The 113,300-nt window shown below is 72.9% G+C and carries 105 protein-coding genes (2 of these 105 only partly in view); 60 read left to right on the top strand and 45 right to left on the bottom strand.

Annotated features, from left to right (window positions below; all coding sequences use genetic code 11):
- Together AB0I15_RS14405 and AB0I15_RS14400 are read right to left on the bottom strand one after the other, a co-directional pair.
- A protein-coding gene (locus AB0I15_RS14405) for a hypothetical protein (RefSeq protein WP_358094700.1) crosses the window boundary here: on the bottom strand, window positions 1-2,715 show its 5' portion. 330 nt of this gene lie to the left of the window's left edge; only the first 2,715 of its 3,045 coding nucleotides appear in the window; its start codon is at window positions 2,713-2,715; its stop codon lies beyond the left edge, outside the window.
- Window positions 2,716-2,761: 46 nt separating this feature from the next.
- Entirely contained in the window at window positions 2,762-3,988 is a 1,227-nt protein-coding gene (locus AB0I15_RS14400; RefSeq protein WP_358094698.1) for an MFS transporter, read from the bottom strand.
- Window positions 3,989-4,055: 67 nt separating this feature from the next.
- Between AB0I15_RS14400 and AB0I15_RS14395 the strand changes: the two genes are divergently transcribed.
- Window positions 4,056-4,541, top strand: a complete 486-nt coding sequence (locus tag AB0I15_RS14395) for a MarR family transcriptional regulator (protein WP_358094696.1) — start codon at window positions 4,056-4,058, stop codon at window positions 4,539-4,541.
- Between the two features lie 196 nt (window positions 4,542-4,737).
- A complete protein-coding gene (locus AB0I15_RS14390; protein WP_358094694.1) occupies window positions 4,738-5,841 on the top strand; it encodes a hypothetical protein in 1,104 nt (367 codons plus the stop codon).
- On the opposite strand, the gene AB0I15_RS14385 is transcribed toward AB0I15_RS14390, so the two are convergent.
- Complete coding sequence (locus AB0I15_RS14385) at window positions 5,838-6,452, bottom strand: helix-turn-helix domain-containing protein (protein ID WP_358094692.1); 615 nt, start codon at window positions 6,450-6,452, stop codon at window positions 5,838-5,840. The genes AB0I15_RS14390 and AB0I15_RS14385 overlap by 4 nt on opposite strands.
- A 92-nt stretch (window positions 6,453-6,544) precedes the next feature.
- On the opposite strand from AB0I15_RS14385, the gene AB0I15_RS14380 reads away from it, so the two are divergent.
- Complete coding sequence (locus tag AB0I15_RS14380; RefSeq protein WP_358094690.1) at window positions 6,545-7,450, top strand: retropepsin-like aspartic protease; 906 nt, start codon at window positions 6,545-6,547, stop codon at window positions 7,448-7,450.
- An 11-nt stretch (window positions 7,451-7,461) separates the two neighbouring features.
- Window positions 7,462-7,641: a hypothetical protein gene (locus tag AB0I15_RS14375; RefSeq protein WP_358094688.1), complete on the top strand. Its 180-nt coding sequence runs from the start codon at window positions 7,462-7,464 to the stop codon at window positions 7,639-7,641.
- Between the two features lie 6 nt (window positions 7,642-7,647).
- Here the strand turns inward: AB0I15_RS14375 and AB0I15_RS14370 are convergent, their stop codons facing one another.
- From AB0I15_RS14370 to AB0I15_RS14360, 3 genes are all read right to left on the bottom strand, one after another.
- A complete protein-coding gene (locus tag AB0I15_RS14370) occupies window positions 7,648-8,265 on the bottom strand; it encodes a hypothetical protein (RefSeq protein ID WP_358094686.1) in 618 nt (205 codons plus the stop codon).
- 142 nt (window positions 8,266-8,407) lie between these two features.
- Window positions 8,408-9,133 (bottom strand): methyltransferase domain-containing protein, encoded by a 726-nt coding sequence (locus AB0I15_RS14365; protein ID WP_358094684.1) that lies wholly within the window; start codon window positions 9,131-9,133, stop codon window positions 8,408-8,410.
- 12 nt (window positions 9,134-9,145) lie between these two features.
- Complete coding sequence (locus AB0I15_RS14360) at window positions 9,146-9,703, bottom strand: EF-hand domain-containing protein (RefSeq protein WP_358094682.1); 558 nt, start codon at window positions 9,701-9,703, stop codon at window positions 9,146-9,148.
- Between the two features lie 85 nt (window positions 9,704-9,788).
- Between AB0I15_RS14360 and AB0I15_RS14355 the strand changes: the two genes are divergently transcribed.
- Window positions 9,789-10,160 carry a hypothetical protein gene (locus tag AB0I15_RS14355; RefSeq protein WP_358094680.1) on the top strand — a complete coding sequence of 124 codons (372 nt, stop codon included), beginning with the start codon at window positions 9,789-9,791 and terminating at the stop codon, window positions 10,158-10,160.
- Window positions 10,161-10,330: 170 nt separating this feature from the next.
- On the opposite strand, the gene AB0I15_RS14350 is transcribed toward AB0I15_RS14355, so the two are convergent.
- Window positions 10,331-10,969, bottom strand: a complete 639-nt coding sequence (locus tag AB0I15_RS14350) for a TetR/AcrR family transcriptional regulator (protein ID WP_358094678.1) — start codon at window positions 10,967-10,969, stop codon at window positions 10,331-10,333.
- Between the two features lie 104 nt (window positions 10,970-11,073).
- Between AB0I15_RS14350 and AB0I15_RS14345 the strand changes: the two genes are divergently transcribed.
- The 6 genes from AB0I15_RS14345 to AB0I15_RS14320 all read left to right on the top strand — a co-directional run bounded on the left by AB0I15_RS14345 (window position 11,074) and on the right by AB0I15_RS14320 (window position 16,973).
- Entirely contained in the window at window positions 11,074-11,679 is a 606-nt protein-coding gene (locus AB0I15_RS14345; RefSeq protein WP_358094676.1) for an NAD(P)H-dependent oxidoreductase, read from the top strand.
- Between the two features lie 15 nt (window positions 11,680-11,694).
- Complete coding sequence (locus AB0I15_RS14340; RefSeq protein ID WP_358094675.1) at window positions 11,695-13,266, top strand: MFS transporter; 1,572 nt, start codon at window positions 11,695-11,697, stop codon at window positions 13,264-13,266.
- A gap of 67 nt (window positions 13,267-13,333) precedes the next feature.
- Complete coding sequence (locus AB0I15_RS14335; RefSeq protein WP_358094673.1) at window positions 13,334-14,206, top strand: alpha/beta hydrolase; 873 nt, start codon at window positions 13,334-13,336, stop codon at window positions 14,204-14,206.
- Between the two features lie 77 nt (window positions 14,207-14,283).
- The gene (locus tag AB0I15_RS14330) at window positions 14,284-14,544 is read left to right on the top strand and encodes a hypothetical protein (RefSeq protein ID WP_358094671.1); all 261 of its coding nucleotides are present in this window, start codon (window positions 14,284-14,286) and stop codon (window positions 14,542-14,544) included.
- A gap of 10 nt (window positions 14,545-14,554) precedes the next feature.
- Window positions 14,555-14,962, top strand: a complete 408-nt coding sequence (locus AB0I15_RS14325) for a hypothetical protein (protein ID WP_358094669.1) — start codon at window positions 14,555-14,557, stop codon at window positions 14,960-14,962.
- A gap of 70 nt (window positions 14,963-15,032) precedes the next feature.
- On the top strand, window positions 15,033-16,973 hold the full coding sequence (locus AB0I15_RS14320) for a hypothetical protein (protein ID WP_358094667.1): 1,941 nt from the start codon (window positions 15,033-15,035) through the stop codon (window positions 16,971-16,973).
- A gap of 68 nt (window positions 16,974-17,041) precedes the next feature.
- Here the strand turns inward: AB0I15_RS14320 and AB0I15_RS14315 are convergent, their stop codons facing one another.
- Complete coding sequence (locus AB0I15_RS14315) at window positions 17,042-19,120, bottom strand: S8 family serine peptidase (protein ID WP_358094665.1); 2,079 nt, start codon at window positions 19,118-19,120, stop codon at window positions 17,042-17,044.
- 175 nt (window positions 19,121-19,295) lie between these two features.
- Window positions 19,296-20,903, bottom strand: coding sequence for a phospholipase A2 (locus AB0I15_RS14310; RefSeq protein ID WP_358094663.1), 1,608 nt, complete (start codon window positions 20,901-20,903; stop codon window positions 19,296-19,298).
- Between the two features lie 390 nt (window positions 20,904-21,293).
- Between AB0I15_RS14310 and AB0I15_RS14305 the strand changes: the two genes are divergently transcribed.
- Together AB0I15_RS14305 and AB0I15_RS14300 are read left to right on the top strand one after the other, a co-directional pair.
- Window positions 21,294-21,740 carry an SRPBCC domain-containing protein gene (locus AB0I15_RS14305; RefSeq protein ID WP_358094662.1) on the top strand — a complete coding sequence of 149 codons (447 nt, stop codon included), beginning with the start codon at window positions 21,294-21,296 and terminating at the stop codon, window positions 21,738-21,740.
- A complete protein-coding gene (locus AB0I15_RS14300; protein WP_358094661.1) occupies window positions 21,740-22,090 on the top strand; it encodes a metalloregulator ArsR/SmtB family transcription factor in 351 nt (116 codons plus the stop codon). The genes AB0I15_RS14305 and AB0I15_RS14300 overlap by 1 nt, the downstream gene beginning before the upstream one ends.
- A gap of 134 nt (window positions 22,091-22,224) precedes the next feature.
- On the opposite strand, the gene AB0I15_RS14295 is transcribed toward AB0I15_RS14300, so the two are convergent.
- Window positions 22,225-23,115, bottom strand: a complete 891-nt coding sequence (locus tag AB0I15_RS14295; RefSeq protein WP_358094659.1) for a helix-turn-helix transcriptional regulator — start codon at window positions 23,113-23,115, stop codon at window positions 22,225-22,227.
- 126 nt (window positions 23,116-23,241) lie between these two features.
- Between AB0I15_RS14295 and AB0I15_RS14290 the strand changes: the two genes are divergently transcribed.
- Window positions 23,242-24,264 carry a zinc-dependent alcohol dehydrogenase family protein gene (locus tag AB0I15_RS14290; RefSeq protein WP_358094657.1) on the top strand — a complete coding sequence of 341 codons (1,023 nt, stop codon included), beginning with the start codon at window positions 23,242-23,244 and terminating at the stop codon, window positions 24,262-24,264.
- A gap of 185 nt (window positions 24,265-24,449) precedes the next feature.
- Window positions 24,450-25,073, top strand: coding sequence for a DUF3618 domain-containing protein (locus tag AB0I15_RS14285; protein ID WP_358094655.1), 624 nt, complete (start codon window positions 24,450-24,452; stop codon window positions 25,071-25,073).
- Between the two features lie 217 nt (window positions 25,074-25,290).
- Here the strand turns inward: AB0I15_RS14285 and AB0I15_RS14280 are convergent, their stop codons facing one another.
- The 3 genes from AB0I15_RS14280 to AB0I15_RS14270 all read right to left on the bottom strand — a co-directional run bounded on the left by AB0I15_RS14280 (window position 25,291) and on the right by AB0I15_RS14270 (window position 27,673).
- Window positions 25,291-25,590: a helix-hairpin-helix domain-containing protein gene (locus AB0I15_RS14280; protein WP_358094653.1), complete on the bottom strand. Its 300-nt coding sequence runs from the start codon at window positions 25,588-25,590 to the stop codon at window positions 25,291-25,293.
- A complete protein-coding gene (locus tag AB0I15_RS14275) occupies window positions 25,587-26,927 on the bottom strand; it encodes an FAD-binding oxidoreductase (RefSeq protein ID WP_358094652.1) in 1,341 nt (446 codons plus the stop codon). The genes AB0I15_RS14280 and AB0I15_RS14275 overlap by 4 nt, the downstream gene beginning before the upstream one ends.
- 110 nt (window positions 26,928-27,037) lie before the next feature.
- Window positions 27,038-27,673, bottom strand: a complete 636-nt coding sequence (locus AB0I15_RS14270; protein ID WP_358094650.1) for an NAD(P)H-dependent oxidoreductase — start codon at window positions 27,671-27,673, stop codon at window positions 27,038-27,040.
- 123 nt (window positions 27,674-27,796) lie between these two features.
- On the opposite strand from AB0I15_RS14270, the gene AB0I15_RS14265 reads away from it, so the two are divergent.
- Entirely contained in the window at window positions 27,797-28,414 is a 618-nt protein-coding gene (locus AB0I15_RS14265) for a helix-turn-helix domain-containing protein (protein ID WP_358094648.1), read from the top strand.
- A gap of 25 nt (window positions 28,415-28,439) precedes the next feature.
- On the opposite strand, the gene AB0I15_RS14260 is transcribed toward AB0I15_RS14265, so the two are convergent.
- Window positions 28,440-29,927, bottom strand: a complete 1,488-nt coding sequence (locus tag AB0I15_RS14260; protein ID WP_358094646.1) for a helix-turn-helix domain-containing protein — start codon at window positions 29,925-29,927, stop codon at window positions 28,440-28,442.
- A 73-nt stretch (window positions 29,928-30,000) separates the two neighbouring features.
- Here AB0I15_RS14260 and AB0I15_RS14255 point away from each other — a divergent pair, with 73 nt between their 5' ends.
- The 14 genes from AB0I15_RS14255 (at window position 30,001) to AB0I15_RS14190 (ending at window position 49,167) form a co-directional block, all read left to right on the top strand.
- The gene (locus AB0I15_RS14255; RefSeq protein WP_358094644.1) at window positions 30,001-31,122 is read left to right on the top strand and encodes a DUF917 domain-containing protein; all 1,122 of its coding nucleotides are present in this window, start codon (window positions 30,001-30,003) and stop codon (window positions 31,120-31,122) included.
- Window positions 31,119-32,702, top strand: coding sequence for a hydantoinase/oxoprolinase family protein (locus tag AB0I15_RS14250; RefSeq protein ID WP_358094642.1), 1,584 nt, complete (start codon window positions 31,119-31,121; stop codon window positions 32,700-32,702). The genes AB0I15_RS14255 and AB0I15_RS14250 overlap by 4 nt, the downstream gene beginning before the upstream one ends.
- Before the next feature lie 10 nt (window positions 32,703-32,712).
- Window positions 32,713-34,296, top strand: coding sequence for an ABC transporter substrate-binding protein (locus tag AB0I15_RS14245; protein ID WP_358094640.1), 1,584 nt, complete (start codon window positions 32,713-32,715; stop codon window positions 34,294-34,296).
- A gap of 4 nt (window positions 34,297-34,300) precedes the next feature.
- A complete protein-coding gene (locus tag AB0I15_RS14240) occupies window positions 34,301-35,335 on the top strand; it encodes an ABC transporter permease (RefSeq protein WP_358094638.1) in 1,035 nt (344 codons plus the stop codon).
- Between the two features lie 4 nt (window positions 35,336-35,339).
- The gene (locus AB0I15_RS14235; RefSeq protein WP_358094636.1) at window positions 35,340-37,067 is read left to right on the top strand and encodes a dipeptide/oligopeptide/nickel ABC transporter permease/ATP-binding protein; all 1,728 of its coding nucleotides are present in this window, start codon (window positions 35,340-35,342) and stop codon (window positions 37,065-37,067) included.
- Complete coding sequence (locus tag AB0I15_RS14230; protein WP_358094635.1) at window positions 37,064-37,894, top strand: ABC transporter ATP-binding protein; 831 nt, start codon at window positions 37,064-37,066, stop codon at window positions 37,892-37,894. The genes AB0I15_RS14235 and AB0I15_RS14230 overlap by 4 nt, the downstream gene beginning before the upstream one ends.
- 121 nt (window positions 37,895-38,015) lie before the next feature.
- The gene (locus AB0I15_RS14225; RefSeq protein ID WP_358094633.1) at window positions 38,016-40,061 is read left to right on the top strand and encodes a GAF domain-containing protein; all 2,046 of its coding nucleotides are present in this window, start codon (window positions 38,016-38,018) and stop codon (window positions 40,059-40,061) included.
- A gap of 109 nt (window positions 40,062-40,170) precedes the next feature.
- On the top strand, window positions 40,171-41,442 hold the full coding sequence (locus tag AB0I15_RS14220) for a hydroxymethylglutaryl-CoA reductase, degradative (RefSeq protein ID WP_358094631.1): 1,272 nt from the start codon (window positions 40,171-40,173) through the stop codon (window positions 41,440-41,442).
- Window positions 41,439-42,416, top strand: a complete 978-nt coding sequence (locus AB0I15_RS14215; RefSeq protein ID WP_358094629.1) for a hydroxymethylglutaryl-CoA lyase — start codon at window positions 41,439-41,441, stop codon at window positions 42,414-42,416. Before AB0I15_RS14220 ends, AB0I15_RS14215 begins: the two co-directional genes overlap by 4 nt.
- A 20-nt stretch (window positions 42,417-42,436) precedes the next feature.
- Window positions 42,437-43,675 carry a CoA transferase gene (locus tag AB0I15_RS14210; protein WP_358094627.1) on the top strand — a complete coding sequence of 413 codons (1,239 nt, stop codon included), beginning with the start codon at window positions 42,437-42,439 and terminating at the stop codon, window positions 43,673-43,675.
- A 7-nt stretch (window positions 43,676-43,682) separates the two neighbouring features.
- Window positions 43,683-45,158, top strand: a complete 1,476-nt coding sequence (locus tag AB0I15_RS14205; protein WP_358094625.1) for an amidohydrolase family protein — start codon at window positions 43,683-43,685, stop codon at window positions 45,156-45,158.
- The gene (locus tag AB0I15_RS14200) at window positions 45,155-45,964 is read left to right on the top strand and encodes a MaoC family dehydratase N-terminal domain-containing protein (RefSeq protein ID WP_358094623.1); all 810 of its coding nucleotides are present in this window, start codon (window positions 45,155-45,157) and stop codon (window positions 45,962-45,964) included. The genes AB0I15_RS14205 and AB0I15_RS14200 overlap by 4 nt, the downstream gene beginning before the upstream one ends.
- A 20-nt stretch (window positions 45,965-45,984) precedes the next feature.
- Window positions 45,985-48,528, top strand: coding sequence for an aminopeptidase N (pepN, locus tag AB0I15_RS14195; protein ID WP_358094621.1), 2,544 nt, complete (start codon window positions 45,985-45,987; stop codon window positions 48,526-48,528).
- A 108-nt stretch (window positions 48,529-48,636) separates the two neighbouring features.
- Window positions 48,637-49,167 carry a DUF6609 family protein gene (locus tag AB0I15_RS14190; RefSeq protein ID WP_358094619.1) on the top strand — a complete coding sequence of 177 codons (531 nt, stop codon included), beginning with the start codon at window positions 48,637-48,639 and terminating at the stop codon, window positions 49,165-49,167.
- 13 nt (window positions 49,168-49,180) lie between these two features.
- Here the strand turns inward: AB0I15_RS14190 and AB0I15_RS14185 are convergent, their stop codons facing one another.
- Window positions 49,181-49,786 (bottom strand): peptide deformylase, encoded by a 606-nt coding sequence (locus AB0I15_RS14185; protein ID WP_358094617.1) that lies wholly within the window; start codon window positions 49,784-49,786, stop codon window positions 49,181-49,183.
- Between the two features lie 255 nt (window positions 49,787-50,041).
- Between AB0I15_RS14185 and AB0I15_RS14180 the strand changes: the two genes are divergently transcribed.
- The 3 genes from AB0I15_RS14180 to AB0I15_RS14170 all read left to right on the top strand — a co-directional run bounded on the left by AB0I15_RS14180 (window position 50,042) and on the right by AB0I15_RS14170 (window position 53,003).
- Complete coding sequence (locus AB0I15_RS14180) at window positions 50,042-50,578, top strand: TauD/TfdA family dioxygenase (RefSeq protein WP_358094615.1); 537 nt, start codon at window positions 50,042-50,044, stop codon at window positions 50,576-50,578.
- A 76-nt stretch (window positions 50,579-50,654) separates the two neighbouring features.
- Entirely contained in the window at window positions 50,655-51,281 is a 627-nt protein-coding gene (locus AB0I15_RS14175; RefSeq protein WP_358094613.1) for a TetR family transcriptional regulator, read from the top strand.
- Between the two features lie 87 nt (window positions 51,282-51,368).
- Complete coding sequence (locus tag AB0I15_RS14170) at window positions 51,369-53,003, top strand: FAD-dependent monooxygenase (RefSeq protein ID WP_358094611.1); 1,635 nt, start codon at window positions 51,369-51,371, stop codon at window positions 53,001-53,003.
- Window positions 53,004-53,039: 36 nt separating this feature from the next.
- Here the strand turns inward: AB0I15_RS14170 and AB0I15_RS14165 are convergent, their stop codons facing one another.
- The 4 genes from AB0I15_RS14165 to AB0I15_RS14150 form a co-directional block, all read right to left on the bottom strand.
- Window positions 53,040-54,233: a LuxR C-terminal-related transcriptional regulator gene (locus AB0I15_RS14165; RefSeq protein WP_358094609.1), complete on the bottom strand. Its 1,194-nt coding sequence runs from the start codon at window positions 54,231-54,233 to the stop codon at window positions 53,040-53,042.
- Between the two features lie 84 nt (window positions 54,234-54,317).
- Entirely contained in the window at window positions 54,318-55,856 is a 1,539-nt protein-coding gene (locus tag AB0I15_RS14160) for a peroxidase family protein (protein ID WP_358094607.1), read from the bottom strand.
- Window positions 55,857-56,003: 147 nt separating this feature from the next.
- A complete protein-coding gene (locus AB0I15_RS14155) occupies window positions 56,004-57,377 on the bottom strand; it encodes a carotenoid oxygenase family protein (protein WP_358094605.1) in 1,374 nt (457 codons plus the stop codon).
- A 127-nt stretch (window positions 57,378-57,504) separates the two neighbouring features.
- Complete coding sequence (locus tag AB0I15_RS14150; RefSeq protein WP_358094603.1) at window positions 57,505-58,116, bottom strand: XRE family transcriptional regulator; 612 nt, start codon at window positions 58,114-58,116, stop codon at window positions 57,505-57,507.
- A gap of 105 nt (window positions 58,117-58,221) precedes the next feature.
- Between AB0I15_RS14150 and AB0I15_RS14145 the strand changes: the two genes are divergently transcribed.
- Window positions 58,222-58,677: a class II aldolase/adducin family protein gene (locus tag AB0I15_RS14145; RefSeq protein ID WP_358094601.1), complete on the top strand. Its 456-nt coding sequence runs from the start codon at window positions 58,222-58,224 to the stop codon at window positions 58,675-58,677.
- Window positions 58,623-58,763, top strand: a complete 141-nt coding sequence (locus AB0I15_RS14140) for a hypothetical protein (RefSeq protein ID WP_358094599.1) — start codon at window positions 58,623-58,625, stop codon at window positions 58,761-58,763. The genes AB0I15_RS14145 and AB0I15_RS14140 overlap by 55 nt, the downstream gene beginning before the upstream one ends.
- Window positions 58,764-58,779: 16 nt before the next feature.
- On the opposite strand, the gene AB0I15_RS14135 is transcribed toward AB0I15_RS14140, so the two are convergent.
- Window positions 58,780-59,154, bottom strand: a complete 375-nt coding sequence (locus AB0I15_RS14135; protein ID WP_358094597.1) for a helix-turn-helix domain-containing protein — start codon at window positions 59,152-59,154, stop codon at window positions 58,780-58,782.
- Window positions 59,155-59,286: 132 nt separating this feature from the next.
- Between AB0I15_RS14135 and AB0I15_RS14130 the strand changes: the two genes are divergently transcribed.
- Window positions 59,287-59,652, top strand: coding sequence for a DoxX family protein (locus AB0I15_RS14130; RefSeq protein ID WP_358094595.1), 366 nt, complete (start codon window positions 59,287-59,289; stop codon window positions 59,650-59,652).
- A 148-nt stretch (window positions 59,653-59,800) separates the two neighbouring features.
- A complete protein-coding gene (locus AB0I15_RS14125) occupies window positions 59,801-61,822 on the top strand; it encodes a SpoIIE family protein phosphatase (protein WP_358094593.1) in 2,022 nt (673 codons plus the stop codon).
- Between the two features lie 16 nt (window positions 61,823-61,838).
- Here AB0I15_RS14125 and AB0I15_RS14120 read toward each other — a convergent pair whose 3' ends face one another.
- Window positions 61,839-62,603 carry an SDR family oxidoreductase gene (locus AB0I15_RS14120; protein WP_358094591.1) on the bottom strand — a complete coding sequence of 255 codons (765 nt, stop codon included), beginning with the start codon at window positions 62,601-62,603 and terminating at the stop codon, window positions 61,839-61,841.
- Window positions 62,600-63,508, bottom strand: a complete 909-nt coding sequence (locus AB0I15_RS14115) for a HAMP domain-containing sensor histidine kinase (protein WP_358094589.1) — start codon at window positions 63,506-63,508, stop codon at window positions 62,600-62,602. The genes AB0I15_RS14120 and AB0I15_RS14115 overlap by 4 nt, the downstream gene beginning before the upstream one ends.
- 233 nt (window positions 63,509-63,741) lie before the next feature.
- Here AB0I15_RS14115 and AB0I15_RS14110 point away from each other — a divergent pair, with 233 nt between their 5' ends.
- The 6 genes from AB0I15_RS14110 to AB0I15_RS14085 all read left to right on the top strand — a co-directional run bounded on the left by AB0I15_RS14110 (window position 63,742) and on the right by AB0I15_RS14085 (window position 69,154).
- Window positions 63,742-65,472, top strand: a complete 1,731-nt coding sequence (locus AB0I15_RS14110) for an FAD-dependent oxidoreductase (RefSeq protein ID WP_358094587.1) — start codon at window positions 63,742-63,744, stop codon at window positions 65,470-65,472.
- Between the two features lie 52 nt (window positions 65,473-65,524).
- Entirely contained in the window at window positions 65,525-66,343 is an 819-nt protein-coding gene (locus AB0I15_RS14105) for a universal stress protein (RefSeq protein WP_358094585.1), read from the top strand.
- Between the two features lie 153 nt (window positions 66,344-66,496).
- Window positions 66,497-67,252, top strand: coding sequence for an SDR family oxidoreductase (locus tag AB0I15_RS14100; protein ID WP_358094583.1), 756 nt, complete (start codon window positions 66,497-66,499; stop codon window positions 67,250-67,252).
- Between the two features lie 30 nt (window positions 67,253-67,282).
- A complete protein-coding gene (locus AB0I15_RS14095; protein ID WP_358094582.1) occupies window positions 67,283-67,705 on the top strand; it encodes a cupin domain-containing protein in 423 nt (140 codons plus the stop codon).
- Window positions 67,706-67,758: 53 nt separating this feature from the next.
- Complete coding sequence (locus tag AB0I15_RS14090; RefSeq protein ID WP_358094580.1) at window positions 67,759-68,526, top strand: class I SAM-dependent methyltransferase; 768 nt, start codon at window positions 67,759-67,761, stop codon at window positions 68,524-68,526.
- Window positions 68,527-68,626: 100 nt separating this feature from the next.
- Window positions 68,627-69,154 carry a GNAT family N-acetyltransferase gene (locus AB0I15_RS14085; RefSeq protein WP_358094578.1) on the top strand — a complete coding sequence of 176 codons (528 nt, stop codon included), beginning with the start codon at window positions 68,627-68,629 and terminating at the stop codon, window positions 69,152-69,154.
- Window positions 69,155-69,175: 21 nt separating this feature from the next.
- Here the strand turns inward: AB0I15_RS14085 and AB0I15_RS14080 are convergent, their stop codons facing one another.
- Window positions 69,176-70,036, bottom strand: coding sequence for a TIGR02452 family protein (locus tag AB0I15_RS14080; protein ID WP_358094576.1), 861 nt, complete (start codon window positions 70,034-70,036; stop codon window positions 69,176-69,178).
- Between the two features lie 106 nt (window positions 70,037-70,142).
- Between AB0I15_RS14080 and AB0I15_RS14075 the strand changes: the two genes are divergently transcribed.
- Window positions 70,143-70,466, top strand: a complete 324-nt coding sequence (locus AB0I15_RS14075) for a hypothetical protein (protein WP_358094575.1) — start codon at window positions 70,143-70,145, stop codon at window positions 70,464-70,466.
- Here AB0I15_RS14075 and AB0I15_RS14070 read toward each other — a convergent pair.
- The gene (locus tag AB0I15_RS14070; protein WP_358094573.1) at window positions 70,358-71,056 is read right to left on the bottom strand and encodes an SDR family NAD(P)-dependent oxidoreductase; all 699 of its coding nucleotides are present in this window, start codon (window positions 71,054-71,056) and stop codon (window positions 70,358-70,360) included. The genes AB0I15_RS14075 and AB0I15_RS14070 overlap by 109 nt on opposite strands.
- A 103-nt stretch (window positions 71,057-71,159) precedes the next feature.
- On the opposite strand from AB0I15_RS14070, the gene AB0I15_RS14065 reads away from it, so the two are divergent.
- The gene (locus tag AB0I15_RS14065; protein WP_358094571.1) at window positions 71,160-72,041 is read left to right on the top strand and encodes a helix-turn-helix transcriptional regulator; all 882 of its coding nucleotides are present in this window, start codon (window positions 71,160-71,162) and stop codon (window positions 72,039-72,041) included.
- A 12-nt stretch (window positions 72,042-72,053) separates the two neighbouring features.
- Here the strand turns inward: AB0I15_RS14065 and AB0I15_RS14060 are convergent, their stop codons facing one another.
- Window positions 72,054-72,929, bottom strand: a complete 876-nt coding sequence (locus AB0I15_RS14060) for a PPOX class F420-dependent oxidoreductase (protein ID WP_358094569.1) — start codon at window positions 72,927-72,929, stop codon at window positions 72,054-72,056.
- 91 nt (window positions 72,930-73,020) lie between these two features.
- Here AB0I15_RS14060 and AB0I15_RS14055 point away from each other — a divergent pair, with 91 nt between their 5' ends.
- The 3 genes from AB0I15_RS14055 (at window position 73,021) to AB0I15_RS14045 (ending at window position 75,351) form a co-directional block, all read left to right on the top strand.
- Window positions 73,021-73,473, top strand: a complete 453-nt coding sequence (locus AB0I15_RS14055; protein ID WP_358094568.1) for a helix-turn-helix domain-containing protein — start codon at window positions 73,021-73,023, stop codon at window positions 73,471-73,473.
- A gap of 94 nt (window positions 73,474-73,567) precedes the next feature.
- Entirely contained in the window at window positions 73,568-74,539 is a 972-nt protein-coding gene (locus tag AB0I15_RS14050; protein ID WP_358094566.1) for a phosphotransferase, read from the top strand.
- A gap of 284 nt (window positions 74,540-74,823) precedes the next feature.
- Window positions 74,824-75,351, top strand: coding sequence for a PadR family transcriptional regulator (locus AB0I15_RS14045; protein ID WP_358094564.1), 528 nt, complete (start codon window positions 74,824-74,826; stop codon window positions 75,349-75,351).
- Between the two features lie 30 nt (window positions 75,352-75,381).
- Here the strand turns inward: AB0I15_RS14045 and AB0I15_RS14040 are convergent, their stop codons facing one another.
- From AB0I15_RS14040 to AB0I15_RS14015, 6 genes are all read right to left on the bottom strand, one after another.
- Entirely contained in the window at window positions 75,382-76,815 is a 1,434-nt protein-coding gene (locus tag AB0I15_RS14040) for a HAMP domain-containing sensor histidine kinase (protein WP_358094563.1), read from the bottom strand.
- Window positions 76,812-77,495, bottom strand: coding sequence for a response regulator transcription factor (locus tag AB0I15_RS14035; RefSeq protein ID WP_358094561.1), 684 nt, complete (start codon window positions 77,493-77,495; stop codon window positions 76,812-76,814). Before AB0I15_RS14035 ends, AB0I15_RS14040 begins: the two co-directional genes overlap by 4 nt.
- Complete coding sequence (locus AB0I15_RS14030) at window positions 77,492-78,019, bottom strand: hypothetical protein (protein ID WP_358094559.1); 528 nt, start codon at window positions 78,017-78,019, stop codon at window positions 77,492-77,494. The genes AB0I15_RS14035 and AB0I15_RS14030 overlap by 4 nt, the downstream gene beginning before the upstream one ends.
- A 35-nt stretch (window positions 78,020-78,054) precedes the next feature.
- Complete coding sequence (locus AB0I15_RS14025) at window positions 78,055-79,332, bottom strand: acyltransferase (RefSeq protein WP_358094557.1); 1,278 nt, start codon at window positions 79,330-79,332, stop codon at window positions 78,055-78,057.
- Window positions 79,332-80,153 (bottom strand): SGNH/GDSL hydrolase family protein, encoded by an 822-nt coding sequence (locus AB0I15_RS14020; RefSeq protein ID WP_358094555.1) that lies wholly within the window; start codon window positions 80,151-80,153, stop codon window positions 79,332-79,334. Before AB0I15_RS14020 ends, AB0I15_RS14025 begins: the two co-directional genes overlap by 1 nt.
- A gap of 89 nt (window positions 80,154-80,242) precedes the next feature.
- Window positions 80,243-80,869, bottom strand: a complete 627-nt coding sequence (locus tag AB0I15_RS14015) for a GntR family transcriptional regulator (protein ID WP_358094553.1) — start codon at window positions 80,867-80,869, stop codon at window positions 80,243-80,245.
- A gap of 55 nt (window positions 80,870-80,924) precedes the next feature.
- On the opposite strand from AB0I15_RS14015, the gene aceE reads away from it, so the two are divergent.
- From aceE to AB0I15_RS14000, 3 genes are all read left to right on the top strand, one after another.
- A complete protein-coding gene (gene aceE / locus AB0I15_RS14010; RefSeq protein ID WP_358094551.1) occupies window positions 80,925-83,384 on the top strand; it encodes a pyruvate dehydrogenase (acetyl-transferring), homodimeric type in 2,460 nt (819 codons plus the stop codon).
- Between the two features lie 107 nt (window positions 83,385-83,491).
- On the top strand, window positions 83,492-84,580 hold the full coding sequence (locus AB0I15_RS14005; RefSeq protein WP_358094549.1) for a hypothetical protein: 1,089 nt from the start codon (window positions 83,492-83,494) through the stop codon (window positions 84,578-84,580).
- Between the two features lie 133 nt (window positions 84,581-84,713).
- Entirely contained in the window at window positions 84,714-85,853 is a 1,140-nt protein-coding gene (locus AB0I15_RS14000) for an NAD(P)/FAD-dependent oxidoreductase (RefSeq protein WP_358094547.1), read from the top strand.
- A gap of 53 nt (window positions 85,854-85,906) precedes the next feature.
- Here AB0I15_RS14000 and AB0I15_RS13995 read toward each other — a convergent pair whose 3' ends face one another.
- From AB0I15_RS13995 to AB0I15_RS13980, 4 genes are all read right to left on the bottom strand, one after another.
- A complete protein-coding gene (locus tag AB0I15_RS13995) occupies window positions 85,907-86,284 on the bottom strand; it encodes a hypothetical protein (protein ID WP_358094545.1) in 378 nt (125 codons plus the stop codon).
- A 174-nt stretch (window positions 86,285-86,458) separates the two neighbouring features.
- On the bottom strand, window positions 86,459-88,174 hold the full coding sequence (locus AB0I15_RS13990; RefSeq protein ID WP_358094543.1) for an ABC transporter ATP-binding protein: 1,716 nt from the start codon (window positions 88,172-88,174) through the stop codon (window positions 86,459-86,461).
- A complete protein-coding gene (locus AB0I15_RS13985; RefSeq protein ID WP_358094866.1) occupies window positions 88,171-89,967 on the bottom strand; it encodes an ABC transporter ATP-binding protein in 1,797 nt (598 codons plus the stop codon). Before AB0I15_RS13985 ends, AB0I15_RS13990 begins: the two co-directional genes overlap by 4 nt.
- Window positions 89,967-90,863 carry an alpha/beta hydrolase gene (locus tag AB0I15_RS13980; RefSeq protein WP_358094541.1) on the bottom strand — a complete coding sequence of 299 codons (897 nt, stop codon included), beginning with the start codon at window positions 90,861-90,863 and terminating at the stop codon, window positions 89,967-89,969. The genes AB0I15_RS13985 and AB0I15_RS13980 overlap by 1 nt, the downstream gene beginning before the upstream one ends.
- A 118-nt stretch (window positions 90,864-90,981) precedes the next feature.
- Here AB0I15_RS13980 and AB0I15_RS13975 point away from each other — a divergent pair, with 118 nt between their 5' ends.
- Entirely contained in the window at window positions 90,982-92,016 is a 1,035-nt protein-coding gene (locus tag AB0I15_RS13975; RefSeq protein WP_358094539.1) for a helix-turn-helix domain-containing protein, read from the top strand.
- A 28-nt stretch (window positions 92,017-92,044) separates the two neighbouring features.
- On the opposite strand, the gene AB0I15_RS13970 is transcribed toward AB0I15_RS13975, so the two are convergent.
- A complete protein-coding gene (locus AB0I15_RS13970; RefSeq protein ID WP_358094537.1) occupies window positions 92,045-93,034 on the bottom strand; it encodes an NUDIX domain-containing protein in 990 nt (329 codons plus the stop codon).
- Window positions 93,035-93,164: 130 nt separating this feature from the next.
- On the opposite strand from AB0I15_RS13970, the gene AB0I15_RS13965 reads away from it, so the two are divergent.
- Entirely contained in the window at window positions 93,165-94,058 is an 894-nt protein-coding gene (locus AB0I15_RS13965) for an alpha/beta hydrolase (RefSeq protein WP_358094535.1), read from the top strand.
- A 131-nt stretch (window positions 94,059-94,189) separates the two neighbouring features.
- Here the strand turns inward: AB0I15_RS13965 and AB0I15_RS13960 are convergent, their stop codons facing one another.
- On the bottom strand, window positions 94,190-95,200 hold the full coding sequence (locus tag AB0I15_RS13960; protein ID WP_358094533.1) for a hypothetical protein: 1,011 nt from the start codon (window positions 95,198-95,200) through the stop codon (window positions 94,190-94,192).
- A 107-nt stretch (window positions 95,201-95,307) separates the two neighbouring features.
- On the opposite strand from AB0I15_RS13960, the gene AB0I15_RS13955 reads away from it, so the two are divergent.
- Both AB0I15_RS13955 and AB0I15_RS13950 read left to right on the top strand, forming a co-directional pair.
- Window positions 95,308-95,928 (top strand): TetR/AcrR family transcriptional regulator, encoded by a 621-nt coding sequence (locus AB0I15_RS13955; protein ID WP_358094531.1) that lies wholly within the window; start codon window positions 95,308-95,310, stop codon window positions 95,926-95,928.
- 248 nt (window positions 95,929-96,176) lie between these two features.
- On the top strand, window positions 96,177-96,905 hold the full coding sequence (locus AB0I15_RS13950) for a hypothetical protein (protein WP_358094529.1): 729 nt from the start codon (window positions 96,177-96,179) through the stop codon (window positions 96,903-96,905).
- A gap of 37 nt (window positions 96,906-96,942) precedes the next feature.
- Here AB0I15_RS13950 and AB0I15_RS13945 read toward each other — a convergent pair whose 3' ends face one another.
- A complete protein-coding gene (locus AB0I15_RS13945; protein WP_358094527.1) occupies window positions 96,943-98,244 on the bottom strand; it encodes an alkaline phosphatase family protein in 1,302 nt (433 codons plus the stop codon).
- A 129-nt stretch (window positions 98,245-98,373) separates the two neighbouring features.
- The gene (locus AB0I15_RS13940) at window positions 98,374-100,479 is read right to left on the bottom strand and encodes a serine/threonine-protein kinase (protein WP_358094525.1); all 2,106 of its coding nucleotides are present in this window, start codon (window positions 100,477-100,479) and stop codon (window positions 98,374-98,376) included.
- A gap of 122 nt (window positions 100,480-100,601) precedes the next feature.
- Here AB0I15_RS13940 and AB0I15_RS13935 point away from each other — a divergent pair, with 122 nt between their 5' ends.
- The 4 genes from AB0I15_RS13935 (at window position 100,602) to AB0I15_RS13920 (ending at window position 104,756) form a co-directional block, all read left to right on the top strand.
- A complete protein-coding gene (locus AB0I15_RS13935; RefSeq protein ID WP_358094523.1) occupies window positions 100,602-101,489 on the top strand; it encodes an alpha/beta fold hydrolase in 888 nt (295 codons plus the stop codon).
- A 76-nt stretch (window positions 101,490-101,565) separates the two neighbouring features.
- Complete coding sequence (locus tag AB0I15_RS13930) at window positions 101,566-102,288, top strand: ABC transporter ATP-binding protein (protein WP_358094522.1); 723 nt, start codon at window positions 101,566-101,568, stop codon at window positions 102,286-102,288.
- Window positions 102,273-104,078, top strand: coding sequence for a hypothetical protein (locus AB0I15_RS13925; protein WP_358094520.1), 1,806 nt, complete (start codon window positions 102,273-102,275; stop codon window positions 104,076-104,078). Before AB0I15_RS13930 ends, AB0I15_RS13925 begins: the two co-directional genes overlap by 16 nt.
- Before the next feature lie 48 nt (window positions 104,079-104,126).
- The gene (locus AB0I15_RS13920; RefSeq protein ID WP_358094519.1) at window positions 104,127-104,756 is read left to right on the top strand and encodes a TetR/AcrR family transcriptional regulator; all 630 of its coding nucleotides are present in this window, start codon (window positions 104,127-104,129) and stop codon (window positions 104,754-104,756) included.
- Window positions 104,757-104,765: 9 nt separating this feature from the next.
- Here the strand turns inward: AB0I15_RS13920 and AB0I15_RS13915 are convergent, their stop codons facing one another.
- Both AB0I15_RS13915 and AB0I15_RS13910 read right to left on the bottom strand, forming a co-directional pair.
- A complete protein-coding gene (locus AB0I15_RS13915) occupies window positions 104,766-105,548 on the bottom strand; it encodes an SDR family oxidoreductase (protein ID WP_358094517.1) in 783 nt (260 codons plus the stop codon).
- Between the two features lie 63 nt (window positions 105,549-105,611).
- Window positions 105,612-108,521 (bottom strand): BTAD domain-containing putative transcriptional regulator, encoded by a 2,910-nt coding sequence (locus AB0I15_RS13910; protein ID WP_358094864.1) that lies wholly within the window; start codon window positions 108,519-108,521, stop codon window positions 105,612-105,614.
- A gap of 197 nt (window positions 108,522-108,718) precedes the next feature.
- Between AB0I15_RS13910 and AB0I15_RS13905 the strand changes: the two genes are divergently transcribed.
- The gene (locus AB0I15_RS13905; RefSeq protein WP_358094515.1) at window positions 108,719-109,753 is read left to right on the top strand and encodes a hypothetical protein; all 1,035 of its coding nucleotides are present in this window, start codon (window positions 108,719-108,721) and stop codon (window positions 109,751-109,753) included.
- A 49-nt stretch (window positions 109,754-109,802) separates the two neighbouring features.
- Here AB0I15_RS13905 and solA read toward each other — a convergent pair whose 3' ends face one another.
- The 4 genes in view from solA to AB0I15_RS13885 are tightly spaced (at most 57 nt apart) and all read right to left on the bottom strand, a layout consistent with a single transcriptional unit that may run on beyond the window.
- The gene (gene solA, locus AB0I15_RS13900; protein WP_358094514.1) at window positions 109,803-110,930 is read right to left on the bottom strand and encodes an N-methyl-L-tryptophan oxidase; all 1,128 of its coding nucleotides are present in this window, start codon (window positions 110,928-110,930) and stop codon (window positions 109,803-109,805) included.
- 57 nt (window positions 110,931-110,987) lie between these two features.
- On the bottom strand, window positions 110,988-111,737 hold the full coding sequence (locus AB0I15_RS13895) for an amino acid ABC transporter ATP-binding protein (protein WP_358094512.1): 750 nt from the start codon (window positions 111,735-111,737) through the stop codon (window positions 110,988-110,990).
- On the bottom strand, window positions 111,734-112,861 hold the full coding sequence (locus tag AB0I15_RS13890) for an amino acid ABC transporter permease (protein WP_358094510.1): 1,128 nt from the start codon (window positions 112,859-112,861) through the stop codon (window positions 111,734-111,736). Before AB0I15_RS13890 ends, AB0I15_RS13895 begins: the two co-directional genes overlap by 4 nt.
- A protein-coding gene (locus AB0I15_RS13885) for an ABC transporter substrate-binding protein (RefSeq protein WP_358094508.1) crosses the window boundary here: on the bottom strand, window positions 112,858-113,300 show its 3' portion. It continues 430 nt past the right edge of the window; the window shows 443 of its 873 coding nt (coding positions 431-873); its start codon lies off the right edge, out of view; the stop codon is at window positions 112,858-112,860. The genes AB0I15_RS13890 and AB0I15_RS13885 overlap by 4 nt, the downstream gene beginning before the upstream one ends.

The raw sequence follows: 113,300 nt of genomic DNA, 5'->3' as shown, positions 1-113,300 counted from the left end.
GGCCAGGCGGCCGAGGGCGGCGCGGACCCTGCGGGTGAGGAGTTCCATCGAGCGGGCGGGCGCGATCGTGGCGTGGCGGGCGAGCTCGCGCAGGGAGCCGGGCAGCGGGGCGTCGGTCACGAGCAGGTCGAGGTTGCCGAAGCGGGCGCGGAGTTCGGGGTCGAGGGCGGCGAGGGAGCGGGCCAGCGGGCGGACCGCGGTGGCCCGCCACAGCCGGGACAGGCCGATCGTGGGCAGGGCGTCGAGGCAGGCACGGTCGATCCGGTCGGCGGGCAGCCTGCGCAGGGCCATGAGCACGTCCGTGGCGGGGACGGCGGACAGGCCGTCTGCTCGTGAGGCGCGGGCGGGCAGGTGGTCCGTTGGTGAGGCGCGGGCGGGCAGGTGGTCCGTTGGTGAGGCGCGGGCGGGCAGGTGGTCCGTTCGTGCGGAGCGGACGGGCAGGTGGTCCGTTCGTGCGGAGCGGACGGGCCGGTCGTCCGTCGCGTGGGGTGGTTCCGGGGTGGGCGGTGGTCGTCGTGTGCGGGTGGTCGTCTTCGGGCGGGTCTCGTGCAGGGCTTGCAGGGTGAGCAGGGCTGACGTCGCCGAGGGGTGGGCGAGGGCCTGCTCGGTCAGCTCCACGAGGGGGACGCTCACCTCGGTGAACAGGCGGGCGGCGCGACGCGGGCGGCGGGGGAGCGGGCGTTCGCGGGTGGGGGGCGGGAGCGGTTCGCGGGTGGGCGGGGGCACGTCAGGGGCAGGTGGTGGGAGGGCGGCCAGCCAGCGGGTCAGCCGTTCCTGGAGGGCGGGGTCGGGGTCGGTGTTGAAGCGGGCCTGCATCTCGGCCAGGTGCCAGCCCGAGCGGCGGTGCTGGATCTCGGCGTTGGCCTCGATCCTGCCGTCGGGGCCGCGCAGTGCCGCCAGGACGCATGCGCCCTTCACGGCCTCGTCCACGTAGTAGGGCTCGGCGACGCAGTTGCCCATGTAGAACGCCCAGTCGGCGAGGGTGCGCGGGTTGCGGGCGTATTCGATGCGCACGTCGGTGCCGGGGATGGCGGCACCGTCGACGGCGGCCAGGGGTTCGGGCACCCGGAAGGGCTCGACGAGCGCCTGGGCGACCTCCAGGCTGCCGGTCAGCTCGGAGATCAGCCCCTGCCAGTCACGGCACCGGCGGGTCGGGCGGGCACCGAGCGAGACGAGCTGGGCGGCGCCGGCGAGAGCCGCGGAGATGGTGTCCAGGCTGGGGGTGAGGTCGTGGTCGGGGACCGGGTCGCAGTCGACGTACGGGTGGGTGACGTGGAAGCCGACCGTGGCCTGGGCGTGGCCGTTGAGCTGGGCCAGGGCGTCGGCGAGCTCGCCGTACCACAGCAGGTCGCCGGCCGTTTCGAGCTCCACGGGCGCGACGTCCGGCCGGTCGGCGAGCCGGTGGGCGAGGGGCGGCCGGGCGTCCACGGAGGGCTGGGCCCAGGCGGACGGGGGACGCTCGGCCGTGTAGCCGACGACGGCGCGCCACTGCCGCAGGTCGCTCCGCGCCCAGGGGCCCAGGCGCTCGCTCCCGTTCCGGATCAGCTCGGGGACGACCTCCAGGACGACCCGGGCATAGTCCGCGGCCCTGGCCAGGCGCTGCCTGACGTACGGCTCGGCGGGGGCGTCGAGTCTCGCGGCCAGATCGCGGACGTGGCAGCCGGGCCGGGCGGGCAGGCCGGCGAGGCCGGGGACGCGGCGCGCGGCCCGGCCGGCCTCGTGCTGGTCCAGCAGGGCGGCGGCCGCGCGGAGGTGGCCGGCGCTGCGGGCCAGCCCGTCGATGACGCCATGGTCGGCCACGGCCACGGCGGTGCGCAGCAGGACGGTCGCGGCCATGGCGTTGTGCATGGCGCGGGTCATGAACTGCAGCCAGTGCCACTCCTGCGGGACCCAGCGGACCGCCTCGCCCAGGGTCGGCTCGTGGCCCAGGGTCTCTCGTATGTAGTCGAGCGCGTACGTGTCCTCGTGCGCGTTGTAGCGGCGGGTCAGCTCTTCCGCCCTGCTCTGCCTGGCCTGCGTGGCCCGGAGCCGTGCGGCGCGCCTGCCCTCCTCCTGCCGGGCGGCCACCTGCCGCCACAGGTCGAGGACCAGGTCGAACCGGCGGCGTGCGGAGCAGGGGGCGAGCACCTGCCGCAGGTGGGCGGCCATGGCGGACGGCGTGGCGTGCGGCTCCGGCTCCACCCTCAGTGGTGTGGCGCCGGACGTCGTCGCGGGTTCGGGGGCGGCGCCCAGGTGGAGGACGCGTTCGAGCTGTTCGGAGCCCAGCAGGGCGCTGGCCGAGGACGCCAGGTGCAGGGCCGCCCACCGTTCGTCGGCGATGGCACGGGCGGCCGCCGCGCCGACGGGCTTGGTCGCCTCCGTGCCGAACAGCGCCACCAGCACCCCCGGCCGCTCGCCCAGCCGTGGCAGCCCGTCGAGCCCCAGCAGCCGGATCGCGGCCAGGACGGCGTCGCGCCGGTCGCCGCGCACGCCGTCCAGCCGTGCGGACACGAAACCCGGGCAGAGCTCGATGCCGGCGCCGGCGACCAGGGCGCCGCCGGTGGCGACCAGCCGGGACAGCTCGGCGGCGGCGGGCCGGGGGTCGGCTCCCGCGGGACCGAGCACGACGGGCGCGCCCGGGGGCGCGTCCGCGAGCACGGCAAGACCGCCGCAGTCCCAGACCCGCTGGTCCCGCCCCGTCACCACGCCGTACGCCAGCCGCACCACAAGGCCCATGATTCGACGCCGGCGCCGGTCCGGGCAACCGAAATACCCCAGCCGCTCACGCCGCCCCTGACCCCTGGCGCCGCGGTTCCTCGACCGGCGAGCCCGCCGTACGGGGTGGCGAGGCGGCGATCGCGGCGAGGTTGGCGGCGGCGACCAGCACCCCGCCGATCAGCGCCAGCGCGGTCACCCCGGTCACCCCGGCCAGCGGCGCGGCCACCGCCAGCCCGAACGGCCGCGACGCGAACGAGATGAGCTGGTCGAACGATCGCACCCGCCCCAGCGCCCCTTCCGGGATCTCCTCCGCCACGACCGTCTCCCACAGCGGGCTGAGCACCCCGAGCCCGAACATGGCCACGAAGTAGCCCCCCGCCAGCACCGCGACCGGCGCCGGCACCGCCAGGGCCACCAAGGGCAGCAGGTAACAGGAGGCCCCGACCTGCACCGCCACCAGGGGTCGGCGGATGCGCAGCCGGGGAGCGGCGAACACCCCCAGGACCATCCCCACGGTCCCGCTCTGCATGATCACCATCCAGCTCGCCTCACCGCCCAGTTGCTGCACGGCGGTCACGGGCCCGAGCGTCAGGAACAGCCCGGCCACGAAGTGCCAGACGCCGTGGCCGACCACACACGCGAGGAACCAGGGCCGCCGCCGGACCTCCCGCCACCCGTGAACCAGGTCCTCACGGAAGGACGCGTAGAAGGCGGACGTACGGCGTACCTCAGGACTCGTGCCGCCCTTCGCGCGCACCCCGCCCAGCGTCACCGCCGAGCACGCGAACAACGCCGCCGTGAGCGCCGCCGCCCAGCCCGGCCCGGCGGCCACGATGATCGTGCCCGCGATGGCGGGAGCGGCCACCGCCGACAGGCTCGTCACCACGCCGATGCGGGCGTTCACCCGTAGCCGATCCGGCGCGGGCACCACGGCCACGACCAGCCTCGGCACGGCCGGACTGCCGAACGCGATGGCCGCGCCCGCCACCGCCGACAGGAGCGCCAGGTCCAGCAGCCGGTTCAGCCCCAGCAGCAGCTCGACGGCCATGACGGCCTGCGTGAGGCACCGGGTGAGATCGGCGAGCAGGACGACCCGCCCCGGTCTGAGCCGGTCGGCCAGCACCCCGCCGATCGGCAGGAACACCAGTAACGGGATCAGCTCGCTCGCCAGCACGATCCCCACCGCCGCCCCGTCGCCCGTCACCCGCAGGACCGCCAGCGTCAGAGTCGTCGGGATCAGGGCCGTGGCCAGGGCGGACAGGCAGCGTCCGAGAAGAAGCCGGGTCAACATGACGCGCAGACTATTTCGCCAGCGAATGTTTCGTCAACAAAATACTCGGCGTCATATGATCGCTCGAATGGAGGACTCGATCGATCGCCATCTGGCCCGCTGGCGCGGCAAGGCGCCCTTCGACGAGCGGGTGGAGGCGATCGTGTCGCGCATGCAGTTCCTGGTGAAGCACCTGGCCCACACCAAGGAGGCGGCGCTGGCGGAGGTCGGGATGCAGGACTTCGAGTTCGAGACGCTGCACCGGCTGGTGGCCCGCGGCGGGGCGGCCACGCCGTCGGAGCTGGCCGGTGACCTGATGCTCTCGCCCGCCGGCATGACGGGCCGGCTGGACACGCTGGAGCGGGCCCGGCTCGTACGGCGGATCCGCAGCACGGAGGACCGGCGCCGGGTGGACGTGGAGATCACCCCCAGGGGCCACGACCTCTGGATGGAGGCCATGACGATCCGGGCCGAGGTCGAGGCGTCCATGGTGAGCGCCCTGGCGCCCGCGGACCAGGAGCTTCTCGACGGGCTGCTCAAACGGCTCCTGCTCAAGGCGGAGTCCGGCCGCTGAGCGAAGGGGCCGCCGCGTGACGCGGGCGCCCTCCGTACGCGGGCCATGTTGTCCAGCGATGACCGGCGGCGAGCGGACCTGGCCGCACATCGACGCCACGGGCCGGGGACGACCATGGACGCCGCACCCTGGCTGGTCAACACCCCGGGCGGTAAGCAGAGGCCTCAAGCGGTCCCATCGACCTACGGAGGCAGTTGTGCACACCCGAATCGCGGTCGCCGGCCTGGCCTGCGCCGTGGCCCTCGCCGGGACGGCCCAAGCCGTCCCGGCCCAGGCGGCCGGCCCGTGGCAGGCCGGCCAGATCCAGCAGATCCAGCAGAGCAGGGGCGAGCGGGTGGTCGAGAACGCCCGCAGGGGTTTCCTCACCCCGGACGCGAACGTCAAGGCCGACGTCGATGTCCTGAAAGTCGCGTTGCGCGAGGTGAAGGCGGGCAAGAGCGTGGCCTTCAACGCGGCCGAGGGCAAGGAGCGGATAACCTCCGCGCTCGGCACCCTCGGCAGGGCCACGAGCGAGGCGGCCGTCCAGGCGCAGTGGAGCGGCCTGGTGGCCGATCGGGCCCGCGCCGGGACCTCCGCGTACGCGGCCAGGGAGCGGCAGTTCCTCGGCTCCTTCACCACCCCTCTGGCCCGGCTGACCCAGACCCACCCGCGGTCGCAGGCGAAGTACTGGCTGAAGAACACCCCGTCCCAGGTGCTCGACGCCGTCTTCGCCGCCGCGACCCCCGACCTTCCTGCCGACCAGCTCTACGTCTACGCGTTCAAGGAAGGGCTGGTGGACTACGTACGCGATCAGACCGGGGTGTCCGCGACCGCAGACCCGACCGAGGCGCAGCTCGGGAGCGTCCGCATCACGAGCCCGATCTCCGGCTACGTCTACCTCGGCACGGACGACTTCTTCACCGACCTGACCGCCGCCAAGCAGCCCGCCTCACGCTTCTTACCGCCGGGCTACGACCTGAAGAGGGTCGTCCTCGACCGGCGGGTCAACGAGAAGGGCCGTGAAGTGCAGTCGGCCAGGTTCCCCGATCTGACGATGGGCCTGCAGGGGCTCGCCGCCCTCGTACGCCGGCACCGCGCGTTGTTCCTGGCCGACGTCAAGACCTACGGATACGCCGCCCCCACCCAGGCCGAGCTCGTCTACTGGACCTACGTCTACTTCAACGCGGGGGAGTTCAACGGGCAGCTCAAGAAGTACGCGGGTGCCCGCCGGCCGGGGGACTGGATCGCGAGAGGGGAGTACCCCAACTCGATCAGGCTCCTGGAGAGCTGGCGCATGATCAACGCCATGAGGATCTTCTAGGGGCCGTCGGCGCTCCGGCCGCCGAGCAGTTTCAGGGCCGTGGGGAACAGCTCCGGCGGGCAGTGCTCGGGGGCGAGCAGGGTGAGCAGGCGCATGCCGATGTCCAGGGACTTCAGGATCGCGTCGGCCTGCTCGTACGGCAGCTCGGCCAGCGCGCTGCCCGGAGGCGCCAGAGGATGGCGGTCCGGGCGGTCACCGGGCGGGAACATCAGGTCGAGGAGCTGTTCGCGCACGGCCGGATGCCGGGTGGCGTGGATCATGAGTTCCACGGTCATCTGGGCGAACGTCTCCTGATCCGCGCCGCGCACCACCTCCACCCAGTACGCGCCGAACGCCGCCACCAGTTCGTCCGCCTCCCGGTCCGAGTGGAGCAGGCGGTCGGCCTGGGCCCGCGCCTCCTGGGTGAGCCGATGGCGCATGACCGCGAGCAGCAGGTCCTCCTTCCCGGCGAAGTTCGAGTAGACGGCGCCCTTGGTGAGGCCGGCCTCGGCGGCGACGTCGTCGAGGGAGGCGCCCTGGATGCCGCGCTCCGCGAACACCTTCTCCGCGGCTTGCAGCAGGTTGAGGCGATTGCGCTCCCGCTGCTCCTGCCGGGTGAGCCGTTCTCCCACCGCGCGTTCTCCGATCCTCGTGGTTGACATCCCCAAGCGTATCTGAATACTGATCAGTATTCAGATTCCAATTGGTATGTGAAAGGGTCGCGATGGGCACTCGCCGTACGTTCCTGAAGGCCGCAGCCGTGGCGGGAGGGGTCGCGCTGTGGGACGATCCCGCCGCCGCGGCGTCCGAGCCGGCGCCAAAAGCCGTGGGAGCCGTCCTGGAAAAGGCCGACGAACTCTTCGCCTCAGGCGACTTCGCCGCCGCCGACGGCCTCTACCGGCGGGTCCTCGCCGGCGATCCCGACCACGTGCACGCGCCGGCTCGGCACGGCCACATCACACTGCTGGCCAACCGGCTGCCCAGGGCCGAACGCCTGCTGAGACGGGTGCTGCGGCTCGACCCCGGGCACTCGCGCGCCCTGGGCGACCTGGCCGACGCGCTGTGGCGCCGGGACGAGTTCGCGGAGCTGGCGGCGTTGCTTCCGTCGGTGAAGGAGGGCGGGCCCACGGCGACGGCCGGGCAGTTGAGGTGCTTCGCCGGGCGCACGCCGTACGCGATCTCCGGACCCGCGACGGTGCGGGTGCCGTTCGCGGCGCCCGCACCGCTGCCGCTGATCGAGGCGTCGCTGAACGGCGCTCCGCCCGAGCTGTTCTTCCTCGACACCGGCGCCCTGTTCGCGCTCAACCAGGACTACGCCGATCGGCTCGGCGTCCCCATGTACGGCTACACGACCGGCAAGACGGTGTACGGCGAGCACAAGGCGTACCAGGGACGCGTGGACCGCCTCGCGTTCGGCGGCGGCCTGAGTGTCGGCAACGTGCCGGTCCACACGATCCCGGACGCGATCCGGATCACCACGCCCGCTGTCCCACGGCACCGTGAACGACCTGGACCGCATGGTGTTCTTCGTCGACACCGGCGGCGGCGACATCGGCTTCACCGCCCCCCCGCTCCACCTTCACCGCCGCCGGGATCGAGGTCCCCCCGGGCGACGGACTCCATCCCGTGACGGTCGGGAAGGTGACCCTGGGGACCGCCGTCCGGCGCGACCTCCCCGGCCTCGTCGGCGCGTTCCCCGGGTGGTTCGAGAACGGCTTCGGTTTCCGCATCGGCGGGCTGCCCACGCACGAGTTCTTCAAGCCGTACGCGCTCACGTTCGACTTCGCGCGCATGCGGATCCTGATGGATCCGGCCGCCTGACGCGGCTCACGCGGGGCGGGTCAGCCGGACGTATCCGTACGGGTTGAAGAACAGGTCGTCCTCGTCGTAGCGGTCGCACGAGCCGGTGCGCAGCGACCAGCGCGGAGCGTCCTCGGCCAGCCGGAAACCGGCGCCGTCCACGATCTCCTCCGCGCGGGGGTCGGTCAGCAGGTAGATCGCCAGCGCGTCCAGGTGCAGGACCAGATCGGGTACGCCGTCCTCGGTCAGCTCCTCCTGGTCGACCTCGATCTCGACCTCAGGCGCGCCCAGCAGGTGCATGCCGCAGCTGTAGAGCACCTGACCGTCGTAGATCGGCCGCTGCACCCAGGCGGCGACCAGCGCACCGGCCAGGTCCTCGTCCTTGGCGTCGGCCGCGCGGCCGGCCAGCGCGAGCCAGCGCTCCCGGCCGTGGGCGATCCCGCTGCTCTCGTTCTTCACGGCGGTGGCGCCGGACCGCAGCAGAGCGGCCGTCGCCGCGAGCAGCCGGCGCGAGGTGTCGGCCGCCAGTTCGCGCATCATCGGCGCGGACAACAGGTAGCCGACACTGTCGTGGGACTCCACCGCGGCGCGGTCCGCCTCGTCGAACGACTCCGCCGCGAGGCCCGCCTCGAACGCCTCCGGCATCTGCGGGTCGGGCGCCTCGGCAGGGGCGGGCCCCGCATCGGCGATGACCCGCTCTCCGCTCTCGCTGACCCCGCCCGCGCCGGGAACGCGGCGCCCGGCCGAACCGGCGTGAACCCCCTCTCCGGCCGGCGCGCGGCGGGGGTCAGGACGACACGGCGGTGATGAGGGCGGCGTGCGGGCGGTGCAGATAGGGGGACCAGAAGTCGGGGCCGTGCGTCCCCCGCCCGTCGGGCGACACGCGGTAGCCGGGCCAGTCGATGCCGGTGAATCCGGCCTCGGTCAGTGCCTTGACCAGGGTGGGCCGGCTCCAGTGGCGGGCGGTGACGACCTCGTGGTACGCGCTGAAGACCAACTCCAGGGTGACCCGTGAGGCGTCCGAGCGGGGTTCGGCGTCGTACAGCCGGAAGCCGTAGCGGGCGTAGTAGTCGGGCCTGGGGTCGAAGTCCGGGTTGACCGGCAGCGTCACGAACCGGCCGCCGTCGCGCAGCGCGCGGCCCGCCAGCGCGCACAGCTCCGTCAGCGCCCGGTAGTCCTCGGCGTAGGGCAGCACGTAGACGCCGAGGACCACGTCGAACGAGCCGGCCGGCGGCGGCGTGGTGGTGTACTCGATGCCCAGCGCCTCCCGGGACTCGCGGCGGGAGGCGTGTTCGATCATGCCTTCGGAGGTGTCATACCCCACCACCCGGCCGGCTCCGGCTCGTCTCAGCGCCCGGCAGTAGTCGCCGGAGCCACAGCCGAGGTCCAGCACGGAGGCGCCGGCCAGGTCGCCGAGCAGCCCCAGCACCGTGTACGACTCCAGGTCACGGCGCCAGGGCAGCTCGAAACTCTCCTCGTACAACTGCGCGAGCGCGTCGAACCGAGTGCTCATCGGTGATCCTCGTCAGCCGGGCGGCAGGGGTGAGCCGAGCAGCCAGTTGCCGGGCGCCTCGGTGTCGGTGCCGAGGTAGAACTCCTCGATGGCGGTGCGGAACTCGTCGTGGGTGATGGTGCCGCTGCCGTTGCGGTCCAGCCGCCGGAACGCCGGCTCGCTGATGGCCGGGTCGATGCCGAGGGCGTCGTACATGCGGACGTACTCGTCGAGGGTGAGCATGCCGCTGCGGTCGGTGTCCAGGGCGCGCATGAGGGCGTCGATGATGGGCATCACCAAGCGCTCGACGGTCTTCGGATCGGGGGCGATGCGGGAGCGCATGGCGGTGATGAACTGCTGCGGCCCGACGCGTTGCAGGGAGTCCGTGGCGCGGGCGTCGAGCAGGGTGTCCCACCAGAGCATGAACGCCTCACGCAGCGCGTTCCTGGTCTCCTCGTCGCCTTCGGGCGCCACCGCGGCGAACACGTTCCCCATCTGCTCGAAGTCGTCACGGGTGAGCCAGCCGTCGTCGGTGTGGTCGAACCAGTCGAACAGGATGGTGAACTTCCGTTCGGTGCTGTCGTGGGCCATGGCGGCCTCCTTGGGGTGTCGGGGGTGGGCCGGCTGAGCGAGTCGGAGCCGTCGTCGTTTCCTCATAGAAGGCCAGACGGTCATCTTGACTGATGATGCCGTCGCCGTTGCGATCGGCCGCGGGAATAAGCGCGTCCACAACTTTCCCGATGCCCTGGTCGTCATAGGCGGCGTCGGCGTCCATTCCCGCGCGGATCGCATTGCTGAATTCGACGACGCCCACTGCTTCGCCGGACGGTCCCCGCGCACGGTCGGCGTCACGGTGTGGCCGCTGGGCGGTCGCCTGGGCGATGGGTTCGAAGCCCGCGCTGTTCAACCGCCCCGACCCGGACACGTTGAGCGCCCCGAACGCGAGTGCCGGCCTGGCGTTCCGAATGTCCGCAGGATCCACTGCCGCTCCTTCAAGGAGTTGACCGGAAATGAGAAACGCCGACAGAAGGCCGCGTGCGGGCCGTGAATGTTGCGGCCGGGCCTCGTAAAACTCATAGAACTCTTCCTGCGGTCGGTGGTCAATGGCCCTTTCCGGTCGTCGGCAGCGGTTGACACGGTCCTTTCTGGAGAGTAATGGATAAATGTTCTTGAACGGATTGCGTGGTCGCCGTTAATAACCGTCGTGAAATTACGGCGTCAGGCGCGGTAGCCGTACAGGAAGGCGTGGACGCCGGAGGTGACCATCGCGTCGATCTCCTGCCCGGTGGCGACCGCCGGGTGGGAGGCGCCGCTCGCCGAGATCAGCAGCATGAGGTGCAGCGCCGCCCGCTCGGGGTCCGCGACGCGCAGCAGGCCCTCCTCGGCCCACCGGCGCAGGTGCCCGGCGAGCTCGCGGCGGACCCGCCGCGGCCCGGTCTCCTGCCAGGCGTCCACGACGGCCTGAGGGATGTGGCCGGCCTCGGCGTTGATCTGGCGAACCAGGGAGAAGTGCTCGGTGTGCTCGGCGGCCGTCGGCTCGGCGAGGGCGCGGCCGAACTCGACGAGGTCGGCCTCGAGGTCGGTCACCTTGCGGAGATGGCGGTCGATGACGGCGATCTGCGCCTCGGCGGCCCGGGTGGCGCTCTCCTGGATGACGCTCCGGAAGAGCTCGGTCTTGTCGGTGAAGTGGTTGTAGATGGTACGCGTGGACACCCCGGCGGTGGCGGCGATCGCGTCGATGCTGGCGCGGCTGTAGCCGTCGCGGGCGAACACCGTCAGGGCGCCGGCGAGAATCGCCCGCCGTTTGTCGGCGAGCCCGCCCCGAGGGCGGGGCTTGGCCGTGTTTCCGCTGCTCATGGGCTGCCTTTCGGATGAATTACAGTCATCGTTTTACAAGTTGCCATGCACGTTGTACTTTACCCTGCGTGGCACCACAACGGTGCGCATTGAGGAGGAGACAGATGATCCGTATCGCCATCGTCGTCGGCAGCACCCGTCCCAGCCGCCGCTCCGCGGTCGTGGCCCGCTGGGTCGCCGAGGTCGCCGGGCGCCATCCGGCGGTCGCGGCGGGCGAGGCCGCCTTCGAGGTCGTCGACCTCGCCGAGCAGGGGCTGCCGGTGCTGGACGAGCCGGTGCCCGCCCTCTTCGGCGACTACCGCCACCCGCACACCCTCCGCTGGGCCGAGACGGTCGCCTCGTTCGACGGGTTCGTCTTCGTCACCCCGGAGTACAACCACTCCGTCCCCGCCGCGCTGAAGAACGCGATCGACTTCCTGTTCGCCGAGTGGGGCAACAAGGCGGCCGGGTTCGTCAGCCACGGCGTGCACGGCGGCACCCGCGCGGTGGAGCACCTGCGGCTGATCATGACCGAGCTCCAGGTCGCCAACGTGCGCACCCAGGTCGCGCTGTCGGTTTTCACCGACTTCGAGATCTCCGACCCGGCCGAGCCCGGCGTGATCGTCCCCGGCCCGCACCAGGAGCCCACGCTCAACGAACTGTTCGACGAGGTCCTGGCCTGGTCCCGCGCCCTCAGGCCGCTGCGCGACGGCACGCCGGCGCTCGCGTAGGAGAAGGAGTCCGCCATGAGGGTAGCCCCTGTTCCACCACCGGCGGGACGTCGAGGGCGTCCCGCCGTGACGATGGCCGCCGTGCTGCTGGGCTTCCTCGTCCTGCCCATGCTGATGTCGGGCACGACGGTCGCGCTGCCGCGCATAGGCGCCGACCTGCGGGCCTCGGGCGCGGCCCGGCAATGGGTGGTCATCGGCTACTTCCTGGCCGCCGCCTCGGTCATGCTGGTCGCCGGCTCGCTCGGCGACCTGTACGGCCGCCGCCGCGTCTTCGCCGCCGGGGCGCTCCTCTACACCGCCGCGGCCGCGGCCAGTGCCGCCGCCACCGACATCCTGCTGCTGGACGCGGCCCGCACGCTGGCCGGCATCGGCGCCGCCGGCGTGATGGCCGCGGGCGGCGCGATCCTGGGCGCCACCTTCACCGGGCAGGCCCGCTCCCGGGCGTACGCCGCGATGGGCACCACGGCCGGAGTGGGCATGGCGATCGGCCCGACCCTGTCAGGAACGCTGGTGGGCGCGCTCGGCTGGCGCGTCACCTTCGCCGTCTTCGCCGCCCTGGGCCTGCTCATCTGGGCGGGCGCGGCGTTCATGGCCGAGTCACGGGCGGCCGACCGGCCGCGGGTGGACCTCCCGGGCGCGGCGACGCTCATCGGCGCTCTCGCGCTGGCGATGTTCGGCGTCAACCAGGCCACCGAGGCCGGATGGGCCGGCGCGCAGGTGCTCGTCCCGCTCGCCGCCGGGCCGGCCCTGCTCGTCACGTTCGTCCTGATCGAACGCCGCAGCCCGCATCCCGTGCTGGACCTCGGCCTGCTCCGCGACCGCGGGTTCGTGGCGTGGTGCCTGGCCTCGCTCCTCATCGCCGCCGGTCCGGCCGGGATCACCGCGTTCCTCCCCACCTACCTGCAAGGTGTGAACGGCTCCACCGCCCAGGGCGCGGGCCTCACCATGCTGATGCTGACCACGCCGGTCCTGCTCATGCCCCCGGTCGGAGCCCGGCTGGTGAACCGCGGCCTGCCGCCCCGGATCCTCGTCACCGTGAGCCTGCTCCTGATCGCGGCCGGCAACGCCTGGCTCACCACGATGCGCCCCGGCATCGGCGCCCCCGGGCTGCTCGGCCCGCTGGCCACGATCGGGATCGGCATGGGCCTGGTGATCGGCACCAGCGACGCCCAGGCGATCAACCGGGTGGGGGCCGACCGGATCGGCATGGCCACCGGCCTGCTCAACACCGTCCGCGCGGGCGGCGCCACACTGGTCACCACCCTGTTCGGCACCGCCCTGACGAATTTGCTCCAGGCCAGGACCGGCGGCGCCGCCTCCGCCGCGCGGGTCGCCGCCGGCGACCTGTCCGGCCCCGACCGGCTCCTGCTAGCCGTCCAGTTCACCGAGGCCTGGCGCGTCGTCCTGTGGTCCGTGGCCCTGCTCTGCGTCGCGGCCACGTTCGTGATCTGGCTCCTCCTGGCCGCGCCGCGTCGATCCGGCCCGTCCCGAAGGACGTCACCCACGCCGGCGGCGCGTTCGGGCACCCTTGGCGCGCCGCGACCGTCCACGGGGTCCCACCCCGCGCTGAACCGGTCGGATTCGTGAGCGTCGTCGCCTGATAGTGTCTCGATCATGGCTTACGTGTTCGCCCGGCTACGGACCGTCTGAGGCGGTGCGCTCCGCCGGCCCATCGACCGCCGCTCCCACGTTCGTGCTGGTCCACGGCTCCGGCACCAGCTCGTTCATGTGGGCGCCCCTTCAGCGCGAACTCGCGCTGCTCGGCCACCGCAGCTTCGCCGTCGACCTGCCCGGGCACGGCCTCGACGCGCAATACCCGCTCGCCTACCAGGCCCCGCAAAACCTCGACGCGTGGGCGGCGGAGCCGTCGACGCTGGCCGGGGTCACCCTGCGGGACAACGTCGACCTCGTCGTCGACGTCGTCCGCCGCGTGGCGGAGCACGGGCCGGTGGTGCTGGTGGGCGCCAGCCTCGGCGGCACGGCCATCACCGGGGTGGGCAACACGATCCCTGAGCTGGTGGATCGGCTCGTGTACATCTCGGCGTGGTCGTGTGTCGAGCGGGCGAACCCCATCGAATACATGCGGGAGCCCGAGTTCGGGCTCAGCCTCCTGCCCTCGCTGGCCGCCCTGAACGTCGGAGACCCCGCCCGGCTCGGGGCCGGCCGGGCCAACTACCGTACGGCCGACCGGGCGCTGCTCACCGGGCTCAAGGCGGCGATCATGGCGGACACCACCGACGAGCAGTTCCGGGCCTTCCTCAACATCCTGCAGCCGGACGAGTCCATCGCGGTGATGACGTCCGACGCCCGCGCCCACGCCGGCACCTGGGGCACGATCGCCCGCACCTACATCCGCCTCACCGGCGACCGGTCCCTCCCGGTGGCCATGCAGGACAGGCTGATCGCGGAGGCGGACGCCCTGACCCCCGGCAACCCGTACGACGTCCACACCCTCGACACGACGCACGTGGGGTTCCTGTACCGGGCGGTGGAGGTGGCCGCCATCCTCGACAAACTGCCCATCTAGCCTCCATGCCGGGAGGACGCCGTACCCGATACCGCGAGCGATGGTGTGTGATACCGCTCTGGCAGTATGGTGGGCGCATGGCCATGACCGTGCGCTTCAGCGACGAAGAGACCGAGCAGCTCCGCCTCCAAGCCGCCGCCGAAGGCGTGGCCATGGCGGAGGTCGTCCGCCGAGCCGTGACCGAGCGCATCCAGCGCCAGTCCGTGCTCACCAGACTTCGCGACGCCTGGGGCGAGCCCTCGGCCGAGCACGTGGAGCGCGCCGCGGCCTCCCTGGGGATCGACCCCGACCGCGCCGCCCAGCTCCTCGCCGCCACCCGGCACCAAGCCGCCTCCTGACCCGCCGCCCGTGCCCGCCCCCCACACGTTCGGCCCCTCCGGCCGCATCCTCGACACGTCCGCGCTGGCCCAGGCGGCCACCGGGAAGAGCATCTACGCCAGAACGCTGATCGAACTCGCGCTGGCCTCCGGAGCCAACACGCTCCTCATCCCTGTCACCGCCTACATCCAGGCGCTCGCCGACATCCCGCAGGACCTCCGCTGGACGCTGATGCTCCTCACCACCAGCCCCGGCGTGGAGCTCGACCTGATCGACGACCGCGAGAAGGCACACGAGATCGCCGACGTCGGCGCCACCGACCCCGCTCTCGCGCACACCGCCTGGTGCGGGCTCCAGTACGGCTGGCCGCTCGTCACCGACCGTGGCGCCGACCTCCTGCAGATCTCACCCGACCTGCAGATCGAGTCGCTCCCCTGATCCGCGGGAGCCGAGCCGGGCGGCGGTGAACGCTTCCGGCCGGCCGCTCGGGCCCCTATCCTTCCTAGCCATGGATCTTCGAGGCAGGACCGTCGTCCTGGCGGGCGGTTACCGCACCGAGTCGGCCGCGAAGCTGAGGCTGCGGCTCCAGGGGGCCGGGGCCGACGTGGTGGACGAGGTGTCGCGGTCCGTGGACGTCGTGTTCGACGGGCACGACGGCGGCTACCCGAACGAGCGGGTCCGCATGGCGGAGCGGCTGGGCGTGCCGGTGCTGCCCGGGGAGGAGCTGCAGGCCCTGCTGGCCGTCCGGCGCCGCAGGTCCGGCGGGTCCGGGGCCTTCCCCGAGCCCGCCGCGCTGGAGGCGGCACGTGACGAGCCCCCGGCCCTGCTCGCCCTGCTGGAGGACGCCGACTGGTCGGCATTCGAGCCGGAGCGGGACCTGCCTCCCCTGCGTGCGCTGCTGGCCGCGGTGGAGGAGTGGCATGGCGTCACCGCCGCGCACGAGCTGGCCACCGAGCGCCTTCGTGAGCGCGGTGCGCGGCTGCGCCACCCTTACCCCACGTTCGGCGGCGAACTCCGGGACTACGCGCTCAGCCCGTGCGGCCGCTATCTGGCCACGGGCCGGGGCACCTCGAAGGGCGACTACGACGGCACCGGCCCCCTGCAGGTGTGGGAGATGGCCACCGGCCGCCTCGTCAACGGGCTCGACATCCCGTACGGCGTCGGCTGGTCCGGACACCGTGACACCGTGCAGTGGTCGGCGGACGGCACCCGGATCGCGCTGGCGTTCTGCACCAACCAGGTGGGCGTGTGGGACCCGTTCGCCGCCCGCGCCAACCCGTACGGGTCGGCGGACGTGACGGACGGCTACGACGCCGCGGCCACCTTCGCCCTGGCCCCCGACGGTCGCAGCGCCTACATCTCGATGGGCAGCCAGCACGAGATGATGGGCTGCGTCGCGGCACTGGACGAGGGCAAGGTCTTCTACAACGACTATCGCCTCCACAACCGGGGTCCCGAGCCCGGCATGCTGACCGATCCGCTGCCGGAGGAGATGAAGGAGCGGCTCAAGCGCGACGAGTTCGGCTTCCGCCGGGTGCGGTGGTCCCGCGACGGCCGGCGGCTGCTCGGGGACAGCGAGCCGTGGGCCGCCGTGGTGGACCTTCCTGGCGGACGGATGCGCTGGCTCGCGCTGACCGCCGGCCCCGTCGCGTGGAGCCCGGACGACCGGCTGGCCGCGGCCCTGACACCGGGCCGCCCACGCCGGCTGACCGTCTTCGACGCCGGCACCGGCGTGCCGGTGGGCGAGCCCGCGGTCCAGGCCGAGGGGGCGCTCCACTGGGGGATGCGCGGCGCCGAGGCCCGGCTGGCCGTCGTGGTGGAGAAGGGTGGCGGCGCCGACATCTACGACGAGCACGGCGGTCACCGGTACCACCTGCCCATCGCCACCACAGAGCGCATCGGCCGGTACTTCTACGACGGCCTGCAGCGCCCCTGGGCCTGGGAGCCGGCGGGGGAGTTCGGCGCGTGCCTGACCGCCGGCGGGCAGGTGGAGGTGTGGTCTCTGGGCGGCGAACCGGCCAGGGTCGCCTCGATCGACGCGCCGGAGGGAACGGAGGGGGTGCTGTGGGGCGCGGGCGACGTGCTCGCGCTGATCGGCGAGGAGACACTCCGCTTCGTCGGCGCCCGCACCGGCGCCGTCCTCGGCGACTTCGTGTTCGGCCGCTACTTCGACACCGAGCGGAGCCCGCTCGACGACGATTTCGCGACCCTGCACGGGATGTTCCAGGCGGACGCCTTCCCGCTGGCGGACTCCTCATGGTGCGCCATCGCCGGCCCTGCCGTCGGGCCCGCCGCGGCCCTCGTGGTCGCCGACGGGGACCGCCTCGCCGACCTCGACGCCGTCCTCGCCTGGACCGTCGACCGCCGCTTCTCCTGGCCCATCCGCTGGGGCCGCCTCGACCTCGTCGAGAACACCGAGGCGGCGGCGGCCCTCCTCCGCCGGGCCTGACACCCGCAGTGCCGATGCGGGAACGGCCGCCCGTGGCGAGGTGCGCGGGCGGCCGTCCTGCGGAGGCGTTACAGCGTCAGGGTCCATCCGTTGATGAAGCCCTTGTCGCCCTTGGCGAGATCCTCCACGCGGAGTCGCCAGGTGCCGCTGGCCGGTGAGGCGCTGGCGTTCACCCAATAACTCTCGTTGATGTTGTCGGTGCCGTCCTTGGGATCGGCGGCGCGCAGCGCGTACACCTTGCCGTCCGGGGCGACCAGGTCGAGCTTCAGGTCGCCGCGCCAGGTGTGCTCGATCTCGACGTGGACCCGGGAGCGCGTGGGGGCGTTGCCGTTGATCCAGGCCAGGACGATGCTGGACTCGGCGGAGCCGGGGTCGGGAACGGCGGTGTCGTCCCAGTTGCCGAAACACGGCATCCGGATCCACCAGCCGTCGATGTAACCGGTGTCGAGCCATTCGACGTCCTGCACGCGCAGCTTCCAGGTGCCGTTGGCCGTGGAGGCGCTGGCGTTCACCTGGTACGTCTCATGCAGGATGTCGGCGCTGTCGTTGGGATCGTTGGCCTGCAACGGATAGACCTTGCCGTCCGGCGCGATCAGGTCGATCTTCAGCTCGCCGCGCCAGGTGTGGTGGATGTCGACGTACACCTCGGTGGTGGCGGGCGCGCTGCCGAGCAGGCCGCTGACCGCGATGGAGGACGACACGGTCCCGTGGTCGGGGATCGCGGTGTCCTTCATGTTCTCGAAGTACGGGGTGGTCCAGGCGCCGGGGTCGGGAGCCTTGCCCAGTACGGCGGTGTCGACCTGGATGCGGGGGGTGGTCACGCCGTTGTAGGCGATGGCCTTGCCGGTGGTCTTCAACGCGGCTTCGAGCTGGGCCAGCGAGGCGTCCGGCAGTGCCTGGCTCAGCACGGCCAGCGCGCCGGTGACGTGCGGGGCGGCCATCGAGGTGCCGTTCAAGGAGGCCCACTGGCCGCCGGGGACGGAGGAGACGATGGACACGCCGGGGGCGAAGAGGTCCAGCAGCGCGCCGCGGTTGCTGAAGGCGGCCACGCCGTCCTGGTCGGTGGTGGCGCCGACGGTGATGGCCGAGGACACGCAGGCGGGGGCGGCCACGGCGGCGCCGTAACCGTCGTTGCCGGCCGCGACCACGGTGGCCACGCCGGCGGCGCGCAGGGTGTCGATGACCGCCTTGCGCGGGTCGCCGTCACAGGCGACGGTGTACTGGCCGCCGCCCAGGCTGAGGTTGGCGGCCACCAGCGGCACCCCCTCCTCCTTCAGCTCCAGCACCTTCTCCAGGCCGGCGAGCTGGGCGCTGGTGAAGCTGAGCACGCACGGGGCGGCGCCCACGCCGCACAGGTCCTCGGAGGTGAACATGCTGAACACCTGGATGGCGACGACCTCGGCGCCGGGCGCGACGCCGGCCGGCGGGGCACCGGTCACGCCCTCGCCGTCACCGGCCGCGATCCCGGCCACGTGGGTGCCGTGGTCGCAGTCGAGCGCGGGGTCGGCGCAGGGGCCCTGGTCGGTGTCGGCGGCGCCGGGGCCCTCCTGCTCGGGGGTGCCGTCGGGGCACAGGCTGGTGGCGGAGTAGACGGCGTCGATGGGGGAGAAGCAGGCCTCGTCCAGCACCCGCTCCTGGAGGAAGGGGTGGTTGACCGCGACGCCGGTGTCCAGGATGGCCACCACGCTGCCGGCGCCCGTCTTGCCCGCCTCCCTGGTCTTGTCCGCGCCGATCAGCGGGACGCTCTGGGCCAGCACCGGCGGCACCGGCCGGTCCTCGGTCACGCTCACCACGCTGGGCAGCTTGGCCAGCCGGTCCAGTCCGGCCTGGTCGACGTGCAGGGTGACCAGGGGGAAGCGGGACAACTGCTGGACGACCTGGCCGCTGGAGGCCGCGTCCGGCAGGTCGGCCCGGGTCTTGCTGAGGACGTTCACCCTGATCTTGCCCGCGGCGGCCACCCGCGCGCCGAGCTGGGGCTCGATCCAGGGGGTCGTCGACGTGGTCTGCTGATCGGTTGAAATGGTCGCTTTCGGAGACGTCGCCGGGGTTGGTTTGGTCTTCGCCGGAGAGGTCGCCGGAGAGGTCGTTGGAGGGGCCACTGCCGCGTGGGCCGGAGTGGTCGTGAGCACCGTGGCCGCCAGTGCCACGATGACACAGGATAAGAATGGCAATCTCATGACGTACCGCGCCTTCATGAAAGAGGTGCAGGGGAAACGACGCAGGCATGAAGAGGGTGGCCGGACGGCGCTGATGCCGCCATCCGGCCTGAAGATCGTCCCGAGGAGGTCAGAGCGCGGGTGTCACATCACGCTCGCGCCGTTCTCAGGGCGTGCCGTACTTCTTGACGGCCTTGTAGTACACCTTCGCCCAGCCCTTGCAGACGGGCCGTACCAGGAAGTTGTAGCCGCCGCACACCTTGTCGCGCAGGGTGACGTAGAACCGGTTGTCCACGTCGAGCTTTCGCGCATACGTACGGGTGAGGTAGTACTTGTACTTCTTCTTCTGGTTGGCCATCAGGCCGTACCCGTAGTCGTGGGAGTCACAGGCCGGCCGGAAGTCGAAGTTGTGCGGGCGGTCCGGCGAGCTCGTGCAGTGGTCGTAGGCGATGCCCCTGACGTTGAAGCCGCTGGCGGTCCGCTTCCAGCCGGGTTTGCGCCACTTGCCGCCGTGGAAGGCCCAGGCCGAGCAGCCCGACTTGGTGTACCACATCCACGTCTTGGCCGTGTTGCACTTGGTCGGGTAGGACTGCGGGGGGTCCACGCCGTCCGGCAGGAAGTCACTGGCCGGCGGCTCGGTCGCGTCGGGGTCGTCGAGCCCGGCGGCGCCCTCGGTCGTCCCGCCGTTGGCGGGCATGTCGGTGCCGGTGGCGGTCACCTGGGGAGCGGCGACGCCCGCCGGGAAGCTGAGCGCCCAGCCGCCGTTGCTGACGGAGTCGATCGACGACAGGCGTCCCACCGGGTCGTAGGCGTAGGTCGCCTGGGTGGCGCCGACACTGGGGTCGGTCACGGTGCGCAGCAGGCCGTTCACGTCGTAGGCGTAGCGGGACTCGGGCTGCGCCGTCCCGGTTCCGTAGGCGACGGTGACCTCCTTGAGCCGTCCCGCGAAGTCGCCTGAAGAGGTGCCGGTGGCCGTGGTGGTCGTGGCGTAGGTGAACCGGGTGACGGTCGCGGGGATGTCGGCGCCCGCCGGCTCCCCGACGGTGCTGATCCGGCCCTGGGCGTCATAGGTGATCGTGGACTTGCCGAAGGCGGCGGTGCCCACGCTGGTCACCCGCCAGGGGTCGGCGCTCGGCGCTCCGGACTGCCGCGACCAGGTGTAGGTGAGTTCGAGGTCGCCGCTGCTGACGGGGGTGCCGTCGGCGTTGGTGAAGGTGTCGTCGCCCGCCTCCTGGGGGCCCGGATCCATCACGACCGTCTCGGTCGTCGTGGTGCGCATCGCTCCGACGGCCGCGTCCCACTTGGTGGTTTCGGTGATCTTGGATCCGTCGGCGGACTCGTACGTCTGGACGCCGCCGCCGTCGGGGAAGGAGACGCTGCTCTTCAGGGGGTAGCCGGTGGACGTCCCCTCGTCGAGTTCGGTGACGACGAGGGTGCCGTTCTGGTTCTCCAGCTTCCGGTTGATCTGGCCGCCGACGAACTCGGCCTGCCAGCTCGGCCCGAAGACGCCCAGTTCGGGGCGGGTGGCCGGGGCCGACTGCGGCCGGGCCAGATCGCCGCCGGTCATGGCCACACCGTGCCTGCGGTTGATCGCGCCCGCCGACACGTCCAGCTCGGTGAGCTTGAAGGTCTTGGTCTCGGCGGAGTACTGGCCGGGGCCGATCTCCTGGACGTCGGCCAGCGGCGGTTCGTCGAGCGCGGTGGCGGAGGCATGCGGGGCGAGGAAGGGGAGAAGCATCGCCGCGAAGGCGGCGGGGAGCGCTAATCGACGCAAGTGGTGCCTCCAGGAAAAGAGAGAAAGTGATTTGATCACCTGGAGGGTAAGTGGCCGCAATTCGCTTTTACAAGATCTGGACAAATTTCTGAAACGGTGGTCAAATCGCCAACGAAGCTATATTTCAAGGGCGATTTGGTTGGATGTTCGGGCAGGTCGGAAGATTGTGTGGCGAGCTTATGGAGAATTTATGGCAATAATGTGGAGGCGTCGAGAATAATGGCCCGGCCGTCGCGCGAGAAGGCGTATTCGGTGAATGTGCCGATTTGACGGGGGTGGGGTGGCCTGTCGGTGCCGGTCGATCCATGCGCAACTCTCGGGTTGCGCCTGGGTGGGTGATGTGCAAGTCTGGGGTTGCACATCCAACGACGGAAGCGAAGGAGCCTCCTCATGAGTGAGGATCGGATCGAGCGCGAAACCCTGATCGCGGCGTCCCTGGAGCGGGTCTGGTCGCTGGTGACCCAGCCCGGGTTCTGGGTGGCGGACAAAGAGAGCCTGCCCGGCACCGTGGCCAGGGAAGGAGAGTCGATCGTGGCCAAGAACGCCGAATACGGCGAGTTCCCGGTGCGCGTGGAGAAGGTCGAGCCGCCCACCTACGTGGCCTACCGCTGGGCCAGCGCGTTCCCGGGGCAGGAACTCCAGGAGGGCAACTCCACGCTGGTGGAGTTCACGCTGACCCAGGAAGGCGCCCGGACACGGCTGCGCGTCGTCGAGAGCGGATTCGCCGCGCTGGCCGCGTCCGAGGAGCAGCGCAGCCAGGCGGTGAAGGACAACACCGGCGGCTGGCCCCTGGAGCTCGACGCGCTCAGGAAGCGCGCCGAACAGCCGTCGGTGTGATGGCCGAAGGCCGGGGCACCGCCGAGGCGGTCGACAGCATCCTCGTCGCGCTGGCCGACCCGACCCGGCGCCAGTTGCTCGATCTGCTCGCCGCCCAGGGCGAGGCCACCGCGACGACGCTGGCCGAGCAACTGCCCGTCACACGTCAGGCGGTCGTCAAGCACCTGGCCGTCCTGAACGCCGCCGGGCTGGTCACCGGCGGCCGGATCGGGCGCGAGGTGCGCTACGCGGTGCGGCCGGCCGCCCTGGACGCGACGGCGCGATGGATGGCCGCGCTCGCCGCCGAGTGGGATCGCCGCCTGGCGAACATCAAGCACGCCGCCGAGGCGGCGGAGCGTGACGCGCGCTAGCGAAGGAGGATGCGGCGTGCCGCACGTCAGCTATCGGTGAGCCAGGCGCGGATGGACGCGGGCCGGCGGCCGCGCCAGGACGTCGGGGGGTTGAAGTCGCGACTCAGGGACGTGACCTGCGGCGGCTCCCCGCGTCAGTCGGCCGGCTGCGGCTGCGGGGACACCTCCGCCTCCAGGGAGGCCGCCCAGGAGGCGAGCAGGCGCAGTCTCTCCTCCGACGGCGAGCCGGGCTCGGCGGTGTAGATGGTGAGGGTGAGGCCGGGCTCGGCGGTCATCTCCAGGCCCTCGTAGGCGAGGGTGAGGTCGCCGACGACGCGGTGGTGGAAGGTCTTCGTGCCGGTGCCGTGATGGCGGACGTTGTGCGCGCCCCACCGCCTGCGGAACTCCTCGCTGCGCGTCGACAGCTCGCCGACCAGATCGTGCAGTTCCTTGTCGTACGGGTTGCGCCCCGCTTCGGTACGCAGGATGGCGACGGACGTGTCGGCGAAGAGCTCCCAGTCCGGATAGAACCGGTGGGCGTTCTGATCGAGGAAGGTGAACCGGGCCAGGTTCGCCGGCCGCTCCGGAGCGGCGTAGACGTCGGCGTAGAAGGCCCGCGCGAGCCGGTTGGCGGCCAGGAGGTCCATCCGGGCGTTCTTCACGAAGGCGGGCCCTTCGGTGATCGCGTCGAGGGTCCACTGCAGGCTCCGGCGCGGGGTCCAGCGCTTGGCCGTACGCCGCCGGGGCCGCACGATCGCGCTGGTCCCCTCGGCGGCGCGGGCCAGGTTGAACAGGTGGGCCCGCTCGGCGTCGTCGAGCTGGAGCGCGCGGGCGATGGAGTCGAGCACGCCGGCCGACACTCCGGCCAGGGCGCCGCGCTCGAGCTTCGAGTAGTACTCGATGCTCACGTCGGCCAGCGCGGCGACCTCGCTGCGGCGTAGCCCCGGGACCCGGCGGTTGCCGCCGGAGGGCAGCCCGGCCCGCTCCGGCGTGATCTTGGCGCGCCGCGAGACCAGGAACTCGCGGGCCTCCTTGCGATTGTTCACCCTTCGACCGTACGCCGCGCCGCCTTGGTCGTGGGATGCCCTGCCAGTACACCTTTCATCAAGGACTCCCTGGTCAGCGGCCGGTGAGGTGTCCTGGACCTTTCGTATCCCATAAGGAGAACCATCATGCGCGGTGCCGTGATGCACGCCCCCGGTGACGTCCGGGTGGAGGATCGCCCGGACCCGAAGATCATCGCCCCGACCGATGCGATCATCCGCCTGCCCGCGACCTGCGTCTGCGGGTCGGACCTGTGGCCGTACCGCGGGGTCGAGGCCGTCGAGGGGCCGTCCCCGATGGGCCACGAGTACGTGGGCATCGTCGAGGAGGTCGGCGGCGCGGTGCGGACGATCCGGCCCGGCCAGTTCGTGATCGGGTCCTTCTTCGCCTCGGACAACACCTGCGAGATCTGCCGGGCCGGTTACCAGTCCTCCTGCGTCCACCGGGAGCCGGTGGGCGCGCTCGGCGCCCAGGCCGAACTGCTGCGCGTCCCGCTCGCCGACGGCACGCTCGTCGCCACGCCGGACCTCCCCTCCGACGACCTGGTCCCGAGCCTCCTGGCCGCCTCCGACGTGCTGGGCACCGGCTGGTTCGGCGCCGCCGCGGCGCAGGCCGGGCCTGGCAAGACGGTCGCGGTCGTCGGCGACGGCGCGGTGGGGCTGCTGGCGGTGCTGGCCGCCCGGCAGTTCGGCGCCGAGCGGATCATCGCGATGAGCCGCCACGAGCCGCGGCAGAAGCTCGCCCTCGAGTTCGGCGCGACCGACATCGTCACCGAGCGCGGCGACGAGGGCGTGGCGCGGATCAAGGACCTCACCGGCGGACTCGGCGCCCACTCGGTCATCGAGGCGGTCGGCACCCAGGAGTCGATGACGCAGGCCATCCGTTCGACGCGGCCCGGCGGGCATGTCGGCTACGTGGGCGTCGCCCACGGCGTCGAGCTCGCCGGCCAGGAGCTGTTCTTCTCCCATGTGCACCTGCACGGCGGCCCCGCCCCGGTCCGTCAGTACCTGCCGGAGCTCATCGACCTGATCTGGGACCGCCGGATCGACCCCGGCAAGGTGTTCGACCTCGAACTGCCGCTCGAGCGGGCCGCCGAGGCGTACACGGCCATGGACGAGCGGCGCGCCATCAAGGTGCTCCTGCGCCCCTAGACCGGCCCACGCCCTGTCACGCCCCGCTTCGCCCGGCACGGGTGGCGAAGCGGGGCGGGCGGTATCGCGCCCGCCACATATCGCAGGTGATTGAGGGCAGGTCGCAGACAGCTCACCCACGCGCCGCCGCCGCCACCCGACGGCACCAGGCGCGACAGGATCGAGATCAGAGAGAGTGCGCGAAGATGACCATCAGCGGACCATCGCACCGGCCCACGGCCGAGCCCCCTCGTAACGATGAGCACACCGATCCCCGTGAGGAGCTGCGTACCGATATCGTCCAGACGCGCGAGCATCTGGCCGACACCGTGGAGGCGCTGGCCACCAAGGCCGACGTGAAGACCCGCGCCAAGGACCAGGCCCAGCAGGTCAGGGCGAACCTGGCCGCCAGGGCGCGGCGGGCCGGAGCGCAAGCCCGGATCATGACCCGCGACGTCACCGCCAAGGCCCGGGCGATCACCTCCGACACCACACCGGCGATGCGCCGGGGCGCCGCGGTCACCGGCACGGCCGCCGGCGCGGCCGTCGCCGTCGCCGTCGCGGCCTGGCTGCGCCGTCGGAACGCCCGGCAGAGTCCCTGGCAGCGAGCGGTGCACACCGCCCGGCAGAGCGGCGCGCAGGTGCGCCACCAGGCCACCGGCCTCGCCACCACGGTCAGGACCGGCGACCTCACCGCCAGGGCACGCCACGCGGCCGCGTCACCGGCCGTCGCGCCCAGAGTGCAGGGAGCGGTGGCCGCGGCGATCGTCCTGGTGCTGTTCGGCCGCTTGCGGCGACGACGGGCGCGCCGGCACACCGAAGCGGGTTGAGCCGTCATGGCCCGGCCGCCGCCGCTGTTACCTGGCGGGCCGGTCGAGGTCGTCGTTCAGCGTGTCGTGCGCGGGACGACCGGATGCCGGCCGGGTGACGACCGGCGCGGAATCGTGCCGTCATGAGCGAGGGCGGAGACGCCGCCGATCGGCCGGGCGCCGGCGCCGTGGTGGTCTCCGGGCCGCCGGCCCAGCGGGCGGCCTCTTCGGCTTCGGCTCAGCGGCCAGGTCGCCGGTCCTGCCCTGGTGAGGTCAGCAGGCGCTTGCGCTCAGGGGTGTAGTGCCACCAGGGGCGGGCGGGTCTTCCTTCGGCCTGGTCCACGGCGGACATGACGGTGTCGAGGAGACACGGGTCGAGCCGCTCGCCGGCGGCGGCCGACATCAGCTCGTACAGCTCGACCGGGTCCCGGTCCGCCAACTGGGCGATCCTGGTGATGCCGATGCCCGCGAAGTGGCCGGCCACGGCTCGGCCGACGTTGACCAGGTCGGTGAGGTCCGATTTTTCGGTGGCGGTCATGTCGCTGACTCCTTCGGCGGGATGTTGAAGTTGATCCGGAACATGTTGCCGGGGTCGTGGCGGGCCTTGAGGGCCGTCAGCCGGTCGAAGTCGGCCGGGGTGTAGGCGGCGCGCACGCGTTCCGGGCCGGCGTCCTCGACGCCCGCGAAGTTGAGGTTGGTTCCTCCGGTGTTCCACGGGCGCAGCCGGGCCAGCAGGTCATCGCGCCGCCGTAAGGTGTCGGGCTGCGGCTGGGCGCCCGTGAAGAGCGAGAAGGCCGCGTCGCGCCCGCCGACACAGTTGGGGACCCGCGGCGGGCGGGCGTACGCGCCGCCGAAGTGCCGCAACTCGGTGATGAACGGCGCCCCGGGTCCGGCCAGGGCGGCGATCGTGTCGACGGTGTCGCCGGTCAGCTCGCCCAGCAGCAGGTTCCGGTCATGGACGACGTACGGTTCGGAGGTGGGGTCGTGGTGAATCGTCCCTACCTCGGCATAGGGCATGTCCCGCAGCGTGTCCAGAAGGGCGCCGCCGAGGTCGCGCAGCGGGCGCACCAGGCGTTCGCCGTCCGCCGGGTCGCCACTGTGGGCGATGCGGATGTGGGTGACGAATCGCCCCCTCAGCGGCTCCGGCACCTCGGGGAGGTCGGGGGTCCGCGCCAGGAGCACGGAGGAGGCCATCTCTTCGGGCGCGTGCCGGCTCCAATCGGCGTACGCGTGCAGCACCTCGGCGGTGGCCTCGCCAGGGAAGTAGAGCCCGCCCCCGTACAGTCGCGGGACGGGGAACAGATCTACTTCCATCCCCACGACCAGGCCGAAGTTATCCTTGCCACCGCGTACCGCCCAGAACAGGTCGGGGTCGGTCTCGGCCGTCACCTCACGCAGACGGCCGTCGGCGGTGACCAGGCGCAGCCGCCGTACGTGATCCGCGGCGAAGCCGTAGCGGCGGCCCAGCAGCCCCGCGCCGCCGCCCACCAGATAGCCGACCGCGCCCACGTCGGGGCTTGAGCCGTTCAGCGGGGCCAGCCCGTGCGGCGTGGCCCGCTCCAGCACCTGCCGCCAGCGCGCCCCGGCCTCGACCCACGCCGTGGCGCGGGCCGGGTCGACCTCGACGCCGTCCATCCGCCGCGTGTTGACCAGGACGGCGTCATCGGCGGCGACCGCCGAGCCGTGGCCCGTGGCCAGCACTCCCACGGGCAGCCGTTGTTCCGCGGCCAGCCGTACCGCGGCCACCACGTCCTCGTCGGCGGACGCCTCGACCACGTACGCCGGTCGTGACTCCACCGCCCGGTTGAGTCCCAGCCGCCCCTCGTCGTATCCCGGCTGACCTGGCCGGATCAGCGAACCGATGTTCATGACCATGCTGTTCAACGTATCCAGCCAGTCCGGCGGAAGCTTGTACGAATCGGACATGCTCGATCCGCCGGACCAGCGCTCATGGCCACGACGACGCCGCCGCGAGGCGCGACCGCCTATTTGGCGGCCAGGGTGCGGCCGGTGTGGTGGGCGGCGTCGCGGGCCTCGGCGTGCCGCTGGGCGGCGAGGTCCTTGAGGTGGTCGAGGGCGGGGTTGACGCCCGCCAGGGTGAGTTCGCGTTCGACGATGGTGAGGTCGGCCTGCCACATGTCGGCCAGGACGCGCCGCAGGTAGGGAGTGGAGTGGTCCCAGCCCTCGCGCGGGGTTCCGGGTCCGTAGCCGCCGCCGCGGACGGTGACCAGCACGGTCGGCTTGTCCTTCAGCAGGCCCTCGAAGGCCGGCCCGGCCGCGGCGATGACCAGGTCGACCCAGGTCTTGAAGTGCTGGGACACGCCGTAGTTGTAGAGCGGGACGGCCAGCAGGACGGCGTCGGCGTCGGTCAGCTCCGCCTTCAGGCCGGCGGCCAGGGTCAGGGCGTCGCGCTGGGCCGGGGTGCGCTGGTCCTCGGGGGCGAACCCGGCTGTGGTCACGAGCGTCCAGGCCTCGGCGGGCAGTGGATCGGTGCCCAGGTGACGGCGGACGACCGGCTCGCCGGGGTGGGCGGCGGACCATTCGGCCTGCACCAGGTCGGCGAGCTCGGCGCTGGCCGAGGTGGCGGGCAGGATGCTGGCGTCCAGGCGGAACAGGCTCATCAGTGTCTCTCCCTATCGGTACATGGCGCCCCCGGCGAGCCGGGTGGCCCGTCGGCGATGGCGCTGTACGTGAGCATAACCGGACTTTACCCCGTTTATATTTCCGGCTGTAGGGTGACTGCTGTGGATCGACCCGTCCTGCCCCTGCTGGGAGCGCCGCGCGCCGAGCGTGCCGACGCGGTGCGCAACCGGCGGCAACTGCTGGCCACGGCCCGCGAGATGCTCGCCGAGCAGGGCGTCGACAAACTGACCATGGACGCGCTGGCCGAACGCGCGTGCCTGGGCAAGGGCACGGTCTACCGCCGGTTCGGCACCCGGGCGGGGATCTTCCAGGCGCTGATCGAGGACGACGAGCGGGTCTTCCAGGAGCGGATCCTGTCCGGGCCGCCGCCGCTGGGCCCGGGCGCGCCGCCGCTCGACCGCCTGATCGCCTACGGGCAGGCCCGGTCCGCGTTCCTGATCGAACACCGCGAGATCGTCCGTGCCGCGGTCGACGGCCGCCAGCCCGTGCCGGCCGGCACGGAGATGGTCCTGTCCCGGATGCACATCGGCATGCTGCTCAGGCAGCTCTCCCTCGACGTCGCCGACCTCGACGTGCTGGCCATCCAGCTCACCGCGGCCCTGGAGGCCCCCCTCCTGCTCTACCTGTCGGCGGCCGAGCTCATCGAGGACGCCGTCCGCACCGAGGAGCGCACCGCGCGCGGCTGGCAGGAGCTCATCCGGCGCGTCTGCCGGCCGTGACCATCGGCTCCGCCCGGGTCGCCTGTCAGGGCTGCGCGGCGATGAGCCGTACCCGGCAGGCCAGCTCGACCGCGAACCGCGCGTTCGGCTCGGTGAGGTCGAGCCCGAGGGTCTGCTCGATGCGCCGGACGCGGTAGTTGACCGCGTTGGGGTGCAGGTTCAGCTCCTCGCCCGCCCGCGCCAGCGAGTTGCGGTGGCCGAGATAGGCGACCAGGGTCTTCATGGCGATCAGCGCGCGCTCGGGCCCGAGCGCGTTGAGCGGCGCCAGGATGTCGTCGAGCAGCGACCGGCTCAGCGGGGAGGCGTAGAAGTCCAGCAGGACCCGGCGCAGCCCTGTGACGTCGGTGACCTCCACGCGCCCCGTCCGCCCGCCGGCCACGGCCGCCTCGGCCGCGACGCGCGCCTCCGTCGCGGACTGCCGCAGACCGGCCGCGCCGCTCTGCGGGGTGCCGAGCCCGGCGGTGAAGCTCCACTCGTCGCCCGCCACCGAACGCGCGTGGGCCATGACGGACTCCATCACGTCGCGCAGCCGCCGCTGGTGGTCGGGGGCTCCGGCCTCCTCGGAGGCGACCATGACGATGTCGTTGTGGAAGATGGTCAGGTGCCACACCTCGTCGCGGCTCTCGACGAGTTGGAGCGCGTGCAGTTCGACGGAGGAGACGAGCACCGCGGGCGGGCGGCGTCCCGCGTCGCCGCGATGGGTGGGGGTCAGCCAGGCGACCACATGGGAGAGCGACACCGGCAGCCCCGCGCGGGTCGCCTCGACGGCGAGCCTGTCGAGCCGCGACGACTCGGCGGTGATGAGCTCGATGATGAGGTCGGCCCGCGAGCGGACGGGCCCGAAGCGCGCCTGCAGATCGTGCTGGAGGCACCGGGAGAGCATGGCGGCGATCGCCGGGAGGGCGACGGTGACGGACGCGTCGTCACGGTCGGCCGTCAGCCGTCCGATCGGCACCTCGCCCACGCAGACCGCGTCGGGCTCGGACCACGCCACGCCGGTGTCCTGGACGAGCGAGAGCCGTACGCCGAGGGCGGCGCCGACCTCTTCGAGGATGCTCTCCAGCGGCCGGCCCGGCGCGGTGGCGGCGGCCGCGGTGGCACGGGCGATCGCGAATTCGGCGCGTGACAGCACCTCCTCGGCGCCGCCGCGGATCATCCGGTCCATCAGCACCGCGAGCTCGGACGGCGTCGCGGTGCTCATCAGCACCGGCATTCCACCGCGGTCGGCCAGCGCGCGGGAGGTCTCGGCGAGCGGGAAGTCGCCGATGAACACCAGCCCCGCGCACTCCCCGGCGATGGCGCGCCGGATGGCGATGTCGACCTGGTAGGGACGCGGCACCGCGTCATGGGGCGTGGTCACGATCACGAGCCGCCCGGGAAAGGCCGCCCCCAGCTCGTCCTTGGCGACGATCTCCACGCCGGACACCGCCACGCCTTCGGGGTCACCCGCGACGCAGCGGAGGCCCAGCCGCTCTCCCTGCGCGACGATGCCCGCGACGCTGACCTGGTTCATGAGCACAGTCTGGCGCGTTTCTCTGGGTCATCAGCACATTGTTGTGCCGAAACGCTCTCCCTAGCCTCAAGACATGCCCGATCAGGACCTGAATCCCCGGGGCGAGGACGCGCCTGTGCGCACGATCGCCCGATCCGACGTCGCCGCGCTCGCGGCCGGCGCCGCCATATTCGGCACCGGTGGCGGAGGCGCCGTGCAGACCGAGCAACTGGCCGTGGAGCTGGCGATCGACCAGTACGGCCCGGTGAGCGTCATATCGGTGGACGACCTCACCGACGAGGACGCCGTGATCGTGATCTCGGCCATCGGAGCGCCGTCCGTGGGCATCGAGATGCTGGTCGCCGAGGGGCAGACCGACACGATCGTCCGCGAGGTCGAGCGGTTCACCGGCCGGCCCATGACGGCCGTGATGGCGGCCGAGATCGGCGGCAGCAACGGAGTCGCGCCCGTGGGCTGGGCGGCGCGGCTGGGCCTCAAGGTCCTCGACGCGGACGGGATGGGACGGGCCTTCCCCAAGGGCACGATGATCTCGATGAACGTCGCCGGGCTCCCCAGCGAGTTCGCCGTCATGAGCGACGCGGTCGGGAACGTCTCCCTGCTGCGCACGATCAACCTCGCCTGGCTGGAACGCCACGCCCGCGCGCTGACCGTGGCCAGCGGGGGGATCTCGCTCGGCGCCCACTACGTGCTCACCGCCAAGACCGCTCCCGGCGCGGTCATCGAGGGGACGGTGAGCCGGGCGATCCAGGTGGGCCGCCGCCTGCTCGCCGCGGCCGACCCCATCGCGGCGCTGTCGGACGAGCTCGGCGCCGAGGTCGTCGTCACCGGCAAGATCATCGACGTCGATCGCAACACCGAGGGCGGATTCACGCGGGGGTCGGTCACGGTCGAAGGCGTCGGCCCCGACCGCGGGCGCCTCATCCGGGTGGAGATCCAGAACGAGAACCTGGTGATCATCGAGGACGGCGTCGTCGTCGCGAGCGTCCCCGACCTCATCACCATCGTCGACTCCGAAACCGGCGAGGCCATCTCGACCGAGCTGCTCCGCTTCGGCCAGCGGGTCAGCGTCTTGGCCTGGGCGTGCGATCCCCTGTGGCGGACGGAGCGGGGCCTGGAGCTCACGGGCCCGCGCGCCTTCGGATACGACCTCGACTACGCCCCCTTCGCCCCCGACGTCGACGGAGGACGCCGATGAACGACCACCGCGACCTGTCCGTCGGGATCGACGTCGGCGGCACCAACACCGACGCCGTCGTGATCTCCCCGTCGGGCGAGGTCATCGCCTGGACCAAGAGCCCCACCACACAGGACGTCACCGGCGGCATCCGGTCGAGCCTGGCCACCGTGCTCGACGCCCTCGGCCCGGACCGGGACGCGGTGTCGCGCGTGATGCTGGGCACGACGCACGCCACCAACGCGATCGTGCGCCGCCGCGACCTCGGGCGCGTCGTCGTGATCCGCCTCGGCGCGCCGGCCGCCACCGTCTACCCTCCGCTCACCGGCTGGCCCGCGGACCTGCGCGACACCGTCCTCGTCGGCTCCGTGCTGGCCGGCGGCGGGCACCTCGTGGACGGATTCCCCATCGCCGAGCTCGACCGGGACGGCATCCGCCGCGCGCTCGACAAGCTCGAGGGCCGCTTCGACGCGGTGGCGGTGTGCGGCATCTTCAGCCCCTCCTTCCCGGAGCAGGAGCTCGAGGTGGAGGCGCTCGTCCAGGAGCACGTGGGCATCGACGTGCCGATCTCGCTCAGCAACGAGATCGGGGAGCTGGGCCTGCTGGAGCGCGAGAACGCGACCGTGCTCAACGCCGCCCTGTACGGCGTCGCGCGCGACATCACGACCGCGCTGACGACCGTGGTCGCCGAGCACGGACTCGACGCCGCGACGTTCTTCGCGCAGAACGACGGCACGTTCATGGCCGTCGAGTACGCCGCCCGCTATCCCGTGCTCACGATCGGCTCGGGCCCCGCGAACTCGATCCGCGGCGCCGCGGCGCTCTCCGGGGCCGGCGACGCCATCGTCATCGACGTCGGGGGCACCACGAGCGACCTCGGAGTGCTCGTCGGCCGCTTCCCCCGGGAGTCGACGATGCCCCGGGAGGTCGGCGGCGTGCGTACGAACTTCCGCATGCCGGACATCCTGAGCCTGGGCATCGGCGGCGGCACGATCGTGGACGTGGCGGCCGGGGCGCCGAGCAACGACTCGGTCGGCTACCGCATCGCGCAGGAGGCGCTGCTGTTCGGCGGCTCGACCCCCACCCTCACCGACGCGGCGGCCACGGGTTCCACCGTCCTGGCCGGGCGGGGGCTCCCACCGTTGGACCGCTCCCTGCTCGCGGCGCTCGAGGGCGCGCTGGCCGTCGCCCACGACAGGATCGAGTCGGCCGTCGAGCGCATGTCGCTCGGCCGCACGGGGCTGCCCCTCGTCGTGGTCGGCGGCGGCGGCTTCCTCGTCCCCGACCAGGTCCTCGGCGCCAGCGAGGTCGTCCGGCCCGAGCTCGGCGCGGTCGCGAACGCGGTCGGCGCGGCGATCGCGCTGGCGGGCGGCCGGGCGGACCGGCTGTGCGACCTCGCGGACCGCGCCGCCGCCATCGAGGAGACGAGCCGCGCGGCGATCGAGAAGGCCATCCAGGCGGGCGCGGACCCCGCCCGCGTCGAGATCGTCGACGTGCTGGAGACACCGGTGTCCTACACCGCGCAGCCCACCCTCAAGGTGGCCGTCAAGGCGGCGGGACCACTGGCTCAGATCGGACACACCCCCCGGCCCGCGAAATGAAAGAGCGCCCATGAACACCAACCACCTCAGGACGATGGCTGCCGTCGTCTTGGCCGCGACCGGTCTCACAGCGTGCGGAACCTCACCGAGCGGCGGCGAGCTGGCCCGGCAGCCGGTCTCCGGAGGCACCTTCGTCAAGGCGATCTCCGCCGACCCCGGCCACCTCGTCCCGATGACCGGCGTCTCCCTCGCAGCGCGGGAGATGGTCGGCTACGCCTACGAGTCGCTCGTGTTCTCCACCCCCGACGGCACGTTCGTGCCCTGGTTGGCCGGGGAGTGGAAGGCCGGCGACAAGGAGATCACCTACACCCTGCGCGACGGCATCACCTGCGCCGACGGAAGCCCGTTCACGGCGCAGACCGCGGCGGAGAACATCAACTACCACGCCGACCCCGACCACGCGACCTTCTACTACGGCACCCAGATCCACAAAGGGCTCACCGCCAAGGCCGAGGGCAATACGCTCACCGTCACGAGCAGCACCAACGACCCGTTCCTGCTGGCCAACACGGGCACGGTCGAGATGGTGTGCCAGGCCGGCCTCAAGAAGCCCGACGGCCTGAAGACCACCACCGACGGCACCGGCCTGTACGCCCTGACCGCCTCCACCCCCGGCTCCACCTACACCTACACCAGGCGGAAGGGGTACACCTGGGGACCCGACGGCGTCACGAGCGAGACGCCGGGGCTGCCGGACGCCCTCGAGATCCGTGTCGTCACCGACGAGGCCACCGCGGCCAACCTGCTGATCTCCGGCGAGATCAACGCGGCGGTGATCACCGGAACCGACCGCGCGCGGCTCAGCGCGGCCCGGCTCAAGACGGTCGGCGTGCGCAACCCGGTCGGGGAGATGCTGTTCAACGAACGTGCCGAACGCCCGACCTCCGACCCGCTCGTGCGCCAGGCCCTCGTCACGGCGCTCGACCGCAAGGAGATCGGCAACGTGGTGAGCGACGGGTCCGCGATCGAGTCCAAGTCCCTCGTCGTGAAGAACCCGCTCCTGTGCGTCGAGGGCGGCCCGAAGTGGACGCTTCCCGCCACCGACCCGGCCAAGGCGGCGTCCCTGCTCGACCAGGCCGGATGGAAGCTCGGCGCCGACGGGAAACGTGCCAAGGACGGCAGGCCGCTGACCGTCAAGTTCATCTACGACGCCGCCACGGCGACCCACGCCTCCGCCGCTGAGCTGGTCCAGCAGACGTGGGACAAGCTCGGGATCACGACCGAGCTGTCGGCCAACGACGCCAACGCGTGGTCGGAGCAGCTCTTCCAGACGTTCGACTGGGACACCGGCTTCGTGCAGATCGCCCCGGGCGGCCCGGTGACGGTGAGCGGCTTCTTCGCCGGCGCGACGCCGGACAAGGGGGGCAACAACTTCATGTTCGTCGACAACCCCGACTACGACGCCCTGGTGAAGCAGGCTTCCAGCGCCTCCGCCGACCAGACGTGCGACCTGTGGCAGCAGGCCGAGGCGAAGCTGGTCGAGCGCACGGACGTGTTCCCCCTCGCCGACAACGAACTGCTGACGTTCCTGTCCGGGGCGGAGCTGCAGCAGCCGAACTTCGTCGCGCCCACCACCATCCGGATGCTGGGGTGAGACCGTGGCGATCCCTCCGGGCGCCGCTCCCGGCCCCGCCTCCCTTCCGGCCGACCTGACCCGGGTGGGCCCCGCGCTCCCGGGACGGCGTCCGTCGCCCCGCGCGTCGTTCCTGCTGCGCAGGAGCGGGCGGGCGCTGGTCTCGCTCGGGGTCGTCGTCGCGGCCACGTTCCTGGTGGTGCACCTCGTGCCGGGCGACCCGGTCCGCGCCGCCCTGGGGCCGAGCGCCACCCCGGAGCTCGTCCAGCGCACGCGGGCGGAGCTGGGCCTGGACAAGCCGGCGCTCCAGCAGTTCGCCGACTACCTGTCCGGCCTGCTCCGCGGCGACCTCGGCATCTCGCTGCGCTCCCACCGCCCGGTGTCGGCCACGCTCGCCGAGCGGTTCCCCACGACGCTCACGCTCGCCGGCCTGGCCTTCCTGGTCGCGGCGCTCGGCGCCGTGCCCATCGGTGTCGCGACGGCCGTGTCCGCGTGGGGCGGGCGCCGCCGCTCGCTGCACAGCGTCGTGTCCTGGCTGCTCGGCGGGCTGATCGCGATCCCGAACTTCCTGCTCGCCGTCGGGTTCATCGCCTTGTTCGGCATCACCATGAACGTCCTGCCCGTGGCCGGGTGGGGCGGCGCGGCGGAGGCCGTGCTCCCGGCCGCCGCCCTGGCCATCGGGCCGATGGCCTACCTCGCGCGGATCGTCCACGTGGAGATGCTGGCGGTCCTCGGCACGCCGTACATGACGACCGCGCGGAGCAAACGGCTGCCCGCCCGGTTGCTCTACCTGCGCCATGCGCTGCCGAACATGATCACCGCCGCCCTCGCGTCCGGAGGGCTCATCCTCACCGGGCTCGTGGCCGGCACCGTGCTCATCGAGGCGGTGTTCGTGATCCCCGGGCTCGGCTCGACGATCGTCGCGTCCATCACGGCGAAGGACTATCCCATGATCCAGGGGGTCGTGCTCGTCTACGCGCTCCTGGTCCTCGCCCTCAACCTGCTCATCGACCTGGCCCTGTCCGGCCTGGACCCCCGCTCGTCGATCATGGAGGGCTGACACCGTGCGCTCCGGTTTCCGGCAGAGGCTGCTCAGCCCGCAAGGCATCGTGACCGTCGTCGCGCTGTGCGTGCTCCTGCTCGCCGTCGTGTTCGCCCCGATCGTCTGGGGACCGGCCGCCGCCCTCACGGCGGTGGCCGACCGGGGTCAGGGGCCGAGCGGCGCGCATCCGTTCGGGACCGACGACCTGGGCCGTGACGTCCTCGCCCGCGTTCTCGTCGCCACCCGGCTGTCGGTGCTGCTGGCGCTCGGGTCGACGACGATCGCGATCGTCGGCGGGACGACGCTCGGCGTCGTCGCGACCGTGCTCCCGCGGCCCGTGCGCCGGATGGTGACCGCGCTCATCGACATCCTGCTGTCGTTCCCGTGGTTGCTGCTCACCCTGTTCTTCTCCGTGATCTGGGGGGCGAGCGCGAGCGGCGCCATGCTGGCGGTGGGGTTCGCCGATGTGCCCACGGTCGCGCGGCTGACGTACACGCTGGCGTCCTCCGTGACCGGGCGGGACTACGTACGGGCGGCCAGGATCGTCGGCGTGGGGCACGCGGGGGTGATCGTCCGGCACGTGCTCCCGAACATCCTGCCGCCCCTGCTCGTCAACACGGCCGCGCACGCCTCCGCGGCGCTGCTGTCGTTCGCCGGGCTGTCGTTCCTGGGGCTGGGCGTCCAGGCCCCCGAGTTCGACTGGGGACGCCTGCTGCGCGAGGGCGTCGCGCGCATCTACGTGAACCCCATGGTCGCGCTCGGCCCCGGCATCGCGATCGTCCTGACCGGCCTCATCCTGAACTCCATCGGCTCACTGACGGGCGAGACGGCGTCGAGCGCCCTGCCGCCACCCCGGGCGCGTGCCCGGAGGCGTCCGGGCGCCCCGGAACGGGCCGGATCGGCGGCGGTCGTCGAGGCCGCGGACCTGCGCGTGAGCTTCCCCGGTCCGGACGGAGGGCTCGTCGAGCGGGTACGCGGGGTGAGCCTCACGATCGCACCCGGCGAGACCGTCGGCATCGTCGGAGCCTCCGGATCCGGCAAGTCCGTCACCGCGATGGCGATCGCGGGCCTGCTGCCGGGAGAGGCCCACGTCGGCGCCGAGACCCTGCGTTTCCAGGACATCGACATGACCTCGCCGCCCACGTCCGCCGAGCGCGGCAGGCTCGGGCTCGAGCTGGCGGTGATCTTCCAGGACCCGCTCACGTCGCTCAACCCCTCCCTCACCATCGAACGGCAGCTCACCGAGGTGAGCGAGGTCCACGACGGCGTCCCGCGGAAGGAGGCGAGACGCCGCGCCCGCGACGTGCTCGAGTCGGTCGGGATCACGGAGCCGGAACGGCGCGCCCGCCAGTATCCCCATGAGCTGTCCGGCGGGATGCGCCAGCGGGCGATGCTCGGGATGGGGCTCATGGGCCGGCCGCGCCTGATCATCGCCGACGAGCCGACGACCGCCCTCGACGTGACCGTCCAGCGTCAGGTGCTGCGGGTGCTCCACGAGGCGCGACGCCGGACCGGGAGCGCCATCCTGTTCATCTCCCACGACATCGCCCTCGTGAGCGGCTTCTGCGACCGGGTCCTGGTCATGAAGGACGGGGAGATCGTCGAGGAGCTCGCCGCGAGCGGCCTGGCGCAGGCCGCGCATCCGTACACGCGGGCCCTGGTGGCGTGCGTGCCGCACATGACGACCGATCGTTCCCGCCCGCTTCCCGTCATCGGGGACGGCGACGTCGCCGAGGAGGCCCGAGCGTGAGCACACTCCAGTACACGGACCTGACCGTGCGCTACGGGCACGGCGCCGGCGCCCGCCTCGCCGTCCAGGGGGTGGATCTGACCGTCGCCTCGGGCGGGGTCCACGGGCTCGTGGGGGAGTCGGGCTCGGGCAAGTCGACCCTCGCGGCCGCCGCGGTCGGGCTCGTACGCCCGGTCGCGGGCACGATCCGGCTCGACGGCGTCGACATCGCCGGCTCCTCGGCCACGGCCCGCACCGCCCGGCGGCGCGTGCAACTGATCTTCCAGGACCCCTTCTCGGCGCTCGACCCGAGAATGCCCGTCGGAGCCTCGATCGCGGAGGCCATGCGCGCCCGCGGGCGCCGCCCGACACGGGCGGAGAAGACCCGCAGGGTCGGGGAGCTCCTGCGGCGCGTCCACCTCGATCCGGCCCGCGCGGGAGACCTGCCCGCGGCCTTCTCCGGCGGCCAGCGCCAGCGCGTCACGATCGCCCGCGCGCTGGCCGCCGAGCCCGACGTCATCATCGCCGACGAGATCACCTCCGCCCTCGACGTCTCGGTCCAGGGCGTCGTGCTCAACCTGCTGCGCGAGCTGCGGGCCGAGCTCGACCTGACCATCCTGTTCATCTCGCACAACCTCGCCGTCGTGCGGTACGTGTGCGACACGGTGAGCGTGATGCGGCACGGCCGGATCGTCGAGTCCGGCGACACCGACGGCGTGCTGTCGATGCCGCGCGACCCCTACACCCGCGAGCTCGTCGCCGCCGTGCCGGTGATGGGAGAGCGGTTCGACCAGCGGTTCGACCAGCGGTTCGACCAGCGGTTCGACTGGGGCGAAGAGTCACAGTGATCGGCGCGGCAGGCTACGAGCCGGAACGATGTGCGCTTATGGGATGATCGCTCACTGATTGGGGGCTTTCATGTGTTATACCCTCACTTGCACTAATCCGCCGTTCGACGGAGGAGCCTAGATGGTGCCCGACCCCCCGGCCCCCGCGCGGGCGGCGGCGCTGCGCGTCGTCGTCGACGCCGTGATCGACGACATCAACGTCAGTCCCCGCGAGCTGAGCGCCGCTCTGGAGACGCTGGGGATCGCGGCGTCCCATCAGGAGTCCGTGCGCGAGCACGTCCACCTGGCCCACAGCCGGCACACCCGGCTGCGCCGCCGCGAGCACGAGCTCGCCGCCCTGTTCTCCAGCGCGCGGGAGCTGGCGGAGGTGCGGGACGGGGAGCTGCTGCTCGAACGGCTGGTACGGCGGACGCACGAGATCCTCGGCTGCGACGTGACGTACCTGTCGGAGTTCGACCGCGAGACCCGGGAGCTGCGCGTCCGCACGACCATCGGCGCCTACAGCACCGAGTTCCGCCACCTGCGCGTGCCGGCGGGCTGCGGGCTGGCCAGCGAGATCGCCGAGACGCGGATGGCCCGCTGGGTGCCCCGTTACAGCGAGTACCTGGACGACCGGCGGGCCGCGGACATCGACCGGGCCGTCGAGCTGGAGGGCATCATCTCCATCCTGGGCGTGCCGATGCGGTCGGGCGACGACGTCCTCGGCGTGCTCTTCGTGGCGACGCGGGAGGAGCGCGCGTACACGCCGGAGCAGATCGCGCTGCTGTCGGGGCTGGCCGACCACGCGTCCGTCATCCTCCAGACCGCGCACATGCTCCGCAACCTCCAGCGCTCCGAGGACGAGGCGCGCGCCGCGCTCGACCGGCTCACCGAGCACCTGGCGGAACGGGACCGCTCCAGCCTCGTCCACCAGGAGCTCCTCCAGGTCGTGCTGGGCGGCGGCGGGTTCGACCAGCTCGTGCGGACGCTCTCGTCGGCCCTGGACCGCGCCGTCACCGTCATCGACGGGGAGGACCGGGTCATCGCCTCGTCGACGCGGACGGCGCCGGGCGCCCGCGCGGTGCTCTCACCGGAGATCCGCGCCGCCGTCGCGGCCGGCTCGAAGTCGGGCCACTGCCAGGTGCTCGACGGTGGGCGCGGGGGAACGGTGGGCGCGGTCGCCTCGATGCGGGCCGGCGCCCAGGACTTCGGGGCGCTGCTGCTCGGCACCGGCGACTTCGAGCTGACCTCGGTGGACCGCCGCACGATCGAGCGCGCCGCCCAGGTGTGCTCCCTGCTGGAGCTGCAGCAGCAGGCGGTCGCGAACGCCGAGGGCCGGATGTTGTCCGACCTCGTCGTCGACATCCTCGACGCGCAGCCCGGCCGCCGCGACGACCTGGAGCGCCGCGCCCGCGGGTTCGGCGTCGTGCTCTCCCGGCTCGACACGGTGCAGATCTACCTCGTCGCGGCCGAACAGCGGGCCCGCGCCCTCGCGGCGGCGCGGCAGTGCGTCGGCGGGGCCGGGCTGGTGGGCCTGAGCCGCGGTGTCGTCGTCGTGCTGGCCGGCTCCCGCGACAGCGGAAGCACGGGCGGCGTCACGGGCGGCGTCACAGGTGGTGTCACAGGTGGTGTCACGGCCGCGGGCGCGATCAGGGAGCACATCGCCCGGCACACGGGCGGGCCGGTCCTCGCCGTGGTCCCGCCGCGCGGGGGCTCGGCCGACGACCTCGCGCCGGGCTTCGCGATCGCCCTGCGCACGAGCCGCCTGCTGGAGGTGCTGGGCGTGGACGACGAGGTGGTGGGAACGGAGGAGTACCTTCCCTACGCCAGCGTGTTCGACGCCGACGCCCGGTCGCTGAGGTCGTTCGTCACCGGGCTCATCGGCCCCGTCGTGGACTATGACGAGGAGCGGGGGACGGAGCTGGTCGCCACGCTGCGGGCGTTCGTGCGGTCCAACGCCAGCCCCACCAAGACCGCCCGGATGCTCAACTTCCACACCAACACGATCCTGCAGCGCCTCGAACGCCTCGACGCCCTGCTCGGCCCGGACTGGCGCAAGGACGACCGCTTCTTCCGCACCACCCTGGCCGTGCGCCTGCACGAGATGATGACGTCCCCCGCGATCCGCCACCGCGCCAGCGGCGCGAACGGCGCCGGTGACGCCGACGGCGATCGTCACATGACATGAGGCGGAGGGTGGGGTGATCGCACATGGCCCGACTCCGCCGGCCCGGCCTAGGTTGACGGAACCGGCAGCGTCGCGCCCGCGACGCGTCCCCCGAGCGGTAGGAGCATCGGTGACGGTCAACAGTCGGATCCCCGGCCTCAAGGACAAGAGCGTCGCCGAGCGGCGCGCCCTGGTCGCCGACGGCGCGGGCCTGGACGTCGCGGCACTCGGCGTGCTCGACGCGGGCGGCATCGGCACGGTCCAGGCCGACCAGATGATCGAGAACGTCATCGGCACGATCGGCGTGCCGCTCGGCGTGGCGACCAACGTGACGGTGAACGGCCGCGACTACATCGTGCCGATGGCGACGGAGGAGGCCTCCGTCGTGGCGGCAGCGAGCAACGCCGCCCGCATCGCCCGCGTCCACGGCGGGTTCCGCGCCTCGGGGACCGGCCCCGTCATGATCGCCCAGATCCAGTTGCTGGACGTGGCCGACGCGCACGGGACGCGCAACCGCGTCCTGGAGGCCCGCGAGGAGATCCTAGAGCTGGCCAACGCCCAGGACCCGGTGCTCGTCCGGCTGGGCGGCGGGGCCCGTGAGCTGACCGCGCGGGTCCTCGCGACCCGGGACGGGACGCAGGTGATCGCGCACCTGTACGTCGACGTGCGCGACGCCATGGGGGCCAACGCCGTCAACACGATGGCGGAGGCGGTCGCGCCGGTGCTCGCGGAACGCTCCGGGGCGCGGTCGCTGCTGCGCATCCTGAGCAACAAGGCGGACACGCGGCTCGTGCGGGCGCGGGCCGTGTTCGACGCGGAGCTGCTCGGCGGCCCCGGGGTCGTGGACGACATCGTGTCGGCGTCGGCGTTCGCGGAGGCCGACCCGTACCGGGCCGCGACGCACAACAAGGGCATCATGAACGGCATCAGCGCCGTCGTCCTCGCGACCGGCAACGACACCCGAGCCGTCGAGGCCGGATGCCACTCCCACGCCGCCCGCGACGGCGGGTACACCGCCCTGTCCCGCTTCGAGAAGGACCGCGACGGCAACCTCACCGGCACCCTGGAGGTGCCGATGCCGGTCGGCCTCGTCGGCGGCGCGACGCGCGCGCACCCCGCGGCGCAGACGGCGATCCGGATCCTCGGCGTCACCTCCGCCGCCGAGCTCGCCGAGGTCATCGTGTCGGTCGGGCTCGCCCAGAACCTCGCCGCGTGCCGGGCCCTGGCCGCGGAGGGCATCCAGCACGGGCACATGCGGCTGCACGCCCGCACCGTCGCGGTCAGCGGCGGAGCCGCGCCCGAGGAGGTCCCCGAGGTCGCCGAGCGGCTCGTGAAGGACGGCAGGATCCAGGTGGAGTACGCCCGCGAGGTCGTGGCGGCGCTGCGGGAGAAGGCCCGTTGAGCGCTCAGGAGACGGCCCGGACCCGCTGGCGGCCCGAGCCGATCGTCGAGCGGGCGGAGCGGGCCCCGGAGCGGGTGCGGATCTACGAAGTCGCGCCCCGCGACGGACTCCAGGCCGAGGCGGCCATCGTGCCGACCAGGACCAAGATCGAGCTGTGCCACCGGATCGCGGCGGCCGGGCTGCGCGACATCGAGGTGACGAGCTTCGTGCCGCCGTCGTGGATCCCGCAGATGACCGACGCCGCCGACGTGCTGCCCGCGCTCGGCGACCTCGACGGCGTCCGCACGGTGGCCCTCGTGCCCAACCTGCGCGGGCTGGAGCGCGCCCTCGCCGCCGGGGCCCGCCACGTCGCCGTGGTGGTGAGCGCGACGGAGAGCTTCGCCCGCGCCAACCTCAACGCCGGGCGGCAGGCGGCGCTCGATACCGCGACGACGGTGGCCGGCGCCGCCCGCGGCCACGGGCTCGGCGTACGCGGGTACGTCTCGATGGCGTTCGGGGACCCGTGGGAGGGGCCGGTGGACCGCGGCGTGGTGGCCGGCCTGGCGGCCACGCTGTACGAGGCCGGCTGCTCGACCGTCGCGCTCGGCGACACCATCGGCGTCGCCACCCCGGGCCACATCCGGGCGACGGTCCGCGACGCCGTCGGCCGGGGCGTGGCCGCGGACGCCGTCGCGCTGCACCTGCACGACACGTACGGCCAGGCGCTCGCGAACGTCGTCGCGGGCCTGGACGCGGGCGTCCGGGAGTTCGACTCCTCGGCCGGCGGGCTCGGCCGCTGCCCCTACGCGCGCGGCGCCACCGGGAACCTGGCCACCGAGGACCTCGTATGGCTGCTGCACGGGATGGGCATCGCGACCGGGGTCGACCTCGACGCGCTGGTCGGCGTGTCCCGGTGGATCGCGGCCCAGATGGGCCGCGCCGACCTCCCCTCACGGGTGGCCACCGCCCTGCTCGCGGCCTCGACAGGACAATGAACGGGAGAGACGAGACCACGATGAACGCTGAGACGATCCCCGGACTTCCGCTGCGGCCGGGCGCGCTGTCCGGGGTCGTGGTGCTCGACCTGTCACGCGTGCTGGCCGGGCCCTACTGCGGGCAGATCCTCGCCGACTTCGGCGCCACCGTCATCAAGATCGAGAACCCCCGGGACCCGGACGTCACCCGGGGATTCCCGCCCTACGTGCGCGCGGGGGAGAGGGAGCTGAGCGGATACTTCGCCCAGTACAACCGGGGCAAGATGACCGTCACGCTCGACCTGTCCACCGACGCGGGACGCGGCGCCCTGGTGGACCTCGTCGCCAGGGCCGACATCCTGATCGAGAACTTCCGGCCGGGCACCATGGACAAGCTGGGCGTCGGCCACCCGACGCTGGCGCAGGCGAACCCGCGCCTGGTCTACACGGCGATCTCGGGATACGGGCAGACGGGCTCGCGCAGCAGGCGTCCCGCCTTCGACAGCACCGCCCAGGCCGCGGGCGGGCTGTGGTCGATGAACGGCGCCCCGGAGGGTCCGCCAGTACGGGTCGGCACCGTGCTGGGCGACCTCGCCGCCACCCTCTTCGCCGTCACGGGCACCCTGCTGGCGCTGCGCCACGCCGAGCAGACGGGGCAGGGCCAGCTCGTGGACGTCGCCCAGGTCGACAGCGTCATCGCGCTCACCGAGAACGCGGTGGTCAACTACACGGTGGACGGCGAGGTCGCCCGGCACACCGGCAACCGCCATCCCTGGGTACGGCCCTACGAGCTGTTCCCGTGCAAGGACGGCCACGTGTTCTTCGGCGCCTACACCGACAAGTTCTGGCGGCTGGCGTGCGCGTTGTTCGGCGAGGCGGAGCTGGCCGCCGACCCCGAGATCGACACGATGCGCAAGCGCTTCGACGAGGGCGTCTACGAGCGCCGCGTCCGGCCCGTCATCGCCCGGTGGCTGGCCGGCCGCACGGGCGCGGAGCTGGAGGAGATGGCGGGCGACGTGCTGCCCCTCACCGTCATCAAGACGATCAAGGACATGGTGGAGGATCCCGGGACCGCCGAACGGGACATGGTGGTGAGCGTGGAGCACCCGGGCTTCGGCCCCGTACGGATGTTCGGCCAGCCCATCAAGCTGAGCGCCACCCCCGCCGACGTCGGCCACCCGGCCGGCGAGGTGGGCGAGCACACCGAAGTGGTGCTCCAGGCCCTCGCCGGATACGGCCCCGGCGAGATCGCCGCCCTGCGCGCCGCCGGCGCGATCTGAGCCGGGCATGACGAACGCGATCCTGCTGCGCAACGCCCGCCGCTACCGTGACGGCCGCCGCTTCGACCTCCACCTGCGCGACGGCCGGGTGGCCCGCGTCGTGCCCGCCGGCGCGCTCCCCGCGTCCGGCGCCGAGCCGATCGACCTCGACGGACGCTACGCCGGCCCCGGCCTGTGGGACGAGCACGTGCACTTCACCCAATGGGTGATCCGCCGCCGGCGGATCGACCTGTCGGGCGCGGCCAGCGCGGCCGAGACCCTCGACCTCGTACGCGCGGCGCTCGCCCGCGACCCCCTGCCCGCCGGGGGAGTCCTGGCCGGATTCGGGTTCCGCGACGCCCTGTGGCCCGACGCGCCCACCCTGCGCGCCCTCGACGAGGTCGCCCCGGACATCCCGGTGGTGCTCGTCAGCGGGGACCTGCACTGCGGGTGGGTCAACTCCCGCGCCGCCGCCCGGCTCGGGGTGGCGGTGGACGCGTCCGGCGTGGTGCGCGAGAGCGCCTGGATCGACTCGCCCGCCCTGGCCGAGAACGGCGCCCTGTCCGTCGCCGACTACCGCGACGCCGCCGGCGCGGCCGCACGGCGCGGGGTCGTCGGCATCGTGGACTTCGAGAACGCCGACAACGTCCGGGCGTGGCCGGAGCGGGTGGCCGCCGGGGTGACGGACCTGCGCGTGGAGGCGTCCGTCTGGCCCGACCGCCTGGACGACGCCCTCGCCCGCGGCCTGCGCACCGGCGCGCCGCTCGACCCGGACGGCCTCGTGACGGTCGGCCGGTTGAAGGTCGTCGTGGACGGCTCGCTGAACACCCGCACCGCGCTGTGCTGGGAGCCCTACCCCGGGCTGGAGCCGGGCTCCCCGCACGCCTGCGGCGTCGCCAGCGTCACACCCGCGGAGCTGCGCGGGCTGCTCGGCCGGGCCCACGCGGGCGGGATCGGCGCGGCCGTGCACGCCATCGGCGACCGCGCGAACGCCGAGGTCATCGACGTGTTCGAGGAGCTGGGCCTGCCGGGCGTCATCGAGCACGCGCAGCTCGTGCGGGCCGAGGACTTCCCCCGCTTCGCCCGGCTGGGCCTGGTGGCCAGCATCCAGCCCGAGCACGCCATGGACGACCGCGACGTGGCCGACCGGCTCTGGGCGGGACGCACGGACCGCGCCTTCGCCTTCGCCTCGCTGCACGCGGCGGGCGCCGTCCTGCGGCTCGGCTCCGACGCCCCCGTCGCGCCGCTCGACCCGTGGCAGGCCATCGCCTCCGCGGTCACCCGCAGCCGCGGCGACCGTCCCGCCTGGCATCCGGCGCAGCGCCTGCCGCGCGAGGTCGCGCTCGCCTCTTCCGCCAGGGGGCGTACGGGCGTCTCCCCCGGGGACCCCGCCGACCTGGTGATCCTCGACCTCGACCCCGAGACCGCCGCCCGCGACGACCTGCGCGCGATGCCCGTCGCCGGCACCCTGCTCGGCGGCCGATGGACCTGGAGGGCCCTGTGACCGGCACGATCCGCACCGACACCATCCGGCCGTGGCCCGCCCGGGCCTACCGGGACACGTTCGCGCCCGGCGCGCCGGAGCACGCCGGGGGAGCGGAGCTGCCGCCCGGCTGGCACGGGCTGTACTTCCTGCCCGACCTCGGCCTCGACGCGCTGCGCCCGGACGGGACCCCGGCCCGCGACGGCGTCGTCCCCGACATCGACCTGCCCCGGCGGCTGTTCGCCGGCGAGGAGATGACCTTCCACCGCCCGATCCGCTTCGGCGAGACGCTCGACCTCACCGTCACCCTCGACAGCATGGAGGAGAAGCGGGGCCGCAGCGGCAGGCTCGCGTTCGTCACGATCGCCAAGACGATCGGGTCGGGCGACGACGTCGCGGTGACCGTGCGGCAGCACGACGTCTTCCTCGGCCCCACCGCCCCCGCCCGCCCCCGGCCCGGCCCCCCTCCGGCCGACATCGTCTGGGAGCAGCCGCTCGACCTCGGACCCGTCCACCTGTTCCGCTATTCGGCGCTGACCTACAACAGCCATCTCATCCACTACAACGACACGTGGGCCCGCGACGTCGAGCGGCAGCCCGGCCTGCTCGTGCACGGGCCGCTCACCAGCATGCTCCTGCTCGACTTCGCCCTGCGGATGAGCCCAGGCCGTACCCCGGCGACGTACTCCATGCGCGCGGTCGCGCCCGTCCACCTCGGAACGCCGGTGCGGCTCGCGGGCCGGCCGGAGCCGGACGGGGCCCGGCTGTGGGTGCTCGACGCGTCGGGCGACATCCTCGTCACCGCCGACGCCGGCTTCACCCGGTGACCGCGACCCCCGAAGGAGCGGTGACGGCCGTGCCCGGCGAGAACCTGACCCGTGCCGAGACCGTGGAGCGGGCCGGGCTGCTGACCGTCCACGGCTACGACGTCGCCCTCGACCTGACGACGGGCCCCGAGACGTTCCGCAGCGAGACGACCGTCCGGTTCGCGGCGGCGGAGGGGGCCTCGACCTTCATCGACGCCATCGTCCGCACTCTCCGGTCGGTCGTGCTGAACGGCGCCGAGCTCGACCCCGCCGAGGTGGGCGACGGTACGCGCATCCGCCTCGACGGCCTGGCCGCCGAGAACGAGCTGCGCGTCGTCGCCGAGGCCGCCTACAGCCGCTCCTGTGAGGGGCTGCACCGCTTCGTGGACCCCGTGGACGACGAGGTGTACCTGTTCACCCAGTTCGAGGCGGCCGAGGCGCGGCGGGTGTTCGCCGTGTTCGAGCAGCCCGACCTGAAGGCGTCCTTCCGCTTCACGGTGACGGCGCCCGCCCACTGGACGGTGATCTCCAACGCGCCGGCGCCCGGCCCCGTCCCCACCCACGAGGGGGCGTCGACCTGGTCGTTCGCCCCGACCGCGCGCATCTCCAGCTATCTGACCGAGGTGGCCGCGGGGCCGTACGAAGCGGCGCGCGCCGAGCTGACCAGCCGCGACGGACGCGTGATCCCGCTGGGGCTGTTCGCCCGCCGCAGCCTGTTCGGGCACGTCGACGCCGGTTACCTGGTCGAGAAGACGCGGCAGGGGTTCGCCTACTTCGAGGAGCGGTTCGGACCGTACCCGTTCGAGAAGTACGACCAGATCTTCGCGCCCGAGTTCCCCGCCTCCGGCATGGAGAACGCCGGGGCCGTCGTCCTGTCCGAGTCGTTCGTCTTCCGCGCCCGGGTGCCGGAGGTGACGCGCGAGCGCAGGGTCAAGGTGCTGCTGCACGAGCTGTCGCACATGTGGTTCGGCGACCTGGTCACGATGCGCTGGTGGAACGACCTGTGGCTCAAGGAGTCGTTCGCCGAGTGGGCGTCGTCGATGGCCTGCGCCGAGGCGACGGAATGGGACAACGCGTGGACGAGCTACGCGACCGCCGCGAAGGCGTGGGCGTACCAGCAGGACCAGTTGCCGTCCACCCACCCGATCGTCGCCGACATCGGTGACCTCGAGGACGTCAAGACGGCCTTCGACGGCATCACCTACGCCAAGGGCGCCTCGGTGCTCAAGCAGCTCGTCGCGTGGGTCGGGCTGGAGGCGTTCCTGGCGGGCGTCTCCCGCTACCTCGAACGGCACGCCGGCGGCAACACCGAGCTGCCCGACCTGCTGTCGGCCCTGGAGGAGGCGAGCGGGCGCGACCTCGGCGACTGGGCACGGCTGTGGCTGTCGACGGCCGGCGTCAACACGCTGCGCACCGAGCTCGAAACGGCCGCCGACGGGACGATCACCTCGTGCGCCGTCGTGCAGAGCGCGCCCCCAGAGCACCCGGCGCTCCGCCCCCACCGGCTCGCGATCGGGCTCTACGCCTGGCGGGAGGGCGCGCTGGTCCGGCGGCACCGCGTCGAGCTGGACGTCACCGGCGAGCGGACCGACGTCGCCGAGTTGCGCGGGCTGCCCCGGCCCGATCTGCTCCTGCTCAACGACGACGACCTGGCCTACGCGAAGATCCGGCTGGACGACCGGTCGAGCGCGGTCGCGGCGCAGAGCCTGTCCGCGATCGAGGACCCCCTGGCCCGCGCGCTCGTCTGGGGCGCGCTCTGGGACGCCACCCGCGACGGTGAGATCCCGGCCCGCGACTTCCTCCGGATCGCGCCGGCGCACCTCGCCGCCGAGAGCGAGTCGGCCACCGCGAGCACCGTGCTGGAACAGCTCCTCCACACCGCGCACCTGTACGCCCGTGACCCCGCCAAGGCCCTGCGCGACACCGCCGACGCGCTCTGGGACCTCGCCGTCACCCCCGGGGCGGGACAGGACCGGCGGCTCCAGCTCGTGACCGCCTTCGCGCAGGTCGCCGAGCATTCGAGCCACGTGGACGACCTGGCCGCGCTGCTGGACGGCCGGCTGCGGCTGCTGGACGGGCCGGTGATCGACGTCGAGCTGGAGTGGGAGCTGCTGACCGCCCTGGTCGCCGCGGGACGGGCGGACGCGGACGCCGTCCGGGCCCGCCTCCGCGAGGACTCCACGGCGACCGGCCGGCAGCGCGCCGCCCGCGCCCTCGCCGCCGTCCCCACGCCGCAGGCCAAGGCCACCGCGTGGGCGTCGATGGTGGAGGATCCCGCGATCTCGGGCGTCATCCTCCGGGAGACCGCGCGGGGCTTCCTCCGTACCGTGGAGCCCGGGTTGCTGGAGCCGTACGTGCCGCGCTATTTCGAGCTGATCGAGCAGGTGTGGGCGACCCGCAGCTTCGGCATCGCCCGCCGGGTGGCGGCGGACCTGTATCCGTTCGCGCTCACCGGCCGCAGCCTGCTGGAGGCGACCGACGCCTGGCTGGCCACCGCGGACGCCCCGGCTGCCCTGCGCCGCATCCTCGTGGAGAACCGCGCGGCCGTGGCCCGGGCCCTCGCCGCCCGCACCCGCGACGGCTGACCGCGTCGTGGAGGCATCCAGGTCCCGGCACGCGAGGGGTCGCCGTCGCGCGCCGGCCCGGCGCTGATCCACTACGGTGGATTTCCACTTCGCGAAGGAAAGGCTTGAATGTCTCCCCTCCTCACCCTCCTTTCGGCGACGGCCGACCACCCGTACCCGCTCATCCGAGGGGGCGGGTTGTTCCTGCTCGGCGTGGGGACGGGCTTCCTCCTGAGCTGGACCTTCAGGAAGCTCTGGCTCCCCTTCATGATCGGCGGCTTCGCCGTCGGCTTCACCGCCAGCGGCCTCAGCGCGCTCCTGCCCAGCCTCGGCACCCCGTCCTTCGCCCAGATCGCCGGCCTGGTGGGCTCCTTCCTCCTCGAAGCCGCCCTCATCTACCTCGTCATCACCAAGACCAAGGGCCAGGACGACCGGACGATCACCCTGTGGATCCTCTTCGTGGTCGGCGTGCACTTCGTGCCCATGGGGCTCGCGCACGGGCCGCTCATCACCGTCCTCGGCGCGCTCACCATGATCAACGCCTTCGCCGGGCTCCGCACCAAGGCGCCGCTGCCCGTGATCGGGATCACCGACGCGCTGCTCAAGCTGGGTTTCGGCGCGGTCATGCTGTTCGCGTACCCGGCCCTGACCTTCGCCTGACGCGCCTCGCCCATCAGCCCGGCGGGCGAGTCGGAGGAGCCCAGAAACGCTCGTAGTTGCCGGTGGTGGACAGTGAGCGCGGCTCGGCCCGGTCCAGGTAGAGGACGCCGTTGAGGTGGTCGGTCTCGTGCTGGGCGATCCGCGCCGGCCAGCCGGACAGCTCCAGCTCGTACGCCCGCCCGCCCCCGTCGAGGGCCGACAGGTGGACCTGCGCGTGGCGCGGGACGACGGCCGTCAGCCCCTCGACGCTCAGGCACCCCTCGTTGAACGCGTGGTACCGGGGCCCCAGGGGAGTGACGACGGGATTGACGAGTTCCAGCGGCGGCTGCGGCACCCGCTCACGCTCCGCGGCGAGCTGCGGCGGCACGTCGGCGGGGTCCTGGATGACGGCCACGGCCAGCGGGATGCCGACCTGTGGCGCGGCGAGCCCCACCCCGACGCCCGGCAGGTGCCGGAACATCGCGTCGAGCAGTTCGCGCAGCAGGCCGTCGGGGAGTTGGCCGTCGTACGGCTCGGCCGTGCGGCGCAGCACGGGATCGCCGACCTGGGTGACGGACCAGGGCCGGGGCGCCGCCAGCAGGGCGTGCACCTGCTCGGCCAGCTCGTCGGCGCGGCTCACCGCCGGCCTCCCGCCGTGCCTGGGAGCGGGGCGTCGCCGGCGGCGTAGGGGTGCTGGGTACGCAAAAGGGCGTCCTTTCTGGTCGGTGGTCGCTCAGCAGACGCTAGAGCATGCGCCCGTATTGCTCTAGATCACGCTTTTCGTTGCTCCAGGCGCGGGATCGACCTCGCCCTCTCCGGCCGCGGCCCCGTCGGCAGCCACCCCTGGCGGCGACGCGGCCCCGCCCGCCGGGGGACCGCCCGCACCCGTCCGGCGGTGGCGCCCGGTCACCCACCGGCTCGCGGTGCGCGCGCTCGCCGGCGTCGCGCTGCTCGGCCTGTGGCAGGTGGCCGCCGCCGCGGCGGGCAACCCCTCCTTCGTCCCGGCGCCCGGTGCGGTGTGGGATCAGCTCCTGCTGCTGTCCACGACGCACGACGGCATCCGCGGCTACGGCGGCAGCCTGCTCGTCGAGCACTTGGGGGTCAGCCTGCGGCGCATCCTCATCGGGTCCGCGATCGGCGTGGCGGGCGGGCTCGTCCTGGGCGTCGTGCTCGGCACCGTGCCGTGGATCCGCGTCGTGACGGAGCCGGTGGTCACGTTCGTGCGGGCGCTGCCGCCGCTCGCGTACTTCAGCCTGCTCATCATCTGCACATCGTCCGCCACCGCTGGAGCCCCGGGGACGTCGCCATGTGGGACAACCGCAGCACGGCCCACTACGCCAACCGCGACTACGGCACCGCCCGCCGGGTCATGCACCGCATCACGCTGCGCGGCGACCGTCCCTTCGGCCCCCCGCCGAACGCCGACCGCTGAAGCGGCGGCCCGCCTCCAAAAATATTGCGTGATCAGCATCTTTTCGCATCCCGCAATATTATGTAGTGTGGGTCGTGTGAGCATCGAGGGCGTGTCCGAAGGGCTGCGGGAGCGCAAGAAACGTGCGACCCGCATCGCGTTGAGCTGGGCGGCCATCCGCCTCTGCGCGGAGCGGGGGCTGGACGCCGTCCGGGTGGAGGACATCGCCGCCGCGGCCGGCGTCTCCGCCCGCACGTTCAACAACTACTTCGCCGGCAAGGGCGAGGCGATCGCCTTCCGGCATCTGGAGCGCGTCCGGCAGATCGCGGTGGAGCTGCGGGCGAGGCCGGCCTCCGAGCCGCTCTGGGAGGCGATCGCCAACGCGTCGCTGACCCGGTTCGGGCTGGGCCAGGAAGGCGAGATGCGGGACGTCGACGTGCAGCAGTGGGTCTCGGGGCTGCGCCTGATGTTCGCCGAGCCGGCGCTGCAGGGGGAGATCTACAAGGCCGACGCCCAGGCCGAGGCGGAGCTGGCCGCCGCCGTCGCCGAGCGTACCGGGACCGACCTCGTCCATGACCTGTATCCCCACCTGGTGGCCGCCGCCGTCGGGGCCACCATCAGGGCGGTCACCGGCCACTGGATGCGCGCCGGCTCACCCGCCCCGATCACCGGCCTGCTGACCGACGCCCTCGGACAGGTGGCGGCGGGGCTGCCCGCCCCCTGACCGCGACCCCCGAACCCCGCGAACGCACCGTGAGCGACCGGCACGCCGCCGGTCGATGCGCCATGCCCATGTTCAAGGAGGAATGCCATGTCTGCCGATGTCGTCATCGCCGGAGGCGGCCCGAACGGGCTGATGCTGGCCTGCGAACTGAGCCTCGCCGGCGTACGGGCGGTGGTGCTGGAGCGGCTGCCCGAACGTACCCGGGAGAACCGGGCCAACGGCCTGGTCGGCCAGGTGGTGCCGTTACTCGAACGGCGCGGCCTGTACGAGCGCCTCAGCGGCTCGAAGGAACCCCCGGCCCCCGCGCCGGGCTTCGTGTTCGGCGCCCTGCCGCTGGATCTGAGCGCGCTGGCCGACAACCCGCTCCACCTCCTGCAGGTGCCGCAGCTCCGCATCGAGGAGCTCCTGGAGGAGCGCGCGAACGAGCTCGGCGTCGAGATCCGCCGGGGACACGAGATCACCGGCCTGTCGCAGCAGGACGACACGGTCACGATCGAGGTCGCGGGACCGGCCGGCCCTTACCGCACGCACGCGAGCTTCCTGGTGGGCGCCGACGGCGGACGAAGCGTGACCCGCAGGCTGGCCGGCATCGGCTTCCCCGGGGTGAGCAGGGACACCACGGTCTCCCGCACCGTGCACGCCACCGTGCCGGACTCGATGCTCGATCCGGCCACGGGCGGGCTGTACGTGCCCGGCCACGGCCCCATTCCGGCGTTCCTGCACCACCGCACCGAGCACGGGCTGTTCGTGTACGCCCCGCTGCCCGGCAGGCCGCCGCTGCTGACCACCATGGAGTGGCCCCAGGACCCGCCCGGCGACGAGCGGCCCCCGACCCTGGAGGAGATGCGTGACAGCGTCCGGCGGGTGCTCGGCGCCGACCTGCCGCTCGGTGAGCCCGCCGGCGAAGGCCCCTTCCCGCGGCGCAAGCTCGCCGGCGGCAACACCCGGATCGCCGACCGGTACCGGGAGGGCCGGGTTCTGCTGGTCGGCGACGCCGCGCACGTGCACAGCGCGATCGGCGGCCCGGGGCTCAACCTGGGCCTCCAGGACGTGGTCAACCTGGGCTGGAAGCTCGCCGCCGAGGTCCACGGCCGGGCCCCGGCCGGGCTGCTGGACACCTACGAGAGCGAGCGGCGGCCCGCCTCCGAGCGGGTGGTCATGCACACGCAGGCCCAGTCGGCGCTGATCGCTCCCGGCGGCGAGGTCACGGCGCTGCGCGAGCTGTTCACCGAATTGCTCGGCGACCGGCGCAACGTCCAGCGCATCGCGGACATGATGGCCGGCGCCGACATCCGGTACGACATGGGTCCGGCCGACGCCCACCCCCTGGTCGGCTGGTGGGTCCCCGACCTGCTGCTGGACACCGGAACCGGCCGCGTCCGGCTGGCCGCGCTGACCGTGGCCGCCCGGCCGCTGCTGCTGGACCTGACCGAGCGGGGTTCGCTCGCCGGAGCGCTGCCGGGCTGGCACGACCGGGTGGACGTCATCACGGCGAGCCTCCACAACCCGGTCACGACAAGCCCCCACGCACCGCTCACGGCGAGCCCGCGCGACTCCGTCACGGCGCGCCCCCACGACCAAGCCGCGCCGCTCACCGCCCTGCTCCTGCGCCCCGACTGCTACGTCGCCTGGGCCTCCGTGTCGCCCCGGCCCGGCTCCGACGAGCGCGAGGACCTGCGCGCGGCCCTGTCGCGATGGTTCGGGGCGCCGCTCGCGGCGTGACACGGCGCGTGGCCGGCCCGCGCCCGGCTGGTCCTGTCAATCGGCGATCCGCTCGCCCGGCATCAGCCCGAGCTCGTACGCCACCGCGAGCGACTCGGCCCGGTTGCGGACCGCCAGCTTGGCGAAGAGCCGGGCCTGGATGTTCTCCACCGTCTTGATGCTGATGCCGAGGACCTCCCCGGTCTGCCGCACCGAGTGACCGCGCGCGATCGAGTCGAGGATCTCCAGCTCCCTGCAGGTGAGCGCGGAGCGCACGGACGGGGACCGCGGCGGCGCGGGCGGGTCCGCGTCGCAGCGCGCGGCCATGGCCAGCGCCTGGCCGAGGCCGCCGGGAAGCTCGTGGACGATGACGGTCTCGGGCACGCAAAGAGACCCCACCGTGCCCAACGCCCGGCCGGAGAGCGATTCCGTCACGATCACGACCCTGGCGCCCAGGGCGCGGACCCCTTCCCACACGCCCGAGTGGTCCACGAGCACGGCCACGACGGGCCGGCGGATCTGCAGGACCTCGTCGTCGTCCGCCCACCGTTCGCCGGCGACGAGGACCGGGACGGCCTGCCTGATCAGGCTCTTCACCACCAGGTCGCGCCGGGGGCCGCCCGGTCCGAAGACGATCACCAGGTTGCCGGCGGAGATGTGCGGCTCGGCGCGCAGCAGCCCCAGGCGCGCGGCCTGGGAGACGACCTCGGGGCTGCTGCGGCCGTTCAGCTTGGCGTAGATGCGGCGCTTGTGGCTCTCGACGGTGGACGGCGCGATGTCGAGCATCGCGGCGATCTCCTTGACGTTGTAGCCGCCGCCGACCAGCCGCAGGATCTCCAGGTCACGGTCGGTGAGCGAGGTCGGGTGGGCGGCCGGCGGGCGCGGGCCCTCCTCCACCGCCTCCATCACGGCCGACACGCCGCGCGAGTAGGGGATGAGGCCGGTCACGCCCGCGCCCACCGCGATGATCACATCGCCGGCGGTCAGGGCCGAGTACGTGAGGACGATGCCACGATCGGGCCGTGTCGTCCGCAGGGCGCGCACTCCCTCGATCACCGCGGCGAAGTCCCCGTGGACGTCGATCAGCGCGACGTCCACGGGACGCAGCCCGCACAGGCGTATCAGGTCGCCCACGTCATGCGTGAGACCGGCGAGACACACGGCCGGACGTTGGGCCAGGATGGTCCCGACCGCCTCGCGGAGCAACCGGTTGGCGGAGCATACGGCCACCTGGATTCCGGCGGCACCCATGCGCCCAAACTATCGGTAAAGAACCTTTCCTGTCTGGCAAGGAGTGCGTACCACTTCTGACTCCGCCTGTTGACGAGCGGGAGATCACTGGCCGCGGCTCGCGGGGTCCACCTTGGCGAAGGTGAGCAGATCGACCATGGTGAACGTGCCCGCCGTCCGGCTGGGCAGGGTGGGCCGCCAGGACGGTGCGGCGGAGAGGAAGGAGCCGGGGTCCTTCTGGAGGAGGCCGACGAAGACCTCGCCGATGAGCCGGGCGCCAACGCCGGCGAGGATGATCCCGTCCCCCAGCGCCTGACCTTCCTTGAGCACGTAGTACCAGAGCGGCGTGCTGGTCTCGAAGCCGGCGCGGAAGACGCTCAGCTCCCCGGCGTCGATCAGGGGGATGCCCATGGTCGTCGCGATCCGCTGGCCCGACGGCAGCGACCAGGTGAGGTGCCTGAGCAGGTTGCGCTGGGCCAGGGAGATCGGCTGGCCGCCACCGGGGATGGCGGCCTGCGGGAGCTGGAACAGGGGGCTCGAGATCTTGGTGTCGATCCGCTTGTTGGGCCGCACCTGGCCGTCGTTGAAGTTGAAGAAGGTCTGCCAGCCGATGAAGCGCCGGCGCGCCCTGGCGCCGCCGCGCAGGTCGACGGGGTCGCTCTGGCCCTGTCCCGCCGGATCGAAGATGAACCCGAAGAACGGCTGGCCGCCGTCGCCGGCGAGGTTGGCCCGGTAGGAGGGCCGCACCATGCTGTGGCCCATGCGGTAGGCGATCTGGAACTCGACGGGGATGAACGCGGCGCCCGCCGGGCGGTAGAACTGCCGTCCGAAGTGCAGGATGTGGTCGATCAGCGGCTGGCCGATGAGCTGCGGCAGGAACTCGCGCAGGATGATCCACTGGTAGTGCCAGGTGACCGTGCGCCGCGCCGTGGCGAAGAGCTGCTCGGTCGGGACGCCCTCGGAGCGCAGGCGGGCGACCACCCGGTTGTGGAAGAGCAGGAAGGCCGCGTGCAGCCCGGAGATCATCAGATTCTCGTCGTTGCGGCCGTCGGGGATGATGGCCCGGCGGCCGGCGTCGCGCGGCAGGTCCTCGAACTGGCCGCCGCTCTCCACCTTGAACGTCAGGCGGTCGGCGTTGTAGAACTGCGGGCCGGCCGCCGGGCCGCCGCCGTAGACGGTGTCGAGGTCGAAGATCGGCGTCCGGGCGTTGGGCGAGCTCTCGGGCGCGGTCGGCACGCCCAGGGGCGAGGTGGCGTCGAAGGTCATGTCGTGGTCGAGGAACTGGCCCAGGAACGTCGTGCCCGCCGTGTGGAAGGGGTTGTCGCGGTTGCCGGGGCTGAGCTCCGGGTTGGTGATCAGCCGGATCGGCCCCTCCTGCAGCGGGTCCTTGGCGTCCATGATGCCGCCGAGCCTGCCCATCTCCATGAGCGCGGCCTTCACCTGGGAGGTCGCGCCCGCGAACGGCGGCAGGGCGAAGACGCGGCCGAAGGTGTTCGCCAGCGCGCCCGTGGCCTGGGCCCGTTCGGAGGCGGCGATCGCGGCATCGAGGTCGAGCGTCATCGCGGCGGCGCCGGCTCCCAGCCCGCCCAGGAATGATCTTCTGCTGACCCGTTTCGAGGCTGTGCCCGCGTGTTGAGGATGCATGGCCGTTTCTCCCTCGTGCAGGTGGGGGGTGGGGGTGATCCCTGCACGTCGGGAGTGTCGGTCCGGGCAGGCCACGGCGCAATGGCCCCAAGGGCTTCTGGGATCCCAAGGGTTCTGGAGGCCCCAAGGGAGACTGGGGAGCCCTCCTCAGCCGTCGGCGAACCAGGAGCCGTGGAAGCCCGTCGGTACGCCGCGCGGCAGCCGGACCGCCGCCACCGGCCCGGCCTTGACGTCGGCGGCGTCGAGCACCAGCAGCTCCGACGCCGACCCGTCGCGGCGGGTGACGACGGTGATGAGCCACCCGTCGTCCTCGCGGCGCGGCCCGGCGCCGGCGGGCACGAACACCGCCTCGCCGAGCACCACGTCACCGCCGGGTTCGTAACGGATGCCGGCGCCCGACACGGTGTCGTACTTGACGATCGCGGCCGGGTCGGGGCAGCGCGGATCGGTGGCGGTGATGGTGTAGAGGTAGCGGGCGGGCCGTCCCATGCGGTCGTCGTCCAGGGTGGGGAACTCGACCTCCTGCTCGTCGAGCGTCTCCTCGCCGACCGCGCCGGTCGCCGGGTCGAGCGTCCAGCGGTGCAGCCTGGCCTGTCCGGGCCTGGCCACGGGACCGGTCAGCGGGGCCGTGCGGGTCAGCAGCCCCCACAGCGAGGTGAACTCGGCGGGGGAGTAGCGGACGGCGTCCAGCACGACCCGCCCGTCGGGCAGCTCGTATGCGTTGCCGACGTGGAAGACGAAGCAGGGCTCGACGCCGAACCAGCGCACGGGCGCGTCCGGCAGGTCCCGGCGCATCAGGCCCAGGCGGGCGCCGTACGCGTCGTCCCAGCCGTACGGCAGTCCGGAGCCCACCAACTGCGGCTGGAAGGTGACGGGCAGGTCGAGCCAGAGGGCGTACCGCTCGGTGATGGCGAAGTCGTGCGTCATCGTCCCCGCCGGGACGGGCACCTCCCGGCTGAAGGCGAGCCGCCCGTCCTCGTCGAGCCGGTGATAGGTCAGGTAGGGGGGCCGCATGCCGTATCCGAAGAAGTGCAGCTCGCCCGTCGCGGGGTCGCGCTTGGGGTGCGCGGTCATGGCCGTGGTGAGCCGCCCGCCGAAGTCGCACGGGCCCACGGTGGCGAGGTCGGGTGTCACCTCGTACGGCAGGCCCGCCTCGACCAGCGCGAACATCCGGCGCGCGTGCCTGACCACGTGGGTGTTGGCCGACACGGCGGTCAGGTCGAGCCGGCCGCCGGGTCCGACGAACGAGCGTCCTTCGAGGGCCGCGGTGCGCACCCACCGGTTGCGGTACCACTCGGCGCGGCCGTCACGCAGCCGTACGCCGTGCAGCATGCCGGGGCCGTTCTGGAAGTACGCGCTCGTCTGCCCGGGCAGCGCGTTGGGTCCGTTGCGGACATAACACCCGTTGAGCTCCGGCGGCAGCGTCCCGGTGACGGGCAGGGCGGTCGCGTCGATCTCGTCGGGCACGGACCTCAGACGGCCGGGGAAGCCGTACCGCTCGACGGTCTTTGCGTCGATCATGGGAGTCCTTGTCGCCGGGGCGGCACGGGGGGAGCCACTCGATGTCACCAGAGTGCGACGCCGCGTGCCGTCTGTCTCCCGTTTCCCGGAACCCGGCCGTCACGATCCGGCCGTCACGATCCGGCCGTCACGATCCGGCCGGGACCCGGCCGTGCGGCGGGCCGGCGGAGGGCGGCGCGACGGAGACGATGATGACGGTGGCCGGGCCGCCGCGCGACCACAGCGAGTGGCGGGCCGACGCGTCGAAGTGCAGCGCGTCCCCGGCGCCCAGGGCGATCTCGGTCGCGCCGACGCGGGCGGTGATCTCGCCGCGCACGACGTAGAGCCACTCCTCGCCGCTGTGGACGGCGCTGCGCTGGGGGTGGTCGGCGGTCAGCTCCAGGCGGACCGCCTCCAGGGCGGAGCGGGGGCCGAGGCCGGCCATCGTCGCGTACGGCCCGTCGGGGCCTTCGTGCACGGGCGCGCCGGCGCCGCGCACCACGCGGTGCTCGTGCGGGCGCTCGTCGCCGACCAGCTCGCCCACGGAGACGCCGTACGCCCGCGCGAGCTGGAACAGCGACCCGATGGACGGCTGGCGCTCGCCCTTCTCCATGCGCGACAGGTGCGCGGCCGAGATGCCGGTCCACTCGGCGAGCGTGGTCAGTGTCAGCCCGCGCGCCCGCCGCAACTCCCCGAGTCGCGCCGCGACCCGCTGCTCCGGATCGTCGGGGCTCGGGTCGGCCGCCATGTGAGAGGTCACCCGCGCATCCTAGCTTTTGCCTTTGAGGCAAAGAAATTCGCCTATGAGGTTGGCCGCGGAAGAAGCCGGACCGCATCCTGGGCACAGATCGAAGAGAACGACAGCATGACGATCTCCACCCAGGGCCCGCCCCCCGAGCTGGACCTCGATGAGGCCCCCACCTACGCATCCGCCCCGGTCGAGGAGCAGCGGCTGCACCGCAAGCGCCAGCTCGCCGCCGCGTTCCGGATCTTCGCCCGATACGGCTACGACGAGGGCGTCGCCGGGCACGTCACCGCCAGGGACCCGGAGCTGACCGACCACTTCTGGGTGAACCCCTACTCGGTGCACTTCTCCAAGATCAAGGTGAGCGACCTGCTGCTCGTCGACGCGCAGGGCCGGATCGCCCACGGCGCGCGGCGCACGAACAAGGCGGCCTTCTGGATCCACTCCTCCATCCATGACGCCCGGCCCGACGTGGTGGCCGTCGCCCACGCGCACACCGTCCACGGCCGGGCCCGGAGCTGGTGCCGGCCATCTTCGGCGCCGCCCGGGAGGTCTACGGCGACCCCTGGCCACTGACCTCCAGCACCCTGCTCGGCGTCGAGGCCCTCGGCCTGCCCGGCTGGCTGATCGAGGTCGAGGCCACCGCCCTGCTGCCCGCGTGAACCCCCGGCCTCGGGGTCAGCTCCGGGTCTGGTAGGCCTCCCGGCTGGCCTCGATGTGCGGCACGTGCTCGATGGCCCAGCCGGCGAGGGCCAGGGCGGGCGGGATGAGGCTCTTGCCGGTGGGGGTCAGCGCGTACTCGACCCGGGGCGGGACCTCGGCGTACACGGTCCGGGAGACCAGGCCGTCGCGTTCGAGGTGCCGGAGCGTCAGGGTCAGCATGCGCTGGGAGATCCCGGGGATCTGCTGGTGCAGGTCGGTGAAGCGCACGCTGCCCTGGTCGAGGGTGGCCACGACCAGCAACGTCCACTTGTTGCAGATGCGGTCGAGGATGGCGCGGATCGCCCGGCCTCCATCTCCGCGGATCATGCAGGTGTGCCCGTACTCCGGCATGACAGCCCCTTGTGGGTAACGCACACGAATGTGCCTTTTGTAGGGCTTTCAATAGTGACGCATCATGAGGCTACTTACGACCGGTAACCCATGTGGCCGGCGCTACGTCACTAGCCTCCCGAGGTGTCCTTCATGGAGATTTCCTACTGGATCGTCGCGGCACTCCTGGCCGTCTTCTACCTCTACGCCGGAGGCAAGAAGGTCGTCCAGAGCCAGGAGCGGCTCCAGCCGATGATGGGTTGGGTCGACACCGTTCCCATGCCGTTCGTCCGCGTGATCGGCGTCCTGGAGGTGCTCGGCTCGGCCGGCCTGATCCTGCCGCCGCTGACCGGGATCGCGCCCTGGCTCGCCATCGCCGCGGCGATCGGCCTGGTCCTGATCCAGATCGGCGGCATCGCGCTGCACCTGAGCCGCGGCGAGGCCGGGAAGATCGGGCTGAACATCGTCCTCCTGGCCGCCGCCGCGGTGACCGCGTGGCTCGGCACCGTCTGGCTCTGAACGCCCGTCCGGCCCTGGCCTGGCGTCACCAGAGGCCCGCGAGCGCCGCCGGCCGGGACGGGAGAGCGCGACCGCCAAAGAATCGTTGCAGGTCAGCGCCCGCCTATCCTGGCTGGGAGGGTTCGCTCGACGCAGGATGGATGTCGTTATGGCCACATCTCAGAGCAGGCCGGCCGGCGCCCCGACGGCGGTCATCGTGATCGACACCGAGGGCACCGTGATCGGCTGGACGCCGGCCGCGGAGGAACTGCTCGGCTATCGCGCGGCCGAAATCCTCGACCGTTCCGGCGCGCTGCTCCTCATGCCGGAGCGCGCGGCGGCCTGGGACGCCCGGTACGGCGACCAGGAGCACTGGTCGGGCTTCGCCGAGGCCCGCCACCGTGACGGCACCAGGATCCTCGTGCACGTCGAGGGCTTCCGGCTGGTCACGCCGGGCGAGAGGCCGGCCTGGCTCGTGGAGGCGACACCGGCGACCGCGGGCGGCGCGGGACGGGTGTGCTCCTGGGTGGAGCCGCTCATCAGGCGTACCCCGGTGGCCATGGCGATCTGGGATCGCGACCTGCGCTGCGTGTGGCTGAACGAGGCGGCGGAGCGCCTGCGGACGGTCTTCCCCTACTACCGGCTCGGCCGCTCGCTGACGGAGTCGCTGCCGGGCGTCCACGCCGAGGCCGCGCGGGAGACGATGCGCAAGGTGCTCAAGGACGGCGTCCCGCAGCTCGACCGCGAAGCCCGCTGGAACGCGCCCGGCCATCACGAGGACCGTACGCTGTCCACCTCGCTCTTCCGGCTCGAAGGCGTGGACGGCCGGCCGCTCGGCGTGTGCACCGTGGCCATCGACATCAGCCACAGCGCCGCGCGCGACCGGCTCGCCATGCTCCGCGAGGCCAGCGTCCGCATCGGCAGCACGCTCGACGTCAAGAAGACCGCGCAGGAGCTGGCCGACCTGGCCGTGCCGGTCCTGGCCGACTACGTCACCATCGACCTCGCCGAGTCGGTCCTCCCCGACACCGAGCCCCTGCAGCGGCTGGCCGCCACCGACGTGAGCATCCCGGTGTTCCGCCGGGCGGGCGTGGCCTCGATCCACGACGGGATCCCCGAATCCCTCTGGCCGCTGGGGCAGGCGGTCTTCGTGCCCCCGTCGTCGCCCTTCACCGAGGTCCTGTCCTCGGGGCGCGCCCACTTCGAGCCCGTGATGAACACCTCGTCCGGCACCTGGCTCGACCAGGATCCGCAGCGGGCGGTCGTCATTCACGAGACCGGTATGCACTCGCTGATCATCATCCCGTTGAAGGCCCGCGGCGACATCCTGGGCGTGGCCGTGTTCGTCCGCACCGACAACCCGGAGCCGTTCACGAGAGACGACCTGCTCCTCGCGGAGGAGCTCGGCGCCCGCGCCGCGCTGAGTCTCGACAACGCGCGCCAGTACACCCGCGAGCGCACCGCCGCGCTCGCGCTGCAGCGCGACCTGCTGCCGCGCAACCTGACGGGCGGCGGCGCCGTCCAGGTGGCCTCGCACTACCTGCCCTCCGACGTGCACGACGGTGTCGGCGGCGACTGGTTCGACGCGATCCCGCTGCGCGACGGGCGGGTCGCGCTGGTCGTCGGGGACGTGACCGGGCACGGCATCAACGCCGCGGCGACCATGGGCCGCCTGCGCACGGCCGTACGCACTCTTACCTACCTGGGGCTGCCGCCCGACGAGCTGCTCGCCCACCTCGACGACCTCGTCGTCCGGCTGGCGGAGGAGGACGCCGGCCCCGACGGCTTCCCGGACGCCGCGGGCGCCACCTGCGTGTACGCGGTCTACGACCCGGCCACCCGGCGCTGCACCATGGCCGGGGCCGGGCACCCGCCACCCGCGATCGTGGCCCCGTCCGGGGAGGTCACCTTCCCCCGCCCGCCCAGCGGCACCCCGATCGGCCTCGGGCTCGGCTCCTACCAGGCCCTCGACCTCGAACTGCCCGGAGGCAGCCTGATCGCCCTCTACACGGACGGCCTGATCGAGACCCGCGAGGCCGACATCGAGGCCGGCATCGGCCGTCTCGGCGCCGCGCTGGCCCGCGCCGCCGCACTCCCGCTGGAGAGGGTCTGCGCGGCGGTCATCCGGTCCATGGTGGGCGACACCGGCTCCGAGGACGACATCGCGCTCCTGGTGGCCCGCACCCGTTGAGGGCCGGCGGGTTTCCTCAGGTGAGTTCCAGGCCGCCGTCGACGGTGAGGACCTGGCCGGTGATCCAGGTGGCGGCGGCGTCGGCGAGGTGCACGATCCAGGCGGCGACCTCCTCGGGCGTGCCACGGCGGCCGAGGGGGACGCGGGTGGCCTCGTCCTGCTTGATCAGCTCGACGACGGTGTCCGTGAGGCCGCTGGCGGCCAGGGCCTCGCTCTCCGTGGGGCCGGGGGCCAGGGCGTTGACGCGGATGCCGTCGGTGGCCAGCTCCAGCGCCCAGCTCCGGGTGAGCTGCTCCACGGCGGCCTTGGTGGCGGCGTAGTGGGCGGCCCCAGGAAGGGGGCGGTGACCGTACGTGCTGGAGATGTTGATGATCGTGCCCCGGTGGGCGCGCAGGTGCGGCAGCGCGACGTGGGCGAGCAGGCTGGGCGCGGTGACGTTGAGGGCCAGCAGCTCGGCGACGCGTTCGGCGCTGGTGTCGGCCAGCGGCATGACGGCGGTGGCGCCGGCATTGTTGACCAGGACGTCCAGGCGGCCCCAGCGGCCGGTGGCCGCCTCGACGACGGCCTGTGGGGCGCCGTCGGCGGTGATGTCGGCGGGCAGGGCGGCGATGCGGGAGTGCCGGGCGGCGGTCTGGCTCAGGGCTTCGGCGCGGCGGCCGACGCCCAGCACGTGCGCTCCGGCACGGGCGAGGGCGATCGCGGCGGCCCGGCCGATGCCGGATCCGGCCCCCGTGACGATCGCGACGCGATCTCGCAGGTGACCGGTGGGTTCGGGGGTCATGTCGATTCCTTTCTTCGATGTTCGTGAAATCTCGAACAGGCTGGGCCGTCAGGTCCACTCGCGCCGGCCGCACGTCCAGGTCGGACCTCGATCGCGGCGAGATCGTCGATGACGCTCTCCAGCCGGGTCGAGGCCGCCGGGCCCGCGAAGGGAAGCCGCAGGACGAAGCGCGCCCCGCCGCCCTCGGACGCCTCGGCGCGCAGGGTGCCGACGTGGGCGTGGGCGATGTCACGGGCGATGGCCAGGCCCAGGCCGGTGCCGGTGTGGTCAAGGCGGCGCGCGGCCCGCAACCGGGTGAAGCGCTGGAAGATCCGCTCCCGGTCGGGATCGGCGACGCCTTCTCCGTCGTCGACGACCGTCAGCTCGGCGTGGTCGCCGTCGCGGCCCACCCGGACCTCCACCAGGTGCCGGGCGTGCCGCTGGGCGTTGTCGAGCAGGTTGGTGAGCACCCGGACGATGCGGATCGGGACCGCCCGCACCACGACCCCGTGCTCCAGCAGGAGCCGGACCGCGATGCGGTCTCTTCTGCGGGCGATCTCGTCGCCGACCAGCTCGGCGAGGTCGACCCGCTGGAAGCGTACGGGCGGGCCCGCCTCCATCTCGGCCAGGACGCGCAGGTCGGTGATGATCGCGTGCAGCCGGTCGACGCCCCTGATCGCCCTGGTGAGCAGGTCGCCGAAGTCGGTCTCGTCGGGATGCAGGCGGGCCTCGTCCAGCTCCATGCGCAGCGCGGCGACCGCCGAGCGCAGCTCGTGCGAGGCGTCGGAGGCGAAACGCCGCTTGCGTCGCAGCTCGCGTCGCAGCTCGCGCACCTCGTCGCAGGGTGTGCGGATCACCGGTGCGGCCCAGCCCTCGGCGGGCGGGTCCGCCTCGCTGCCGTGGTCGGTCGTGGGGCATGCCGTCACAGCACGTGCTCCTTCCATTGCCTTCACATTCCGTGCGGGGACGTCACCCGAAAGTCGCTGGTGGGTACGACACGACGTTGACGCCGATCTCGCCGGCGGGACATCCGCTGCGGTTCGGTAACCAGCTAAGACAGGGCGGCTCCGCGGATTGTGACAAGCGGCGGAGACCGTACGCAGGCGGGGTTGTCACAAATGGGGCCGCTACCCGGTCGTTCTTTGCGGAAAGGAGCATCATGCACTCGCCAGAGAGACGGATCGCCACGTCGGTCCTGGTCATCGGCACGGGAGGATCCGGGCTGCGAGCCGCCATCGAACTCGCCGAGCGCGGGGTCGGCGTCCTCGCCGTGGGCAAACGGCCGAAGGCGGACGCCCACACCTCGCTCGCCGCGGGAGGCATCAACGCCGCGCTCGCCACCATGGACCCCGACGACAGCTGGCAACAGCACGCGGCGGACACCCTCAAGGAGAGCTACCTCCTCGCCAACCCCGAGACGGTGCGGATCATCACCGAGGGCGCCGCCGGGGGCATCGCGGACCTCGAGCGCTACGGCATGCCGTTCGCCCGCGAGCAGGACGGGCGCATCTCGCAGCGCTTCTTCGGCGCCCACACCTACCGGCGCACCGCCTACGCCGGCGACTACACCGGGCTCGAGATCCAGCGCACCCTGATCAACCGGGCGGCACAGCTCGACGTGCCCATTCTCGACACCGTCTACATCACGCGCATCCTCGTCCGCGACAACGCGGTCTTCGGCGCGTACGGGTTCGACCTGACCGACGGCACCCGCTACGTCATCCACGCCGACGCGGTGATCCTGGCCGCCGGCGGCCACACCCGGATCTGGCGGCGCACCTCCTCCCGGCGCGACGAGAACACCGGCGACTCCTTCCGCCTCGCCGTCCTGGCCGGTTGCCGCATCCGCGACCCCGAGCTGGTGCAGTTCCACCCGTCCGGTCTCATCGCGCCCGAGAACGCGGCCGGCACCCTCGTCTCCGAGGCGGCCCGGGGTGAGGGTGGAATCCTGCGCAACCAGCTCGGCGAGCGGTTCATGTCCCGGTACGACCCGGAGCGGATGGAGCTGTCCACGCGTGACCGTGTGTCGCTGGCCGCGTACACGGAGATCAAGGAAGGCCGCGGGACGCCGGCCGGCGGCGTCTGGCTGGACGTGTCGCATCTGCCGCGCGAGACGATCATGACCCGGCTGCCCCGCGTCTACCAGACGCTCCTCGAACTGCAGATGCTCGACATCACCAAGGATCCCATCGAGATCGCCCCGACCGCGCACTACTCGATGGGCGGGGTCTGGGTGCGGCCCGAGGACCACGGCACGGGCGTCGACGGCCTGTACGCGATCGGCGAGGCGGCCAGCGGCCTGCACGGCGCGAACCGCCTCGGCGGCAACTCGCTCATCGAACTGCTCGTCTTCGGCCGCATCGTCGGGCGGTCGGCGGCCGAGTACTCCGCGGGCCTCGACGCCCAGCGCCGCTCGGCGGAGGCGCTCGACGTGGCACGGGCGGAGGTGGACGAGCTCCTCACCGCCGACGGCCCCGAGAACGTGCGCTCACTGCAGCGTGCCCTGCGCGACATCATGACCGAGCACGCCGGCGTGGTGCGCGACGAGAGCGGCCTGCTGAAGGGCCTCACCGAGCTCGCCCACGTCGAGGCGCGCATCGCCGACGTCGGCGTGCACCCCGACATCGCCGGCTTCCAGGACCTCGCCCACGCCTTCGACCTGAAGTCGGCGGCGCTGGCCGCCCGGGCGACGCTCGAGACCGCGCTCGAGCGCCGCGAGACCCGCGGCTGCCACAACCGCTCCGACTACCCCGAGCTCGACCCCGAGCTGCAGGTCAACCTGGTGTGGTCCGGGCCCGGATCGGTGGAGAGGCAGGCCATCCCGCCGATTCCCGCCGAGATCGCGGCCCTCATGCGCGAGGTCTCGACCGACGGAAAACTCGTCGAGTAGCCGGCACCGGCATGCACCTCCCTCCAACCCCGAACCCGAAAGGACGACGACGATGAGCGCTGTGGTCGTAGGCGTGGACGACTCGGACGAGAGCCTGGCGGCCGTGGAATGGGCCGCAGGCGAGGCCGGACGCCGCGGGCTGCCGCTGCGGATCCTCCACGCCTTCATCTGGCCGCTCCTGGGAGCCCCCCTCGGACCGGCGCCCGGAGCGCCACCCGAAGGCGGCCTCCAGCACGCCGCCGAACGCGTCCTGGCCGCCGCGCTGGCCCGCGCGCAGGCGGTCGCGCCCGGCGTCGAGACGACCACCGCCCTGCCGGAGGGCGAGCCCGTCACCGCGCTGCTGCAGGGCTCCCGCCAGGCGGAGCTCCTCGTCGTCGGCACCCGCGGGCTCGGCGAGGTCGGCGGCCTGCTGCTGGGATCGGTCGGCGCCCGGCTCGCGACCGAGGCCGACCGCCCGCTCGTCGTCGTACGCGGGCCCGGCAGCCCGAGCGGACCCGTCGTGGTGGGCATCGCCGTCCACGACGAGAACGAGGACCTGCTCGCCTTCGCCTTCGCGCACGCCCACCGGAGCGCGAATCCCGTGCTTGTGGCCCACGTCGGCACCGAAGGGCCGGCCGGTGCCGGCCGCCCGCCCCTGCCGGAGAGCGACCTGGCCCGATGGCGCGAGCGTTTCCCCGGTGTCGTGGTCCACCAGGAGGCCCTCACCGGCCACCCGCGCAAGACACTGACGCACCTCGCGTCCCAGGCGTCCCTGCTCGTGGTCGGCTCCCACCACAGCCACGAGCTCGGCGCACTGATGCACGGCTCGGTCAGCCAGGCCGTCCTGCACCACGCCACCTGCCCGGTGGCGGTCATCCGGATCCGGCGGTGAGCCCCGTCCGCCGTCCTGCCACGAACCCCCATATGGGTTCATCGTCGCAGGTCACGGGGTATGTCCGCACCAGGTGTCGCGCTGCTGACGAGAGCTTCTCCGCGGCCCGGACCGGTTGGCGGCGGATGCCCCGGCGGACACGAAAGGGCAGTCATGAAGATCGTGGTAATCGGGGGCACCGGCCTGATCGGGTCGAAGCTCGTGGCGAAGCTGGGCGAGCACGGCCATGAGGCGGTCGCGGCGTCGCCCAAGACCGGCGTCAACACGCTGACCGGCGAGGGGCTGGCCGAGGCCTTGGCGGGCGCGCAGGTGGTGGTGGACGTGTCGAACTCGCCGTCGTTCGAGGCGAAGGCGGTGCGGGAGTTCTTCGAGACCTCCACCCGTAATCTGCTGGCCGCCGAGGTGGCGGCCGGGGTCGGTCACCATGTGGCGTTGTCGGTGGTGGGGACCGAGCGGATGCCGGACAACGGCTACTTCCGGGCGAAGATCGCCCAGGAGGAGCTGATCCGGGAGTCGGGGATCCCGTACTCGCTGGTGCACGCGACGCAGTTCTTCGAGTTCGTCCGGAGCATCGCCGACGAGGCCACCGACGGCGACACGGTGCGGATCGCCCCGGTGCTCTTCCAGCCCATCGCGGGCGACGAGGTCGCGCAGGCGCTCGGCCGGGTCGCGGCGGGGACGCCGCTGAACGGTCTGGTCGAGGTGGCCGGGCCGGAGCGGGCCCGGATGGACGAGTTCTTCCGCGAGGCGCTGGCCGGCTGGGGCGACCCGCGCGAGGTGGTCACCGACCCGAACGCGCACTACTTCGGGACCACGCCCGGCGAGCGCACGCTGGTGCCGGAGGAGGGCGCCACCCTGGGTCAGATCCGCTACGGCGACTGGCCCGGCCGGAACGCGACCCGCAAGTAGCCCAACCGTAGCCGTCGAAAGGTGTGTCCCATGTCCGACGTCGATCCCAAGCCGCGCTCGACCGCGTGGCAGACCGCGCTGACCACGCTGCAGGAGACCGTGCCGCCGTTCATCCCGGCCGGTGCGCACGTCATGACCGTGGTCATCGAGTACCCGCCCGGCGATCCGGGCACGCCGCCGCACCGGCATACCGGGCCGGCGTTCGGCTTCGTGGTCGAGGGCGAGATGCTGCTGGAGGTGGAGGGCGAGCCGGAGCGGGTCGTACGCGCGGGCGAGGCGTTCTGGGAGCCGGGCGGCGACGTCATCCACTATCAGGACGGCAACCACCGCGACGACGTCCCACTCCGGTTCACCGTCACCATGCTGTGCGAGCCCGGCAAGCCGATGCTCACCCTGGTGGACGACGACGAGCTCGCCCGGCGCGCGGACCGCCGCGCCCCGCGCCCGTCCTGAACGCGGATCCCTTGGCGACCGGCGGACGCCGGCGGCCGGACGGGAGCCGCGCGGTGACCGCATCGGCCATGGCCGCCGAGTTCGACGACGTCGCCGGCTGGACCGCCGACGCCGTCGAGCAACTGGGGGAGCGGCACGCCATCCCGGCCACCTGCCGCGGCAGCGCGAGCCCGGCCGCGCTGGCCTGGCTGGCCGAGGCGTGCGACCTGTCGGCCGGTACGAGGCTGCTCGACGTGGGCGCCGGAGCCGGCGGCCCGGCGGCCTGGGCCGCCGGCCGGTTCGGGGTCCGGCCGATCCTGCTGGAGCCGATGCCGGCCGCGGGCCGGGCCGCCGCCCGGCTGTTCGGTTTGCCGGTCATCGCGGCGGACGGCCGCCGGATCCCGCTCCGGACGGGATCGGTCGACGCCGCCTGGTGCCTGGGGGTGCTGTGCACCGTGCAGGACAAGGCCGCGGTGCTCGGCGAGATCCACCGGGTGCTGAAGCCCGGCGCCTCCCTGGGGCTGCTGGTGGTCGTCGCCCGGAGGCCGCGGGTCTTTCCGGCCCCGGACGGCAACCACTTTCCCACCCAGCGCGAACTCCTCGCGTCGCTCGCCGGCGCCGGATTCGAGCTCGTGGAGCAGACCGGCGAGCCCGGCGCCGCGCCGCTGTCCTGGTCGCGCCGCGCCGAGCAGGTCGCCGCGGTGGTCGCGACCCGCCACCGGGCCGACCCCGCCTACGCGCTGGCGGCCCACCAGGGCGAGCGCTTCACCCATCTGTTCGCCTCCGGCCAGATCGCCGTACGGCTGATCCACGCCGTCAGCGGGCCCGCCGGAACGTGCTGACAGTTCCCGTGCGAGGAATCCTGTCCCGCCCCGGCCCTGAGAGTGTCACTGTCTATCTAAATTTGACCAGTGATGACCCTGGGCCTATCGTGCAGGAACGATGGGAATCACCGAACGGCTGGACATGCTCACCGGCGACGAGGCGCTCGCCCGCACCGCCGAACTGCTGGAGATCTACGGCGTCGCCTTCAGCGGCCCACCCTGGTACGAGGACGGCCACGGCGTCGCCGACTTCGCCAGGCGCCTGAAGACGGACGCCCGCCGCCCGGGCTTCGCGGCGGTGCTCGCGCTGCGGGACGGCGTCCCCGCGGGATTCGGTACGGCCTGGCCGACGCGCAGCCCCTTCCCCACCGGCCGCTCCTACGACCGGGTGCGTGCCGAGCTCGGCGGCCAAGCGGAAACGCGCCTGGTCGGAGCGCTGGAGGTGGACGAGCTCGCCGTCAGCCCGCACGCCCGCGGCCACGGCCTGGCCGGCCGCATCCTCGACCTGCTCTGCGCGGGCGCGACCGGCTGCTGGCTGCTGACGGCGCCGCAGGCCCACGACGCGATCAGGCTCTACGAACGTCTCGGCTGGCAACGCCTGACCGGGCCGGAGGCGAAGGTCGTGGTGTTCACCCGCGACGGGTAGCAGGCGAATCCGCGTCCATGCCTACGCCGATCGCGGGCTCGGGCCGGCCGGGGCCGCGCCGGCGAACCGGTCGGTGAACGCGGCCCGGTTGACGGACTCGGGCGAGCGGTCCCAGACCGCGAAGACCACCCGCTCGAACGCCGAGGCGACCGCCCCGTCCCCGGTGAGCAGGGCGTGGAACGCCTCGGCGACCTCGCGCGGATCGTTGCGGAACACCCCGCACCCCCAGGCCCCGAGGACCATCTGCCGCACGCCGTGGTGGGCGGCGACGGCCAGGACGCGGGCCGCGCGCCGGTGGAGCGCCTGCCGGATCCGCTCTCCCGCGTCGGGGTCCCGGCGCAGCACCTGACCGGCGTTGGGGGCCGGGCAGGTCAGGAACGAGACCGGATACGGATCGGGCAGCAGCCGGCCGTCGCCGCCGCGGTGCACGGGAACCTCGGGCGACCAGATGACGTGGTCGCTGTAGAGCAGGTCGGGGGAGGCGCGGTGGCCGGCGTAGTAGTCGGGAGCCTCCAGCAGGCACGGATAGAGCAGGGCGTGGCGGCAGAGGTCCTCTTCCTGGGCCTTGGCGCCGCCGAGGTAACCGCCGCCGGGGTTGCGGGCCGAGGCGAAGTTCAGCACGGCGATCCGCCCGGCCCCCTCCAGATGCAGCCGCCGCGCGGCCTGCAGGCTGCCCTCCGCGGTGACCTCGAAGACCGTACGCCGCCCCGTCGCCGTGACGGGCACGTCGATGGGCTCGCCGGGAGGATGACTCCGGGTGCCGGAGATCGCCGCCGCCAGCGCCGGGCCGACGGCGACGCGGGTGCCGTCGTCGGCCGTGTAGGCGCCGTCGGCGACGATCTGTGCGTTGACCGCCGCGAACCGGCGCAATCGAGTGCTCACGCGTCCGCATCGTAGGCCGTCGGGCCCGTACCGGCCGAACGGTTTTCGCTCCGCGCCCCTCAAGAGGCGCGCCGGGTTGTCGGCGCGGCCTGGCACCATGGCCCGCATGACGACGACTGATCCTTTGGCCCCGTTCCAGTGGCTCAACGTGCCCGAGGGGGAGGGCGCCGGCTCACAGGGCTGCGAGGTGCTGGCCGTCACCCGGCACGACTACCCCGCCGAGCACGGCTTCTCCTACGCGATCGACGGCACGGTGGCCACCGGCTACCGGCTGCGGAGAGATGACCGCCTCGTGGCCGCCCGGGGCGGCCTCTCGGTGGTTCAGGACCAGGCGATCTCACCGGTCCGGCCGACGAGGCGTCCGGAGCCCGCGCCGGGCTTCTCGGTCACCAGGCCGACGATGGCGTCCGTGCCCTCGGTGACGGTCTGAGGGCCGCTGTTGCCGTTGAGGTCGGTCGCCGTGTAGCCGGGGTCGGCGGCGTTGACGCGGATGTCCGGCAGCGCTTTGGCGTACTGGGTGGTCAGCATCGTGAGCGCCGCCTTCGAGGCGGTGTAGAGCGGCGCGACCACCGACGACTCGGGCCGTGACGGGTCGTGGGTGTAGGCGAGCGAGCCCATCCCGCTGCTGACGTTGACGATGACCGGGTCCGGTGATCGGCGCAGCAGCGGCAGGAACGCGGTGGTCGTCCGGACCACGCCGGCGAGATTGACGTCGAGGACGCTCAGGGCGTCGGCACCGGTCAGGCCGGTGGGGTCGCCGGCGGGGCCGTGGACGCCGGCGTTGTTGACCAGGACGTCGATCGAGCCCTCGTGCTCGGCGACGTCCGCGGCCGCGGCGGCGACGGACGCGTCATCGGTCACGTCGATGCGGACGAACCGCGCGCCGAGCTCGGCCGCGGCCCGCGCGCCCCGCTCGGGGTCGCGGGCCCCGACCAGCACGGTGTGGCCCAGTTCGATGAGGCGGCGGGCGGTCTCCCGGCCGAGCCCCTTGTTCGCTCCGGTGATGAAGGTGATGGTCATGCGCCCATTGTTCGGCCCGCCTGCGCCGTCCGGCCAGGGACGGCTCAACGGTAGGAAGGGCGGTACCACCATCGACGTGCGCGGATGCGCGAGGATGGGTGTCATGACCGCGACACCGGAGGCCGGGCTCGGCGCGATGATCCGTACGTGGCGGAATCGGCTGCCCCCGTCGGCCGCCGCGCTGCCGGTGGGCCGGGCCCGCCGCGCCGCCGGGCTGCGCCGGGAGGAGCTCGCCGAGCTCGCCGGCATGTCGGTCGACTACGTCGTGCGCCTGGAGCAGGGACGGGCCACGACGCCCTCGGCGCAGGTGGTCGCGTCCATCGCGCGGGCCCTGCAGTTGACCGTCGCCGAACGGGATCATCTCTACCGGCTGGCCCATCTCGTACCACCGGGCGACGACGCGATCTCCGACCGCATCCCGCCCGGCGTCCACCGGGTGCTCACCCGGCTCGGCGATGTCGCGGTCGCCGTGTTCGCGGCGGACTGGCGGCTGATCTGGTGGAACCGCGGTTGGGCGGCGCTGCTGGGCGATCCGGCGTCGTCGCCGCCGGAGCTGCGCAATTTCGCCCGTGACAGGTTCCCGGTGGACGGGGGTCCCGCCCGCCTGGCGCTGTGGCCGGTGACCGAGCTGGACAGGGACGCCACCGACGTCGCCGTGGTGTCCGACCTGCGCCGCGCCACCGGCCGCTTCCCGCACGACGCGCGCCTGGCGGAGCTGATCCACGACCTGGGCGCGGGCAACGAACGGTTCGCCGAACTCTGGGCGAAGGGCACGGTGGCCGCCCATCGTGAAGACCACAAGAGGATCGAGCACCCCTCGGTGGGGCCGGTCACGGTGGACTGCGACGTCCTGACCGGCGGCGACTCCGACCACAAGATCGTGATCATGACTCCGGCGCCCGGCAGCGCGGACGAGGACAGGCTGCGGCTCGCCCTGGCCGCCGCCCCGCCGCCCGCCACGGACGGCTCGCTCGCACGCCGGTAGACGGGCACCGTCTCAGCCCATGATCTGCCGGTCGGGCTCGATGAGCGCCACGACCCGCTCCTCGGCGCGGGTGTAGGGGCCGCCGATGTACTTCGCCGCGATCCGGTCGACGATCTCCCACGCGGCCTCGCCCTCGATCCACTCGACGACCCTGCCGCGGATGACGACCGGCTGGAAAGGGTTGTCGGCCGGTGTCAGGGAGAGCGCGATCCGCGGGTCGCGCCGCAGGTTGCGGGCCTTGCGGGAGTCCGGGCCGGTCAGGATCACGACATGGTCGCCGTGCGTGCCGATCCAGACGGGGACGGAGTGGGGCGCGCCGTCGGGCAGGACGCTGGCGAGGTGGGCGATGGAGGCGCCGTCGAGTACGCGGCGTACGTCGGGGGTGAGCGTCATGGTCGTCTCCTGGTCGGGTGTCGTGCCGGTGGGTACGTGCCGTGGTTCGGTGCGGGCCGTCACGAGCGGCTCTCCCGCTCGACCTCGTAGCGCAGGTGGGCGACGCCCGTCACCGGCGGCCTCGCGCGCCGCCGCGATCGCGTCCTCGATGCCGGTGGTGACGAGGGTCTGCCGCTCGGTCATCTCCGGCGCCGGCCGATGGCTGAGGACGAACAGGCGGGCCGTCGGGTGGGGGCTGCCGCCGCCGAAGCGGTCGGAGTCCTCGTAGGTGTTGCGCCCCGCCACCACCGCGCCCACGTGCCCGGCCAGGGCGTCGAAGACCCGGGAGCTGGGCTCGCTGAGCCGGAACCCGTCGAACACCTTGCCGGGCGTGTCTCCGTCGAAGTACCAGTCGAGCAGCGTTCCCCCGTCGCCGAGCCCGCGACCGGCGCCGGGATCGCGACCGGTGATGTATCCGTCGACCGACACCGCGTGGGCGCTGATGACCTTGCTCATCTCCGCGATCCTCTCCGAAGTTCCTTGAAGAGACTCCATGACCGTAGCATTCGGAGTTCCCTGAGGGAACCCCGATGGGTAGACTGATTCCATGCAGCGCACGAACTTCAGCGACATGGCGTGCTCGATCGCGCGCACGCTCGACGTCATCGGTGAGCCCTGGTCGCCGCTGATCCTGCGTGACGTGTGGGTCGGGTTCACCCGGTTCGAGCAGATCCAGGCAGACCTCGGCATCTCGCGCAAGGTCCTGACCGAGCGGCTGAACCACCTCGTCGAGCACGGGGTGCTCGAGCGCCGGCCCTACGACCGGCGACCGCGTCATGAATACGTCCTGACGGAGAAGGGCACCGAACTCGTCGACCTGCTCATGGTCATGGCCGGCTGGGGGGACAAGTGGCTCGCGGGCGAGGCCGGCCCGCCGGTGCTCTACCGCCATCACGCGTGCGGTCGGATCAGCGGCGGCGAACTGCGCTGCGCCCACTGCGGCGAGCCCATGCACGCGGGCGACGTCGACGTGCTGCCGGGCCCCGGCGCGGCCGTGTGAGCGAGGCGGGGCCCGGGGCTCCGCCGGGGCCGGATGCCCTACGCTGCGGAGATCAGCCGCCGCGACCAGCGTCGATCATCGGTTTGGAGCCGCTTTGACCATCCACCCGGGCAATGGCGAACTCATCGACGAGCCCATCCGCAGATGGCTGTCCCGAGACGCCCTCCCCGGCCTGGAGATCCAGCACGCCGAAGCGCTCGCCGGGGGATACCGCAACGCCAACATCCTGCTCGTCTCCTGCACCGGCGACCGCTACGTGCTGCGCCGCTACCTCGGCCACAACACCTGCGCCGTCGAAGCCGCCCTGGCCGGACGCCTCGCCGGCATCGTGCCGGTCGCCGACGTGATCGCCGCCGACCCCGACGGCTCGGCGGCGGGCCGGCCCGTCATGGTCTCCCGGTACGTGCCCGGCGACCTGGTCAGCACGCTCCTGCCCGGACTCGGGCCCGGAGACGCCGAGGCGCTCGGCCACGCGGTCGGAGCCGTCCTCGCCGCGATCGGCACGGTCACCTTCCCGCGACCGGGCTTCTTCGACGGCGCCGACCTGCTCCCCGGGCCCGAAGGCACGGAACCCGCCGCCGACCTGCCCGCCTTCGTCGACCGCTGCCTGCGCACCGGAAACGCCCACCACGCGCTCTCTGCCGCCGAACAGGACGCCCTGCGCCGGCACGCGGCCGAGGCGGCACCCGCCCTCCGCGCCGTCCACGGAGCGCGCCGGCTGGTCCACTCCGACTTCAACCCCAAGAACCTGCTCGCCGCGCGGCACGGCGGAAGCTGGATCGTCACCGCCGTCCTGGACTGGGAGTTCGCCTTCAGCGGGTCCCCGCTGTTCGACATCGGGAACATGTTGCGCTTCCGCTCCGAACTGCCACCGGCCTTCGCCGGCGGCTTCACCGCCGGATACGTCGGGGCCGGAGGCCATCTGCCGCGGAACTGGCGCGAGATCAGCCAGGCCGCCGACCTGTACGCGCTCGCGGACTTCCTCACCCGCCCGCCCGAGCACCTGTTCTTCGGCAAGGCGGTCGCGCTCATCCGGCACCGCCTCGCCGGCGACCAGCAGACCTGACCCTCCCGAAGCCCCAGGTCACGACCCGTCGGCGGGTTGCCCGGGATCCGCGCGCTCGGCGGTGACGTCGCGCCCCGCCCAGAGCAGCGTGGCCTGCCCGCTCGGGTGGAAGGTCAGCTCCACCCGCCCCGCTGAACCTGCCCAGCCTCGCGTACGCGCCGACCAGCGCGTGCATCCGGTGTCGTAAGAGAATCATCGATGCTCCAATTTGAATACTCCACTTTGACTATCAGAGCATGGCGCCACTGATATGGTCAAGCTTGACCATCCAGCGGAGGTGTTACGTGTCGTCGACCCGGCTGCTCGTCCTGGGCCTGCTCAGTGAGGGGCCACGACACGGCTACGAGATCAACCAGCTCGTGACCGCCGGGGCTCTGGAGCAGTGGACCGACGTGAAACCCGGCTCGGTCTACCACGCGCTGGCGAAGCTGGAGAGCGAAGGGCTGGCGGAGACGCATGCGGAGGAGCGCACGGGCGACCGGCTCAGGCGCGTCTACGCCATCACCGCCGAGGGTCGCCGCACCCTGCACGACCTGCTGCGCAAGGCCCTGGCCGCGCCGCCCCACACCACCCGCTCCGACTTCGCCCTCGCTCTGCGCTGGCACGCGCTGCTGGAGTCGGGCGAGGCACGTGACCTGGTCGCCGCCTCCGCCCGGGAACTGGCGGCCAGACGCACGGTCCTGGCCGCCGGACGCGAGGCCAAAGCAGGCCTGTCACCGCTGGCCGACGCCTTGTTCGACAACGCCGAGGCACACCTGGCCGCCGACGCCCAACTCCTCGCCGACCTCCAGCGCCTGCTCGACGCCGGCTGACCATCGGCGGTCTTCGTACAACCCCTCTCGTCAGCGTTTCCGGGGCAGGGTGAGGGTCAGGACGGCTCCGCCGCCGGGGGCGTTGGCGGCGGTGAGGGTGCCGCCGTGCAGGCGCGCGTTCTCCATGGCGATGGCCAGGCCCAGGCCGCTGCCCTCGGTGCGGGTGCGGGCGGTGTCGGCCTTGGTGAAGCGGTCGAAGACGTGGGGCAGCAGGTCGGCGGGGATGCCGGGCCCGTCGTCGGAGACCGTGACGGTGATCTGGCCGGCGCCGGCCTGAACCCGGATGAGCACCGGCGCCGCCGTGCCGCCGTGCCGCAGCGCGTTGCCGACGAGGTTCGCCAGGATGACGTCGACGCGGCGCGGGTCGAGGCGGGCGCGCAGGCCCTGGGGGACGTCGGTGCGGACCCGCCCGTGCCAGTGCCGCAGCGCGAGCGTCTTGGCGATGAGCTCGCCCAGGTCGACCTCGTCGAGGTTCAGTACGGCGGCGCCGGCGTCGAAGCGCGACACCTCGATCAGGTCCTCGACCAGGCGGGTGAGCTTGCGTGTCTCGTCGCTGACCAGTCGCAGCGCCTCGGCGGTGAGCGGGGCGAGGCGGCCGGAGCCGGCGTCGGCGTCGAGGACCTCGGTCACGGCGCTCATGGCCGCCAGCGGCGTGCGCAACTCGTGGGAGACGTCGGCGGCGAACCGGCGAGCCCGCGCCTCCATGGCGCGCAGCGTGGCCGCGTCGGCCTGGAGCGTGGCCGCCATGGTGTTGAAGGTACGGCCGAGGTCGGCGAGCTCGTCGTCGCCGGTGACGTTCACCCGGGTGTCCAGGCTGCCGCCCGCCACCTGCTCGGCGGCCGCCCGCAGCCGCCGGACCGGCCGCAGCAGTCGGCGCGCGGCCAGCAGCGCGGGGATGATGGAGGCCAGCACGACGGGCAGGGCCCCGGCGCGGGCGGCGGCCGCGAGGGTGTCCACGTCCTGCTGCTGGGACGCCAGCGAGAAGGAGGCGTAGACGACCAGCGGCGGCGGGTCGTGCGGGCGCGCGGCGGCGGTGACGGGAAGGGCCACGGCCAGCCAGGGCGTCTGGGCGTGCTGGAAGCGCTGGGCCAGCGCGGTGGTCGCCGAGGCCGCGCGGTCGCGCAGGTGAGCGGGCAGCGGCGGCGCCTGCGCCCCGGCGGCGACGAGCGGGCCGCCGCGATAGGACAGGGCGGTACGCCAGCCGCGCGTGCCCGCCGCCCGGTCCAGTTGCAGCGCCAGCGTACGCAGATCCGCCTCGTCGAGGTCGGCGGGCAGGTCGGGCGCCCGGGAGGTGAGGTGGGCGCGCAACTCCTGGAGGGCGTCGGCCTGCGCGCGCGCCACGATCGCGGTACGGCCCTGCCGGAAGGTGAACGTGGCGGCCGTCAGCGCGCCGAGCGTGGCGACCAGGAGGAACACCAGGACGAGCTGGGCCCGCAGGCCGCGGGGGAGGGGCAGGCGGATCACAGCGGCCCGAACCGGTATCCGAAGCCGCGCACGGTCTGCACGTAACGGGGGTTGCGGGGATCGTCCTCGACCTTGGCCCGCAGCCGCATCACGCACGCGTCGACCAGCCGGTAGTCGCCGTGGAAGGTGTGCTCCCACACCTGCTCCAGGAGCTGCTGGCGGCTGAAGGTCTGCTCGGGCGCGGCGGTCAGGAACAACAGCAGCTTCAGCTCCGTCGGCGCGAGCGCGAGCTGCGTGCCGTGCTTGAGCACGCGCAGGGCGACCCGGTCCACGAGCAGGTCGCCGTGCGTCGTGCGGGCCTGGCCCGAGGAGCCGGACGGCGTGGTACGGCGCAGCACCGCCCGGATGCGGGCCTCGATGACCTCGCTGCTGGCAGGTTTGATCACATAGTCGTCGGCGCCGGCCTCCAGACCGACGACGACGTCCACGTCATCGTCGCGCGCCGACAGGATCACGATGGGCACCTGGCTGAACGCGCGGATGCGCCGGCAGGTCTCCAGGCCGCTCATGCCGGGCAGCATCAGGTCGAGCAGCACGACCTCGGGCGCGCTCGCGACGAGTTCGGCCAGCCCGTCCTCGCCGGTCGCGACCAGCACGGTCTCGTGGCCCCGGTGGCGCAGGCCCAGGCTCACGCCCCGGCGCACGGCGGGGTCGTCCTCGATCAGCAGCACCCGGGTCACGAGGAGCCCCCCTGACGGGCCGGCACGGCCGACCCGCTCGCATCGCACCTGACCGGCCACGGTTCGCTTCCCATGCCGGGCTCGAACACCTCCACGACGGGATCGCCACCGGAGTCCGTGGCCGCGGCGGCCGTGCACACCATCTGGCTCACCGCCACCGGCGGCAGGTCGCGTACCAGCCACGGCACCCGCAGCTCCACCCGGTCGCCGGCCGACCTGGCCCGGATCGGCTCGGCCGCCGCGGGCAGCCGCGTGACCAGCCCCCGGGCCCGCTCGTCCGCCGTGGGGCCGGTCAGCAGCGCGTCCATGGCACGCTGCAGCCGGTCTCCGGCCGGGGCGGGCCGGGACACCGGCCAGGTGCCCTGGGCCGTGACGAAGTACACCCGCAGCAACCGGCCGCTGTCCTCGGTCAGGCCGCCCTGGACCGGCCGGCCGGCGGGCAGCGGATCGGTGTCGGTGATCCCGCAGCCCGCCAGCGCCGCCGCGACCAGGACGGCCGCCACGCGGCACAACACCCCCGGCATGTGTTCGCCCCCGTTCCCCGGCAGGTTCTCGCCGGCTACACCTGGCTGAGCCTGCTCACATCGACCGTCCCGGCGCCGGGCTCCGGGCGCGGGATCGCCGCCCACAGCCCCGCCGTCGTCACCGCGGCGACGGCCAGCGCCGCCCATCCGCGCCGCCCGGTGGTCCAGCGGGCGCGCAGGCGTACCGGATCCTCGACGACGACCTTCGAGATCGCCGCGGCCACCAGCGACAGCCCGATCGCGACGATCGTCCAGCCCGCGCCGCCGAGCCCGGCCGGCGACCGGGGCAGCAACAGATAGATGGGCCAGTGCCACAGGTACAGACTGTAGGACAGCTCGCCCAACCGGCGCGGTACGGCGCTGCCGATCACCCGGCCCGCCAGGCCGTCCGGCATGGCGGCCAGCAGCGCGATCAGCGCCGCCCCGGCCAGGGAGTGCGCGAACATCCCGCCCTGGAACAGGCCGGGCGCCTGCTCCCCGCCGGTCAGCAGCCACGACACGGCCAGCCCGCACAGCAGCAGGCCGCACATCGCCTCCATGGCCACGCGCGGCAGGCGGCCCACGGCGTCGCGGACCGGCGACGTGGCGGCGACCGCGCCGAGGAGCAGCGAGAAGGCCCGGGTGTCGGTGCCCTCGTAGGCGCGGGTGGTGTCCACGGCCGCCCCGAGTCTGATCATGAGCACGAGCGAGACGACCGCGCCGGCCACCGCGACGAGCCCGACCCGCCGCTGCCCGCCGGGCCCGTTCCCGGCCAGGACCACCGTCAGGGGCCAGAGCAGGTAGAACTGCCATTCGACGCCGATGCTCCACAGGTGGGCGAACAGGCGGGTGCCGGCGGCGTTCCAGTAGCCGATCCGCTCGCCGATGTAGTGCCAGTTCACGCTCTGCGCGGCCACCCACGGCGCGTCCTGGAGCGCGGACCTCAGCAGGTCCGGCCTGGCGGACGCCCAGGCCAGCAGCAGCGTCGCCGCGACCATGACGGTCAGCGCGGGCAGGAGGCGGCGGGCCCGGCGTCCCCAGAAGGCCACCAGGTCGAGACGACCGCGGTCGCCGAGCTCCGCCAGCAGCAGGCCGGTGATCAGAAAGCCGGACAGGACGAAGAACAGGTCGACGCCCAGGAACCCGCCGCGCAGATGCCCGGCGTGGAACAGCAGGACCGCGACGACGGCGAGCCCGCGCAGCCCGTCGAGCGCGCCGACGTGCGCGCGGCGAGACGCCGAGACACGCCCGCCCTGGCCTGCCGAGACGTGCCCGCCCTGGCCGGGTGACGCGTGCCTGGCCTGGTCCGCTCGTGCCGGGTCGTGGCCGATCATCAGCCGCAGCCGAGTTTGACGAAGCGTTCATCGCCGGTCCACGGCCCCGTGGCCCACGCGCTGGGGGCGGCCGGGGTGAAGCCGGCCAGCTCGCCGAGCCGCTTGGCGAACCAGGTGGCGAAGGCCGCCGACCCCTGCTGACAGGAGTGGATGCCGTCCCGGGCGCGCTGGGCTTTGGCCGCCGTGTAGTCGCCGCCCCACAGCTCGGAGGCGTCCAGGAAGCGGGCGTGAGGGCCCTTCGCGACCTTGGCCGCCATCGCGGGCGCCCTGGTGATCGCGCTCTCGTAAGGCTTGAAGAACGCGTCGAGCTTGAACGGCGGCGCGGACACCAGCACGAGCCGGGCGCCGGCGTCCTCGGCCGCCTGGGAGAGCCGCCGGTACGCCGAGAGCTGCTGGCCGGCGGTGCCCCAGTCGTAGGTGGTGAGCTGGTAGGCGATCACCGTCGGCCGGAAGGAGGCGAGGTTCTCCTTCAGCGACTTCCAGGTGTCCTTGGCCCCCATGGTCGTCACCTCGTGGCCCCCGGCGACGACGTTGCCGCCGCCGTCGGACGTGGCGTTCCTGAACGTCACACCGACGGCCTCCAGCGCCGCCTCCAGGGCCGGGGCCTGCGCGCCGGCGATGGAGTCGCCCATCCACAACACTCTGACACCGGTCTGCCGGACGCCCTGAGCCGTCCTGTCCGGCCCGTTCTGGCCGTCGCCCGCGGAGCCGCAGCCCGCGAGCGTGACGCCGGCCGCGACGGCCAGGATCGCCACGGCCCGCCGGCGGCCGGCGGGCGTGCGGGGGGACGGGGAGCCGGGAGAGAGGTTCGTCGATCGCATGGACATCAGGCAATCAGCCGAATCCCCGGGTCCCCCGCGTTGTCATCGTTTCATCACACGATGGGGGAAGGGCCGTCACGAACCGGCTCTCAGCTCCCCTTCCGGCCGGAGGCCGGGGCGTAGTCCAGGATGTGCTCGCGCAGCAGCCTGCCCACGTACGGGTCGTCGCGTTCGAACGCCTCCACGAGGGGCCCGTGGTCGGCGGCGTTCTCCACGGCCCGCGTCCGGAACAGGCGGATCGACAGGTGCGTCCACACCTCGACGCCGAGGGACTCCCACACCGACAGCAGCACGTCGTTGCCGGACGCCTGGACGATCTCGCGGTGGAAGGCCACGCTGTGCCCCACCTGGTCGATCAGCGAATCGGCGCCGGCCGCCTCGTGCAGGCGGGCGAGGTGGGCGCGCAGCACCTCCGTGCGGGGCCGACCGAGCCGTACGGCCGTCTCCTCCAGGCCCGCGCGCACCTCGTAGACCTCACGCAGGTCCGTCTCGGTGAGCTCGCGGACCCGCGCGCCCTTGTTGGGGGAGGACTCGATCAGCCGCAGCGCTTCCAGCTCGCGCAGCGCCTCGCGCACGGGGGCCTGGCTGACGCCGAGCTCGGCGGCGAGACCGCGCTCGACCAGGCGGTCACCCGGCCCCCAGCGGCCGTCGATGAGGCCGTCGAGCACGATCTGCCGGATCTGGTCGCGCAGCGGGGAGCGTGTGACACGTTTCACCCCACCATGGTAGTACGAATATCGGATGATCGATCATAGGGTGTTTAATGGAGGTATGGAGAAAGACCTGGATCCGCAGGAGACCGCCGAGTGGCTCGAGTCACTGGAGGCGGTCCGGCGGGCGGCCGGTCCCGAACGGGCCGACTACCTGCTGCGCAGGCTGGCCACGAGCAGCCGCTACGTCAACACGGTGCCGACCTCGCAGGAGCCGGACTACCCCGGTGACCTGGAGCTGGAGGAACGCATCGCGGCCTACGACCGGTGGAACGCCGCCGCGATGATCACCAGAGGCAGCAGGTTCGGCCTCGGCGGTCACCTGGCCACCTACGCCTCGGCCGCCTGGCTCTACGAGGTGGGCTTCAACCACTTCTTCCACGGCGAGCACGACCAGGTCTATTTCCAGGGCCACGCCTCACCGGGGATCTACGCCCGCGCCTTCCTGGAGGGCCGGCTGAGCCGGGAGCAGCTCGACCTGTTCCGGCGCGAGCCCGAGGGTGGCCTGCCGTCCTATCCGCATCCGCGCGCCATGCCGGACTTCTGGCAGTTCCCCACGGTGTCGATGGGCCTCGGCCCGCTCAACGCGATCTACCAGGCCCGCTTCAACCGCTACCTGCACCACCGCGGCATCAAGGACACCTCGCACGGCCACGTGTGGGCCTTCCTTGGCGACGGCGAGATGGACGAGCCGGAGTCGACGGCCGCCCTCACCCTGGCCGCGCGTGAAGGGCTCGACAACCTCACGTTCGTGATCAACTGCAACCTCCAGCGGCTCGACGGGCCCGTACGCGGCAACACCCGCATCGTGTCCGAGCTCGAAAGCGTCTTCAGGGGCGCGGGCTGGCACGTGGTGAAGGCGTTGTGGGGCCGGGAGTGGGACGAGCTGCTCCTATCGGAGGAGCTGGTGGCCAGGCTGGATGTGGTGCCCGACGGGCAGTTCCAGACGTTCGCCACCGCCGACGGGGCCTACATCAGGGAGCGTCTGTTCCACGGGCTGGACGTGCCGTACTCGGACGAGGACCTGCGGCGCGTCGTCGGCGGTTCGCGGGCCGGCCACGAGCCCCGCAAGGTGCACGCCGCCTACCGCAGGGCCGTCGACCACCGCGGCGCGCCCACCGTCGTCCTCGTGCAGACCGTCAAGGGCTGGACGCTCGGCGCCGGCATCGAGGCACGCAACGCCAACCACCAGATGAAGAAGCTCACCCAGGACGAGTTCCGCACCCTGCGCGACCGGCTCGGCCTGCCCGTGCCGGACCGGGAGCTCGACGGCGACCTGCCGCCGTACCTGCACCCCGGGCCCGACTCGCCGGAGGCCCGCTACGTGGCCGAGCGGCGGCGCGCCCTGGGCGGTCCCGTGCCGCGCCGCACCGCCGTCCACCAGCCGCTGCCCGAGCCGGGCGAGCGCCCGTTCCGCGCGCTGGAGAAGGGCTCGACGCAGCCGGTGGCGACCACGATGGCCTTCGTTCGCCTGGTCAAGGACCTCATGAAGGAGCCGGAGACGGGCCGCCGCTGGGTGCCGATCGTGCCGGACGAGGCCAGGACGTTCGGCATGGAGTCGCTGTTCCCCACCGCGAAGATCTACTCGCCCCTGGGCCAGCGGTACGAGGCCGTGGACCGGGAGCTGCTGCTGTCGTACAAGGAGGCGACGGACGGGCAGATCCTGCTCGAGGGCATCACCGAGGCCGGCTCGATGGCCTCGTTCGACGCCGCGGCCTCCAGCTACGCCACGCACGGCGAGGCCATGATCCCGTTCTACATCTTCTACTCGATGTTCGGCTGGCAGCGCACCGGCGACCAGATGTGGGCGCTGGCCGACCAGCTCGGGCGCGGCTTCCTCATCGGCGCCACGGCCGGCCGCACCACGATGACGGGGGAGGGGCTGCAGCACGCGGACGGGCACTCCCAGCTCCTCGCCTCCGCCAACCCGGCGTGCCTGGCCTATGACCCCGCCTTCGCGTACGAGGTGGGCGTGATCGTGGGAGAGGGCCTGCGGCGCATGTACGGGCCCGCCGGCGAGGACGTGTTCTACTACCTGACCCTCTACAACGAGCCGATGCCCCAGCCCGCCATGCCCGACGGCGTGCGGGAGGGCATCCTGAAGGGCATCTACCGCTACGCCCCCGGCGGCGGCCAGGCCCACCTGCTCGCCAGCGGCACCGCCATCCACTGGGCCCTGGCCGCGCAGCGCCTGCTCCAGGAGGAGTACGGCCTCGGCGTCGACGTCTGGTCGGTCACGTCGTGGAGCGAGCTGCGCCGGGACGCCATGAGCGCGACCGGCGTGCCCTACCTCCGCCAGGCGCTGGCCGGGATCGACGGCCCGGTGATCGCGGTCAGCGACTGGATGCGGGCCGTCCCCGACCAGATCCGGCCCTGGATCGACCAGCCGTGGACGTCGCTCGGCACCGACGGGTTCGGGCTGTCGGGCACCCGGGAGTCCGTACGCGAGCACTTCGGGGTCGACCCGCGCTCGATCGCGGACGCGGTGCTCAAGGGCGTCGAGGAGACCGCCCGGCGCTGAACGACGGAGGAGTCGCCGCCCGGCCCGGAGATCACGGGCCGGGCACGGCACGGTCACCGTGTGATCCGGGCTTGAACGCCCGCACCGATCCTTCCGTCGGAAAGGTCATGACACGTCATCGTGCACTTCTCGCCGCCTTGCCGCTGTCCGCCCTGCTCCTGACCGCCTGCGGCGGAGCCGGTACGAGCGGCGCCGCCGCGCCCGCCATGATGTCCGAGGACCAAGGGCGAACGGGCTTACGCGCGGGCAGCGTCGACGACAACGCCGCCTTCACCGCCTACCTGGACTACCAGAAGGAGTTCGCCACCGGCGACCAGCGGTTGCGGACCGCCGACGTCAGCAGCCGCAGGATCGTGACCGTGACCGACAAGAGCGGCCGGCCGCTGTTCGGCGCCACCGTGCGGGCCGGCGACCAGACGGCGCGCACCTACGCCGACGGGCGCGCGATGGTCTTCGGCGACGACCGCGTCACCGTCTCGTACCAGGGAGCCACCGCCACCGCCACCGGCGACGCGCCCAAGGTGGAGCTGCCCGTCGCCAGGCCGGAGGGCCGGGCCATGCTGCAGGTGCTGTTCCTCATCGACACCACCGGCTCGATGGGCGACGAGATCGGCCGCCTGACCGCCAGCGTCGACTCGGTCGCCGCACGCATCGCCAGGCTGCCGGCCGTGCCCGAGCTGGAGCTCGGCATGACGCTCTACCGCGACAAGGGCGACGAGTACGTCACCAGGACCTCCGACTTCACCGCCGACGTGGGAACGTTCCGCGGGCGGCTCGCCGAGGTGCGGGCCGACGGCGGCGGCGACACCCCCGAAGACCTGAACGCGGCGCTCGCCGAGGCGCTGGCCAAGCCGGCCTGGCGGGAGGACGCCGTCAAGCTGGTCTTCCTCATCGCCGACGCCCCGCCGCACCTCGACTACGACGGGCCCGACCACCTGACCGAGGCCCGCCGGGCGGCCGAACGCGGCATCAAGATCGAACCGATCGCCTCGTCGGGCCTCGACGCCCAGGGCGAGTACATCTACCGCCAGCTCGCCCAGCTCACGATGGGCCGCTTCACCTTCCTCACCTACGGCGCCGACGGCGTCTCGCCGGGCGACGAGACCGAGCACCACGTATCGGAGTACGCGGTGCTGGCCCTGGACGACCTGGTGGTCAAGCTGGTCACCGACGAGCTGCGGCCCCTGTCGGACTGACCTCCCCCGCCACGGGCGCTCCGTTGCGACCGGCCGCGACGGCTCGCCCAAGTGTGGTGAGGCTGTGGAGGTAAAGGGCGGGTAGCGTGCAAACGGTCGCCTGGCCGGGTCTTCGCCCTTACCGTCGCAGAATATGCAGACAGTGGATGTACTGGTCGTGGGGGCCGGCCTGGCCGGCCTGCACACAGCCCGGCTGCTCGCGCGACGGGACCTGAACGTGATGGTGGTCGACCGCCGCCGGTCCCTGGCGACGGGCGTCCGCACGACGGGGATCTTCGTCCGCCGCACCCTCGACGACTTCGACCTGCCGGACCACCTGCTCGGGCCCGGCGTCCGGGACGTGCTGCTCTATCCGCCCTCGCGCCGGGCGCCGATCCGGCTCACCAGCGATCGCGACGAGTACCGCGTGGCCGACATGGCGGCCGTCTACGAGCACGCCCGCCGCTTGGCGGAGTCGGCGGGGGCGCGGATCCTGCTGGGCGTACGGTATGTCGGCGCGTCGGGGGGTCTCGTCCGGTTCGCGGGCGCGGAGCCGGTGACGGCCCGGTTCGTCGTCGGCGCGGACGGCGCCCGCTCCCGGGTGGCCCGCGACCTCGGCCTCGACGTCAACCGGCGCTTTCTCGTCGGCGCCGAGATCGTCCACCCGATCGCGTCGGGCACGACCAGCCCGGCGTTCCACTGCGTGCTGGACCCCCGGGTCGCTCCGGGGTACCTGGGCTGGGTCATCGACGACGGCCGGCACGCGCATGTCGGCGTCGCGGGATATCCGGACGCGATGCGCCCCGGCCTCCGCCACCTGCTGGAGACCTTCGCCGCGGACGCCCCGGGCCGCGCGGCGCCGGCCGGTCCGGTCGAGCGCCGGGGCGGTCCGATCCCGGTGGGCGGCGTGCTGCGCCGGCTGGCCTGCCCCGCCGGGCTCCTCGTCGGGGACGCCGCGGGCGCGGTGTCGCCGCTGACGGCCGGTGGGCTGGACCCCTGCCTGCGCATGTCGGAACTGGCCGCGACGGTCATCACCGGGTACCTGCGTACCGGCGACCAGCGCGTGCTGAGCCGGTATGACGGGGGCGCGCTGCGCAGCCGGTTCCGGGGCCGGCTGCTGCTGCGCCGGGCCTTCGCCGGCATCCGCTCACCCGCGGCGGCGGAGGCCGCGGTGAGTGCGCTCCGCGGCCGTGCCGGGCGCGCCCTGGCGGCGAAAATCCTGTTCGGCGACGGGTCGTTTCCCGATGTCCACCCGCGGTCGGCGAACCCGGCGATCGGCCACCCGGGCCGGTGACGAGGGCGTACGACGGCCGTGGGACGCCGACCAGGTCGGCCGGTGCCCGTCGTTCAGCGTCTCCCCTGCCAGGAGTAGAAGGCGCCCCGCAGGTGCTCGAAGGAGTGGTCGACCGGATCGCCTGACGGCTCCACGCCATCGAGGATCCGGGCCGGATCGCCCTGCGGGCTCCAGACGTAGCCGTAGGGGCTGGCCATCGTTTCGCCTCGCTGGAAGAAGACCACTCCGTGCTCGCGGCCGACCTCCTCGAACTCCATGCCCCCGATGGTGCGCGGGCCGGACCGCTCACCTTCGCCCAGCGCGCGGGCGACCGCCTCGGCCTCCCCGGTCGTACGAGGGAACCACTGGTCCTCGGAACCGGAGCCGGAGGCGGCCACGACGGCCACCATCAGTGCGCCCGCGAGAGCCAGGACGCCGAGGAAGACCAGCACTCTCGAACGGGAAACACCGGCCGGCACCGCGACCTCCAGACGACCGTCAGGGACAGGACTTCCGATGATCGCAGACGAACCGGCCGGGCGGGAGCCACCGGGCCCGGTCCGGTCGAGGACCGGCACCGCCGGTTCCAGGAGGACCTCCCGCGGCGCGGCGAACGGCACGCCGGCTCACTCGCCCGCCACCGGCGTCAGGGAGACGTTCCAGAAGGCGGCGTAGCGGCCACTGCGGTGTAGCAGGTCGGTGTGGTCGCCGTCCTCCACGATCCGGCCGCCGTCCAGGAAGACGATGCGGTCGGCGCGCTGGACGGTCCGCATCCGGTGGGCCACCATCACCACCGTCCGGCCCGCCATCAGGCGTTCGATGCCGTCGTGGACGGCCGCCTCGTTCACTGGGTCGAGCGCGGAGGTGACCTCGTCCAGCAGGATGATGGGGGCGTTCTTCAGCAGCGCCCGCGCGATGGAGACGCGCTGGCGTTCACCGCCCGACAGCAGCGCGCCGCCTTCGCCGACGTTCGTGGCCCAGCCGCCGGGCAGCCGTTCGATCACGTCGTCCAGGCGCGCGGCGGTCGCCGCCGCCCGTACCTCGGCGTCGTCGGCGTCGGGGCGGCCGAGACGGATGTTCTCCTCGATGGTGCCGTCGAAGAGATAGACGTCTTGGAAGACGATGGCGATCTGCGCCATCAGGATGTCGGCGTCGACGGCGCGCACGTCCACGCCGCCGACGCGCACCGCGCCCGCGTCGGCGTCGTAGAAGCGCGCGAGCAACTGCAGCAACGTGCTCTTGCCCGCGCCCGAGGGGCCGACCACGGCGAGCCGCTGTCCCTCGGGGACGGACAGGGACAGGTCGTCGATCACCGTACGGTCGCCGTGGCGGAAGGTGACGGAGTCGAACCGCAGGTCGTGGCGGAGCGGGCGGATCGGTTCGGGGGCTTGGGGCAGCGGTTCGGTACGCAGGACCGTGTCGAGTCTGGCCAGCTCGGAACGCGCGCCGCGGAGCTTGCCGCCGATGTCGGCCAGCGACAGCAGCGGATCGGCGCAGCGGGCGGCGAGCACCAGGATCGTCAGAGCCTCCGCCACGCCGATGTGCCCGCCGAGCGCGAGGTAGGCGCCCAGGGCCAGCAGCACGGTGAACATCGCCTGCACCGTGAGCGTCAGGCCCACGATGCCGGGCAGCGCCGACAGCGTGGAGCGGCGGGCGGCGCGCTGGACCTCACGCAGGGAGTCGTCGAGCAGCCGGAAGCGTTCGGCGGTCCGGCCGCCGGCCCGCAGCACCGGCTGGGCCTGGAGGTATTCGACGACCCGGCCGGTGGCCTCGTGGGCGCGTTCGGCGTTGTCGGCGTCGCCGGCGGCCGCCGAGCGTGCCGTCCAGACCTGGATCGCCGCCACGATCGGCACGGCGGCCAGCGCGGCCAGCCCCATCCGCCGGTCGAAGGCGAACATCACGACGACGATCGTCAGGGGCGTCACACAGGCGGACACGAACGGCGCCAGCAGGTGCGCCGCCACGCTCATCGCCTGCAGCAGGCCGCGGCTGGCCATGACGGACACCTCGCCGACCCGGCCGGCGCTGTACCAGCCGAGCGGCAGCCGGGCCAGATGGTCGCCGAGCCGGTGGTACATGCCGCGCAGCAGCGCGGTCCCGACCCGGAACCCGGACAGATCGCTGACATAGCGCAGCACGGCGTAGACCGCGACCGCGGCCCCGAACGCGACCAGCCAGGGCCAGGCCTGTCCGGGATCGCCGCCGAGCAGGGCCCGGAGCACGGGCACCAGCAGCGCGTACGACAGGCCCTCGGCCATCGCGGTCGTCGTCATCAGGGCCACGGTGCGGCGCATCGGCCGGGCGTACTCGTGTCCCAGCACACGCAGCAGCATGCGGATCATCGGGGCTCGTCTCCTTGCGGTACGCCGGCGTGGGGCCGGGCCTCGTCGGTGATCGCCGATCGGTGGGATCGCCAGAACGCGGCGAACCTCCCGTTCTGGGCCAGCAGGTCGGCGGGCCGGCCCCGTTCGGCGATCGACCCGTTCTCCAGCACCACCACGGTGTCGGCGTCGGCGATCGTCTCCAGGCGGTGGGCGATGACCAGGATGGTTCGATCACCGCGCAGCGTCGCCAGGGCCCGGTGTACGGCCTGTTCGGTCTGCGGGTCGGCGAAGGAGGTCGCCTCGTCGAGCACCAGGACGGGCGCGTCGGCCAGCAGCGCGCGGGCGATCGAGACACGCTGCGCCTCTCCGCCCGACAGCCCGGCCTCTTCGCCGATCACCGTTTCGTAGCCGCGGGGCAGTTCGAGGACGCGGTCGTGGATGCCGGCCAGCCGGGCGGCGCGAATCACGTCGTCGCGGCCGGCTTGCGGGACCGCCAGCGCGATGTTGTCGGCGACCGACGCGCGCAGCAGGCGTACGTCCTGGAAGACGAAGGAGACCGTCCGGTAGAGCTCCCGGCCGCCGATCTCGCGCAGATCGACGCCGCCCAGGACGACCGAGCCGCTCGTCGGGTCGAAGAAGCGCGGCAGGAGCTGGACCAGGGTGGATTTTCCGCTGCCCGACGGGCCGACGATCGCGGTGACCGTACCCGGTTCGAGCACCAGGTCGATCCCGCGCAGCACCTCGTGGCCGGCGTCGTAACCGAAGCGGACGTCACGCAGCTCCACCCGGTGTCCGTCGGGTGCGACGGGATGCTCCGGTTCCGGGAGCGGCCGTACGTCGAGGACGTCCCGGATCCGGCCGACGGCGCGCCGGGCGGCCTGCAGATCGTCGAAGCCGTGGCCGAGGGCCGCCACCGGGGCGGTCAGGCCCAGTCCGAGCAGCAGGAAGGGCAGCAGGTCCGCCGGGGGCAGGCCGCCGGTGGTGATCAGGGCCGTGCCGCCGATCAGCACGACCAGCAGGACGAACGGCGGTGACAGCGCGAGCTGCATCCCGGCGGCGATCGCGGACATGGCGCGCGCCCACCGGGAGAAGATGCTCACGAAATCGTCCGCTGCCGTGCGGAATCTGCGGTGGGCGCGCTCCGACCCGCCGAACGCCTTGACCACCGCGATGCCCTGGACGAACTCGACGACGGAGCTCGCGATCCGGGCCATGGCCGCGTCGAACTCCTCCTGCTCGCGCAGCCGCGCCGGGGTCATCATCAGCGGGACCAGCGCCACCGCCAGCACCACCGGGATCAGCGTGATCAGCGTGAGCCGCCAGTCGACGGCGAACAGGTAGACCAGCGACACCAGCGGCACGACGAAGGCGGAGACGAGCTCGCCGGGGAAGTGGGCGATGAACGGGTGCACGGCACTCACGTCCTGCCCCACGATCTTCGCCAGGTCGCCGCTCCGGCGCCGGGCGAACCAGCCGATCGGCACGCGCCCCAGCCGCGCGGCCAGTTGCCGCCGGAACGACAGTTGCACGTGGCCGTCGAGCAGGTGCCCGATTCCGGACGACGCGGCCGTGAACAGCAGCCGGGCGAACAGGCCGGCCGCGCCGGCGATCACCACCGTCCGGACGTGACCGTGGTCGATGGGGCAGGGCGACAGCAGCGTACGGCCCAGCTCGACGACCGCCAGCAGCGGCGCCAGCCCCGCGACACCGCCGATCACCTGAAGGATGATCACGGCCGCGAAACTCCAGCGGTAGGGGCGCAGCAGCCCCGCGACGCCCTGTCCCGCCGGGGCGCCGGCCTTCGGCGGCATCACTCGGCCAGGGCGCGGCGCAGGGCGGCGCCGAGTTCGGCGATCTGACGCTGTGACACCTCGGCGGACAGGATCGCCTGCGACCCGTGGAACGTGCCCGCCCACTGGTGCAGCTCGACCGACACGCCCGCCTGCAGCAGGCGCAGCGCGTAGTCGATGTCCTCGTCCCGGTTCGGGCAGAACTCGGCGGTGGCGAGGTAGGCGGGCGGCAGGCCGGCCAGGTCGCCGGCCCGCGCCGGGGCCGCGTACGGCGTCGCGGTCGCGGAGCCCAGGTAGTGCCCCCACAGGTGGAGGGCCTTGTCGCGGTTCATCCAGGGCGTGTCGGTGAAGTTCCGTGCCGACCAGGTCTCCAGCCGGTCGTCGAGGCCGGGCTGGTTGAGCAACTGGAAGCGGATCGGCGGCCCCTGCTCGTCACGTGCCCGCAGCGCCACCGCGGCCGCGAGCCCCGCGCCGGCGCTGTGACCGCCGACCGCGATCCGGGCCGGGTCTATGCCGAGCTCGGCCGCGTGTTCGGCCGTCCAGGTCAGCACCGCGTAGACGTCGTCCAACGCGGCCGGGAACGGATCCTCGGGCGCCAGGCGGTAGCCCACCGAGATCACCACCGCGCCGGAGCCGTCCGCCAGGCGCGCGGCCCATGGATGCTCGGTGTCCAGGTCGCCCATGACGAAGCCGCCGCCGTGCAGCCAGACGATGGCCCCCCGCGCCTGACGCGGGCGATAGATCCGCACCGGCACGTCCGGGTCGGCGGGCACCGTGCGGTCCTCGACCTCCATGCCCGAGGTGTCCGGCGCCGGCACCGCGGTGGCCAGCGCGGCGAACTTCTCGCGTGCCGTGACCGGGTCGCTCAGGTCGGCCTTGGGGAACAGCGGAATGAACGCTTCCAGTTCGGGATCCATGCCGACCATCCTCATGGCCGTCACCCACGGGGAGCATCCGCCATCTGTCGGGCATCCGGCCCCGATCGCGCACCGATCGGCGCTCATGTTCACACCGTGCAGGCTCTATCCTCCTGCCATGGAGGCACTGGCGGTACGGCTGTCGCAGCTTGATTCGCAGGTCGAGGGCGCGATCCGGGTCGTCATGTTCTACGACACGCTGATGCGCCGGCGGGTGGACCTGCCGGCCCTCGCCCGCGCCTCGGCGGGCCTGGCCGAATGCGTGGCCGGCATCGGACTGTCCGGCACTGGACAAGTGATCCGCATGGGCCCCGACGGCAGACCCGCCACCACCCCACCCCCACCCCCCTCCAGCACCGCCCCGATCACCCTCGACGACGAGGAGATCGGCACCACATGGCTCGAACGCCCAGGCCCGCCCAACCCCCTCGACGAAGTCCTGCTGGACCGGCTCGCCATCGCCACCGCCGGCGCCGTCGAACGCTACGGCCCCGCCCGCACCACCATGGCCGACCCCGCCCTCGTCGAACTGGCCATCAGCCCCGACACCGACGACGCGGCCCGCGCCCGCGCCCTGCGCCTGCTGGGCTTCCCCACCGACCCGCCCCTCCACGTCATCGCCGTCCGCTCACCCCTCCCCCTCGACCAGATCGGCACCCTCATCTGCCCCACCCGCCTGGTCAAAGCCGCCCCCCTCGCCGACACCGGCGTCATCCTGGCCACCACCATCGACCCCACCCACCTGCCACCCACCGTCCGCGCCGGCATCGGCACCGCCGAACGCCCCGACCACGCCTGGCGCCAAGCCCGCACCGCCCTGCGCTTCACCACCCCCCGCCACCCCGTCGTCGCCTACGACACCCTCGGCGCCATCGCCCTGCTCGCCGACATCCCCCACCACACCGCCCGCGACAACCCCGACATCACCGCCATCACCCGCCTGGCCACCACCCCCGACGACCTCGACACCCTCGACGCCTACTGCGAAACCGGCTCTCTACGCCGCGCCGCCGACCTCCTCCACCTGCACCACAGCAGCGTCGCCCGCCGCCTCGACCACCTCAGCCGCACCCTCGGCATCGACCTCACCGACCCCACCGGCCTCATCCGGGCCAGACTCGCCCTCACCACCTGGCGCCTGCTCAACGACTGAACAGGCGCCACCCGAGGGCGAGCCCGGCTCAGCGGTCCCAGGCCACCGGGAGCGGCTCGGCCGGGAGGTCACCGGCGAGCAGTCGCTCCAGGAAGTCGGGGAGGTCGGCGGGCAGGATGGATTCCCCGGTGCCACGGAGCTCGTCCAGGGTCCACCAGTGGAAGCGGTCGAGCCTGGCCCGTTCGAACTCCTCCATGCCCGAGGTGTCGATCTCCAGCAGGGGGACGCGATGGAAGAAGAAGTGGTGTTCCGAGCGCATCAAGCGTCCGTCCTCGCGGACCCAGACACCGGTGTTGAGCGCCACCGCCGGGCCGAACGCGGCGGGCTCGACGTGGTGGCCGAGCTCTTCGCGCAGTTCCCTGGCCGCCGCCTCGGCGGGCGTCTCCCCGGCTTCGAGACGGCCGCCCGGCGTGAACCAGGCGAATCCCCCCCTTCTCGCCAGCCGCCGCGCGCGATAGAGCAGCACGCGGTCTTCGGCGTCGACGACGATCACGCGGGAGGCCACGAAGGAGTCCGGCGCGGGATGATGCCAGGGGATGACGTACGGCTCGGCCGGCAGGTCACCGTCGAGCAGGGGTTCGAGCAGGTCAGGCAGGTTACGAGGGATCAGCTCGTCCGTCGTGGCCCGCAGCTCCGCAACGCTCCACCAGCGGTGGGCGGCCAGCAGGGAACGTTCGAGCTCCTCCATCGCCGAGACGTCCACGCCGACCGTCCCGACGCGGAGCAGGAAGTAGTGATCGGTGGCGTGGTAGATGGTGTCGTTCCGCGCGATCCAGAGGCCCTCGCTGACCGCCACCGTCGAGCCGAAGGACTCCGGTTCGACGTGCAGGCCGGTCTCTTCGCGGAGTTCCCGGGCGGCCGCCACCGCCAGTTCCTCTCCCGCGTGAACCCCGCCGCCAGGGGTGAACCAGGCCAGGTCCGGCTTCTCGACCGGTCCTCTGCCCTGGAAGAGGAGGATCCGGTCGCGTTCGTCGACGAGAAGGATGCGGGCGGTGGGACGCATGATCGGTTCTGGCATGACGGTGACCCTATGCCGCATCGCCAGGCGGTCCGAATGCGCGGCCTCGCGCCGGTCGGCGCGTCATTTCACCACAAAGTCCGACGGATGGCGGCTGATCTCGGAGCCGGCGGCCGAGAGGATGGCTGACATGGATCCCGAACTCGAGGCCTTCATCCCGCTGCTGCCACGACCCCGCTATGACGACCCGGTCACCGAGCGCAAGACCGTCGCCCAGCTCGTCGCCTCGCTGCCGCCGCCGGACACCTCGGCCATGGAGGTGACCGACCTCAGCGTGCCCGCCGAGCCGGAGGTGCCGGTGCGGATCTACCGCCCGCTCCAGGCCCAGGGCGCCGTCATCTGGCTGCACGGCGGGGGTTGCGTCGTGGGCGGCCTCGACATCGAGCATCCCTGGGCGGCCCGGCTCGCCGAGGCGTCCGGGGCCCTGGTGGTCTCGGTCGGCTTCCGCCTGGCGCCGGAGCATCCGTTCCCGGCTCCCTTCGACGACGCGTACGCCGTGCTGCTCTGGCTCACCGAGCACGCCGCGGACCTCGGCGTCGATCCGGAGCGGATCGCGGTCGGCGGCCTCAGCGGCGGCGCCAGGCTCGCGGCCGCCATGACGTTGCGGGCCCGCGACGAGCAGGGGCCGGCGATCCGGTACCAGGTCCTCAACCAGCCCTCGATCGACGACCGGATGGAGACGCCCTCGTCACGGTTCACCGACACTCCCCGGCTGGATTCGGACATCCTGGCGACCGCCTGGCGGGCCTATCTCGGCTCCGCGCCCGTCACCCCGTACGCCGCCCCGGCACGCGCCGACGACCTGTCCGGCCTGCCGCCCGCCTACGTCGCCACGGCGGAGTTCGACCCGCTGCGCGACGAGGGCATCGGCTACGCGCTGCGGCTGCTGCAGGCGGGTGTCCCGGTCGAGCTGCACCAATGGCCCGGCACCTTCCACGGGTCGAACGCGATCCTGTCCGCCGAGGTGTCCCAGCGCCAGAACGCCGAACTCGCCGCCGCCCTGCGCCGCGCCCTGGCCGACTGAGCCCGCCCCGACCGCTCCGCTCCCACCGCCCCGCCGTGGCCGGCGTCGGTGGTCATGAAAGGCTCCCTCTGAGGTGGGGTTACGCGAACCGATCCTCCACGCGAAGGCCCGGGAGCAATCAGCGGCAAATGTCACGAGACGGGCGATGACCTTCGCCGCGGGCCGAGCCGCCGTGCCAGCAGCGTCAGCAGCAGCGCCGTGAGCACGGCGAACCCGATCTGGCCGGCGCGGTCGACGGGCGCCGACGCGAAGACGACGCTGCCGAACAGGGTGTGGCTCACCAGCGCGCCCCCGGCCAGCCAGAGCGAGTGCCTGTCCGTCCAGCCGGCGGACCAGCGGTGGAGCAGCCATCCGAAGCCGCCGGCGACCCCGGCGGCCAGGGTCATCGGCAGGAACACCCACACCCCCTGGCCGACCGCGGGCGGCTCGCCGGACGGGATCAGCAGGGTCAGGAAGGCGCTGGTGGCGAGCGCGGCCAGCAGGCCGGCGACGACCGGCTTCGGCGGGTTCATGTCCGGGGGCGGCGACGGCGTACGTCCGGGCAGCACCCGCAGGGCGATCACGGCCAGCAGCGCGCCCGCCAGGCCGATGCCGGCCAGCGCCACCGGCGGCGCCTGGTAGCCCGGATCCATGACGGGCGGGATGAGCAGCCGCACCATCGCCACGCCGAGCACCGCGACGGCGGCCACGCCGATCAGCCCGCCGCGACGCAGGTAGGGACGATCGCGATGGCCGGGGTGGAAGAGGTCGGTGAGCATGATCGGGATCATCACGCTGAACACGATGTGGTATCCCGCCTGCGCCTCCCAATAGGTGGTGTTGAAGCCGAGCACGCGCGGCCCCCATTCGCCGGCGCGGTAGAGGGTGGGGCTGGTCAGCGCCTGCAGCCCGAAGCCGTCTTCGACGAGCTCGTACACCAGGCCCAGCAGTAGCAGGCTCGGCCAGCCGCCGCCGGTGCGGCGCAGCGCCTCCCTGATCAGCAGCACGCCGGCGCCGTACATCGGGATCAGGAACGGCAGCAGCCAGATCAGGTGGAACGGGATCGCGCCGAACGTCAGCTCGCCGCACACCGGCGCCAGCGCGACCAGTGTCCACGCGGCCCTCTTACGCCCCTTCGATGGCGGCTCCTGGCTCCGCATCATGATCACACTCCTTACTTGTTCAAGTAAAAGTTACCTAAGCCAAGTAATTCCGGCAAACGGCCCGCCGCGTTGCACCGGGTCTCCCGTGCCGGATAGCGTTCTCACGCATGCAGGTGACGCCCGAGGGGCCAACGTTCACGGCGACCGCCCGGCGGGCGCAGATCGTCGCCGCCACCATCGACACGCTCGCCGAGCTCGGCTACGGCCAGACCACGTTCGCGCGCATCGCCGAGCGTGCCGGCCTGAGCAGCACGCGCCTGATCTCCTACCATTTCGCCGGCAAGGCCGAGCTGATGAGCACCGTCGTGAGCGAGATCTACGGCACGATGGGCCGGTTCATGGGCGAGCGGATGGCCGGCCGGGCCGACGCGCGCAGCCTGCTCCGGGTGTACATCACCGCGCTGGTCGAGTTCATCGCCGGGCACCAGCCGCAGATGCAGGCGCTGATGTCGATCTTCCTCAACCACCACGACCCCGACGACGGCGGCCGGTCGTACGACGCGGGCGACGACCGCGACGCCATCGGGCACGTCGAGGCCATCCTGCGCCAGGGGCAGGCCGACGGCGAGTTCCGCGACTTCGACACCTTCGTCATGGCGGCCACCATCCAGCGCAGCCTCGACGGCCTGCCGTTCCTGCTGCAGACCAGGCCCGGCCTCGACCTCGACCGGTACGCCCGCGAGCTCGTGACGACGTTCGACCTGGCCACCCGCGCCCCGGCCCGATGAACGCCCGGTGATCCCGTCCGGCGACGACCACCGGGGGCCACGGAGGCGCGCAGCCGATACGCAACCGTGATCGCCTCAGGGCCAACCGGCGCGAACCCTCGAACGTGAACCAGGCGCCACGCCCTCGCGCGGAAAGGCCACCGACGATGAGCCCGGACCGGCATCGCCATCCCCGAACGGCCCACCAGCCCGCGCCGCGTGGTCTCCGGGGGAGGCTGAAGAAGTCACGGATCTGGCTGGCGGGCATCGTGGCGGCCGCGTTGACCGCCGCGCTGACGACGTACCTGTCCTCTGCCCTGGACAAGGGTTTCTCCGCCGTCACGGGCCCGCCGCTGACCTCGACGGTGGCGCTGAACCGGAACCCCTGCGAGGGCGCCCCGTACGACTACGTGGTCCCTTCGCTGCCCGCCTCCCCGGTCGATGGGGGCGGCATGCCCCAATCCTTCGAGGAGAGCGCGCCGGACGGCGGCTACAGCGACGTCATGATCACTTTCCAGGGCAAGAGCGGCACCGCCGTCGTCCTCCACGCGCTGCGCGTCGAGGTGACCGGACGCGCCAAGGCGGCCGGCGTCTCGATCGGCAAGGTGGCGCAGTGCGGCGGACTCGAACCGCGGAACCTCACCGTCGACCTCGACAGTCCCGCACCCCGCGCGGTCTTCCGCCCCGGTTCCGACGAGGCCGGTGACGGCAAGCCGCCCGTCCGGTTCCCGTTCCGCGTCTCCGACAGCGATCCGGAGGTCTTTCATGTCTTCGGCGCCACCCGTACCTGCGACTGCCGCTGGCGGATCCTCATCGACTGGAGCAGCCAGGGGAAGAAGGGCACGCTCGTGATCGACGACCACGGGCGGCCCTTCCGCACGGTGGGCATCAAGGACCTGCCGAACTACGACGTCCGCTACGACGACGGTGGCAGGCCCGTGTGGCGGCGCGGCGAGCCGCCACCGGACCCCGCTCCGCTGCGCGAGCCGGCGAGCTGAGAGGGCCGGACCGAGGCCGGCATCGGGTGCGCGGGCGCTACGGCAGCGCGGCCCTCGTGGTTCCGGTCAGGTCGCGGCCCTGGACGTGCGCGGGGGGACGGGTTCCGAGGAGCGCCGCGATGGTCGGGGCGACGTCGATCAGGCGCGGACGGCGCAGGCGGATTCCGGGACGGACTCCCGCGCCCGACAGCAGCAGGGGGACCCCGATCTCGCGCAGGCTGCCGTGCGAGCCTCGCCACTGCCCGGCCGGCGGCTCGGCGAGAGCGAATCCCCACGGCGGCCTCGCCTCGGCCACCAGGTCACCGAGCTTGTCGCCGGCGTGCAGCGCGTGCAGCGCGCGGTCGTCGAGCACCCGGCTGATCTGCGGAAGCCGGCGGAGCGCCGTCCGGATCCGGTCCCGGGCGGTCGGGGCGGACGCGCCGCCCCGCAGCGTGATGTCGCCCACCCGCACCGCGTTGGGGACGATGACGACCTCGGTGCCGGAGGCCGGGGCGCCGCCCGCGGGGACGACCTCGACGGTGTGCCCGAGCGCCGCGACGGCATCGACGACCCGCGGGAGCAAGGTACGGTTCCAGGCCGTCATACCGTGATCACCGGTGAGCAGGAACGCGGTGTCGGCATGGATCCCCGCGTCCTCGGTGGCCCGCACCAGCCTGCCGAGCTGCCGGTCGTGCTCGGCGAGCAGCGGGCCGATGCCGGGGCTGTCGGGGCCCTCGTCGTGGCCCAGCGCGTCGAGGTCGGAGCTGTAGACGGCCAGCAGGTCGGGGATCTTCGGCACGGTCACCCACTGCCCGTTCGACTCCACCGGGCGCCGATTGAGGATGTCGATCGCCACGTCGACCCGCTGCCCGAACGCGCCGCCCGGCTGAACGTACAGGTGCTCCGGGTCGCCGTAGCGCACGCCGTGGTCCTGGATCATGTACCACTGGACGGAGGCGACGGTGCGCCCCCCCGCCGCCAGCGCCTCGGCGATGGTCTCGGCCGCCAGGAACCGGCTCTGCCCCTGCGCCCTGCCGCTCACCGGGTCGTACACGTACGCGACGTTGCCGTGCACCTCCGGGTAGGCGCCCGTGCTCATGGACGCGCGGCAGGGGTTGGAGACCGTGTGGAACGTCGCCTCCGCGACGGCGAGGGCGCCGCGCGCGGCCAGCCGGTCGAGGGTCGGGGTGGCCACGCGGCCCAGGTAGCGCGGGTCGAAGCCGTCCCAGTCCACCACGATGACGTGCCTGGCCCGGCGCCGCCGCTCGTGGCCGTGGTCGCCGGCCCACGCCGCCGGCGCCATGCCTCCGGCCCCGGCCGCCGCGAGGCCGCCGAGCACGGTCCGTCGAGAGATCGACATCGACCACCCCCGCCTTCGAAGCCGCCGCCGCGACGGCCGCAGTCAACGTAGGAGAAGGCGGGCAAGGATCACACCCGCCTCCAGGTGACAGCCCTGTGAACATCACACGGCGTCCGGTTCGGGGCCGACTCAGGGAGCGGGGTACGGCGAGCTCAGGCTCCAGGCCCGGACCTTGCCGTCGTCGCCCCCGGAGACCGCCACCGGGTGACCGTCCAGGTGCCCGATGGCCACCGCCTCGATCAGGCCCCGATGGCCCGCGAACGGCCCGCCGATCGGTCTGCCGGTCGCCAGGTCCCACACCCGTACGGTCTGGTCGGCGTACCCGCCGGAGACCACGATCGGGCGGCCGTCGCTCAGTTGCCCCGCGGCCAGGCCGAGCGCCCAGCTCTGGTGACCTCTGAAGGGCAGGCCGATCGGCTCGGCCGTGGCGAGCTCCCAGACGCGTACGGTGTGATCGCCCTGCCCGCCGCCGGAGATCGCCACCGGGCGGCCGTCGAGCCGCGCCACCGTCATCGACTCGACCGGGCCCTCGTGGGCGTTGACGCGTCCGGCCACGGGGGCGCCGGTGGTCAGGTCCGTCATCTGGATGGTGCCGGCGTGATCGCCTGAGACCACGACCGGGCGGCCGTTCACCTGGCCCACCGCCACCGCCAGCACCCAGTCGCGGCCGGTGCTGACGGGTTCGCCGACCGGCTCGCCGGTGGCCGGGTCCGAGACCCGTACGGTGCCGTCGAGGCCGCCGGAGACCACGACGGGACGTCCGTGCGCCTGTCCGACCGCCACCGATTCGACCGAGCCGCGATGGCCTCGGAAGGGTGTGCCGATCGGTTCGCCGGTGGTCTGGTCCCACACCCGTACGGTGCCGTCGCGACCGCCGGAGACGACGACCGGGCGGGCGTCCATCTGCCCCGTCGCCACCGACCAGACCGGCCCCTCATGTCCCTTGAACGGCTCGTGGAGGGGTACGCCGGTGGCGAGGTCCGACACCAGCACGGTGCCGTCGTAGCCCCCCGACACGACCACGGGACGGCGGTCCCACTGGCCCACCGCCAGCGACAGCACCCACGGCTGCCCGCCCTTGACCGCCGCGTGGACCTGGGCGCCGAACGACGCGGCCGGCGGGGCGGGCTTCGGGTCCGCGCCGGCGGTGGAGGGGGTGGCGCCGGGCAGGAGCTCGGTCAGGCCGGGGGCCAGCCATAAGGCCGCGGGGATCACGAGGACGACGGCCGCCGCGGCGAGCACCACCGCCAGGCGGCGCGGACGACGGCGGGACGGACGGAGAGGCGGCGCACCATCGGGCGATGGCGCGCCTCCGGGCGATGGCGCGCCTCCGGACGGAGGTGCGCTGCCTGAAGGTGGCGCACTCCCCGCCGATGGTGCTGCGTTCGAGGGCCGCGCTGTGGGGGGCCGGTCGCCTGTGTCCTGGAGGGGAGTCTCGTGGGTGAGCGCGGTGAACAGGTCGGTGACGCTCGGCCGGGTCGCCGGATCCTTGGCCAGGCAGGCGGCCAGGAGGGGACGGACGTGCCCGGGGACGCCTTCCAGGTCGGGCTCGCGGGTCATGATCGCGTTGAGGACGCTCGCGGCGACCGTGCCGGTGAAGGCCCGGTGCCCGGTGGCGGCGTACACCATGGTCGCGGCCCAGGCGAACACGTCCGAGGCGGCCCCGGCCGGTTCGCCGTTGAGCTGTTCGGGCGACAGATAGGCCGGGGTGCCGATCAGGCCCGATCCCGTCGTGGAGTGGTCCAGTATCCGGGCGATGCCGAAGTCGATGACCACGGGCCCCTCCTGGCCCATGATCACGTTGGCGGGCTTGAAGTCCCGGTGCACGATGCCGGCCCGGTGGATCGCGTCCAGCGCGACCAAGGTGGTGATCGCCAGCCGGTCCAGCCCGCCGCCGGTGCGCGGCCCCTCCCGGGCCACGAGCTCGTCCAGGGACGGGCCCTGGACGTACTCGCTGACCAGGAAGGGCGCCGGTCCGGCGAGTCCGGCGTCGACGACCCGCGCCGTGCAGAACGCCGCCACGGACCGGGCGATCTCGGCCTCGCGCAGGAACCGTTCCAGGGCCCCGGTGTCGGAGGCCGGCCGGGCGTGCAGCGTCTTGACGGCCACCCGCTGCCCCGACGGGGCTTGCCCGAGGTAGACGATTCCCTGCCCGCCGACGCCCAGCACCCCGGTCAGTCGGTAGTCCCCGATCTGCCGGGGGTCGCTTTCGGCCAGCGGGCGCGGACCAGACATGAGGCGTTCGTCTCCTGGACGCAGGGAGGATCCACTCGGCTGCTCAAAAGGTATATGTCTTCGGTCGCGCGCGCCTGCCCGATTTTTACCATACGATCGTAGTGTAAAAGGAGGTGCGTGGGATGCCACGTGCGAGGATCGGCCGGTTCACCACACCGGAGGCTCAGGCGCGATACGACAAGGTGTACGAGGCGGGGATCGCGGCCCTGCCCTTGTCCGGGCAGGGGCGCGACATCGCCACCGGGTTCGGGCGGGTCCGCGTGCACCGGTTCGGCGGGGACGACCGGCCGCCGATCGTCCTGCTGCACGGCCGGGCCGCCACGGGCATCACGTGGCTGCCCAACCTCGCGGCCCTGGCCGAGCACCGCCTCGTCTACACCGTCGACCTGCTGGGGGAGGGCGGCCGCAGCGTACAGACCGCACCCATCCGCGACGCCGGCGACCAGGCCGCCTGGCTGGACACCCTGCTGGAACGGCTCGGCATCGACGCCGCCCACCTCGTGGGCCACTCGATCGGCGGCTGGCTGGCCTGCAACCAGGCGGTGCGCGCACCCGGGCGGGTGGCGTCGATCAGCCTGCTCGACCCGGCCGTCACCCTGACCCGGGTCCCGCTCGCCGTGGTCCTGCGCACGATCCCGGTCGCCCTGCCGATGACCGCGGAGTGGGCGCTGCCCGGGTTCATGCGCTGGACGAACAGCGGTGAGCCGTACGACGAGCACGACCCGGTGGCCCGGCTGATCCACGCGAACCTGCACGCCTACCGCTCCGCGCTCCCGCCGCCGGCCCGCTTCACGGACGAGGAACTGCGCTCGATCGCGGTCCCCGCCCTGGTGGTCATCGCCGGGCGGAGCGTGATCCACGACCCGCGCAAGGCGTACGAACGCGCCCACGCGCTCATCCCCGGCGTCCAGGCCGAGCTCTGGCCGCACGCCACCCACTCGATCGCCGGTCAGTGCGCCGCCGAGGTGAACGCCAGGGTCCTGCGCTTCCTCGGCGAGCAGGACCGGTGACCCCGCATCACCCAGTCGACCCACGATCACAGAAAGCGGCCCCATGGAACTGGCGCTGGAATTATCCGGGTTGTCGATGGCCTTCGCCGGCCGGACCGTGGTCCACGGCATCGGACTGCGCGTGCCGAGCGGCACGTTCTTCGGCCTGGTGGGGCCGAACGGCGCGGGCAAGACCACGTCGCTCTCCATGGCGACGGGCCTGTTACGGCCGGACGCGGGCACCGTACACGTCTTCGGCGTGGACCTGTGGCGCGATCCCGCACGCGCCAAGGCGCTGCTCGGGGTGCTGCCCGACGACCTGGCGCTGCCGGAACGCCTGACCGGCCGCGAGGTGCTGACCTACCTCGGGCTCCTGTACGGCCTGGACGAGCGGGTCGTGACCGGGCGAGCCCAGGAGCTGCTGGACCTGCTGGGCCTGCTGGAGGCCGAACGCACCCCCGTGGCCGGCTACTCGGCGGGCATGCGCAAGAAGATCGGGCTGGCCACGGCGCTGCTGCACGGGCCGCGGCTGCTCGTGCTCGACGAGCCCTTCGAGGCCGTCGATCCCGTCTCCGCCGCGACGATCAGGACGATCCTGCGGCGCTTCGTCGATTCCGGCGGCTCGGTCGTGGTGTCCAGCCACCAGATGGCGCTGGTCGAGCGGCTGTGCGACCACGTGGCGGTCATCGTGGACGGGAGAGTCGCCGCCGCGGGCCCCCTGGAGCAGGTACGCGGCGCGGGAAGCCTCGAGGACGTCTTCGTCCGCCTGGCCGGCGCCGGCACCGTGGCGACGGGAGGGCTGTCGTGGCTGTCGTCCTGATACGCATGCGGCTGGCCCTGCTGGGCCACGCCACGAACGCCCTGCTGATCACCGGCGTGGCGACCGGCTTCCTGCTCGCCCTGGCGACCCTGGTCTACGGAACGTCCCCGGGCCTCCTCACCGTGGCGTTCGCCGCCTGGGCGGCCGGCTGGCTGGTCGGCCCGCTGTTCACCGGGGGCGGCGACGGCGGGCTGCGCCCCGAGTACTTCACCCGGCTGCCCCTGACCGCGCGCACGCTCGCCACCGGGCTGCTGGCCGCCGCGTTCGCGGGCCCGGGGGCGGTGATCACCGCCGTGGCCTTCGCCTCCTTGGCCGTCTTCGGCGCCCGTCTCGGCGTGCTCGCCGGCCTGGTCGCGCTGCCCGCCGCGGTCGCGCAGGTCGTGCTGGTGGTGGTCGCGTCGCGGGTGGTGGTGGGCCTGCTCGGCGAGGTGATGCGCACCAGGCTGGGCGCCGCCCTCGTGGCGCTGCCGTGGGCCGCGGCCATCGCCACGGCCTCCAACATCGGCATCGTCATGATCGCGCTCGCCCGCTATGACCTGGACGTGACCTCCTGGCTGCTGTTCCTGCCGTCGAGCTGGGGGCTGGTCGCGGTGCAGGCCGCGGCCGAGGGGGACTGGCCGCTGTGCGTCACCGCCCTGACCGGTCTCGTCGTGGCGATCATCGCGCTGCTCGCCGCCTGGGCGCGGCTGCTCGACCGGCGCCTCAGCGGTGTTCTCGCGCGCCGGACCCGGCACCCGGCCGGTGACGGTCTCGTGGCGCGGCACCTGCCGGCGACCCCGCTCGGCTCGGTCGTCGCCAAGGAGCTGCGTGACTGGTCGCGGGACACGATGCGCTCCTACAATTGGTATTTCGCGATCGCGTTCGGCCTGTTCATGTGCCTGATGCCGCTGGCCGTCGATCTCACCTGGTATCTGCCGTGGACCGGCGCCGTGGTGACCTGGATGGCGGCGGCCGGCGGCGCGACGCTCTTCAGCAGTGACGGCACCGCCCTGTGGCTGACCCTGATGCACCCGGGCGCCGAGCGGACGGACGTGCGCGGGCGCCAGCTCGCCTGGCTGCTGAAGGTGGCCCCGCTGACCATCGTGTGCACCGTCGCGGGGACCGGCCTGTCCGGGCTCGCCTGGGCCTGGCCGGGAGCGCTGGCCCTGCAGGCCGTCGCGCTCGGAGCCGGCGCCGGGCTCGTGGTCCTGCTGTCGGTCATGGCGCCGGTCCGGATGCCGGACGCGCACCGCCGTACCGGGAACGCCGCCGCCGACGGCGCGAACATCGTCGGGCTGGTCTGGGCCATGATCGGCCTCATCGCCGCGTGCGCGCTGCCGTCGGCGGCCGTGGTCGTCGCCGGGTACGCCCTGGACGTGATCGCGTTGCAGTGGGCCGGGGTGGCGCTCGCGGTCGCGACCGGTGTCCTCTACGCGTGGCTGTTCGGCCGGATCGCCCACCGCCGGCTCCGGACGGCGGGCCCGGAGCTGCTGTTCCGGCTGCGTACCGGCCGGTCCGCCGCGCGCCCGCGATCCACGGCCGCCGCCGTGGCCCCGCCGCCCGGCCAGGCCCGGCGCAGACTCGTGATCGGCCTCTGCCTCGGACTCGGCTGGACACCGCTGCTGTCCGCGGCGCTGACCCTCGTCAAACTGGTGACGCGCGCGCCCAGCACCACCTTCTGGACCTTCCCGCTCTCCTTCCCGCCCGCCCTCCACCTGCCCGCCGTCCTCGTCCTCCTCGCCTGCGCGCTGGCGCTGTACACGATCGCGATCCGCACACTGATCACCCTGATCCGCGCACGGCCGCGCTAGGGCAGCCTTTGCACTACGCTCGTATGGCAAAGCGAGGGGTGCGTACGGATGCCGAAAATGGTCGACCACGAGGAGCGGCGCAGGCAGATCAGCCAGGCGCTGTGGCGGATCGCCGCCGAACGCGGGCTCGAGGCCGTCAGCATGCGGGAGGTCGCGGCGGCGGCCGGCATGTCGACCGGTCTGGTCCAGCACTACTTCGCGACCAAGGACGACATGCTCCTCTACGCCACCGGCTGGCTGCGCGAACAGCTCGGAGAGCGGATCCGGCGGGCCGTGGCGGCGGTGCCGCAGCCCTCGACAACCGCCGCGCTGCTGCGTGCCGTGCTGACGGCGCTGCTGCCGCTCGACCCGGACGGCCGGGCGGAGACGCTGGCCGGCATCGCCGTGTTCATCAGGGCGCTCAACGACCCGGCCATGGCCGACCGCTACAGCGAGGGCCGCGCCCAGCTCACCGCGGCGGTGGCCGACCTGCTCGCGAAGGCGGACCCCGCGGACGGCGGACGGCGTGCCGAGCACGGCGACGCCCAGCGGGCCGAGGGCGTCGAGCTGGCCGCGGAGACCCTGCTGGCCCTCGTGGAGGGCCTGGCTTCCGCGCTGCTGCTCGGCCGCCTCACCACCGAGCGCGCCCTTCGCATCCTGGACCACCAGCTCGCGCGGACCGGCGCCGTACAGGGTTGACCGGGGAGGCTAGCGCGCCCACATCGGGCCGAGGTGCGCGCCGCCGGTGGCGTCGAGCACGTTGCCGGTGATCCAGCGCGCGTCGTCCGAGGTGAGGAAGGCGACGACGTCGGCGATGTCGGCCGGCCGGCCGATCCTGCCGAGCGCGGTCAGGCCGGTCAGGACCGTGCGGATCTCGGGGCTGCGCAGGGCGTCGGTCAGCTCGGTGTCGGTGGCGCCGGGGCTGACCGTGTTCACCGTGATGCCGCGCCCGCCCAGCGCGTTCGCCAGCGTCCGGCTCATGACCTCCAGAGCGCCCTTGGACATCGCGTAGGCGATCTGGTACGGCAGGGCCACCCGCGTGGCGAGCGAGGAGATGTTGACGATGCGCCCGCCGTCGGACATCAGCGGCAGCGTCTCCTGGACGAGGAACAGCGGCGCCTTCACGTTGATCGCGAAGACCTCGTCGAACTGGCCGGCGGTCAGCCGATCGACCGACCCGGCCCGCACCGTGTCCTGGTTCCCGCAGGCCGCGTTGTTGACCAGGATGTCCAGCGGCCGCTCGCGCAGACCCGCGGTCAGGCCGGTGAGCAGCGTCCGCACGTCGCCGTCCGTGCCGAACTCCGCCTGGACCGGGAAGGCCTCACCACCGGCCCGCCCGATCGCGGCCACCGTCTCGCCGGCCGCGCCGGCGTCGCGGCTGTAGTGCACCGCGACCACCGCGCCGTCCCCGGCCAGCCGCTGGGCGATGGCCCGGCCCATGCCCCGTGAGGCGCCGGTCACCAGCGCGGTCTTGCCCTTGAGGTCCGCCATGTCGGTCTCCCTGTCAGTGAAAGGTGATGACCACGAGGCTGCCGGGGACCGCTCACCATCCGCTCACGACCCGTACACCGGCTCCTCACCGCCGGGCGAGGTCACCGCGGCCAGCGCGGCGGAGGCGGTGGCGGCGCTCTGGCGGTCTCCGTACGCGTGCGCGATGGCGAGGGCCTGCCGGTAGCGGAGGCGGGCCTGACCGGCGTCGCGCTCGGCCTCCGCGACCCGGCCGAGGCCGATGAGGATCCGCAGACGCGTCAGCGCGGCGCCCATCGAGGCCCGGCCGCAGCCCCGCAGCGCCCGCTCGTACAGGTCGCGGGCGGCCGGCAGATCGCCGCGCAGCCGCGCGACGTCCGCGAGCCCGCGCTGGGCGCCGGCCTGGGTCTCGGGCGTTCCGGTACGGCGGGCGAAGGCGATGGCGCGCTCGTACTCCGCGCGCGCGTCGGGCAGCCGGCCCGCGTCGGCCAGCCTGTCGGCGTTCCTGACGAGCAGCCTGGTCAGGTCCTCCACCGCGCCCAGCCGTCCGGCCAGGTCGATGGCCTGCGCCAGCAGCGCGGCGGACCCCGTCTCGTCCGCGAGCCCGGCGAGCCGCTCCAGAGCGGTGAGGACGCCCCAGCGGTCCCCTGCCGCGCGGAACCCCTCCAGCGCGGCGCGGAACGCCTCCCCGGCGGCGTCCCGCTCACCGCCGAGCAGGCACGTGACCCCTGACTCCAGGCGGCCGAACGCCGCGGACCACGGATCCGCGGGGACCGGCCCGGCGGCGGGGGAGGGGCCGATCACCATGAACCGCAGGACGCGCAGGAACGGGTACCGCAGCCGCCCGTCGCCGCCGAGACGCTCCAGACGCTCGCGCAGCCGCCGGTCGTGCCCGTTGTCGGCGGCGGCGGCGTGCGCCAGGCACAGGGTGTACTCCTCTTCGAGACCGGCGGGCGGCTCGTCGCCGATCGTCGTGAGCAGGCCGGCGGCCACCGCGGCTCGCTCGCCGGGCAGGCCCCGCAACTGCCCCTGCCACGACAGGGCGGCGAGCAGGCGGAGCCCGAGCACGGGGTCGGCCCCGGCCGCCCAGCGGAGCGCCGCGTGGAGGTTGCCGCGTTCGGCGTCGAGGCGCGCCAGCCACTCCAACTGGCCGGGGCCGCGCAGGTGCGGCTCGGCGGCCTGGGCCAGGTCGAGGAAGCAGGCCGTGTGGGCCGCTCTCACCCGTTCCCGCTCGTCGCCGGCCAGTCGCTCGGCGCAGAACTCCTGAACGGTCTCCAGCATGCGGTACCGGCCCCCGCCGGCCTCCACCAGGGACTTGTCGACGAGGTCGGCGAGCAGTTCGACGACCTCCTCCTCGGACGGGCCGCAGACCCGGACGGCCGCGTGGAGCGGCGCGCCGCCGCTGAAGACCGTCAGCCGCGCGGCCAGCGTCTGCTCGGGGCGGCTCAGCAGGTCCCAGCTCCACCCGACGACCGCGCGGAGTGTCCGGTGCCGGGGCGCCGCCGAGCGATCGCCACGCGACAGGAGCCGGAACCGGTCGTCCAGCCGGGCCTCGATCTCCTCGAGCGTCAGCGACCGCATCCGCGCCGCCGCGAGCTCGATCGCCAGCGGCAGCCCGTCGAGCGCCCGGCACACCCGCAGCACCGCGCCGGCGTTCGCCTCATCGACCGAGAAACCGGGCCGCACGGCGGCGGCGCGATCGGCGAACAACCGCACCGCCGCCCGACCCCGCGCTTCCCGCCCGCCACCGGCGCCACCGTGAGCGTCGTCGCCGCCGTCCAGGGGCAGGGGCGGGACCGGGTGCAGCGTCTCTCCGGTGACGCCCAGCCGCTCCCTGCTGGTGACCAGGATCCGCAGGTCCCGGCAGGCCGCCAGCAGCCGGCGGGCGAGCGTGGCGACCTCGGCGACGACGTGCTCGCAGTTGTCCAGGACGAGCAGCACCCGCCGCTCGGCCAGCCCCGCGATCAGCCGCTCCACGGGGTCGAGCGGACCGGACAGCGACGGCACCAGCCCGGCCTCGCGCAGGCCCAGCGCGTTGATCAGGACCTGCGGGGCGGCCGCGCCGTCGGTGAGCGGGGCCAGGTCGACGAAACGGACCTCGCCCTGCTCCAGCCCGGCGGCCTCGGCCGCCAGCCGGGTCTTGCCGACCCCGCCCGGCCCGGTGAGCGTGACCAGGCGCCGCTCGCCGAGCAGCGTACGGACGCGTTCGAGGTCGCCGTCGCGGCCCACGAAGCTGGTGAACTGGGCCGGAACGCCGCCTCCCGCCGCCTCGGCGGGCGCGGGCCCGGCGCGCAGCATCGCCAGGTGGACACCGCCGAGCTCGGGGGAGGGGTCGGCCCCGAGCTCGTCCGCCAGTGTCCGCCGCGCCTCCTCGAACACCTGGAGCGCCTCGGCCTTCCGGCCGCTCCCGTACAGGGCCCGCATGAGCTGTCCGCGCAGGCGTTCCCGCAGCGGATGCGCCGCCACGATCTCCGGCAGCTCCGCCGCCAGGTCGCGGTGCCCACCGTCCGCCAGCCGCGCCTCGACCAGGTCCTCCAGCACGGCGATGCGCGACTCCTCCAGCCTGGCCGCCTGCTCCCCGGCGAAGGGCGCGTCGATCACGTCGGCCAGCGCCGGCCCCCGCCACAGCCCCAGGGCCTCGCCCAGGAGCCGGGCCGCGCCGGCGTGATCTCCGGCGGCGAGCACCTGCCGCCCTTCACCGGCGAGCCGCTCGAACCGGTGGGCGTCGACGTCGCCGGGATCGACGAGCAGCCGGTATCCGGCGGGACCGAACTCGAGCAGATCCGCGGTCTCGCCCGCGTCCTCGAGCCGCCGGCGCAGCCGGGACACCTGGGACTGCAGGGCGTGTGCCGCGCCGCTCGGTGCCTGCGGGCCGTACAGGCCCTCGACGAGCCGCCGTACGCCCACCGTCCGGCCCGCGTTCAGCAGCAACATCGCCAGCAGCGCGCGCAACCGCGGTCCGCCGGCGGAGACCGTCTCGCCGTCGGCGGACCACACGCCCAAGGCCCCGAGGACACCGAATCGCATGGCAGGTCAGGAACCGCACCCGTAGGGGAGCCGCCGCCCTGCTCTGGCCCGTGTGCGCTCTGCGATCACCATTCCCCCATCAACCGATCTAACCCTATGCAATACGTACGCATCAGCGTCCCGGGGCCCTCGGACAGGGAGAAGGGCTCACGGACAGGAGGGCGCGCATGCCCCGTCGCCACATTCATCTCGTCGGAAGCTATCCGGCCGCCGACGCCCGCCAGGCCATGACGATCATGGCGGACGTGGCGGGCCCCTACCTCAGGACGCTGGCCGACGGTGAGGTCGGCGCCCGCCGCAACTGGATCGCCCACATCATCGACGACCTCCGCGACCATCCGGACGTCGAGTTGCGCACCGACGGCGACTGGTCCGGCTACGACGACCACCCGATCTACAAGGTCAGGCGCGGGCACCGGTTCAGGTCCGGTCTCCTGCGCCTCGGCCACGCGAAGGAGGCAGGTGCGAGTTACGCGGTGTTCAAGGAGGTACGTGCGGAGCACCGGCTCGACGGTGTGACGTTCCAGGTCGGGGTGCCGGGCGACCTGGACCTCGCGCTGTTCTCCTTCGGGCCGGCCAGGGCGTTCGTGCGCCGAGGGCCCTTCAGGGACGCCCTCGTCCGGGAGATGCGCGAGATCGCCGCCTGGGGCGGCCGGGACGTGCTGTTCCAGATCGAGGTGCCCGCCGAGACGGTCATGGTGGCCACCGCCCCCGGGCCGCTGCGGGCCCTGGTCGCCCGATCACTGGTCCCCGGCCTGATCAAGCTGGTCACCGCCGTGCCACCGGGCAGCCGCTTCGGCGCCCACCTGTGCGTCGGCGACCTCAACAACCGGGCGCTGAAACGACCGGACTCGGTCGCGCCCGTGGTGTCCCTGGTCAAGGCGCTGCTCCGGGCCTGGCCGCACGACCGTCCCCTGGAGTACGTCCACGTCCCGCTGGCGGCGGGTGACCAGCCGCCACCCCTCAGGACGGGTTTCTATCAGGCCCTGGAACCCCTCGCCGGCCTCCCCTCGGGCATCCGGTTCGTCGCGGGCCTGGCCCACGAGGCCCAGGACGCGGACGACCAGCGCAGGATCCTGCGGATCGTGGAGAAGATCCTGTCCCGCACGGTGGACGTCGCCTCCGCCTGCGGGCTCGGCCGGCGGTCGGAGGAGGACGCCAGGCGCGCCCTGGAGAGGGCGGTCGCCCTGGCGGACTCGTGACCCCGGCGTCGCGGGCGGCCGGCCATGCCCCTTGCCGCTCCACCCTTCCTCACGCCCTGTCGGGCGCCCGGTGGGCGAAGGCGGAGATGTCGTCGCCGGTCTCGCCGTCGGTGGCGAGCTCGGCGAGGATCCGGCCGATCGCCGGGGTGAACTTGAAGGCGTGACCGGCGCCCAGGGCGACGATGATGTCCGGGTGGTGCTCCAGCGGGCCGATGACGAACCGGCGGTCGGGCGTGATCGCGTACTGGCAGGTCACGGTGCGGACGGGCGGCCCGCTGCCGGGGATGACGTCGCCCATGAACGACGAGAGCTGGTCGAGCAGCTCCGGTGAGGGCACGAAGGTGCGCTCCTGCGGCGTCATCAGGTTGTCCGACTGGTCTCGGGCGGCCTTGATCGTCGGCTCGCCGTAGGTCGGGAACCCGTAGAAGCAGAACGTGTCCTCCCAGATCCACACGGGGAAGCGGTCGCGGTCGAAGGCGTCGGGATCCGCCGGCTTGAAGTAGGTGACCTGCTCCTGCATCGTGACCAGCGGGACGGCGGCGCCGAGCGGTTCGAGCAGCGTGTTCGTCCAGGCGTCGGCGGCGAGGATCACCTTCCCGGCCCGGACGTCCCCGTTCGCGGTGTGGACGATCACGCCGGACCCGTCAGGGGTCAGCCGTTCCACCCGGGTGCGGTCCCGGATCACGGCGCCGTGCGCCCGGGCCTGCATCTGCAGGGCGGCGACCGAGCGGGACGCGTGGACGATCCCGGAGTCCGGGGTGTAGATCGTCCGCACGTTCCCGGGGATGGAGAACCGCGGCCAGCGCGCGTTCACCTCCGCCGCGCCGAGCAGCTCGTACGGGATGCCGACCGCGTCCAGGCTGGAGGCGAAGTCGCCGGCGGAGTAGGGCCCGTCGGCCGGGCAGAACACCAGGCCACCGGTGACGGTCACGAACCGCTCGCCGGCGACGGCCTCGAAGTCGGCCCAGTCCCGGTAGGCCGACCGGGCGAGGCGCACGTACTCCGGCGCCCCGTAGGAGGTCCTGATGATGCGCGAGGTGTCGTGCGAGGCCCCGCGCACGTGCCCGAGCTCGAACTGCTCGAACGCGACGACGCCGGCGGACTTCCGGGCCAGGTGGTAGGCGGCGGCACTGCCGAGGGCGCCCATGCCGACGACGGCTACCTCGAATGTCTCCATGGGGTCGTCCCCTTTCTCGTTGGTGCCTGCGCTGATGAGACCGGTCCGCCCGGGCGGCTAGAGCGCGCCACCCGCCGCGGGCGCGACCGTACGGAGGAACTCGCGCGTGCGCGCCTCGACGGGATCGACGAGCACCTGCTCAGGCGGCCCCTGCTCGAGGATGACCCCCTTCTCGAGGAACACGACGAGATCGGCGACCTCGCGCGCGAAGCCCATCTCGTGTGTCGCGAGCATCATCGTCATCCCGTCGTGCGCGAGCTCGCGCACGATCGTGAGCACCTCCGCGACCAGTTCGGGGTCGAGCGCCGAGGTGATCTCGTCGAGCAGCACGACCTCGGGGTCCATGGCGAGCGAGCGGACGATCGCGACGCGCTGCTGCTGCCCGCCGGAGAGCTGGTCGGGGTAGTAGTCGGCGCGGGAGGAGAGCCCGACGCGCTCCAGCAGCTCGTCGGCGCGGGCCTCGGCCGCCGCCTTCGGCAGGCGGATGACCTTGCGCTGGGCGAGCGTGATGTTCTCGCGCACGGTCATGTGCGGGAACAGGTTGTACGACTGGAACACCATCCCGACGCGGCGGCGCAGCCCGTTGAGGTCGACCCCGGGGCCGGAGACGACGTCGCCGTCGAGCCGGATCTGCCCGCCGGTGATGGGTTCGAGCGCGTTCGCGCAGCGCAGGAGCGTCGACTTGCCGGACCCGGAGGCGCCGATGAGCGTGACGACCTGGTGCCGCTCGATCGACAGGTCGATGCCCGCGAGCACCTCGTGGTCGCCGTAGTGCTTGCGCACCGCGTGGAACTCCAGGAACGTCATCGGGTCCTCCTCGTGCGACGCCGGGTCGCGTCGCGGGCCAGCAGCCAGTCGACGAGGCGGGCCTGCGGGATCGTGATCAGCACGAACAGGACGGCGACGACGGCGACGGACGACAGGTTGAAGTTGGACGAGGCGAAGAACTTCGCCTGGCTGAAGGCGTCGACCGCGCCGATGATGTTGACGAGCGCGGTGTCCTTCTGCAGCGCGATGAAGGCGCTCAGCAGCGGCGGGATGACGGTGCGCACCGCCTGGGGCAGCACGACGTGGCGCAGCGTCCGGCCGTAGGACAGGCCGAGGGAGCGGGCGGCGCCGGTCTGCGAGGGGTGCACCGACTCGATGCCCGCGCGGTAGATCTCGGCGACGTACGCGCTGTACGTGAGCGTGAGGGCGATGATCGCGTACCAGGCCGGTGGGAGCCCGCTGAACAGCGGGAAGCCCGCGAGCGGCAGGCCGAAGCCGATCAGGTAGAGCACGATGATCGACGGGATCGCCCGCATCACGTCGATGTAGGCGATCGCGAGCGCGCGCAGCGGTCTCGCCCCGTCTCCGGGGATCATCCGCACGACCGCGAGCACCAGCCCGAAGACGAGCACGAAGGCCATGGCGCCGAGCGCGATGACGATGTTGAGCCCGAACGCGCTCGTGACGTCGAGGGCGCTGCGGAGCATGTAGTCCAGGTTGAAGAAGGTGTCGATGATGCTCGCGTCGTTCGCGGTGAGCAGCACCACGAGGGCGAGCAGCAGCACGAGCGCGAGGGACGTGCTGAACGCGCCGAAGCTGTGGACGCGCGACTTCGCGGCGAGTTCGCGCGCGGCCAGGCGGTCCCCGTCGCCGCCGCCGGCGTCCCGCCTCCGCGCGGACAGCCCCAGCCGCAGACCGCGGGCCGCGTACCAGGCGATTCCCGCGCCGAGCGCGGCGCCGGTGAGGCCGATGGCGAGTCCGGGAACGGAGAGCGCGCCGGCCGCGGAGTAGGCGAGCGCGCCGCCGAGGACCCCGGCCCAGACGATCAGCACGATCGCGGTGGCGAGGGCCGCCCACGCGAGCGCGACGGCACGCGGCGGCGGGCTCAGGCGGGAGGCGCCCGCGCTCACGGGCGCCTCCGCCGGGCCGGCGGAGGAGGTCACTTGACCGTCCAGAACGGGATGCCGCCCGGGTCGACCCCGAACAGCGGCTCCAGGTACTCCTTCGACAGGCGGTCGAAGGTCCCGTCGCTCTTCATGTCCGTCACGGCCTTGTCGACCTGCGCGACGTTGGGCGAGTCGAGCGGCATGATCATGCCCCAGGGCGTGGCCACCTCGTACTGGGCGACGACCTGGGTCTTGTCCTTGTAGGCGTTGCTCTGCGTGAGCGCCGTCTCGGTGTCGGTGATGACCGCGTCGATCTGGTTCGCGGCGAGGGCCGCGAACATCTCGGGGCCGTCGCTGAACAGGGACGGCGACGTCGCCGGCTTGAGGTTGTCCATCACCCATGCGGCACCGGTGCTGGCCTGGATCAGGCCGATGCGCGCGTCGCGGATGTTCGACTCGTTGAACGCCGAGCCGGGGGCGAGCGTGACCGCGAGGT

The organism is Nonomuraea sp. NPDC050643, assembly GCF_040654715.1.
In the GTDB taxonomy this organism is placed as follows: Bacteria; Actinomycetota; Actinomycetes; order Streptosporangiales; family Streptosporangiaceae; genus Nonomuraea.
This window is presented reverse-complemented; position numbering and strand designations above follow the sequence as displayed.

Bases quoted from the DNA above. Each gene is read 5' to 3' on its own strand.
- AB0I15_RS14305 (WP_358094662.1), top strand. From the start codon at position 21,294: ATGAGTGAGGATCGGATCGAGCGCGAAACCCTGATCGCGGCGTCCCTG.
- AB0I15_RS13980 (WP_358094541.1), bottom strand. From the start codon at position 90,863: ATGGATCCCGAACTGGAAGCGTTCATTCCGCTGTTCCCCAAGGCCGAC.
- AB0I15_RS14400 (WP_358094698.1), bottom strand. From the start codon at position 3,988: ATGTTGACCCGGCTTCTTCTCGGACGCTGCCTGTCCGCCCTGGCCACG.
- AB0I15_RS14085 (WP_358094578.1), top strand. From the start codon at position 68,627: ATGGGAATCACCGAACGGCTGGACATGCTCACCGGCGACGAGGCGCTC.
- AB0I15_RS14275 (WP_358094652.1), bottom strand. From the start codon at position 26,927: ATGGTCATGAACATCGGTTCGCTGATCCGGCCAGGTCAGCCGGGATAC.
- AB0I15_RS14030 (WP_358094559.1), bottom strand. From the start codon at position 78,019: ATGCCGGGGGTGTTGTGCCGCGTGGCGGCCGTCCTGGTCGCGGCGGCG.
- AB0I15_RS14225 (WP_358094633.1), top strand. From the start codon at position 38,016: ATGGTGCCCGACCCCCCGGCCCCCGCGCGGGCGGCGGCGCTGCGCGTC.
- AB0I15_RS13935 (WP_358094523.1), top strand. From the start codon at position 100,602: ATGCCACGTGCGAGGATCGGCCGGTTCACCACACCGGAGGCTCAGGCG.
- AB0I15_RS14165 (WP_358094609.1), bottom strand. From the start codon at position 54,233: ATGGGTGCCGCCGGAATCCAGGTGGCCGTATGCTCCGCCAACCGGTTG.
- AB0I15_RS13960 (WP_358094533.1), bottom strand. From the start codon at position 95,200: ATGATGCGGAGCCAGGAGCCGCCATCGAAGGGGCGTAAGAGGGCCGCG.
- AB0I15_RS14320 (WP_358094667.1), top strand. From the start codon at position 15,033: ATGGATCTTCGAGGCAGGACCGTCGTCCTGGCGGGCGGTTACCGCACC.
- AB0I15_RS14330 (WP_358094671.1), top strand. From the start codon at position 14,284: ATGGCCATGACCGTGCGCTTCAGCGACGAAGAGACCGAGCAGCTCCGC.
- AB0I15_RS14125 (WP_358094593.1), top strand. From the start codon at position 59,801: ATGGCCACATCTCAGAGCAGGCCGGCCGGCGCCCCGACGGCGGTCATC.
- AB0I15_RS14205 (WP_358094625.1), top strand. From the start codon at position 43,683: ATGACGAACGCGATCCTGCTGCGCAACGCCCGCCGCTACCGTGACGGC.
- AB0I15_RS14290 (WP_358094657.1), top strand. From the start codon at position 23,242: ATGCGCGGTGCCGTGATGCACGCCCCCGGTGACGTCCGGGTGGAGGAT.
- AB0I15_RS14110 (WP_358094587.1), top strand. From the start codon at position 63,742: ATGCACTCGCCAGAGAGACGGATCGCCACGTCGGTCCTGGTCATCGGC.
- AB0I15_RS13915 (WP_358094517.1), bottom strand. From the start codon at position 105,548: ATGGCGGACCTCAAGGGCAAGACCGCGCTGGTGACCGGCGCCTCACGG.
- AB0I15_RS14270 (WP_358094650.1), bottom strand. From the start codon at position 27,673: ATGAGCCTGTTCCGCCTGGACGCCAGCATCCTGCCCGCCACCTCGGCC.
- AB0I15_RS14170 (WP_358094611.1), top strand. From the start codon at position 51,369: ATGTCTGCCGATGTCGTCATCGCCGGAGGCGGCCCGAACGGGCTGATG.
- AB0I15_RS13975 (WP_358094539.1), top strand. From the start codon at position 90,982: ATGGAGGCACTGGCGGTACGGCTGTCGCAGCTTGATTCGCAGGTCGAG.
- AB0I15_RS14020 (WP_358094555.1), bottom strand. From the start codon at position 80,153: ATGCGATCGACGAACCTCTCTCCCGGCTCCCCGTCCCCCCGCACGCCC.
- AB0I15_RS14255 (WP_358094644.1), top strand. From the start codon at position 30,001: ATGCCCGATCAGGACCTGAATCCCCGGGGCGAGGACGCGCCTGTGCGC.
- AB0I15_RS14000 (WP_358094547.1), top strand. From the start codon at position 84,714: ATGCAGACAGTGGATGTACTGGTCGTGGGGGCCGGCCTGGCCGGCCTG.
- AB0I15_RS13945 (WP_358094527.1), bottom strand. From the start codon at position 98,244: ATGTCGATCTCTCGACGGACCGTGCTCGGCGGCCTCGCGGCGGCCGGG.
- AB0I15_RS14395 (WP_358094696.1), top strand. From the start codon at position 4,056: ATGGAGGACTCGATCGATCGCCATCTGGCCCGCTGGCGCGGCAAGGCG.
- AB0I15_RS13920 (WP_358094519.1), top strand. From the start codon at position 104,127: ATGCCGAAAATGGTCGACCACGAGGAGCGGCGCAGGCAGATCAGCCAG.
- AB0I15_RS14380 (WP_358094690.1), top strand. From the start codon at position 6,545: ATGGGCACTCGCCGTACGTTCCTGAAGGCCGCAGCCGTGGCGGGAGGG.
- AB0I15_RS14190 (WP_358094619.1), top strand. From the start codon at position 48,637: ATGTCTCCCCTCCTCACCCTCCTTTCGGCGACGGCCGACCACCCGTAC.
- AB0I15_RS14210 (WP_358094627.1), top strand. From the start codon at position 42,437: ATGAACGCTGAGACGATCCCCGGACTTCCGCTGCGGCCGGGCGCGCTG.
- AB0I15_RS14105 (WP_358094585.1), top strand. From the start codon at position 65,525: ATGAGCGCTGTGGTCGTAGGCGTGGACGACTCGGACGAGAGCCTGGCG.
- AB0I15_RS14285 (WP_358094655.1), top strand. From the start codon at position 24,450: ATGACCATCAGCGGACCATCGCACCGGCCCACGGCCGAGCCCCCTCGT.
- AB0I15_RS14145 (WP_358094601.1), top strand. From the start codon at position 58,222: ATGACGATCTCCACCCAGGGCCCGCCCCCCGAGCTGGACCTCGATGAG.
- AB0I15_RS14070 (WP_358094573.1), bottom strand. From the start codon at position 71,056: ATGACCATCACCTTCATCACCGGAGCGAACAAGGGGCTCGGCCGGGAG.
- AB0I15_RS14155 (WP_358094605.1), bottom strand. From the start codon at position 57,377: ATGATCGACGCAAAGACCGTCGAGCGGTACGGCTTCCCCGGCCGTCTG.
- AB0I15_RS14025 (WP_358094557.1), bottom strand. From the start codon at position 79,332: ATGATCGGCCACGACCCGGCACGAGCGGACCAGGCCAGGCACGCGTCA.
- AB0I15_RS13940 (WP_358094525.1), bottom strand. From the start codon at position 100,479: ATGTCTGGTCCGCGCCCGCTGGCCGAAAGCGACCCCCGGCAGATCGGG.
- AB0I15_RS14130 (WP_358094595.1), top strand. From the start codon at position 59,287: ATGGAGATTTCCTACTGGATCGTCGCGGCACTCCTGGCCGTCTTCTAC.
- AB0I15_RS14340 (WP_358094675.1), top strand. From the start codon at position 11,695: ATGAGGGTAGCCCCTGTTCCACCACCGGCGGGACGTCGAGGGCGTCCC.
- AB0I15_RS14370 (WP_358094686.1), bottom strand. From the start codon at position 8,265: ATGCCGGAGGCGTTCGAGGCGGGCCTCGCGGCGGAGTCGTTCGACGAG.
- AB0I15_RS14100 (WP_358094583.1), top strand. From the start codon at position 66,497: ATGAAGATCGTGGTAATCGGGGGCACCGGCCTGATCGGGTCGAAGCTC.
- AB0I15_RS14135 (WP_358094597.1), bottom strand. From the start codon at position 59,154: ATGCCGGAGTACGGGCACACCTGCATGATCCGCGGAGATGGAGGCCGG.
- AB0I15_RS14260 (WP_358094646.1), bottom strand. From the start codon at position 29,927: ATGAACCAGGTCAGCGTCGCGGGCATCGTCGCGCAGGGAGAGCGGCTG.
- AB0I15_RS14350 (WP_358094678.1), bottom strand. From the start codon at position 10,969: ATGAGCAGCGGAAACACGGCCAAGCCCCGCCCTCGGGGCGGGCTCGCC.
- AB0I15_RS13990 (WP_358094543.1), bottom strand. From the start codon at position 88,174: ATGATCCGCATGCTGCTGCGTGTGCTGGGACACGAGTACGCCCGGCCG.
- AB0I15_RS14075 (WP_358094575.1), top strand. From the start codon at position 70,143: ATGACGACGACTGATCCTTTGGCCCCGTTCCAGTGGCTCAACGTGCCC.
- AB0I15_RS13955 (WP_358094531.1), top strand. From the start codon at position 95,308: ATGCAGGTGACGCCCGAGGGGCCAACGTTCACGGCGACCGCCCGGCGG.
- AB0I15_RS14245 (WP_358094640.1), top strand. From the start codon at position 32,713: ATGAACACCAACCACCTCAGGACGATGGCTGCCGTCGTCTTGGCCGCG.
- aceE (WP_358094551.1), top strand. From the start codon at position 80,925: ATGGAGAAAGACCTGGATCCGCAGGAGACCGCCGAGTGGCTCGAGTCA.
- AB0I15_RS13970 (WP_358094537.1), bottom strand. From the start codon at position 93,034: ATGCCAGAACCGATCATGCGTCCCACCGCCCGCATCCTTCTCGTCGAC.
- AB0I15_RS14250 (WP_358094642.1), top strand. From the start codon at position 31,119: ATGAACGACCACCGCGACCTGTCCGTCGGGATCGACGTCGGCGGCACC.
- AB0I15_RS14345 (WP_358094676.1), top strand. From the start codon at position 11,074: ATGATCCGTATCGCCATCGTCGTCGGCAGCACCCGTCCCAGCCGCCGC.
- AB0I15_RS13930 (WP_358094522.1), top strand. From the start codon at position 101,566: ATGGCCTTCGCCGGCCGGACCGTGGTCCACGGCATCGGACTGCGCGTG.
- AB0I15_RS14095 (WP_358094582.1), top strand. From the start codon at position 67,283: ATGTCCGACGTCGATCCCAAGCCGCGCTCGACCGCGTGGCAGACCGCG.
- AB0I15_RS14300 (WP_358094661.1), top strand. From the start codon at position 21,740: ATGGCCGAAGGCCGGGGCACCGCCGAGGCGGTCGACAGCATCCTCGTC.
- AB0I15_RS13965 (WP_358094535.1), top strand. From the start codon at position 93,165: ATGGATCCCGAACTCGAGGCCTTCATCCCGCTGCTGCCACGACCCCGC.
- AB0I15_RS14120 (WP_358094591.1), bottom strand. From the start codon at position 62,603: ATGACCCCCGAACCCACCGGTCACCTGCGAGATCGCGTCGCGATCGTC.
- AB0I15_RS14280 (WP_358094653.1), bottom strand. From the start codon at position 25,590: ATGACCGCCACCGAAAAATCGGACCTCACCGACCTGGTCAACGTCGGC.
- AB0I15_RS14065 (WP_358094571.1), top strand. From the start codon at position 71,160: ATGACCGCGACACCGGAGGCCGGGCTCGGCGCGATGATCCGTACGTGG.
- AB0I15_RS14055 (WP_358094568.1), top strand. From the start codon at position 73,021: ATGCAGCGCACGAACTTCAGCGACATGGCGTGCTCGATCGCGCGCACG.
- AB0I15_RS14160 (WP_358094607.1), bottom strand. From the start codon at position 55,856: ATGCATCCTCAACACGCGGGCACAGCCTCGAAACGGGTCAGCAGAAGA.
- AB0I15_RS13985 (WP_358094866.1), bottom strand. From the start codon at position 89,967: ATGCCGCCGAAGGCCGGCGCCCCGGCGGGACAGGGCGTCGCGGGGCTG.
- AB0I15_RS14005 (WP_358094549.1), top strand. From the start codon at position 83,492: ATGACACGTCATCGTGCACTTCTCGCCGCCTTGCCGCTGTCCGCCCTG.
- AB0I15_RS14365 (WP_358094684.1), bottom strand. From the start codon at position 9,133: ATGAGCACTCGGTTCGACGCGCTCGCGCAGTTGTACGAGGAGAGTTTC.
- AB0I15_RS14060 (WP_358094569.1), bottom strand. From the start codon at position 72,929: ATGAGCAAGGTCATCAGCGCCCACGCGGTGTCGGTCGACGGATACATC.
- AB0I15_RS14360 (WP_358094682.1), bottom strand. From the start codon at position 9,703: ATGGCCCACGACAGCACCGAACGGAAGTTCACCATCCTGTTCGACTGG.
- AB0I15_RS13895 (WP_358094512.1), bottom strand. From the start codon at position 111,737: ATGACGTTCCTGGAGTTCCACGCGGTGCGCAAGCACTACGGCGACCAC.
- AB0I15_RS13905 (WP_358094515.1), top strand. From the start codon at position 108,719: ATGCCCCGTCGCCACATTCATCTCGTCGGAAGCTATCCGGCCGCCGAC.
- solA (WP_358094514.1), bottom strand. From the start codon at position 110,930: ATGGAGACATTCGAGGTAGCCGTCGTCGGCATGGGCGCCCTCGGCAGT.